We start from the raw sequence: 115,343 nt of genomic DNA, 5'->3' as shown, positions 1-115,343 counted from the left end.
TGACCTTTTTTTAATCCAGAGCGATATTCGCCAACAATTTGTGTGCCTTTGTCGAGGAGAACAACACGACCATTGTCTGACAAGATATCTCGCGAGATGATACAACTAGCAAATCCCTGTTGATCACTGCTGATTGCTGTTTCTAAGATACACGGAATGGAAGCCCCCATCGCGATGATGTAGTTTCGATTGCCAAGTATTGAAGCACGAACACCCTCAAGAGTTGTCGGTTTGAGCAGATGATTAAAGCGTTGCGCTGTTTCATCAGGCTTATTTTCGGGTTGGTTAGATAAAGCGCCATTATTTTTTGTTGTGTTCGTTTGGCCCTGTTGTGTGTTGGCATAGGCTAATACAGGAGCACGTTGTGCTGCTTCTAAGAGCGAATCATCGGAATTTGATTGATTTATTTTCGGCGTCGGCAGCGCGACTTTCGGCAACAGGACGTTATTTTGTTCGGTTGGTTCGAGGGGTACAGGTTTATGTTGTGCAGGTTGGAAAAGCTCTGTTTGCTGAATGATCCCTTCTTTTGGAAGTTCAACGGGTTGTTTTTTATCCGTCACAAGCGTTGAATATGCTAAATAACTACAAACACCGAAAAGAATTAGAAGAACAACTGCTTTGCTTGTATTGGAATGCTGTTTTTTTCCTTGAGCGTCTTTTATTATATCGCGATCATTAATGTTATTTTCATCCATTTCGTCATTCATGACCATTTCCTATGTTCACTTTACGTTGTACCGATGGTGATGTTGTACCAGTTTGGGGATTAATCCCTTCAGGCATAAATCTTTTATTGAAGATACACAGCACGTCATTTCCACGGCGCAAAGTAAATTGCGCAGCTGTGGCATGAACAATGACCTGATTTCCTTTTATCGATTTTGGAACGAGAGATTCTTGTCCATCAAGTGATACAAGGTAAATGGCAGGAATTTCGGTATTGCCCAAAAATGTAAAGGTTGTTGTTTTACCGTTATCATAGACAGAGCTTGGTTCAATTAGGGTTGAGCCTTGCGCTTCATAAGCCCAATTGCGTGGTCCAAAATCTTCATGGGTATTTAAAATGTCATTGACGAAGTTTTCTTCGCGCTGTGCAGCTTTTGCTGCTTCGGCTAATTTTTTACGCAAGGCTTCATCTTCTGGATAACGAAACTTTACCAGGAAATATGTATCATTGCCGGCTGAGACATCGCCTTCACGCACTTGGAGTTCAAATTGATAAGACCGCTTTGTTCCATCTTGACGGCTTGTTACAATTTGTAAATTGGTAACAGGTTGAACTTCGCGTGGTTTTAGAAATACAAAGTGGCCAGCTGGTGCAACTTGCCAAGCAACAGAATTGCCAATTCCGACATAGGTAACTTCTTCATCATCAGCAAATTCGATCTGTACAGAAGAACGAATAGATCCAATGATTTGCGTAACATTGTATGGATCATAATTGACAAATCTGATGCGATTATCTTTGCGTGCACTTACAGGCGCTGTTTCAGCAAATAAAGGGACTGTATGGCTGCTTATCGCAAAAATGAAAGCTAAAAAGATTGTTTTTGAAATTCTGATCATTTTATCACCTCTGGATCAGATCTATATTCCGACACTTGAAAGCCAAGCGGGTTGATTAATCGGTCCTCTGTTGAAATGCGTGCATTAATGTAGGAAAAATTTAAGATCGAAACCCAATGGGAAATGTTTTCTTTTCCATTCAATTCTCTCACTGTTTTATAGTAACGCACTTGAATAAGAGCTTTGCTTAAAAAGGAGATTGATTTTATTGTGACTTTAGCGGTCATGTTTTGGTAGATATTTTGCGGACTTTCTGGATTGTTGCCCGAATACCATTTTGCAAAACGGTTTTGTTCTGCTGGTGAAGATAAAAGAGAGATTAAGCGGAAATTGTGCTCCGCCTCTGATAGCTGAAAACTTTCGCGTGCACGAACATATTTTGCGGCAAAATAGCGTGTTATTGCTTCATCATAGTCGTTTGGCGATTCTTTTAATGCGCGCACAGTATCAACAATGCCTGTTGAATTATCAACGCGGATAACAAAGGGCTCTACTGTTTTTAAGGGTGTTAATGCTGCTACAGCTAAAGCTAAAGCAATTGTCATCAAACCAAAAAGCACTGTCAAAGCCATGGCAATTCTCATTCGCTGTCGCATGCCATGCATGCGATCAATATCAAATGATCGTGCTTCTTTTACATATTCATCAAATGCATCACTTTTCATGCGTCAGCTCCACAGTTTTATCAGAACGCGTTTCAGGGCTTATCGAACGCAATGAAGCTGTATGAGGTTTGACGTCAGCTGTTGCTTTTTCGCTTTCCAATGTGTTGAGGATGATGGGGGCCGTAACAGGCTTTACGATTTTTTCTTGTAGGGTGATGTTTTTATTGTCCCAATTCCACTTCTCTCTGTTTAAAGGGCGGGTGTGCTGGCCGTTACATCGTGGAGGTTTTTTGGGGCCGCTCAAAGAGACGCAACCCGTAAGGGGGACCATCAGGATCATAACAAAAGTTATTTTTCGTTTCATGTTTTGAACTCACAAATACTTTGAAATACAACGCATGGGGAATCTTGCTTTAAACAATCTCATAAAGACATGCGCTGAAACATTTTGATTGATCTTGTGAAATCAAGGATATCAAGTGTTTCATGCGATAACCTCGTGGTGCGTGCGCTTAACAGCGCACGCAACGCAAAAACAAGAACAATGTTTCTTTTAAAGAGGTGTCTGACATTAAAATCGACCACGACTCCGATCTCCAATTTTTGCAGCTTTGGCTGCGACACTTGCTGCACCAGAGAGCTTTGATGCTGCACTTTTGGCTGTGTTGCTACCAGCTTTAGCTCCACTGGAAAGCATCGAGATAATCTGTCCTCCCGAAGACATACCAGCGTTAAAATATGGTCCACCACTGGCAAGTGCAGAGGAAATGCCAGGAAGAGTGCGGAAAAGAATTGCCCCTACTACCGAGATAACGACGACAGGTGGGAAAAGAAAATAGATTGAATCATAGGTGCCATTAAGAACATACAGGATAATTTTGCACATAATCGTTCCGAGCATTATTACCAGAACTTGTAAAATCGTAAAATTAACCAGTGTCGAAATCCATGCATCAGTGAATTTTCGCGTTGCATTGAACAAATAGAGGCTGATAAAGAGCGGCCCAAGACCTATAATCATCACAAGCGCAACTTTTGCAAACATTTGGACAATAAAACCACCTATACAAAAGACAATCACGGCCATAATCATTAAAGAACCAAGAAGTCCAACCATGATTTTCTCAAGAAACCAAGCATTTGCTAGGACTTCTTGATAACGAAGACTTGTCTTTAACAAAATATAGTCAAAGACATTAGAGCCAGCAGGATTGCTGTTAAGTGCATTCCCAATGGCGTTTGCTAAATCACCAAAGAAAATATTTTTGACATAAATATTAAATGTGTTCGCATTCGTTGCCATTGTTGAGACAACAACGATTTTAACGACATTGTTAAGAAGGCTATGCATCGAAAAGGTGACGCGACCCGTCATAACATTATAGCCATACAAAAAAATAAAGATGATCGCAGCAAGATTAAGCGGCGCCGAAATAGCAGAAGATAAACCACTCACCGTTGTATTCATCACATTATCGAGTGGTTGTAAAATATATCCAGAAATGCTTTCAAACGGGGAAAAACTAAAGTCACTCATTAGTTCTCTAGTCCTGTACTTGTTTTTTCAAGCTTTTCTTTTAATTTTTTTTCAAATTCTTTATGCTGTTGTTGCACTTGTTCTTCACGTAGTTCTTCTTTTGTTTTCGTATCTCTTGCTTGTATCATAGCAAGAGACTCAAGTTTTAAGGTATCTGATAGAAGTCTTGCTTGAAGAATGCTAAGTTCTACTTGAAGAGCCTCAAAATCTTCAGGTTTAGAGTTTTGATTTGCTTTAACAGTTGCCAGTTTGCTGTTTATGTCGTCAATTTTTTTTGTCATTTCAGCAGCAGATTTATAAATCGTTTCAGCGGTTTCTGATTTTGCTGCGTCTAATTTTTGCGTGTTTTCTAATGCTTTTTGATAATATTCCTCAACATCTAATGAATTTTGTGCCGTCGCATGAGAGATGCAAGATAAAGATAACAGTGTGATTAAGCCATATTTTTTCATTGATTTTCTCTCCTTTGATGAAAGATGGGCAGCCATTTTTCGGGGTCTGCTCCATATTCGCTGATAATTTGGTTCACAAGTTCGATATTCTTAGTTGTACCGCTTAAGACAGCAATCTCATCGTTCATTCCACGCAAGTTGAGTTCTGCAACGACGGAATTTTGTCCTTGCTTGATGAGAAAACGGCGCGATTCTCTGCTTAATTCTGACTGTATCAGTTCAAATTCACGCTCAGTCAGTTTGAAATCTTCAACATAATCGTTGTAATTTGCTTTTTGGTTTGGAAAGAATATTTGGGTAGGGCACTGCTCTATAATGGTGTGTGCAATTGTTGAGTTCAAAGCGTCTTTGGGGCTTTGCGTGGCAAAGAGCATCATACCATTTTGTTTACGGATCGTCTTGAGGCGGTCTTGTGCAAAAGCTTTAAATGAATCATCTTCAAGTGCTTTCCAGAATTCATCAATAACAATAATAATGCGCCGTCCATCAATAAGATCCAGAATACGGTTAAACAGATACATCATCAAGGGGCGTCGAATTTCTTCATTGTCTAAGAAATCGGTCATATCATAGCCAATAAATTGGGCATCTAAATTGAGATCATCTTGATCGTTATCAAAAACCCACCCTAAGTCATTGCCTTTGATCCAGCGTTGTAACCGTATGGCAATTCCTTCTTTTGATGTGTTATCAAAAAACAATTGAAGGGCACCAAGAGAGCGTTGTGCATGGGGTAGACTTTCCAAAGAATCGATGGCTTTGGCGATGTCTTGTCTCTCTTGGTCTGTCACTGTTTGTCCTTCAGCTGTGACAAGCTTTAAGACCCAATGACGAAGAAAGATTTTGTTTTTTTCGGTGTATTCCATGCCTTTTAATGGCGCAATACCGGTGGGCTGTCCGTTTTTTAAAGGTTTATATTTTCCACCTCCAGCACGCACAAAAATCTCTGCACCCTGATCTTTATCGAAAAAAACCATTGTCGGGTTATGTTTTTGTAATTGTGCAAGAAGGAAATTAACAATTACGGTTTTACCAGATCCCGATGGGCCGCAAACAAAGGTGTTGCCAAGGTCACCATAATGAAAATTAAAATAATAAGGTGAACCAGCCTGTGTTTTTAGTAATGCTACAGCAGTTCCCCAAACATTGCCTTCAAGTTTGCCAATGGGAAAGGAATGGAAGGGCGATAAAGCTGCAAAATTTCTGCTGGTAATGGCTCCAGAGCGTGCACGATAGCTGAAATTTCCAGGCAGTTGTGCCCACCATGCAGCTTCTAATCCTAAATCTTCTCTGGCGATAACAGCTCCGCCATTGGTTAAGTGGGAGCGTGCTTTTGATAAGTGTTCAGCTAATGCCTTTGGGCGATCAGCAAAAACGGCTAGAGAAAGATGATGTTCACCCAAAACAAAACGATTTGATTCCAAATCATCAAGTGCTTCATCAAGTGCCTCAATTTGTGAGCTGGCACGATCTGCTACATTAATCATTTGATTTTGCTTGCGCCCCATAATGACGCTTGCAGCGGCTTTACTCTTAAAGACAAAAGATTGTGTTAAGATGAATTCAAACGGTGCTGTGAGTAAACCATCAGTCATACCCGGGCGTGTTTTAGAAGGATATTCTTTCCATCCAAACATACCAACAAAGCGTTCATTACTTTCATGGCGAATTTCGATTATTTCTTTGCCAAAAATAACACGATCTGAGTAAATCGTTGATGCAATAGTCCCAAAGGTGAGAGGAATACGTTCACGTCTTCCTCCCACCAATTGATGGAGAAATTCACTTTGCTCGGAAAATAAAATGCCTTCATGCGGATAGATTGACAAGAGGCGCGCTTCATAGCTCTCTAACCCTTGTATAAGATCTTGGCTTAACTCTTCGATTTTACGAATGGCTTCAATATCTGGTTCAGATTGTGTTTTTTTCGCTTTTGTTAAGCGCTGAAAAAATGAAGCGAGTTGTTCAGTCTTATCTGATGCCGGATTCCATAGAAGAGAAAGAAAAAGATCATTTCTATACAGCTCTTGCGAAACCATTTTCTTTTTGTATTTTTCATCTAATGTTGTTGCAAAAGATGAAAGAAAACGACTTTCTGGATAGATTGTTTCGCGACGGCGAATGATGTGGGAGTATAAAGCAACACGTTCATCCGCGATATTTTTTAAGAGAGTATTTAATTGGTTATGTAAGGAATTTAATTGATCGATATCTACAGTGTCAAAATTTATGCCCTCAACAGCCAACACAGTCATTAAGCAGCGTGAATTTAATGCAACAACGTGTTGGTTGACGTGGCGTATGTAAGGGATATATTCTTCAGGCAAAGTTTCCCGTTTCATCATTGACATCTGTTTCACCAGCGTAGTTCCTTATAAGTACGGATAAGGCGCAGGGGGGATGTTGATCCTCCTCCCCATCTGTTGAGGTTTCTTTGTTTTCCTCGGGTGTTGAGCCAAGCGAATAATACGCGAAATTGGTTATGGTCGTGTTTTGTTACTTCGCGCAAAACAAAGTGCAATCCAATGCCAAGACCAATCATTGTAAAATCGCTGGTTAAAATAAACAGAATAGATGTCGCCATGATATTAAGCCCCATCGCTTCCATTGTGACACCGGCAAACATAGCCGGCCGTGTACAGGCAAGGAAAAGTGGATCTTCGTTCATTTATGTTGTGCTCGTGCCCATTAATTTACCAACAAGAGTAGGCGCCCCAAAAACAATACCAATGCCGATAATACAGTAAGCTGCTTTGCGTAAATCAATAAAGCCGTACATCCAGCCAATGCCTACGGCAGCAACACATATAATCGCAATCAGCCTTGCCGTTCCCCCTGTCATCATATTAACAATACTCTGTAAGACAGTATCAATATTACCCAGACCACTCCCAGTAGCAGTAGCGGCATAAGAGGGATTTGTTACAACGAGCGCTGTTAACAGCAACATGATAACGATAAAAATAATGTTCTTGGATGTGTTGTCTGTCATTTTACCTCTCTTCAAAAAGAATATTTATTAGTAACTATCCTTTTGCCGCTAAAGGGCAAAAAGACCCTTTTCGTCTTAGACTTACAGCCTAAGCTCCCCTCAGATTTTCTTAAAAGTCTTGATAGCGAACTCCACCACCCCTCAACATCCTCTCTTGTAAGAGACAAAAGATTTAAGAGTTGCGGCAACTTCATTAAGCAACTATAAGTTGTACTATTTTTATCAAAATGACAATATACAAAATGTAAAAATAATATTTTCCTCACATAATGTGGTTAATTTGCAACACATACCGCTTAGAGTTTTTTCTTCAAGAGGAAGAGGATGTTGATAAAAATGCGAAAGGATAGAAAAATAATGAATTTTTTAAGGGAATATGCCAAGCATATACGATTTAAACTGATCATCGTTATCTACATTATGGGTTCTATATTGTGGGGGATAAGCCAGTATAAAGATAAAATAGATTTAAGTGTTTTCAAGACATTTAAAATGCAAGATATCGAAGATATTATGAATACGCATTTGGAAGAAAAAAAGTCCACTGATCCCATCACCAAACAGCAATTAGCAAAACATGAATTGGCTCTCAATTTGCAGAAGAGTGTTTCTCTAAACAATACAACTGTTTTTTATGGTACGGCATCTGTTACCAGTGGTGTCACATTTAAATTGGTAACCCCTGTTGCGCAATCTTGGCGTACGCATATCACACGCAATGTTCATCTCTATGGTGTGGATACTTGTGCACCACGTCAAAAAGCGAAATTAAACAATCAAGAATGGCCATGTGGCGCAGTTACAACAGCTTGGCTGGTTACCAAAACACTTGGGCAGCATTTATCGTGTAAACAGGCTCTTATGCACAATGGTATTTATTATGCGCAGTGTTTTGTTCAAGGAGTTGATTTAGCTGAAACAGGTCTTGCAGAGGGTATGTTAGTGCTCTCAAAAGACAGTAAGAATCCTGCTCCAGCACAGTATCGGAGTGCTGAAGAAGCAGCACGTAATAATAAGATTGGTCTTTGGTCAAGTGATTTCACCGAACCTTTACAGTGGCGGCGGGATAATGGATCTTACAATCCATTTGCTAGTTTGTGATTAGTTTCATTGATATATTCACTGAAATGGTTCATATTGAGAACTTTACAAATAAGATTGTAGACAGAGGGATTTTACGTATACTTTTTCATAGAGGTAGGCTGATTGTGAACCCCTTGCCAAAATATGCCCGCTTTCAAACAGCCTTTATAGTTTTCGCTTGTTTATTTTATTCAAAATTCAAAGTTTAAAGAAGAGGAAACAGTTGTTGCGGAAATGGCTTTTTCATCGTTTATGATACAAAGAGATGTATTCTGTTACTTTATCACATGATAATTTGAAGATATTCTTTTTTATAAAATTGAGTATTATCAATGCTATAGAATTTATCATGGTTGGTTATAAGGAGAAAAATAAGCTAAAAAGACGCTACAGAAATGAAATTTTATAGCAAAATTGATAAATATAAGGTCAAGATGAACAAACTAAAAATGTCGTTTTTGTAGGTGTTTTGACTTTAATTTTGGAGATCAAAAACATAGCTTTAAGGCTTTATGGCACATGCCAAGCATTGAGAGCAGGGGTATTAAGTGCACATTGTTTAAAATGGGGGGTAAAATAGGAAATGATGACTACAATTCTTGAAAGAGGTAAGGTTGGTCAAGATAAATTGGATGCATTGACTTATCGTTTGTCGAGCATCAGTTTTTTATTCAAGAATTTTTTCATTCTATGGAGTAGAGACCCATCTTTTTTGCCATATTATTAGAATACAATAAAGCTATCTTTATCTTACAGAGTGTTCGTATGAGAGTAAAAAATACGCAGCAATTTGCTTTTGAAATTGGGTGGTGAGCTGAGGGGATGGTTCTTCTGTTTTCATAATTTTAAGTGTGTGGTTATATGCAATTCTGTTAATTTCAACAGTTTTTGAGCGCTTAGCAATGATGAAGATATCATGAGAGCTTTTATTCATGATGGTTGTATTTTTTTGGCTTAGCATCAAGTTTAAGTAAAAAGTTTAAGAAATATTGATAGTTTAAAAAAGATATAAAAAGTGCAGTATCGTTTTCGCGGCGTATCAAATTAAAGCATTTTTTGAATCCGCTGAATCCACATGATACTATGCCTCTGTTGTTCTAGAACTTTGATCTTTTTATAAAAACGCCTATGCACAGCATATGGACAGGTTGACAGGTGAGCGTGAGCCATTGAAATTTGGAGTACTTTTTTTCTAAAAAAAAGCAGTCATTTATATGAAAAATGTAGAGGCTGGTCGTGATACTTTATTCCAATATGCCAGAGAATATTAACAGAACGCGTTAAATAAGCGTTTTTGGATAGGATGCAATTCATAAACAAGATTTTGATTTGTCAAAAGCTCTTCTCCCAAAACAGCCTCGGGATAAAAAGCTTATGGACGAGTTTCAAACCGCTGTTAAATTTTTACAACAGAGACGTGCACAAGAGCTAAACGATGCGATAGGGTATAGAAGGTCAAAAAGTATCATGCGGTAAAGAAAGTTAAGCTATTAAGATTTTTCTATAGCTCAATAATGATATATAATAAGAAGGCAATCAAAGAAAGTTTTATATGTTGCGTGAAGACGAAATTAAGCGTTGCCGCCGCTATGCTGCAAATGTATTGGCAAGCAACATTTAGAGGGGTTGGAACCAGATTCAAAAATTGTTGCTCAGATCGAGCGCGTTATTATTGGAGAGCTTGAAACAAATGCTGTAGTAAAAGATTTCATGGAACGGATAAAACGTAAGTATGAAGCTAATAAGGGATTCAAAGGATATTGTGCGGGCACGCAGAGATAAGAGTTTGGAAAAAAGTCCATGAAATATTAGGAACTCTAGGGCTTACAGTGTCTGATTTTATACAAATTTCTTTAACTAAAGTTGTTCATGAAAGAGGATTGTCGTTTGATATTTCTGTTCCTCATGCGGAAACACTTGAGACTTTTGAAAAAACTGATAGGGGCGAAGATGTTTTTATGCAAAAGATATTATGTTTCTGTTTAAACAGCTGGATATTGAATTATGCGTTCGGTAAGCTATTTTAGTAAGTTTAAAAAGGATAGAAAAAAAGCGGAAAAGCGTGGAAAAGATATGTAGAAATTGACAGTGATTATGCATATTAATCAATAAGAAGCAATTGCCGACTGCATTAAATGATTATGCCTGTATAAGGAAGGTGGAAGTCACGCTGTGATCTTTAAGCCATGCTGTGATCTTCATAGAGAACAAGACTGGTGGTTCATTTACATTGTTCGTGATGATCATTCCATTTTGAGAGAACAGGGTACATTCAGATTTGTTTAATTGATTTTGCATTTTTTAGAAAGTGTCTCGACGTTTAAAAGGGTCGTAATAGATTTCTGTGACACGGAATTTTCCTTCAAGACGTTTGTATTGAATGATGACATTAATCAAGAAATTAATAAACCGCGGATATCATCGCGTGCTAAATTAGCGCCTCCATCACTTTCTTTTACAAGAAGGGTCATCTGTTCAAAGGCAGCAAGTGCTGTTGAGGCATGAACAGTGGTGATGGAGCCTGGGTGACCGGAATTGACATTGCGGATATAGTAAAAAGCTGTACCGTTTCTAAGTTCCTGTAAAAGTATTCTATCGGGGCGCATCCGTAATCCAGATTCCAGCAGTTCTTTCGCTCCGGCTTTTGCCAGCCCTTGATTGTCTTTTGAATAAAAGAGCTGCCCTTTGTTTGCATGCGGAACGACAAGTTCTGGATATCCTCAATGGTGAGAATGCGTTCGTAGTCAGGAATTTTTGCAATCAAAGCTTTAGAGAGTGTTGTTTTCCCCGAACCGGTTTTGCCAGATATCAAAATATTTTGTTGTGTGATAACTGCTTGCTCTAAAAAATTGCAAAAATCTTTGGCAATAAACAAGTTGGTTAATTCTTGATCTGTGGGTGAGAGTTCGCCTATGCGTTTAGTCATTTGTTTTATAGCGGTAAAACTGACATTCTCCGCGACCGAAAACAAATGATTTTCATGTAAACTTTCAAGAGAAAAAGTGCGTGATGAAGGTTTGCGAATTGTTATACTGATCGTATTGGCTGCAACGAAGGCATAACAATCTGTATGCGTTCATTGTTGGGCAGTGTTGCGGAGAGAACGGGGTTTTCTACGCTGATCTTTTGTGTTGTATAAGCCGCAACGACTTTTACAATTCCTTCTAATTCACCATATGTCAATTCCTTAAGGATGTGGGTTTGCCAGCCGTTGGGATCTCCAACGATTACTTCACCGGGACGATTGATAACAATTTCAAATAAGTTTTCATCATTTTTATTTGTTAAGCTTGTGGTGGCGCCGTCAATGACGGTAAGTAAAAGGGAAGATCCAAAGCGTTCCCACCAATGGGTGTTAATGTTGCCATCAAAACCGGCTCTCCCTAAACTGTCGGTTGCTGGTGAGGCGAGGGGAATGATGACACCGTTTGGTGTTTTTGCTCTTGTCCAAAGGACAAAGAGGCGGGATTGTCTTTGTTTTATACCCCCTCGGTATTCGCCTACCACTTGCGTTCCTTTATCAAGCAGAACAACGCGACCATTATCAGAGAGGATATCACGGTTAATAACACAACTTGCAAATCCCGGTTGATCACTGTTTAATGCGGTTTCGAAGATACAAGGGATCGATGTGCCCATTGCGATGATAAAGTTTCTATTGCCGATAAAACTTGCCTTTGTTTCTTCTGTTTTTGTCGGTTTTAGAAGAGCAGTAAAATTTTGAGAGTTTTGCAGACTTTCAAGTGCATTAATGTTTTCAAGCGAGTTAAATTTGCCGAGTACGTTAGTGAAATTGTTTTTTACGATATCTTTTAATTGAGAGCGAGAGTCGTTCCCAAAAGCGAGAACTGGAGCGCGTCTTGTTGTATCAAGGAGTGGATCGTCTTTTTTCGGTTCTTGTATGAGCGGTTGTGGTGGTGGTAAAACATTTTACCTATTTTGGCTTGGGGATTAGATGGTGCCAATTCTAAAGGGGTGAGTGAATTATGAAAGTTTTGCGACTGTTTTTATGGGGTTTTGCTGTATTTTTTGTTGGTGTTGGGGTTGAGAGGATATTCCAAAAGACATAAGCGCAAAATCCTAAAAAGACTATAATAACAACGATTTTTGTTCCAAGTGATTTTGAGATATTGTTTCTCTCATCGCCAATTGCGCCACGATCTTCATTGATTGGTGTATCGCTCTTATCACTCATTTATGAGTTCTCCCTTCATTTCCGCTTCATTTAAAGATCTGATGCGATTTTGCGTTCAACAGATGGTGAAGTTATTCCTGTTCCTGGATTTGTACCTTGTTTTTGATAGGCTTCATTGAAAACGCATAAAATATTTCTCCCATGTCTTAGCGTGAAGTGCGCGCTAATAGCGTGGACAATAACCATATTGTCTTTTGTGGTTCTAGGAATCAGGGATTCTATGCCGTCACTGCTTACAATATAAATAGCAGGAATTTCTTGATTATCGGGAAAGGTAAATGTTGTTGTTTTTCCATTGTCATAAACGGAGGATGGTTCAAGAGTGATAGCCCCTTGAGCGGTATAAGTCCAGTTGCGTGGTCCATATTGTTCATAAGCATAAAAGACACCATCAATTCGTTGTGCTTGTTTTTTTGCTTGTCTTAATTGTGCTTCGAGCCTTCTTTGTTCTGCTTCGTCTTGTGGATAGCAGAATTTCACAAGGAAATAGGTTTCTTGTCCCGTTGCAATGTCGCCATTTTTCACCATCAATTCGAATTGGTAGGAGCGCTTTGAGCCATCAAGCCATCACGGCGTGTGGTGACAACTTGCGATTGGTGATCGGTTGAACTTTACGGGCTTTGAGGAAAAGAATATTGTCCGCTGGAGCAACTTCCCACGCGACGCTGTTGCCAATAGCGACATAGGCGATTTCTTCATTGGCAGAAAATTATATTTGGACTGATGAGCGTATTGAGCCAATAATTTTTGTGACATTATAAGCATCATAATTGACAAAGCGAATGCGACTATCGCTCGGAGCGTAGGTGGGAAAAACACTTGCATAGCTTCCTTGCCTAGAAGAAAAGGCGATAGTGTTGAGAAGAAGCAAAAGGATTTTTTTCATGGATTAGTCGACCACTTTTGGATCTGTTCTATATTCACTAACAATAAAGCCAAGAGGATTGACCAAGTGGTTTTGTACCAAGATGGGGGCGTTGATGTATTCAAAGGTGCGTGTTGCACCCCAGTTTTTGATAGGCTCTTTGTTGTTATCATTGTCGCGAACGATTTTGTAATAACGCACCTGTGCGACATCTTGACTGATAAAGGAGATTGATTTTATCGTTACCGTGACGGAAGCGTTTTTGTAGAGAATTTATGGGCTTTGTGGATTTTGTGCATCATACCAGCCAGCAAATCTTTTTTGCTTTTCGTGGGAGGAGAGGAGAGAAACGGTTTCGAGTTATGTTGTACCTCTGCTGCTTCAAAGCCTTCGTGGGCACGGACTTATTGTGCAGCGAAGTAGCACATGATTGCTTCGTCGACATTTGTCGGGTCCTCTTTTAAGGCTTCGACAACTTCGACAATCCCTGTTGAATTGTCAACGCGGATGACAAAGGGTTCAACGGTTTTGAGGGGGGTGAGTGTTATAACCGCTAAGGAGGAGAGGAAAGCCGCTGTGACGGCTATGCCAGCAATGGCTAGTGATGCGCGGGTAATGCGGCGTGAGGTGAGCATGCGGTCTTGATCAAACAAGCGCGCGTGTGCAGTGTATTGTTCTATGTCTTTTTCTTTCATGCCTTTTGCCCGCAATTTTTGTAGAATGCTTCCATTCCTTCAGCAGTTAATTTTTGCGCTAGAAGCGCTTTAAATCCGCCGTCTTGAGCTGGTGGTTTTATGTCTGCTCTATTGCTGATGATTACAGGAGTGGGAGAGGGAGTTTTCCCTTCCCAATTCCACATTGATTTGTTTAACGGTCGCCTAGAATATTCATCGCATTTTGGTAATGACTTCAGGGTATTTGGTAAAGATATACAACCACTTAGAAAGAGAAACGGAAAAATAATCCCAATTTTTTTAAATTCCTGCATTTGAACTTAGATACCCCGTATATTTGATGCTAAATTTCCTATACCATGACCCGCAGCTTTGGCAGCACGACCACTTAGTTCAGCAATTTTTTTAGCCGCAGGTCTTGAGCCTGTGAGAGATGCTCCACCAGCAGCTAAACCCGATGCTATGTCAGGTAATTTGAGGAAAAGGAAAATACCACCAATGCCAATAACCATGAATTTAAGTAAGAAAAACATGACATCTTTAACGCTTTTTGAGAAGATGCCCGTTGCAAGATCGACATATAGACCACCAAGCACTACGACTAATATCTGCAAAATAATGAAGTTTGCTGTTTGATTTAAGCACGCTTCTGTAAAACGCCTTGTGGATGAAAACAGATAAAGGCTTATAAAAAGTGGTTTCACTGATATGACAAGAAATAAACCAAGTTTAGCAAATAGTGAGACGAAAAAACCAGTTGTAGAAGCTATAATGGCAACTACTAAGCAGAAAAAATCAGCAATCCAGTTGACAATATACGTAGCCACTGCATACCATGAAGCAGCTCTTGCTGCATCAAAAACGTGTGCAGCAGCATTTTGCAACATATTATCCCATACGTTTTTATCCGAATGTGCCCCTTGTGTGACATTTGAAATGGCATTCGGCAGATCATTGAAAAATATATCCCTAATCCATATGTTATAGTTAGCGGCTTTTGTTGTGAGTGCAACAATGATGCCAAGTTTGAAAACTGTCGCTATAAAGTCTCATAAAGGTATGGAAGAACGCCCATAGATGACGTTGTAACCCATAAATGCAATGTGTAATGTACAAGACGCTTTAATCGGAGCTTTTAAAGCTGATGAAAGATTGGAAATAGTGTTGTCCATTATACTTACAAGATATTTCATCATATAATTATCTATTTCTGTAAACACAGTTACATTTTCAAATGCTATTACATGCCCATTCTATCTAATTAAATATGATCACTTCTGATTTAATGGTTTTCCTGTAGTTCTTTCATTTTAGCGCGTTCTCTGGCTTCTTTTTCAGCTCTCCGTTTTTCAGATTCGGCTCTCCATTTTTCCTGTTCAGCTAGTTTTTTGGCTGTAAGTTTCTCCATCATTTTATGAAAGTCATCTGCTGCTTCACGAGCTCTCTCTGGGGCTTTTTCCTGATATTCCCTGTCCAGTTCAGCTGCTGCTAATCGTGCATTTTCACAATTTTTTGAAGTGCCTGCAAAGCCACATTTAGCATCTCATTCTGCCATCAATTTTGGATCTTTCTTAAATTCTGCTACGCTATAGGTTTTTCACACTCAGCAGCGATAATTCCAGTGCAAAGCAGCGATGTGGTGATGATGACTTTGTTCATGGTTTAATTACTGTCCTGTTTTTTTCAGATTCTTGTTTATCGTCATTTGTAGAGCCAAAGTTCCCCATTTTTTACGGGTTTCAAATTCAGCTTGTTCTACGTTTTTACCATTTTTCGAATTGAAATCTCCTGACGTCAAACATTTCTCTAATTCTTCTACGCTGTAGGTTTTTTCACAACCAGCAGTGATAAGCCCTGTGTACAGCAGCAGTGCGGTGATAATGATTTTGTTCATGATTCATTACTGTCCTGTTGCTTTTTAGATTTGTGCTCATTGTCATTTTTAGAACCAGTTCCTCCCCACACCTATGTTGGAAGACTTTCACGATAAGCTTGCTCTGCATTTTTACAATTTTGTGAATCGGGATCCCTTTTTGTCATACATTTCATTGCCCACTTTTCGTATAACTTTTTATCTTTCTTAAATTTCCTCTACGCTATGGGTTTTTTCGCAACCAGTAGCGATAAGCCCTGTGCAAAGCAGCAGTGTGGCAATGATGGCTTTGTTCATGATTTTTCCCTCTTTTTTCAGTTTAGTGACTACGGAGCTGTTTTGCATAATTTTTGTATTGTGCTCTAAATTCTGCATCTACACGTTCTTCTCTGGCTTTGTCTTCTGCTTTCTGGATCAGCGCGTTGGTTTGCATTTGCAGGACTTGTGTTTGCAGCTTTGCTTGTATTGCTGCTAATTGTGCTTGAATTTCTTGCACTTCACTGGCAGTTTGAGCATTTCCAAGTTTATCAGTGAGCTGTTTAATGTTTTTTTGTGTTTCACTTTCCTCTATAAACGGCTTGCCCTATCGTGCTCTGTTGTGCTTTTTTGACTTCTTCTTCATAAAACGCATCCACTACAGCTTTTGAGCCTGCGCTCCCTGAGAGCTCTTTGTATAAAAGTTTTTCTTTCTATTTTTCAGTGTTTTTGCCTCCACCGCCACTGCTGGTGCCATCTATTGATTGTTGTAATTGATTAAAATCAGAAGGGAGTGTGCCATTGCTCTCTTGCTTGTTGAACATTTCTTGCAATGCCGATATATCAGGTTTGACATTTAAAGAGCTGTATAATTGTTTCATTTGATCAAGTTGGCTCTTTAATTGATTAATCTGGTCGTATCCCTGTTGAACTCGTTTCTGTAATTGTTGTAGCTGTTGTGTGCTTTGTCTAATTTGTTCTGCCATGTTGCTCGCAGCTTTGGTATCAAATACCATCATGGACAATGCATTTGTTTTTAAGCCAAAAGAAATTGTGCAAAGGGCTGTTGCCAATAAAATTTTTTCATTATTTTGACCTTTCTTGAAAAAGAGGAAGCCATTTTTCTGGAGATTCCCAACTTCTTCCATGATGGTTTCTAGGAGTTCAATGTTTTTGGTGGTGCCGCTTAATATCGCTATTTCATCATCAAAACCCCGTAAATTGAGTTCTGCGACAACAGAACTTTGACCTTGCTTGATGAGAAAACGCCATAACTCGCGGCTTAATTCTGTTTGAATTAGGTTAAATTCTCTGTCTGATAATTTAAAACCTTCTACATAATCGCTATGATTGCCCTTTTGGTTGGGAAAATAAATCTGTGTTGGACATTGTTCTATAATGCTGTGGGCAATTGTCGAATTGATCGCATCTTTGGGAGATTGCGTGGCAAAAAGCATCAAACCATTTTGTTTACGGATTGTTTTCAGCCTATCTTGTGCAAAGGCTTTAAAGGAATCGTCTTCTAAAGCTTTCCAGAATTCATCAATGACAATGATAATTCGGCGTCCATCAATCAGAGAAAGAATTCTATGAAAAAGATACATCATTAAGGGGGGGACGAATTTCGTCATTGTCTAAAAAATCCGTCATATCATAGCCAATAAATTTGGCATCAATGCCAATATCATCATCAGGATTGTCAAAAACTCACCCCAATGCATTGCCACGACACCCTCTCTCTAATCGTCCAGATATGCCTTCTCTATGGGTGGTGTCAAAAAACATCTGTAAGGCAGAAATTGTACGTTGTTCCTTGGGTAACAAAGCAAGCTGGTCAACCGCTGCAGAGATATCTTGTCTTTCTGATTCACTGATTTTTTGACCTTCGGCCGAAACAAGTTTGGTAATCCATTGCCGTAAAAACACTCTATCTGCTGGATTGTTATAATCTAAGCCTTTCAGTGGTGTTATCCCTGTTGGTTGACCATTTTTCAATGGCATATAGGTGCTGCCACCCGCTCTTACAAAAAGCTCTGCTCTACGGTCTTTATCAAAAAAGATCATATTCGGATTATGCTTTTGAAGTTGTGCTAAAAGAAAATTGACAATAACAGTTTTTCCAGAATCAGAGGGACCACAAACAAAAGTGTTGCCTAAATCGCCAAAGTGAAAATTAAAATAAAATGGTGAGCCGGCAGAAGTTTTCATCAACGCGACTGCTGGTCCCCATGCGTTGCCATCTATTTTTCTAACCGGAAACGAATGAAAAGGCGAAAGGGCTGCCATAGTTGCGGCTTGTTATCGCACCAGAGCGTGTGCGATAGGCATAATTCCCTGGAAGTTGTGCCCACCAAGCAGCAGCAAGCCCAAGATCTTCCCGTATGATAACAGCACTACCGTCTGTGAGACGAGAACGGGATTTGGCAAGATTATCGGCAAGCTTTTGCGGCGTATCAGAAAAAACTGCCAATGATAAGTGATGTTCCCCTAATACAAAATGGTTGGATTCGAGATCATCTAGCGCATCATCCAATTCTAAAATTTGTGAACCGGCGCGGTCTCCAGCATTGACCATTTGATTTTGTTTGCGCCCCATAATCTGCTTGGCAATGTTTTGCTTTTGAAGACAAAAGATTGGGTGAAAATAAATTCAAAGGGAAGGGTGAGCAAACCATCTGTCATGCCCGCTTTGGTTTTGGCTGGATATTCTTTCCAACCAAACATTCCGGCAAAACGCCACCCTGCTTCATGGCGTATCTCTATGATTTTTTTCCCAAAGATAAGGCGGTCTGAATAAACAGAGGATGCTATCGTCCCCCATGTGGGGGGAATACGTTCACGACGCTCACCAACCAGTTGGTGAATAAATTCACTTTGCTGCGAAAAAACGTTTCCTTCATGTTCATAAAGGCTTAGCTTTTTTGCACCATAACGCTGTAAATTTTGAATAACATCTGTGGTAACGTCTTCAAGTTTGTGAATGGACTCTTTGTCAACTTCTGTCTTTTCTTGCTTGGCTTTTCCCAAACGCTTAAAAAAATCAGCCAATTTATCCGCTTTATCTACGTGTGGATTCCACAAAATAGAAAGATAGAGATCATTGCGATAAAGCTCCTGTGAAACCATCCGTTCACGGTATTTGTCATCCAATTGCTTGGCAAATGCAGATCTAAAAGTGCCATCCGGATAGATCGTCTCACGCTTTCTAATAATATGGCTGTAAATGGCTATCCGTTCATCAGCAATGTTTTTAAACAAGTTGTTTAATTGTTCGTGAAGCACGTTTAAATCAATAATATCAGCTGTTTCAAAGTTGATGCCTTCAAGCTTAACAACAGTCATGAGCGCGCGTGATTCTAGTGCGATGACATGTTTGTTGACATGGCGCACATAAGGAATGATTGCTTCTGGCTGCTTTTCACGCTTGCGCTCTATTGTTTTCATTTCAATTCCGCATAATTACGAATTAATCGTAATGGAGAAAGACTTGCACCACCCCATAGCTGAGCGTTTCTGGCAAAAAGACGTGTTTTTTGCCATGTAAGAAGGATACGAAATTTATTATGGTCGTGTTTGAGAATTTCCTTAAAGATAAAATGTACAGCAACACCAATGGTTATGAGGAAAAATTGCCTGTAATAATAAACAATATAAGCGTCCCCATAGCATTTAACCCCATAGCTTCTACCGTCACGCCTGCAATCATTGCAGGGCGTGTACAGGCAAGAAATAGCGTATCTTCTGTTAGCTTATCACGCTCTTGCATGTTTTTTTTGAAATGCTTGAGTCAAATCAATTAGAAAGCATTGCAACAATTTGCGGTGCACCAAAAACAATGCCAATGCCAACACAAACAAAAAATGCTTTACGCATCTCAATATAACCAGCAATCCACGCAAGCCCAACACCCGCAACAGCAATCGTGGCAATCGATTTTGCAATGGTTCCTGTTAAAGCTTTTACTAATTTATCAAGAGCACCTTCAATTTTTCCGAAGTCGCCTGCTGCAAATGCTGGTTCATTCAGTGCTATGAATGCAATAAACAGAATAAGTAATGTGGTTAACCATTTCTTTTGTGTGTTTGAGAAGGTTAATTTTTGTAAAGTAAGCCCATCAGTAAACTGATTATTTATTTTTAACATGGAAATTTCCCCGCGTATTTATTAAATAAATTACTAAATATCTCACTTATTTATAGAGATAAATAATCTCATAAATGAAAAAAATAACGAGCGCTACTATTAAATTTGTAGTAATTTAATTTTTTATTAGTGAAATAAAAAGAAATATTTATAATATTCAAAATGATGCTTTTTAAAAAATCTCCCAGATCAGTATTTAAATATCTGATTTTCATTTATATTATTCTTGTTTGTGTTTTTTATTTTAGTCAAAATTCTGAAAATTTTATCGAAAATTCTTTTGTGCAAAAAGTAAAAAAGACAGTGGAAAAACCGTTTCAAGAGTCGGATTTAAAATTGACAGATCAGGCTTATAGACAAGAAACGCCTGTCTCTTCAGAATCGTTATCAACACAATTCTATGAAGAAAATGTTCCAGTTTATTCAGGGGTTATACAAGTGACAAGCGGGGTTACTTTTAAAATGATTACTCCTATAGATGAGGGCTGGAGAAAAAGAATTGTTCGTAATATCCGATTATATGGTGTTGAATCCTGTGAAACACGGCAATTTGCCTCATGCAATGGAATTAAATGGCCGTGTGGTGCTTTTGTCACGGCGTGGCTTGTTTCAAAAACAATCAATAAAAATGTTACTTGTCGGCAGTCGCGTGTTATAAAACAAATTCATTATGCGCAGTGTTTTGTTGATGGGGTTGATCTTGCACGCCTAGGCCTTGCAGAAGGGATGATGGTTTTGACAAAAGATCAGGACCATTTTCCCTCACCTGCAGATTATAAAAACTTACAATTTGCAGCGCAAAAAGCACAACAAGGATTGTGGTCTAGCCAATTTGAACAACCAGAAGATTGGAGAAGAGATCATGGTAGCTATAATCCCATTGATCCTTAACGCCTATTGACCTTTAAAGCAAGAAAGTCAGTGAAACACCAACATGGTTAAGTCGTTTCCAATGAAGCGCGCTCGGTATCCGTTCTGTTGTAGATGAGGTGCTTTCTTGCATAATATCACTCAAAGAGTGTAATCTCAATATCGGGTGGCGCTACGCAATAAGAGTATGTCATAAAATCAAACGCGGAACATAGCACCAAAATCTAGGACAGTCGACATAATTGATGTGATTATGAAAGCTATTCTAATCTTTCATATTCTAAACTCTGGGTTAGGTTCTAAGAATAGGAAGTAAACGAAAATACCCCAAAATAGCATGAAAAAACTTATTTTTTTATGATTCTTAATATGCCTTTCATCAGCCCACGAATATCCAAGAGGAAAATGAAGAGTGCGTAGGTTAATTTTCTGTATTTTTTCGTGTGTGTAGTGTGTGGGATGGGTTGTGCTTTATGTGAAGTTTCTTTTTTGTTGTAGCTTTGATAAGAAATCAATTCACTAACTCCTCCCCATATTTCTTAATTCAGTGCGCACAACTTTATTTTTATTCTACTATATTCATTTACACAGTAGGAATAAAATATGCAACTTTTACTTCGTTATTGAAAGAGTGTAATCCTATAGTCAGAGGGATAGAATAAAATACATCATATCACTAATCGGCATCTGTGTTGAAAAACATAAGGATGATTGAGTTGATTATCATTTGTATTTTGTAGGTTATATTTACTGCAAGAAATATCCCATACAAAAAACTGCAAACAGAAATGTTGATCCTTCTATAAAGAATTTTGTTAAGAACAAAGAGCCAGTGGAAAGAAGGCTTAGTTATCAACAAAAGAGAAACCTGATGTTTGAACACATAACGGGATGGCTCTTTAAATCGCCCTCTTGGCAATTAAAGTTTTACATACCGATTTTGTTCTCTCTGTTTTTAAAGAGAAAAAGGATAAAATATTCTTATAATTCACTGTAACTTTGGGAGCAATCTGTGTCTGCTCTTATCATGCCAAAATTTCTGTACAAAATTGGTTTCCCTGTTTGTGCATTATAGCCTTTGACATGAGTGTTTTTCCCTTTTACCTCTTAGCAGGTCGTAGTCTCTTTTGAAGAGTGCTTCCACTGTGTATAGAGGGATATTGCCGAAGACTTTATAATCTTGTGCGCGACAATGGGGCTGATAATGCGTATGTCCTACAAAAATTGCTTTTACGTTATGGCTTGTAATGATTGATTTAACTATTTGTAAATATTAATTTTTTTTAAGATCAAGAAAATGTGAGTCAAAAGGAAAAGCCTTTTTTGCGTCGTAGAAATTTATGATTGTAATTTTACCTCTTGCGTCAGAAGGGGTTAAATCTTCTTTTAGTCAATCTAGAGATTTGCTTATTTTCACTATAGTGCTACTTTTATTTAAATTAACAGTATACATTGGATAATTGTGAAGCTGTACTTAGTGAACATCTCCAAAATCCCATGAACAACCTAGACTTCCCCCCTAGACTATTGGGTGTTGTACCATGCTCAGAGAGCCATATTTTAGTTATGTCTTTATTAAAATTATTGAGATCATTGTTGTATTTTTTATCTCACTCCATATTCTTTTAATGGCACTTATGGCACATGCATCTTTAGAAAAATCTCATAATTTAGAAATTGTACAATCATCAACATTATTTGCATAATTCATGATTGCTCAACCCTTCATAGACATCGGAATCAAGGTTTTGTAAATATCTGCGTAATCATGATAGGTTGTTAGTCGATCAAATTCTGTCAAATCTTCATTCATTCTATGAAATGCAGTTTTGTGCAATTTTACTGCGTTCGCAACTTTTTTATTTGTTTTTAGCCATGGTTCTCTGTTCCCTGATGCGTTAGGGATGGCTGTGTTTAAACGCTATGCTTGCGGATTAGCCATTAAAAAGCGGTATAATTTTTATGGGAGCCTTTCTGTATATAGTTTCAATTGTTAATCTGTTATTATGCCACCTGATTTTGAAAAATAATAATCTTTGTTGGATGCAGTTGCAGAGTAATCATTTGCTCGCTAAAATCGATTGTACCATTGAAATTTTATAGAGAGTGTTATCATCTTTTACGCGATATCTTGCTCAGCTACCAGCTCCATAAAGCCAAGCATGAGATGCTGTAATCAAGGCTTCTGACATTTCTGAAGGAATGTAAGATTTAGGATAATAAGCCCATTTTCCACCATCAAGACCTTGATCAATTGACTGTATGGGAACATCAAGTTTATTGATTCCTGTTACATTTGTTGAACGGTATGCTCCTTCTTATAGTTGTATCTCATATTGCTGAGTATGAGCAGAAACGTTCTCTTTAGTGTAAGAATTGAAATTTAAACAACAAAAAAATGCAAAAGCAATTGCTCTTATATTTCATAAATGAATTTGCTCTCCCAATAATCCCCATAATGATGATATTAAAAAAAATATAAAAATCAATAAATTATAAAATAATATACTTCATAATTCATGCTTTTCTAATGTATAATTGAGATTGTGTTTGATGATCAAAAATGTTCATACAGAAAAGATGATCTTCTGTATTAAAGTTTGAAAAGTTGCAGAGAAAAAAGAGAACATTGAGAAAGAAGATGACAGAAGATTACTCTTCCGATAAGTAGTGTCACAATAAAAGACAGTTTGATACATGGCAAACATATAAGCAGGTGCAACATGAATGAGCTTACCCATATTGATAATATTATAGCACATTACGATGCTGTTTTTTGCGATGTTTGGGGTGTAGTACATAACGGTGTGCATGCATTTGAACCAGCATTGAAAGTATTGCACAAAATTCAACAGATGGGAAAAAATGTCATTTTCTTAACCAATTCACCTCGTCCGCATGAAGATGTTGTTGCGCAATTACAGAGTATGAATGTTGATAGCAATTATTATGATGCCATTATCACTTCAGGGGATGTAACGCGCGATCTCATTCGTGCTGCACCGCGTAAAGTTTTTTTCATTGGTCAGCAACGTGATTTGATATTGTTTGAAGGGTTAGATTGTGAACTGGTTGAGGAATGGGAAGCCTCTGTTGTGGTTTGTAGTGGTTTTCTCGAAGATCTTGATGAAGAACCGTCTGCTTATGAAGAGATGTTTCATCGTATGCGAGCGCGTAATTTGCCGTTTATTTGTGCCAATCCTGATGTGATTGTGCATTGTGGAAATCAGGAGTTTTGGTGTGCTGGTGCACTGGCGCGCCTTTATCAACAATTAGGGGGGGAGGTGCGCATTGCCGGCAAACCCTATGCACCTATTTATGAGTGTGCCTTTGAAAAACTTCAAAAAATTCGTGGGGCAATGGAAAAAAGTCAGGTTTTAGCTATCGGCGATGGTCTGTTAACTGATGTTAAAGGTGCAATTCATTTTGGTCTCGATGTCCTTTATATTATGGGGGGCATTCATCGTTATGATTATATGCAAAATGGTGTGATAGATAAACAAGCTTTGCACTCTTTTATTGAGCGCCATGGCTATAAGCCACAAGCAATAATGTGGGCACTTCAGTGATGTCTGATTTTTTGCGTCTTCAGGGGGCTCATATGCTTCCTTTGGCTTGGCGGGGTGCGGTATTGGCACTTGGAAATTTTGACGGTGTTCATTGTGGCCATCAGGTGGTGCTTCAAAAAGCGCTTGATTTAGCACGCATAAGAAATAAGCCTGCTGTTGTTTTAACTTTTGAACCGCATCCAAGAAGTTTTTTTTCCCCTTCAACTCCTGTTGATCGTTTGACAGAGGCATTAGAAAAAGCTGAAATTTTTAAAATCCTCGGATTTAATGGTGTGATTGAACAGCCTTTTAATGCGCATTTTGCAGCTCTTTCAGCAGATGAATTTATCACTGTAATTTTAAAAAAAGCCTTTGATGTTTCGGTTGTGGTAACGGGTGAAAATTTTCAATTTGGTCATCACAAAAGTGGAAGTTCATACCTTCTTTGTGAAAGGGGGAAAAAAAGTGGATTTGAGGTTGTGCAAATTCCTTGCATATCTAGCATGCAAGGTTCACAACAGTTGATCATTTCGTCTAGTTCTATTCGTAAACTTCTTTCACAAGGTCAGGTAGAAAAAGCAGCTCATTTGTTGGGGTATCATTATCGGGTACGCTCAAATATTATCCAAGGTGAGAAACTTGGTCGCCTTTTGGGGTTTCCTACTGCTAATCAGATTTTGTCTCCTCAAACCAGTTTGGCGCATGGTGTTTATGCGGTACGGTTGCGTCGTGCTAACGGTGTTTTGTATGATGGGGTTGCAAGTTTTGGTTGTCGTCCAACGGTTGTCAAAGATGGGGCGCCGCTACTGGAAACCTATTTGTTTGATTTTAACGGTGACCTTTATGGAGAAAGTTGCACTGTTTCTTTTTTACAGTTTTTGCGAGGGCAAGAAAAATTTGATGGACTTGAGCCTCTTATTGCACAAATGCAACATGATGAAAAAGCAGCAAGAGAAATTTTGATGGCAGCACAACCATTGTCGGGGTTGGATAGGATGCTTACTTTTAAAAATATGCCTTAAGTTGATCTGAAAAGGATATGAGAGCAGCAAAAATAGCGCTTAAACTGACCATAATTATAAAAATATATTCCAAAACATCCTGCAATATATGATTTTTTCGTTGTTGCGAGGAAGAAACAAATGTCTGGAGATCTGATTTAATCATTGTCTTACCTCTTGCTTTTTCATAATCTTCTGAAATCTTACGGCTTTTATTATAGTTCAGAAGTTTACTGCTTGTTCCTTTCTGGTTGGTTAAGACACTGATTAAAGACGCGCTAAACGATAAAGATGCAGCGAGCGCGTTCCTTGATGACAATAGGCGAGAAGAGGTTTTTGTGCCGTTTTTAAAATGGTTTGCATGGTTTCAATATCTGATTTTTTTATTGTAGGGGGTACAATCGGAATGTAGTAGGCTTTTATTCCATATTTTTGTGCTGCTGCTTTAATGAGGGAAAAATCAGGTTGATATGGGCCTTCTTGATCGGGGCGGTTACAAATAATCGTTTTGAAGCCAGCTGTTGCCAATATTTTGATATTTTCCACGCTAATTTGGGCGCTGATAAAAATATCAGGTTCAATTTGTTGCAAGTTCATCCTTGTTCATTCCCGATAAGGTTTATCTTTATAATGTGCTCTTATTTGCTATCCAAAAAGATACTCAATTATGAAGGTGAGTTTTTAAGGTGAGGTTTTTAGAGAAAACATCTTAACAGAAATGCTCTCTCTGTCGAGCAGAATAGGTTTGGGTGAGAAAACATGACATGTGCTATGCAAGACATCTTATCCTATAAGACTTGTTTATTGTTTTTATTATTCTCTCTTATGATATTCTTTTTTCTGCTTCTGGTGGAAACGTTTCATATGTTGCATGAGCATGTTTATACGAGGATGGTTTTTATAGAGGAGGGGGGTATGATGCTGCAGTTGAAACAAAAGAGGTTGCCTGTTTCTAAAAGTTTTTTCTAAATTTTTTGGTTGTGGTGTATCAGCGAGTTTTTTGGTCAAAGGCGCTGTTTGAGGGATGTGGAAACATGGTCTTAAATTCACAGATCTTGGAAAGAGCGAGAGCTCTCTGTCTCATGGAAATTGTGCAGTGCCTTCTTTTTTACTTTTCGTATTCAAAATGGAAGAAATGGCTTTCATAAAAAATAACACATCATCATGCTTATGCATTGATGTATTTGTTTTTAAAGAGAGATATAAGAAGCTTGCTTCCAATCGCATCTTCTTTGGGATTACTCATGAAGAGTATAACACATGGTCATTGGGTATCATCCTCTTTACATTTATAAAGGTATAAACTAGCGTTTTCATTTTCTTTTCCAGCTTCTCATGTTACACTTTTTTTCCGTTAAGACGGTTCATAAAAAAGTATGTTGAGCTCTTTCTCAAATGGTTTTTTATGTTTCTGAATCAAAAGGGTGAAGTGAGAAGAAACTTCCTGTATTTAGTATTCTCATCCAATATGTAAACAACGAACTGTCTTTATAAATAAAAGTAGTCTCTCAATGAGATGTAAAAACTTTTTTCCTTATGTTTGATTGTATCGACTATCCAGAAGGTGGAGTGTACTTCAAGCGTTCAGTGGTGTTGGTAAATATTATCACTTTTTTTTGTGAAATGGGAGAGGTTATTACTTTGAGCCTGTGAGATGCTGCTTGTATGCTTTGTTATTTTCTGTATAATCGTAAAAACGATAAAGCTGAAAGGCGTGATTCATGATCATTGGACTGTTGAATCAAAAAGGGGGGGTGGGAAAAACTACGTTGAGTGTCAACCTTGCTGCTAGCTTTGCACGTACTGGAGCACGTGTGTTGCTTATTGATGGTGATCCACAAGGGAGTGCATTAGATTGGGCAGCAGCTCGTGAAGGTGATCCCTTATTCCCGGTTGTCGGTTTGCCGCGCGCAACGATTCACAAAGAAATTACACAAATTGGTCATAATTATGATCATATCATTATTGATGGTCCTCCACGCGTGACTGATCTTGCACGTAGTGCTCTTATGGCTTCGGATTTTGTGCTTATTCCAGTGCAGCCTAGTCCGTATGATATTTGGGCGGCTGATGGAATCGTAAAACTTATTGACGAAGCGCGCGTCTATAAGGAAAATCTGAAATCTGCTTTTGTCATTAACCGTAAAATAGTCAATACAGCGATAGGGCGTGATGTGGGCGAAGCTCTTGCCGTGTATCCGGTGCATGTTCTTTCGGCTAGTGTTGCGCAGCGTGTGATTTTTGCGGAAGCGACAGCGCAGGGAAAAGCAGTCTATGAAATCAATGAGCAAGGATCAGCGGCAGCCGAGATTGAAGCTGTTGCAGTGGAGCTCAAGGAGTTAGCACAATGAGTAAAAAGATTAAAATTGGTACAAAGCCAACCAATAAATCAACTGCCGTAACGGTTGATGCATGGGTAGAAAGTCGCAAAGGCAGTATGGATAAATGTATGAAGCGTCTCACGATTGATGTGCCGGAAAGTTTACATCGCTTGATTAAGATGAGTTGCGCAAGTCGTGGAACAAAAATAGCAGACGAGGTCCGTGAGCTACTTTCGCAGAAATACGGGAAAATGTAAATAATAATATACGATGAGAAGCTTTTATCGGTTTAGTTTATCTTTTTCAACGAGCAGATGTAATAAATGTAAAGGTTATGCTAAGTATGCCATCTATTGTCCATTGCAATAAATTGACTTTGTCCTTTGTTACTTTTCCAACATTTCGATTCTGTAAATTGGGTTTTCGTTTGTCATCATAAAATGAGCATATCAATCATATTCTGGTTATAGGATGAATGTTGGATGATGTTTATGAAAGTTAATGTTATTATACCAGCCTATTTCTTTGTGAAAAATAAAAAAGAAGGCGATTATGTTGCGTAAACAGTTGAGTTGGTTCATCCGATTTGATCCGTCAGATTTTTATTCGCACAATTTTTTGCGTTTTCATGGTGTTGTTTTCTTTTTAATCTATGTATCTATCACTAAAATATGCCAATTAATGGTGTAGGCTGTTATGTTTATTATTTTATGACATTTTTTAGGCTATCATTGTTACGTACTTGATAAAGTTTAAATTTTTTTCAAATATGCCTCATAACAAGGCTGCTTTCAAAGAGGTGAGAAAGCAGCGACACGTGCATTCTGGACGGCAACCAATTTCAAAATCAATTTGTTCAGCACAGGATAAAATTCCGATACAGCCTATTTTCTTTCGAAAAAATAAACTTTTAGTTGTTTTATAAGACTTACATTTTTTAGTTCTGCTGTAATAATGATAGATATGCTAAAGTGTGAAGATATGCGAATTGAATTGAAGAATATGAGATTAGCCAATGGATGATTTGGTTTCTCGTAGAAGCAACAAAAACGACGAAAAAAATCTAGACAAAGCGCAGTATGTCCCTTTCAATATGCATCTAAAAAATATCGAAAATTGGTCTCTATACTCTTCATTTTCCTTTTGGACATGTGCGGACTGATTAAAAGCATCCCAAGATGTTATAAGAGCACGAGCTTGTATAGATTTCCTCTTTTGGTTACGGGGTTACGTGATAGGTGAAAGAGAGGTTGTACTACTATCTCTTAGAATACTACTCATAATTTGGCTTCTATCATGTGATTGAACGGAATGTGTCTCTTTTGGTTCTATGATGTACTCTTATTGCATTTAGCACCACCCGATATTGATGTTATAAGCTTAGCATCACTCAAAGAATTTATGCACAATACAGTCAAAAAGCTGGAAAATTATTGGCTTTGTCGATCTCTCACTCGTTTCTTGATTTTTTGAAAATCTTTAACGATCAATGGGATTATAGCTGCCATGCTCTTTTCTTCATTTTTCTGATTGTGCAAATTTGCCAGATCACAATCCTTGTTGTGCTTTTTGTGCTGTAAATTGTAAGTGTTTGTAAGCTTTGGGGTGAGGGAAAGAGAGCCTGATCTTTTATAAAAACCATTCCCCCTTTTGTAAGCCTGAAGTGCACAAAATCAATCCCATTAACACAATATTGCGCATAATCAATCTCTTGAATCTTACGCGTTTGCTGACAAGTAATATTTTGATCGATTGTTTTTAATATAAGCAACACCGCTTCAAAAGTACCATATGGCTACTTAACCCATTGGGTGAGGCAAAATGCCGTATTTTACAGGTTTCAATGCCATATAATCGGATCTTTTAAACAATTCTTTTTCTCTATCCCTCATCTATGGGTCTTCATTTGCTGATGTGATCATTTTAAAAGTCATACTGCTTATTTTCTTTAGAGCACTTGGATAGGCAGGCACGGTTTCTTCAGTAATTGTGCTCATAATGGTTGTGAATCAGATATTATTTCTCGTTTATTTTATGCTAAAGAGAGAAAATATTACAATTAAACAGTAGTGCTTACTCTTTTTCTCAGCTACACAGTCATTTTATTAATGTAATTAATGTTTAGTGGGGGATGCTATAAGTAAGCAATCAGTTTACTGAGATTAATGCTTTAAAAAACTTATTCTTCAACAAAGTTATATAATAACACTTCTGCTTTGTAATGGGTTGTGAAGTGCGGAGAGACAAGAGGGGCTATGAAGTCATCTCAAAATTGTAAAAGCCTCCGAAAAGTATATATGAAACTTTTTATGGGACGTTAAAATTGCGTCCCAGATTTTGTAAATCTGAAAGACAGAAGGGGAATTTATTCATGAACACAGTCATTATAACAACGTTGCTTCTTTGCTCGAGGCTTCTCGTTGCTGGTTGTGAAAAAACTATAGCGTAGAAGATTTTAAGAAAGATGAGAAATTACGCCTTGAATGGGAAAAGAAGTGTTACTTGGGTGGGCCATCTATGCATACATCTCAAAATTGTGAGAATGCAGTAAAAGCGGGTAGGCAACTTCTTTTGGGAGGTTAAAAATTGTGCTCACTCTTCTTAAATCTCAAGAATAGCAGGACAGTCGTGAAATTATAAACAAAAGTAATTGTAACAATATTATTTTTTACTCTCTTTCAAGAGAGGGTGAGTTTTATTTAAAAAATCAAATAGTTCTATTTTAGTAAATGGGAAATCTTCCCTTCTTTGTGGAGGTTTTCTCTCTGTTAGACGCAAGGATTGAACAGCGTTTACGAGTAAAAATAGATTTGTGTTTAAAATATAAGTACAAGGTGCACAATATTCATATACCTCGTTAAAAACAAACGAAGTTTGTTGTTTTTCTCTTCTCACGGTGAAGCTGTAAAAAGAGGCGCAAAATGTAAAGGCTTATTTTATTCATGTATGGTTCTATTGGTTGCGTTAACGAAGGTTGTTTGTGGTAAAGGCGAAGAAGAAAAACGTAGAGCACAATAAGAAGAAAAAATGAAAAAAGTTTTTTGAAACAAAATTGACCCCTAAAGATCGTGGATATCGATTTTAATGCTTCTCATTGCTGAATGATCAGTTGAATATGTGTGCCACAGAGGAAAGAGGTCTCCGCTTTTTTTTGAAATGAGGCAAATGAGTTTATTGCCATCAGCATCAATACGCGAAAAAATTCCAGATACGTTTATTTTGTGCAATGAAAGTATAAGATAATATCACCATCTTACAAGAGAGAATTATGATTCAAGGCTGGATGAAACATGGAGTCTTCTTATTAGAAATGTACACAAAAAGCAAAGATTAACACAACAACAATTGGTAAGAACAGCTGGGGTGGTGTGCAGGTTTAGCTTTTCTAAGCTAGAATATGCCGATTACCGAAAACCAAAAGAGTATGTTTAGTGCATCTCTACTACGAGAGCTAAAACAACGAAAGCATTGATGCTGATAATCAACGTTGAATAAAGCATAGCGGTTTTTATGAGATCAGCCATAAGAACCTCTTTCTGTTTTTTGTGGTATCAATTTTATCAATAACATAATGTTACAGTTTGTAATATATGCTGATACAACACATTCGACAAGTTAAAAATCCTTCTTTTAACCTTATGAGGAATGAAATTGCTTTGCACTGTGGGATAAAAAAAGTGAAGGTTTTTTGTGTGTGCAGGTTATCCGTGTCGCGAAAAACTCTTTTTATATAAGCCTTTTGATTGATTTTATGTAATAACAAAGATCCACTAAAGCTGCTTTTTATGAAGAGTATTGAATAAAATAATTTATGATTATTGCAAGAGAAGAGCAGCAATATAACGCGATACTGAATGTGAGCGGTTAAGATATATTTCTTGGCACAATTTTGTTTTGCAGAGGAAATTATCGTTCCTATGATTTCTTTTTTCGGTACGGAGTAGGAATAAAGAGGCAACGGTGATGGCAAATTGTGCGTTATTTGATGATATATGCTAAGGATGATAATTAGATTGCAACAAAATGATAAAGCATCAGTGCAGATGGATTTAAGAGGTTACAGGTTGAAAAATTATGGGTTTCAGGTTTTTTCATAATCTCTTGAAAGGGTTTTAAAAATCCTATACTATAAGTAGCGAATTGCAAAGAAAAGCGAATGATAATTGAAAAACAGCAATCTGTAGCTGTTTTAAGTTATCATTTTAATATTGTCGCGTGGTTATGTTCAGAAAGTGTTCTTCTTGTGTTGTGTGTAAAATGCTGCACATGTGGGGAATAGAGCACGAAGAAACAGTGAATCTTTCTGAAGAGGTGCAATCTGATCCTGTTTAATGCCAAATGGCATGCAGCGTCAGATGCATGTGAAGCCAAAAAACTATGGAGGGTAAAATGCTGAAATCTTTAAGAATTTAGATCTTTATATGCTACAAATTTTTGTTGAGCATATGTGGTAGTCAACGCATTATCGTTTTTTGTCGAAGATTGAAAATGCGCGATAGTTGCTGCGTATTGGTTTGAGGATTTGTAGCGTTTTATAGAAGTTTTGTAGAATTTGTATCACGCCAGTGACGGTTTTGGAGCAAATAAGAAAAAATATGCTTTCATACAATCTATTGAAAGTTAAGTGGGTATAAGCTTTTAACGATCGTCGTACTTTTGTTGGTACAATATTCGCACAATGAACTCAATCGAGTGTATCAGCATTAAGAAAGGCTGTTTAATCTTTCTCATTTGAGATCAAGATTAGGTAGTGCTATTGAAGAGGGGAAATAAAAATGTCTGTATTGCAATACGGTGATGATAGTTTTGCATCAAAAGCAAAAGTTCTTGATAACAATCTTATTGATCGAGATTGGGCGATGACAAAATTTGTAGCTGCCGTTAAAGGATTAGTGCAAGTGATTGATTATGAAAGCAATATGCTAGAGAGCAATGGTGTTCCAGATTATGAAGAAATAAATTCATGTAAAACACGGGGCTTACGTGATCTTAATAAATCTATGAGTGATATAAAACGCTATATGAATGAAGATATTGAGAATGAGATCGAAAGCTTGTTATCAGATTTACAGGAAAAATTACATCGTAATAGTGAATTGCTTCAAATTCATTTGGGTGCAGTGAATGATCTTTCACAGGCTATGCAAATAGCTGCGTGCACAAAAGAAACAGATCTAAACCTGTAATCCAATTTCAGTCAATATCGGGCATCCTAAATGATTTTAAATTACCTAAAGTTGTGAATTTGTTTAGCAGCTTTAGGTGCTTTGCTCTTAGGTGTCACAATTTATGCAGTTTTGATTTTATGCAATTTTAATTTTTGCATTACAAAAAAATCTGCTCCTATTACAACAGTGATTGATTTTGGATGAAGGAAAGCGATTTTTTTCTTCTTTTGGTTGAGAGAGAGCTTTTTCTTGGAGAGAAAGGACGTCCTGCTTTTTTTCGAGTTAGAGAGGTAGCTTCTTACTTCCTATGCGGAGCGCATCTTTTTTATGGGATATTCTTATACAAAATGTCTTGCCCTTTTATGGGGTGATATCTTTTGTATTGTGCATTATAAGAAACTTTACAAGTAAACTACCGGTAGAGTGGGGCGGTGCTATCAATGTTGTAACATTGATGATAGGCATTTCCCCGTTTTGTAAGCAAAACATTGATTTATAAGGATAAATTATCGTTTTGCATTTTGAATGAGAGCTCTGAATATCGTAAGATTCTCTCATTTTGAATCTGTTTATGTTGAATCAATAAAAACCGTTTGCTTGTACATCACAAGTAGGTTGGCGTGTGGATAAAAAATGCTTCTTATGAATCTCTCTATGCAAGAGTTATTGGTGACATCGCGAACTGGTAAATGTAATGGAGGGGTGCTGGTTTGTACGTTCTATAAGTGCGAAGATGGCGATGCCCAATAGCGTTTTGCGTTGTACCATTCACGGGCAGTGTTGTGAGGTGGATTTGGGAGCAATGAGAGATGCTTCTTATACAAATCATACTTAAAAGTTTTGACGATATTCAGTCATCCTTTTATATGTTTTTGTCATCCATAGAAGGAAATAACATGAGAAGGAGATAATTGCTTTCTTCAGTGCCGTTATTGTTTGTGTCAGTGCTTGAAAATCCATAAAAACCAGATGAGATTGCCATAAGGATACAATACTATTTAAAAAAAGCTTGTACTCTTTTTTCTTCATTCCCTCCCTAAATGGTTTTTGCCCTTTCATAAGGGGGGCGTTTGTTTCTGCTAGCCAATTACGTAAATTAGAGAAATCCATGGAACATATCTGAAGTCTCCTCTGTCATATATTGTGATATGCCGTTCTTGAAAGGAGATACAGACAAAATGGAGATACGGACAAAATAAAGAAGAAAACCAATTTGGGAGAACAAATGTTTTTTTTAATTATTTTCAGTGTTTTAGATGATAAAGGTACACGGAAATCTATTTGTGCCATCGCGCCTTTCTTTTATCTTCTCAGCAGCGATTGTCTCTCTATTTGGTTTTTATGAATATGAAAAGGATTTATGTGAACATCTGTTAGGATATGCAATCGTAAAGTCAGCTGTGTTATTGTTTCGCTCAGAGTGTGATAAAAAGCTCGTATATTACTCCAATTCGTAGCTGGTAAGTTTTGTGTTTTATGAAATTGTTTACCTAATAACGCCTATGCTTTTTCTGTTATCTGTAGATCAACATTTAAGCCTATCGCAGCAGAATATTTGAGACAGAGATTAAAACGTTTCAATGTGTTACGAGTAGTTCTAGCTTTTGTGTGTCAGATGGGGGCAAGCGTATTGCGTATATCTTTTTTCGTAATCTCTGAAACAGGGAAATAGCCTAATTTAAGGAGCATAAGAAGCTATTAAGGTAAAACCCAATGTTCCAGCCTTACCATCTCCTTTTAATTCGGCTTTACGGCTTTCAAAAGCATCTATGGCAATATCTTTTAAATCATAGAGATTGTGCATTGCTTCACGCTTTTGTTTCTCATGTTCTTTAAATGGGATCATGCTTATCATGCAAAACAGAACGCCATTGTGTTGCCAATTCACGCGCTTTTTTAAAGAGATATGCTTCAGTGCCCTCAAGCCCATTTTACGACAACATCTGTGAAGGGTATATCGGTAAATCCATTGAGTACCACCATCTTTATGTTTATGAAGCTATAAGTTGGCACCATCATACTATTTTCCAGCTCCTAATGTTGCGACAGCTTTTGCATTGCGACGGTTTATCAAAGGTCTCTTTATCCCTTGCTTCAAGTGTTTTTATCCATACAACAGCCCTGCTTATGATGTGCAAGCGAATGGTTTTCATTGATCCAACATAAACAGATCTGAGATGAGAAAATACTGTATTCGGGGTGGTCATTCAAGTTATAAGATAATGAATTATATTTATAAATCAATATATTGCTTCGTATTAACTTTAAAGCCATTGGCACTTCGAGAGTGCGTCAAGCATGAGATGTTGATAAGAAAGTTGTGTTTGTAGTTCAACAGCCAATTCTTCAACATCAAAGGAGTTTTATTAAAGCACGCGATGCAAAATCATCGTTTCAAATACATTATACAATCTTTTCATTTTACACTGTTTTTTCCAATGCGATAGAGTCTTTTGGGTTACTAGATTTTATGGGGGGCTAAACCTTATGGGAATATGCGCTGGCTTGTGAGGGTTGAGAGCGGCTATAGTCGTTGAGTTATCGGATAATTTTTTAACATTTTGTTAAGAAATAGAGTTTTAAGAAATAAAAGACAGTACATTGTACTGCCTTTGAGGGAAATTATACACTCGTTTTGTTTTAAAAACGATAGCTTATGCCACCGGAAAAACTGGTTCCAGATACACCGGCTTTTTGGAGTTTCTTCCGGTAGCTAATATCACCATAGAGTGCGATATTCTGAAAGAGGTACGCATTCACACCAAAGCCACTCTCAATTGAAGATCCGGTAGGATCAAGAGGAAAAGTATCGCCTATTTGTATTGTTTTACCGTCACCAAAGGTTCTGATAACATTCAGTTTTCCATAGAAGGAAACAGCATTGCCTTCTTCGGTGGTGGGGAGATTTTTCGTCAAACGTCCGCCGATACGTACCAACCATTGATGCGGATTGCTCATATCCACTTCAAAACCATCGGCATCTGAGAGAATATCAAACATGAGACTTTGATAAACAAATTGTGCTTGAGGTTCAAACATTAATCCGTCAATACCAGTGGCTAATTTTTGACCAATGGTAGCAGATGCATTCAATATTTTCGTGCCATCTAATTTGGCAGCATTTCCAATGAGAGCTGTTGTAACATTTCCTTTCACAGTTGCATAGGAAAGGAGCGTGTTCACGTATATACCACTGCTATGCTGGATGCCGCTATAAGCAGTGAGCGACCATTTATCAAGCGTAGTCTTTTCACAATCTTTCATCTCCCTTGGAGTAAAAGCAAGTTTTCCATATGTTCCTAAAAGACCAAAATGTGTGCTGATATCTTTACCTTCTAGCATAGCTAATACAACGCCGAGCTGTAAAGCATTATAGTTGACATCAGCACCGTAGCCATAGTGTAGTGGATCACGGTTGGAAAATAAGGTGACTTTTTCACTATAGGTGGATAAGAAGATGCCTTTCTTTTTATTATCCTCTGGTTCAAACACTGTTGTGCGCATATTGTCTAACAGCATGTTTTGATTATTTACATCAGCCAATCCAGAAGAAAACAAAGCATTAGGCATGACTAAATAATTTGCGACCTGTGGCAAAAGGGCGGCTCTCTGCAAACGAAAATCCCAAAAATGATTATCGTTCTTACCAAAGAGGTTCTGGCTTGCATGAGAAGTACCGGGTGCATAGGCCGTGAGTACGTACTTATAAGGAGAAGCACCGATCGTCATATAATCTCCTGCTAATTTGAAGGAATTTTCATTCGCTTTTCCGGAAACTTGAATAAGCGAAATTCCATGTGTTGATGCAGGAAGTGAAGCCATATGCTCTCCCAAAACAGAAGCATTTTTCGTTCTTTCTTTATCCTTTTCTTGTTCTAGAAGATTGATGTAGACGACGGTGGTCCCTGATACATCACCACCAATTACAAGTCGGTCGGTTTCCTGTTCAGCCACTGGAGCATGACCGTTCCATTTAGAGTTCAAATGAATCTCTGCAGCACCTGTTGCACTATAAACTACTGGTGTATTGGGAGTGTCGTCTTTTTGCTGCGGATGAGATCCTACAAATAAGGTTTGATAATGCCCATTGGTTGGCTTGCCAAACATAATGGTGCTTTCTTGGAGGTTAAGCATAGAAAGGTTAGAGTATAATTTGTTATCATTGCCGAATTGCGCATAATTAGATGAGTCGTCATCATTCTTTATTGCTTTTTTATTCGCCTTTAAAAGCCACTTTGTACCGTTTTTTAGAGTAAAGGCTGTCGTACTGTCTTCAGATGTTCTTACGCGACCTTTTAAAAGAGAATGATCTGCATTTAAGGTAAGGATATGTGGGAAATTTCCAACATTTTTTTGAGTCATTAATAATGTATCGGCTTCGATTTCTGAATCTTTAAGATTAACTTCACTATTTATGGCTCCCCCGTAAATGCCGATACCAACACCCTCTTTAGCGGAAAGTTTTGTATTTTTGAGCATCACCTTACTGACAACGCCTTTTCCTTGAATTTGATCACTTTCATCTTCAGCATTATGGGCATCCTGTCCTTCAGCAGCAGAGTATATACCGTGAAAAACAATGCCAAAAGCTCCATGATCACCTGTAACATTTACAGTCGAATCCTTTAAGTTTATTGTCCCGTTCATGTTTAGTAAACCAACCAACGGCGTTGTCACAGTGATAGCTGTTGCATCAATATTACCACCTTCTGATGCACTCAATGCAATGAACCCTGATGAAACTGCTCCTCCCATTATCTTTACCGTTGAATTTTCCCCTTGTGCGTCTATAGCAACGAATCTGTCGTGAATTTTAACATTATGTTTCGTTACAATTTCACCATTGTGCGCTTCAATTGCAGAGTTTCCATTCTCGTTCTGTACCGGTTTTTCATGCTGTGCGAGCTCTGGCTCTCCTGTTTCTGGTTTTTCTAGCGCTGGCAGCACCGGTGGCATGGGTTGTGTGGATGGTGGTTGTGCGGAGGCACGAAGGTTAGATGAAAATTCTTCGGTTGTGGGATTCGTCGGAGAGGAGCCTAAAATTGGGCGTCTTCTCGATTTAACTTCTGTTGATGCAGAATCTTCATCATTTTGTGCGGATGAGAGCTCTGTAATTTGAGGTTGTCCATTTTCTGTAGATATAGAGCTCATACGCTTTAAACGTTTTCCCGCTTTTGCGTTATCGAACATGTGTTTTTCAAGCGTGGAATGTCCCGAGGTCGGTTGTAATGTAGTTGCGTTAAGGGCATAAGATACACTGGAGTAAGAACAAAAGAAAACTCCAGAAACTGTGTATAGTAAGAGGCTTTTTTTCATATAGACACATTCCTAACTCTTTTTTCCCCCTCTTTGATAAAAAATGAAACATTTAATTTGTTTTGTTGTTTTTCTAAGTGACAAAACAAAACATATAAGGCACCGCTTACATTTCAAGATATAGATCGAGGTATTTTTAAAAGTGGTAACGCATTTCACCTCAAATGTGTGTTTCAGATACACTGACTTTTTTGAGTTTATGGTGATAATTGACATCAGCATGAAGCACGATATTTTGCGATATTTGCGATAAATGCGTGTTAATACCAAAAGCACCTTCAATAGAAGTTTTCATAGAAGCAGACTGAAAAACTTTCACCAATCTGTATCGTTCTCTTTTTATCAAAAGCTTTGATAATGTTCAGTTTTGCGTGGAAGAAAACGGCATAGCCTTTATGTAGCGTTAAACCGTCTGCCAATATGGTGCAACTTTTGATAAGGATTGCTCATGTTCATTTTAAAGCTTTCATCATCTAGCAAGAGTGCCAAGCATGAGACGCCGATAAACAAGTTGCGTTTGTGCTTCAAGCGTTATTCTTTCAACATTGATTGGTAATTTTGATCAACGGTAGCAAAGATCCCCGATGTTTTTATAATGCTGTTGAGAGCGGTGGTGATATTTCTCCTTGAAAATTGCGTAAGAGAGAAATGTACTCGCATAGATGCGATTTGCATGCTGAATATTCTCCTATGCGGTGCGTGACCATTTATCAAGCATATTTTTTTGAAAGAAAGTCTTCCATGTCCTTTGGGGTGAAGATTAATTTGCATATACTCCCAGAAGATCAAAATTTGTGCTGATATTTTGATCTTCTAGCGCTTTTAATGTAAGACCTTTTGGTAATGCAGCAGAGCGAATATCTGCACCAATGCCATCTTGTGGTAGATGAGTGCTGGAAGATAACATACTTCTATTGCCATAAGGAGAGAAGAAAAATCTTTTCTCTTCATTACCTTTTGGTTCAAACATCGTTATTTGCATATTGTCTAACCATACATTTTGATTGCTTCCATTAGCAAATTCAACTGCGAACATGTGTGAGGGATCAGCAAAGAATTCGCTACTTGTGGCGTGAGCGTTTAGCTTTTGCTTTAAAGTGAAAGGCATGCGATAAAGTTGTGGTTTCTTTATCATCTGTAAGCTTAGTCAGTTTCTTGGTATTAGTGCTAGTTTGGTTAGCAGTATCAATTGGTGATGTATTAACAATCGTTTTCGGTGTTGAGAAAGCGATGTTAACATTTGGATCAACATCAACATTAGGTTGCCAATCTTTATTGATTTTACGCTGTTGAAAAATTTCATCACCTGTTATCAGGAATGAATTCTCTTTATCCTTACGTTGTGGCACAATATGAGCAGGGTAGAATTTATGAACAGCATGTTCTTTCTCTGTGTTGAGGTGAATGAAAAATGGTTTATACTCTTTAGATGCAAGAGAAGGGGCTTCAGCTTCATCTTTTCTCTGGACTTTATTTTACTTTATCGGTGTTCCAAGCATTTTTAAATTCTGTCTGTAAGGCATCGGAAAGCGCCTTATTTTTTATTTTTGTAAGGGATTATCTGTTTTTATCACTTTGTGCAGCAGATTTGCTTTATTTGGCAGCCCATTCCAATTGCGATTGTCTTGCATCATCCATTTTTTGCGCTTGGCATTAACACGCTATTGGTTCCCTGCATCAAGTCCAATGCGCTTTGTAAAAAGTTATTAGTTGCATTGCTTTATTGTTGTAAGATGTTTTCTTGCTGTTTTTAATGGGTTGTGATTGCGTTGGTTGATTATCCGCGTTGGCTTGCAGCATGTGTTGTACATCATGGTTATATACATTAGCCATGGCACGGGCATGTACATCATTGAGTTTTTTTATCTGTCGCGTAACGCTCATTAGATCTCTAGCGATTGATAGCTTGAAATTGTTTGTTAGTGTTATTTGTTATTTTCTCTAATCCCTCTTGAAGTTCCTTACTGAAATGTGAAATTTTTTTCCTCATAGCACCAGAAGCTATCTTCTCACGTTTGTTTGCTTTTGTTGTTGGATTATTGATCAAACTTTTTTGAGGATGTTGTTCAGGCACTTCAAGTGCATAGCGTGTTTTAACACTTAAACCGGAGATGCTACTAGTATAAGTCAGATTAAAATAAGAAAAAAACAAAGCAAAAGCAGTTATACGTCATAAGTGCTTCTTATGCATAAAGAACAAAGAGGCTTTTTAATATATTTTTCTTTTTTTGATAAAAATGAATAATTTTTTGACCCACAAAATATAAGCAGCACTGCTTACATTGCCGTGCTGCTTATGTTCAAAAATAGAGATCAAAGATTTTTAAAAGCGATAGCGTATTCCACCGAAGAAGTTAATTCCAGATGCGCCAGCTTTTTGGAGCTTGTGTTGGTAATTAACATCAGCATGGAGCACAGCATTTTGAGAAAGGTGCATATTAATACCTAAACCGCCTTCAACTGATGATCTCATAGAATCAAGGTGAAAAGTATCACCAATTTGTATTGTGCCATTATTACCAAAAGCTCTAAGAACATTCAGTTTACCATAGAAAGAAATGGGGCAGCCGTCTTTAACAGGAATCATGGTTTGCGTTAAACGCCCACCAACACGTACCAACCATTGATAAGGATTGCCCATATTTACTTTAAAACCATCAACATCTGAGAAAGTACCAAGTGTGAGGCGTTGATAAACAAGTTGTGCTTGTGGTTCAAAGAACAATCCTTCAATATCGGTTGCTAGTTTTTGTCCAACGCTTGCTGAGGCACTCAATGTATTTGTATCATCCAATTTTGCGGTGTTTCCAATGAGAGCTGTAGTGATATTTCCCTTAACAGTTCCATAAGAGAAGAACGTATCTAGATATATACCATTGTCATGCTGGATGCTGCCATATGCGGTGAATGACCATTTATCAAGTACACTTTTTCCAGCACCTTCCATGTCTTTTGGGGTGAAAGCTAGTTTTCCGTATGTGCCCAAAAGACCAAAAGCTGTGGTGATTTCTTCTTCCTCTATGGCTGCTAATGTAATACCTGCTTGCACTGCAGTATACTGAACATCAGCACCATAACCATATTGTAATGGATTACGGTTGGAAGATAATGTGACTTTATTGCCGTGAGTTGATAAGAAGATTCCTCTCTTCTTATTATCCTTTGCTCCAAAGTCCATTGCTCGCATATTGTCTAACAGTATATTTTGATTGTTTACATCAGAAAATCCACTGGAGAACAAAGCGTTAGGCAGTACCAAATAGCTTGCTACTTGTGGAACAACAGCTCTGATTTCTCCTTTATCATCAAGAGTGGCATTTTGTAAGCGGAAATCCCAAAAATTTTGCTCTTCTCCCACGAGATTTTGCTCAACACTGGCTTTACCGCGGCTTGATGTTGGTCCGTAAGCGTTCAATGTGTATTTATAAGGTAAACCGTGCATTGTGGTATAACCATTTGCCAGTTTAAAGGCGGTTTCATTTGCTTTTCCAGAAACTTGAACGAGCGAGAGACCACGCATATTTGAGGGAACAGAATCCTCTACTCTGTTTTCATCTTTCGAAAGGATGTTGACATAAATTGTTGTCATCCCTGTCACATCGCCATGAATGAGAAGACGGTCATTTTTTTGTTGTTCTATGGCTAGCCCATCACTCCATTGAAGATTGAAATAAACCTTCGCATCGCCTGTAGCATTATAAACTGCTGCTACATTGGAGTCTCTATTTTCTTGCGGTTCAGATACATCGACTGTTCGCCCTACGTAGAGGGTTTGATATTGTCCCTGCACCAGAGCATGTGGTGCATTAAACACTATAGAGCTATCATTAAGGTTTAGTACCGAAATAACAGAAAGCGCTTTTTGATTAGTGCCGGGGAGTTTGTCCACATGTTGATATAGTTTATATTCGTCTCCCGTATCTACTTCAAACTTACTAATCTTTAAGTACCATTGGCTGTTATTTTTCAGAGTAAAAGCCGTTGTATTTTGCGGGAAAGCTTTTACCCTTCCTTCTATAATTGAATTATCAGCATTTAATCTAAGAGTACCAGGCTGAGAATCCTCTGTTTCAGTTTTATTTTTTAATAACATATCGGCACGAAACTCTGAATTCTTAAGGTAAACCTCAGCAATAGCACCTGAGTAATATGGGCCTACAATACCGATACCATCTCTCACAAGAAGTTTTGTATTGGTAAGAGTTGCTTTATTGATAACTTTTTCACCCTCTTTGAGATTGGAACTTATGATGTGATCAAAAAGGATACCATAGCTTTTATGTTGCTCAGAGACGGTTATGATGGAATCTTCAACATGGATCGCACCATTTGCAACTCGTAAACCGCGAGTTCCAGCTTTTCCAGTAATTTCTTTAGCATAAATTCGCCCGCCTGTTGATGCAGAAAGTAAAGTCGAATCTGAACGCATCGTTGAGTTTTTAATAATAATAAAGGCTTCATCATCAGCAACTCCTGTAGTAAACCTACCACGGACAATAACATTACTAAAAGTCTTTTCTTCTCCTCTTTTATCCGCACGAAGCATAATCATTTCAGCGGGTGATGTATCTGCACAGGTTGGACGGAGATGAGAAAAAATCAAAGTTCCAGCAATTGTACATAACAAAAAACTTCTCTTATAAATAGATTTCTTAAACATACTGTGCTTGTGGTTCCAATACCACTCCCTTAACATGGGTTGCTAATTTTTGGCCAACAGTGGCAGATGCACTCAATGTATTTTTGTCATCTAAACTTGCAGTATTTCCTCTGGGGGTTGTTGTGATGTTTCCCTGGAGAGCTGCGTAGGAGAAGAGGGCATTGACATAGATGCCACTGTTATGGCGGACACTTCCATATGCAGAAAGCAACCACTTATCTAAAGTGCTTTTGTCAGCACCTTCCATGTCCTCTAATGTAATACCTGCTTGCACTGCAGTATACTGAACATCAGCACCATAACCATATTGTAATGGATTACGGTTGGAAGATAATGTGACTTTATTGCCGTGAGTTGATAAGAAGATACCTCTCTTCTTATTATCCTTTGCTCCAAAGTCCATTGCTCGCATATTGTCTAACAGTGCATTTTGATTGCTTACATCTGAAAGTCCAGCAGAGAATAGAGCTTGAGGCATTACCAAATAACTTGCTACTTGTGGCACGAGAGCTTTGATTTCTGCTGCACTCTCGAGAGTAGCACTTTGCAAACGGAAATCCCAGAAATTATTACCTTTCTTTAAACGGTTTTGAACGCTATCCACTTCCCTGTGATTTGGCGCTGATGCAGCTTTGTTATTTTCTGGAACTCCCTCAAGAACCTTTCCTTTTATAACATAGCTCGTGTAGTCTTTAAGAGTGTTTTCCTCTGATTCTTGAGATACTTCTCCTAAAACACTTTGCTGCTCATTAGCTTCTCCACGGCTTGATGTTGGTCCATAAGCATTCAGTGTATACTTATAGGGCAATCCATCCATTGTGATGTAGCCATTTTCGAGCTTGAAGGAATTTTCATCTGCTTTTCCAGATACTTGAATGAGTGAAATACCTCGCATATTTGAAGCAACAGAATTCTTTACTTCATTCTCTACTTTTTGCTTTTCATTGTTTGAAAGATTATTGAAATTGATTGTTGTGGTGCCTGATACATTTCCATGAATAAGAAGTCGGTCGGTTTTTTGTTGCTCTTTCGGTAGACCATCACTCCATTGAGTATTAAAATAAATCCTTGCATTACCTGTTGCATGGTAGGCTGTTTCTACAGTAGGGACCATATTGTCTTTTGATTTATAAACCTCAGCGGTTCGTCCTACACTCAAGGTCTGATATTGGCTCTTTGCTAGAGCATACGGCGCATTAAATATGATAGAGCTATCATTAAGATTCAGTACCGAAACGGTAGAAAGTGCTCGTTGTTTAATATCACTGAGATCGAAATTAAAGGTACTAAAATCAGTATCTACATCCTCTTGGCTGACCTTTAAGTACCACTTACTGTTATTACTTAGAGTGAGAACTGTTGTGTTTATTTTTAATGTCCTTGCTCTTCCTTCTATAACCGAATTGTCAGCGGTTAATGTAAGAGAGACAGGAAGAGTATCTTCATCGTAGTACATACGTCTTGTCTTATTTCTCAATAACACATCGGCATGAATTTCCGAATCTTTAAGATGAACCTCAGCAACAGCTTTTGAACCGTAAGGTCCGCGAATACCGACGCCATCTTCCACAAGAAGCTTCGTACTTTTGAGATTCACTTTGTTGATAACTTGTTCTCCCTCTTCTACTTTATTTTGGGGGGTTTCATAGAACACAATACCACCGCCACCTCCTTTTTTGACGGCTATAATTGAATCTTCGACATTAATTATACCATTTCTAGTCTCTAAACCTGAGTATCGGGTACTTGCTTCAACTTCTTTAGCATAAATTCGCCCACCCGTTGATACAGAAAATGCAGCCAATTCTGTTTGTATCGTTGCGTTCGTAATTGTGAGAGTTGATTTGTCATCAGCAGATGCTCCTGGCCCTCTAGAGCGGACAATAACATTACTAAAAGTCTTTTCTTCTCCTCTTTTATCCGCACGAAGTACAGTCATTTCAGCGGGTGATGTATCTGCATAGGTTGGACGGAAATGAGAAAAAATCAAAGTTCCAGCAATTGTACATAACAAAAAACTTCTCTTATAAATAGATTTCTTACACATAGATATGCCTTTATTATTGGTATGCCTTTGATGCTTACTTCATTCCCCTGATGGCGCAAGTACCGTGGCGTTTTCTATATCATTATATTTTTCTTGTAAAGAACAAAACGAACTTTAATAATACTCTCTAACAATGGGTAAGTTTGCTTCAGGAAACCTTTTCAAATAGTCATCAAAATCAGTGGAAAATGAGTTCCAAAAATTTTATTTTGGTAAGTTTCTACTTTAAAAAAATCCTATGATACAGGGTATTTGAAAGAGGGCTCATTAACAAAATTTCGTTGTCATGAAAGTTTTACGCAGTTAAGGCAGAAGATACTCATATACTCACCAAAATTTTTTATTTGGCTCTCTTGCGTAAAAAAAGAAAAGATAAATCACAACATTATGTATTTTATCTTTTAGAAATAATAAAAAAACCTTATCCCTTTTATTTATCAAAGGGAAAGAGGGACAGTAATAAAACAATTCCGATTTTATAAATCGAAAAAAAGCGCAACATACTGTTCTTTATTAAAGTGTATGTTGCGCTTTATATTTGCTTTACTTTAGAAGTGGTAGCGTATCGCACCGGAAAGATATATTCCAGATACACCGGATTTCTGGAGTTTTTGTTGATAGTTGACATCAGCATGAAGCACGATATTTTGAGAGAATTGTGCATTTACACCAAGGCCACCTTCAACCAAATCTCCCATGGAATCGAGTTGGAAAGCATCACCAATCTTTATGGTACCATTATCACCAAAAGCTTTGATGACATTGACTTTACCATAGAAGGAAACAGCACGGTTTTTCCTCATATTAAATACATTTTGCGTTAAACGTCCGCCAACACGGACTAACCATTGATGAGGTTTGCCCATATTCACGTCAAAGCCATCGACATCTGAGAGAATGCCAAACATGAGACGCTGATAAATAAGCTGTGCTTGTGGTTCAAATACCACTCCCTTAACATGGGTTGCTAATTTTTGGCCAACAGTGGCAGATGCACTCAATGTTTTTGTATTATTCAGTTTTGTAGTATTTCCAATAAGGGCGGAGGTGATATTTCCCTTAACAGTTCCATAAGAGAAGAACGTATCTAGATATATACCATTGTCATGCTGGATGCTGCCATATGCGGTGAGTGACCATTTATCAAGTACACTTTTCCCAGCACCTTCCATGCCCTTTGGGGTAAAAGCTAGTTTCCCGTATGTCCCCAAAAGACCAAAATCTGTCGCGATATTTTGACCTTCTAGCGCGGACAATGTAACGCCTGCTTGTAAAGCCGCATAGCGAACATCAGCACCATAGCCATATTGCAATGGGCTACGGCTAGAAGATAATATGACCTTGTTACCATAGGAGGACAAGAAGAGCCCTTTCTTTTTATGATTTTCTGGTCCAAACAGTATTGTTTGCATATTGTTTAACAGTGCATTTTGATTGCTTACATCTGAAAGTCCAGCAGAGAATAGAGCTTGAGGCATCACCAAATAACTTGCTACTTGTGGCACAAGAGCTCTGATTTTTTCTTCAGGATCAAGAGAGGTCGTTTCCTCAGAATCAAGAATGGCATTTTGTAAGCGGAAATCCCAAAAATTTTCCTCTTCTCCCACGAGATTTTGCTCAACACTGGCTTTACCGCGGCTTGATGTTGGTCCATAGGCATTTAGCGTATATTTATAAGGTAAACCAGCTATTATGGTATAGCCATTTGCTAATTTGAATGCGTTTTCATTTGCTTTTCCAGATACTTGAATAAGTGAGATACCACGCTGATTCAAAGGGACAGAATTATCGGCTTTTGTGTTGTCATCTTTCAAAATCTTTTGAAAGTGAACCATTGTGGTCCCTGATACATTTCCATGAATGAGAAGTCGGTCCGTTTTTTGTTGTTCTTTTGGTGTACCATCGCTCCATTTAAGATTGAAATAAATCTTTGCGTTGCCGTTAGCACTGTAGGCTTTTTCATTCATTGTGCTCTTACTGATGGCGTGAGGGGTTTTAGTCCCTATATGTAATGTTTGATACTGATCTTCTGTTGGGTCTTTAAAGACAATGGTACTGTTGTTGAGATTCAGCATAAAAACTGCAGAATGTAATTTTTCAATTAGATCAGTTTTTTCGTTATTATTGTTTTTTGTAGGCGCCTTTAAGTACCATGTTGTACCATTGATGAGACTAAAGAGTGTTTGGGTTGGGTTCTTTTCCGAATCTCTTGCACCGCCTTCTAAGATAGAGTGGTCTGCTATAATGCTGGATTCGCCGGAATCCTCTTCATTCGGTGGACCTATTAATAAAATATTGGCATGGACTTCTGAGTCTTTGAGCGTGATCTTTGATTGTTTTCCTCGTACTGTTAGCCCATTGCTATCAGTATATATGTGAGCGTCTGTGATATTAATCTGTCCGCTACATGTTGCGAAGACGGCGGATCGTGGTCCAGTTTTGAGAAGTCTTCCTCCTTTCATGGTAATTTGTGACTGCTTATTTTGTGCTTGTAGCCCAATATCATTGGTTTTTATAGAAACATTGGTGAGATTAATCTGTCCGCTAGATCCAGCTAAAACTGCCGGATTTATACCGGTTGTGGTAATTGATCCTCTTTTCATGATGATTTTCGATTGTTCACCTTGCGCTTGTAATCCAACATTGCGCGCGTTCATAGAGACATCAGTAAGATTAAGTTGTCCGCCAGATCCAGCTAAGACTGCAGGATTTATACCCGTTGTGGTAATCGACCCTCTTATCATGATGATTTTTGATTGTAGATATTGTGCCTCTAATCCTTGCGTTGTTAATGGCGCATCTTTTTCTAGTAGTGTTTCTGTTTCTGTTTCTGTTTCATTACCAGTTGTGTGCACAACAACATCGGTAAGAATGATCTTCCCGCCGGATCCAGCTAAGGCTGTAGGATTTGAGCCAATTGTGGTAAGCGTTCCTCCTGTCATGATAATTTTTGATTGCAGACCATTTGCAGAAAGTCCACAGTCATTTGACAAAACTTCAACATCATTTTTTAAAGTGACGACACTCTCTTTTTCAACATATATCCCTGTGTGACTTCCTTGAATTGAACCGCCAGATATTGTTACTTGAGAATTATCACTTGCATGTATGCTGGTTCTTGCGTTTGTAATTTTTACTTTTTTCAAGGTGACTTTGCTTTTTTGGATGGCGCTTATTCCTATGCTTTCTTCTGGAGCAGTTACGGGGCCAGTAATATCAATTTTTACATTTTCTAGCTCGTTTTTATCACTATTACTATCTTCAAAAATGATACCCTGGTAGTTGGTTTTTATCGATCCGCCGGTCATACTCAATGTTCCTCCATTCTTTATGCCAGCTCCAGTTCCATCTACTACCGTTGTATTTTGATCTTTATCGCTTATCTCAATCTCTACATTTTTTAATTCAATAGCACCGTTTAGCACAGATTCTATACCAATTGGTGTTCGTAGATTCATTTTTCTCGTGTAAATAGAGCCACCGCTCATCTTAATTGTACCGTTTTCTTGTGCCCACAAACCGGTTGCAACATTCTTTATGATTGTATCTCCTTCCAATTCAATTATGCTGCCGGTTTCTCTTGCTTCTGCACCACTTATATCTTTTTTTATTGATTCTTCTTGTATGGAGAGACCGGTTATTTTTAAATTCTTGCCATGAATTTTGCCACCTTCTAGTGCAAAAACATTTTCGTAGTTTTCTCCCGTTTGGGCAGTTTTGTTTTCTCCTTTGCCAGCGGAAAAGGATTTGGCGGGTGCAGGGGAGTGGGTATTGAACAATATGATAACTACTGCTGCAGTATATGATAAAAGAGATTTTTTATCCATCTAATATCATCCTAATTTATAAATTTCGTATAAGTTTATATGTCATCCTTCTCGGTTAATAAGAAGGATGATATAAACATTTCTCTTGTTTAAATTTCTATAAATATGGTTAATATATGGTTAATATTGTTATATTTTAAATATTCATATAAAATATGTTTTATTTTATTGAAAAAATTTATTAAAATTAATTATAATACATTATAATATAAATTATATATTATAAATTAATTTTAGAATAATATTTATTATTTTATTATTATGAAGCGTTAATGTATATATTTATATAAAAATGATTTAATATTTAAAATAAAATATTTTTTACTTATATATATGTAATTCTTTATTGATGATCGAGAATATTTTCGTTTTTTCTATTTTGTGGAAATTTTGTCTATATCCTACTGTTCGCAAAGCAGAAAATCTTTGCTTTATCGTATAAAGGTGTGCCATTTTTTCATTCTAAAAAACATTAATATTCTTGTAAAACGGTGTTTTACTCATTTTATTATTTGGAAAATGTTTCTTATTCGGATAAAAATCATGAAAAAATAAATTTTAATATATATATAATCTATAACGTTTTTATGTTATGAATTTAAATATAATCACTAAAATCATTATTTTCTGCTTTTTTATTCTACAAATATGTATGTCATAAATAAGAGATTTAATCATAAGTTAAGGATGAATTCTGAGAGTGTTAAAAAAATATGGCTCAATTCATTGAAACTTATAATGGAGAAGCAGGAAGAATAGCTCTTTAATTAATAAACAATCTAGATTTGAGAGAAACAGATAATATTTCTATTCGCTAAAGTAATTTATAACAGTGCTTTTTCCTTTCTGTGTTGAAAAGAAAAGAGAGAGCAGTGAAAAAGGAATTCAGATTTATAAATTGAAAAGGCAGCACATTGTGCTGTCTTTTTTATTAATGCAAACAGAATAAACAGGCTTGCTTTTACAGCCTTATTTTAAAACTGATAGCGTATGCCACCAGAAAAACTAGCTCCAGAGATACCAGTTTTCTGAAGCTTTTGTTGATAACTGACATCACCATGAAGCGAGAGATTGCCAGACAGTTGTGCATTGATGCCAATGCCGCCTTCAATTGCAGCTCCCATAGGATCAAGGTCAAATTTTCTGCCAATCTCAATGGTACCATCATCAGCAAAAGTTTTGATTAAGTTTGCTTTTCCATAGAAAGACATCGGATGGTTGTTTTCAGCAGCAACGGTTTTTGTCAAACGTCCGCCAACACGGATCAACCATTGCGAAGGATTATTCATATCAACGGTAAAGTTATCGGCATCTTCAATGGTGTTAAACATCAAATGTTGATAGGCAAGTTGTGCTTGCGGCTCGAAGGTTAAACTTTCCACACTGGTTGCAAATTCTTTGCCAATAGTCGTAGAGACACTCAACATCTTAGCATCGTTCAACTTTGCGGTTTTGCCAATGAGAGCATTGGTGATATTTCCTTTTAGCATTCCATAGGACAACAGTGTATCCACATACAGACCATTGTTATGTTGTATCGTTGCGTAAGCTGTCAGAGACCACTTATCCAGTGTATTCTTGCTAGCATCTACTATGTCCTTTGGTGTGAATGATAGCTGTCCATAGGTGCCTACAAGACCAAAATGTGTGGTTGCGCTTTGTCCTTCCATAGCTGCCAATGTCACACCGCCTTGGAGAGCAGCATAACCAATATCCGCACCATAACCGTATTTGAGAGGTCCGCGTTCAGAAGATAAGGTTCCTGTGCTTCCGTAAGTGTAGAGGAAGAAACCTGTTTGTTTCTCTTTTTCTTTTCCTAAGACCGATGTTCTGATATTGGCTAAAAGCGTGTTTTGTTTAGCCATATCGGTTAATCCCGTATAGAAGAGGGCATTTGGCATAACTAAGTAACTTGCTGTTTGTGCTACAGGGGCGATGACACTTGGACCCGAGCTAGAACCAGTTTCAAGAATTTCTTTATGTAAGCGGAAATCCCAGAAGTTTTCATTCTTTTCATCAAACAGGTTTTGCGCAACATCAGCTTTTCCATGGCTTGACTCTGGTCCATAGGCAGTGAGCGTATATTTATAAGGCAAATGATTTTTCGTGGTATAGCCATTTGCCAGTTTGAAAGAGTCTTCATTTGCTTTTCCGGAAACTTGAATGAGTGAAAGTCCTCCTATATTGGAAGGACCAGCAGCATTTACTACACTCTTTCTGTCCCCTGAATCGCTTTTGATATAAACTGTTGTGTTGCCTGAGACATCACCATGAATGAGAAGCCTATCGGTTTTTTGATCGGCACTTGCTATGCCATCACTCCAAGCAGTGTTGAAGTAAATCTTTGCATCACCAGAAGCCTTATAGACCTCTGAAGTGTCTGGTTTACCAGACCCTATATGCAATGTGTGATAATGGTCTTCTGTTGGTCCATGAAAGATGATGGAGCTGTTGTTGAGACTAAGCACAGAAACATCAGAACGTGCTCTTTGATCAATATCAAGTAAATTGCCATCAGCATCTTTTTCTTTTGTACTGTTTTTCAATGTCCATATGGTGTTGTTTTTCAGATCAAAGTGGACATTTCTGTCTTCAGCAATATTCGCTTTGCCCTCTAGAGTGGAATGATTTGCGTTTAATGTGAAGGTGCCGTTGGAGATTGCTTTAACCTCTTTCTTGTTCCAATATTTCTTGTTCCAATAATTGTCGGATCCCCAAGATTTTGGATTTTCGAAAACACCATCTCCTAATAAAACATCGGCATGGATTTCTGAATTTGTAAGATTGACTGTACCAATTGACAAATCTTGAATATCTTCAATGTTATCGTTAGTAAAAGCTCCAACGAAAATTCCTGTTCCATTTTCAACGTGAATATCTGCATTGGTTAAATTGATCTCATTGTTTTGATGTTTTTGAGGATCATTTGATTCATCGAGTTTGCTATCAAAGAGACCTAACAACTGCAAACCGTTGATTCCTGCTGTTACAGAAACATTTCTCAGATCAATATGTCCTCCGTTTTCAACAGCTAATGCTGCCTCTTTCCCCGTTATGTTTCCTGTTGTCATTGTGATGGCGGAATCTAAACCGTTTGCATGGAGGGCATAACCACTCGATGATATAATTTGAGCATTGTCGGTTAAAGTAATAAAGCTGCCTTCTTGTGCATGTACTCCTATATCGTTTCCAGAAAATGATCCTCCTGATATCGTTATTTTAGAATTATCATATGCAGCTATGGCGTTGGTTGCTTCAGAGACGGTTACATCTTTTAAAGTGACGCTACTATTGTCTGCTTCTACTCCCAAATTTAGTAGCGTATCATTTTTATCACTTGATATAGTTACATTTTCCAGCTTGTTTTTGTCGCTCTTACTGTTTTCAAAGACAGCACCAGCTGCAGAAGCTTTAATGCTTCCCCCAGTTATATTGATTGCGCCACTATCTTTTGCATCAAGACCGATTTTAGTATCACTAATCGTGGTATTTCCCAACTCAATCATACTGTTAGAGCTCTTAGAAAATGCTCCAAAACCATCGATATAGCGAGAGCCTTCAGCTGGTGCATCTGTTTTAGTCCTCTTTGTTTTTAGAGTACCACCTGTGACCTTAATATGTCCGCCTCTTGTTGTAATCAGTGCTGTGTCTTTCCCTGTTATAGTTCCTCCGGTTATTGTGATGTTGGATTGTGTTTTTGCTGTGAGCCCAGCATCATCAGATGATGTAATTTGTGCATTGTCGGTTAAAGTAATGCTGCTACCGTTTAGAGCAGTTATTGTTGTATTTTTTGCCTCAAATGATCCTCCAGAAATTGTTATTTTGGAATTATGATTTGCAATTACGGCATTGTCTGCTTGTGTCACTTTTATGTTTTCTAAAGTGACTGTACCGTTTTGGTGTGCTATTACTCCAAAATTCAGTGGTGCCTCGTCTTTACCGCTTGATATCGTCACATCTTTTAGTTTGCTTTCGTTGTTATTATTGTTCCAGAAGAGAGCACCAGTGTCGGAAACGGTAATGGTTCCTCCAGTCATTTGAAATGTAGCACCATCTTTTGCTTGAACACCTAAGGAAATGACAGAATCAGTTCCTTTAATGGTTGTGCTACCCTGTAATGTAATTGCACTGTCAGTGCCTTCAGTTTTTATAGCATAAGCGGTTTTATTTTCATTTGAGTTTATATCTTTATTTCCGATTACTGTTAAATCTTTGCCAGTGATTTTACCGCCGGTTTTTGCGTGAATCATTTCATAGGTTTTATCTGATACTGGTACTGTTTTCTCCTCAGAAACTTTGAGAGTTTCAGCATGTGCAGCCAATTGAATGTTGAGTAGGATGATAGCGGATGCAGCCGTGCATGACAAAAGGGATGTTTTATACATCAGTAGTATTCTCCTTATGAGAGCCCCCCCCAATATTCATTTCCCCGCGAACTTCATAAGAAGAAGTGAAAATGGATAATTGTTATTAATTTCGATGATTGTCTTTATTGGTATGTTATTTTCGTCTATTTGTCAAAAATAAATCTTCATTTGTATTAATTTTGCAAGTATTTATATTTAATAAATAATGTATATATAATTAAAAGTATTTAATTTATATTATTTTTCATACAAATTAATAATAATTTTTTGTGATGTTTATTTTATTTATCTCTGGTTGAATTTAAGTGTAATGGCAATACTTACCAATGTTGCGAGCATTTTTGATTATTTCTAAATTATTAATCATAAGATTCTTGAGTGTGTTTGACTTTAATCCCTACAGGTGCTGGATGATCAAATATAACGCAATAGTTTTTTTCTTCTGTTTGGAATATTTTATAACAACTAACCCTGTTAGGTTTCTGATAAGGGGCTGCTTTCTGGTAAACGATTGATGTATCGATGGTATTTGAGAGAGGCGTAGCTCAAGCTCATAAATTTCAACCAATAAGATGCTTGAAGTTGAAGGTTTGAAATAAATGTTGCTTTGATAGCATCAAATCACATTTTCATTGGAATAATAATTGCTTTCATTATTTTGATTTGACACATTATTGACAAGAAAATTTAAAAAATTGTTTTTCAGAAATTTTTTATAATCAATAAAATACGCAATGTTTTTTTGGTGATAAGTTTATGAAATATTATGAAATATAAAGTTGAATTGATAGTCACTGTAATTGCTTTTATTCTCTCTGGTTGTTTTAATCTTGATTCTGAAAAGATAAAAAACGACGAGAGGCTTTACCATGATGCATTCATGGATTGGTCTATGAAAGAGAAGTCTCGTGCAAAAGATTATACTGCTATCATCATGGCTGATCCGCAACCGTGGCGTTTAAACTCTGGTGATGCCAATGGAATGTCAAACAGGGAGCCGTGGTTAAAGATAAATGAACAGGTTGCCAGTGTGATAAAAGCCCACAAAGCTGCGTTCCATATTGTCAATGGCGATCTGACAGAATTTGGCCAACAAAAAAACTATGACGATTATAAAAATGTTTATAAAACCCTTGGAGCGCCTGTCTATGAGGGGCTAGGGAATCATGATTATGCCAATAATGTTGGTAATTGTACAAATCCTCAAGAATTCAATTTTTATAAAGATGCTTGTGCTATAAGTGCAGTTTCAAGAATGGTGTCGGAAATTAAAAAATACCGTAGTCAATTATTGCATTTCAATGCAGATGTTACTGAAAGTTTAGTTCCCATTTCGCGTGGAAATATTCGCTCAATAAGGGGGAGTTTGAGTTATTCTTGGGATTATGGAGATGTGCACTATGTGCAGCTTCATAATTACCCAAGCTATACGGTTCGTTTGATAGGACAGTCCATGGAGGTGCAAATCAATAAGTCTTTGGATTGGCTTAAGAACGATTTAGCTGCTGCTGACGCAAGAGGTAAAGTTACAATCATTAATTTTCATGATGCTCGTGCAGCTTCCATTGATGGCGAGTCCTTTTTTATTCGTAAAAAGAACGCTAAAGATTTGTCAGTGTTTAAGTCAATCATCACTTCTCATAATGTTAAAGCAATATTTGTAGGGCACACACATTATCAATCCTATTGCCGAGCAAAAAATGATAAGGTTTTTGGAAATATTCCTGTCTATACAGCTGGTGCACTTTTCAATGGAGATTATTATCTCATAGATGTGAAGGGGAAAACTATTCACGTTAAAGCCTATAATGGAGAGATCGGAAAACCGCTTTTAATCAAAGATCTCGGTATTATAGGGAGAGATACACAATTTTCTGTCAGTTGTAGCCAGTTATAATGGAATTTTCCCCCTTTTTATTTTAAAGGATGTAATTTGACACTAGGTTTTATACTAAGTGGGAAGAGGTGGGATTAGGTAGGAATACGTGGTAATTTGTTGTTTTTATGGATATTTTTTACCATTCAATGTGCGTTTTGTAAAATTGTATTTTGACACCTAAAATTGCGAAAAAGAGTGAAAATCAGAAAAAGTGCGTTTCAAAGGTAAAAATGAGAGAAGGCTTTGAAAGGTCTTTGAAAACCCTGTGAAAAATTTTAAAAGGTCTGTGAAAGCCCAGAAAACCGCCTTTGAAGACCCTGTGAAAAAAATTCGGTGAATTGTGAAGCTCACTCCAAAATCAGCCAAAAATAACCAAAAAAACAAAAAAGATTTTCACCTATTGGTGATTATCTATTTTTAGAGGCAATATATAACTATAAATCAATTAGTTATATTAATTTCCTAATGTAAAAAGATTTTCATATTGATTTTTCATATTAAAGGGGCATTAAGCCGTATCTTGTGTAGCTTCTAGATGTACTCTTTCAGCTTCTATTTGACGCTTTAAATGCAATTTTAGAAGAGGCAAGGTAAGCTCTATTTCTTCCGTATCGTTGATGTCTTGAACATGCTCTTGCAGTTTTCCATAAAGTTCCGCCGCGAGTTCCGCTATATCTTCAGGGGGGAGTTTTATATTTGCATCGCGATAGGTTGTATAAGCTATGCGACCGAGTTTTTTCATGAGACCAGCAGGAATGGTGGGTGCTTTAAAACCCGCTGCTTTCGCTTTTGCCATGTCACTAAACATCTCACCTTCACCCGTAACGAGCCAATCTAAGGATATTCCACAACGATTCTTGTATATTCGCATTATAGATGCAGGGGGGTCTTGTAACCCCGTTTCATAATTGCGCATAGTCGTTTCGGGTATATCAAAATGTTTAGCAAATTGTTTGCGCTCTGTGAAACCAAGCGCGTGCCGTATTTCACGTAACCGTTTTGCCAGTTCTGTTTGTGGTTCTTTTTCAGGGCGTGCCAAAAAAAATCACTCCAAATGCTTTTTCGGTATTTACAAAAGCCGAATTTGGCATTATATCTCTAATTACAGCCCTAAATGAAGGGCAGATATTTTACAATTAACCCCACAAAAAACGGATGTGGGAGCATCCGTTTAAAGCAGGAGCGAAGTTTATGACTCTCACACAAAAATGGGATCGCCATAGTATTTTAGCCGAGCTACGCCGCCGTAATATGACCTTGGCGGAGCTCGCGAAAGCTTATCAACTACCGTCATCCAGTGTTCAACATATCTGGACTCGGTCTAACGAGAAAGCCGAACGCGCTATTGCCGATTTTATCGGTTTGCCCGTCGAGCAGGTTTTCTACGACCGCTACCCCAAAAGTCGCCGTCGCATTTTCAAAGCAGCAAAACATGCCAATACGGATTCGATAAAGCATTCCGCTTTGCGTGGTAACGCTGCTTAAACTTCGTTACACGGCTTTGCGTTTTTGCGCATTTGCCATGAATTTAAATACCATAAGATAAAAAGGTTTATCAATGTCTAAAGATCAATACGAAATGGGCAAGATAAATTGCATAGAGTTGTGTCGTCAGGCAGCCGTTTGGATGGATTGGTTTTGGCGATTAGGGGGTGGTCATATTGTTTTTATAGGGGGGCGTTATGGTTGCTGCTTGTAATTTATGGACCCCAGATGTCAGAAGCGATATCGTTAATCCTTATTCAGAAGTTGAACGTTTACAGGTGATGCTTTCCTGTTCTTTAAAAGCCGTGAGTGGTGGATTTAAGCATCTGCCAATCCGGTATATTATTGACCCTCCGCGTGGCTTATTTGATGCGGCGTTAGCACGGCAGATTGTTATTCATATTTTGCATTATCAGTTTGAGGTGCCACGGCGGCGTATTGTTGCCATACAAGCACGGCAGCGGACTTCTATTTCTCTGTCTCTGCAGGTGATTAACCGGCGGTTAATGGAACCTGTTTTTGCCAAAGCTTACCAAAAATGGGCAGGGCGTGCGATGGATTTGTTTTTTAAAGAGATCAGAAAGGCGGCGGCGTGATGGCACAGTTTCAAAAGCTTGCTCTTGATGTGATTGTTGTGCCGGAGCGCATTCGTCCTGTGGATGATGAACATGCCAAGGCACTTGCGCAATCGATGGCGCGGGAGGGATTGATGAATCCGATTACCGTGCGCCATACTCCCAATGCTAAAGAGGGCAATTACACACTTATAGCTGGTGCTCACCGGCTGCGTGCTGCTGAGCTTTTGGGCTATAGCTATATTGATGCCGTTGTTGTGCAAGCTGATAAGGATAATGCCGCGCTTTTAGAAGTGGCGGAAAATCTGTTTCGCAATGAATTGTCAGTGATTGACCGTGCCTTGTTTGTCCAGACTTATCGCGAATTGTGGGAAAAGAAGTATGGGGAAATTAAGGTTGGTGGCGACAGAAAATCAAAGGGTAAACTTTACCCTTTGATCGGTGGTGATGCACATTGTGAGCAATTGGGTCAAGTTGACCCTATTGCTCAAAGGGACAGCAATGCAACTTCAGATCACAATGAAATCGCGTGTGAAGGGGACAAAGTGGCAAAGGGTAAAGTTTACCCTTTGCCACACATGTTGCCGATAGGATTGGTTTGTCTAAGGAGTCAGTGAAACTCCTCAACCGCATTGCCCAGCATTTACAGCCGGAGTTGCGGGCGGTTTTGCGTGGGACGGCATTGGCGGACAATCAAGCGCAATTGTTAAAGTTGGCGAAGATGGAGCCGGTTGCGCAACGGCGGGTGGCGGTTGCTTTGCAACAGGTTGAGGGGGATTTACGGCGGGCTGTTGATTTGGTCAATGGGATTAATACGCCACCGCAAATCAATGAACAGGAACGGATTTTTGCGCAGTTATTAGGGGTGTGGCAGAGGGCAGATGTGCAAACGCGGGAGCGGTTTTGTGCGTATTTGGAAAAGCAACCGGTGGAGGTGGTGTCATGAAGAGGCATGGTTGCGGGCAGCTTGATTTTTTCCAAAAGCCGGTTTTTCCCTGCCGTGAACCGGTTGCGCAGATTGATTTGGTTCGGTTTCGCTCACGCATGAAGCGTGCCATGGCTAAGGCTTTGCGTGAATGCCGGGTTGAGCGCAGTGTGATTGCGGAGCGTATGGCGCATTATTTAGGGATTGGGTGTTTAAGCAAGGCAAGTTTGGATGCTTATGTTGCGGAAAGTAAGCAGGTGGATATTTCCCTGCCGCGGTTTAAGGCATTTGTGCGGGCGACAGAGGCATTTTGGCTCTGGGATGAGGTGGTGAGTGAAGATGGATTGTTGTTGTTGCAAGGGGATGAGGCGCGGTTAGCAGAGATTGCCAGGCTTCAGCAGGAACAGCGGGAGATTGCGGCGCGATTGAAAGCCATGCGCGCAACGCCGGTTCGCATTAAAAGGGGGCAGCCATGAAGGAATGGTTTAGTATTGCTGAATTGGCTGAGGCAGCTTTGCCAGGGTTGCCGAAAACAAAGATCGGTCTCAACAATCTTGCGCTTAAGAAATGGCGTTTGAATACACAATTGTTTCGCCAAACATTAGGCAAAACCAAGCCGGTTTGGGAGTATCACATCTCGTTATTGCCGGAGGGGGCAAAGGCGGCATTGTTGGTGCGATATGGAGTGGGTGTTGATGCAAAACAAACGCAAGGGGAGCAAAAGACAAGCATTTGGGTGCGTTATGAGGGGCTTTCAAAGGCGCATAAAAGGCGTTGTGAAGAGCGTTTGAAGGCACTTTGTTTTATGAATGATTTGATCCATGGCGGTCTAGGCGTGCATGATGCGGCAACAAGCACTGCGGTGCAATTTGGTGTGAGCCGGATGTCGCTGTTTAATTGGCGGCAGATGGTTGAAGGATATGAGCGCCCTGATTGGTTGGCAGCCTTAGCGCCTTCCTATGGTGAGGAGAATGTTTCGCAATTTGCGCCGTGTCATGAGGGGGCATGGGAGGTTTTTTGTTCGGATTATTTGCGCCCCTCTCACCCTGCTTTTTCGGCGTGTTATCGGCGGATGCTAGCGGTTGCACAAGAACGGGGTTGGGAGCCAATTCCTTCAGAGCGGGCTTTGCGGCGTCGTTTTAATGCGCAAGTTTCCAAAGCGGTTGTGGTTTTGGCGCGTGAGGGAGAAGAAAAGGCAAAAAAGCTTTATCCGGCACAACGGCGTGATTGCTCAAACCTGCATGCTTTGCAAGCGGTGAATATGGATGGGCATAAGCTTGATGTTTTTGTGAGCGTTCCTTGGGCGGAGAAGCCTGTGCGGCTTTATTTGATAGCTATTCAAGATCTTTATTCGGGCAAGATTTTATCATGGCGCTTGTCTGATGCCGAGACTTGGGAAATCGTGCGTTTGGTGATTGGGGATATGGTGGAGGCTTATGGAATACCGGAGCGAATGACTTTGGATAATGGGCGTGCCTTTACCAGCAAGTGGATTTCTGGGGGAGTGCAAAACCGCTTTCGTTTTAAAATTAAGCCGGATGATCCGCAGGGGCTTTTGACGAGCTTGGGAGTGCAATTGCAATGGACCACACCTTATAGCGGACAGTCTAAACCGATTGAGCGGGCATGGCGTGATTTAGCAGAAGCGATTTCGAAACATCCTTTTTGTGCGGGGGCATATACGGGCAATAAGCCGGATGCCAAGCCTGAAGATTATGGCAAGCGCCATAGGATTTGAAGAGTTTAAAGCCCATGTTGGTGCGCAAATTTGTGCGCACAATGCGCAAACAGGGCGCAAGGCGCTGAATTGTGCGGGGCGTAGTTTGATGAGATCTTTGCAGAAAGCTTGCAAGCCGAGGGGACGATTATTCGGCAAGCAACGGCGGCACAACGGGCTTTATGGCTTTTAACATCTGAAGCGTTGCGTGCGCAAAAGGGGACGGGCGAGATTCATTTTTATGGCAATCGTTATTGGGCGCGGGCATTGAATGAGTATGCGGGGCAAAAGGTGATTGTACGCTTTGATCCGGATCATTTGCATCAGGATTTGCGGGTTTATGATTTGCATAATCGGTTGATTTGTTTGGCACCATGCCTTTCTGATGTGGGTTTTTAGACCAGCAGGCGGCACGTCTCAATGGGCGTTTGCGTAAAGAGTATGTGAAGGCTGTTAAAGCAGAAAAACAGCTAGCAGCAAAGCTTGCGCCTGATCAATTGGCAGATGTTTATACCCGAGTTGAACGAAAGGATGAAAAGTTAACATCCAAGGCTGCGATAAAGCCAAAGGTTACGAGATTGGTTCCAAACAATGTGGGCAATTTAGCTTTGCAAGCTGATGATGAGGCTTTGGGGGAGGAAGAATTTAGCCATCATTTGCACAAAGCTTTGAGAAAACTTTCAGCGTCTGATGAGGGGCGTGAAGTGATAAAGTTTCCTAAGCAATAGGAAAAGGAGAGGGGGGATTTAAGGGAACTGGTTGAGGTCCATGTGCGGGGTTGAAGAATGAACAAAGAAAGGGGGGAGAAGTCTTATCCATTTCAATTTTCAAATCAATACAATCCAGTTTTATGCGTCTCTGCCTCATTGGGTGAGGAGTATCAAGTGATTTAAGTTTCCCCTTTGAGTGAAAAGGAGCAGGGGGGAGATTTGTAAGGAAGCCGGTTGAGTATCGCGTACGGCTTTAGAGTGACAAAAAATGGGTAGGTGGGAGCCTACCCATTCAATAGTCTAAAATCCATAAGAATCTAGATCAATACGAGAGGGAGATTATAGATGAAAAACGCGATAAATGCAACGGTCGATAAAAATACTTGGGCGCGACCTAAAATCCAGCCCAGTGGAACAGCACAAAACCGCAACAGTGATGACATTGCTTTATGGAATGAGCTTGTGGATGCGGTCAGAGCTTTGGGGCAAATGAATGATTGGTCGAAAGCAGAGGTGGCGCGGCGCATAGGGATGCCGGATGGGACGTTTTCGCAATGGTATGCGGGCAGTTATGCGGGGCAATTGGGTAAGCAGAATGCGAAGGTTCAACAATGGGTTGAGGTTTTAAAAGAAACGGCGGGGTTTTTGGAGAAGATCCCTGAAAAGCCAGCCTTTCAGAGGAATCGTATTGCCAGTGAGATCATTGACACTTTAACACTGGCGCAAAGTACTGGTGATATGGTGATGATTACGCTTGATGCAGGTAGTGGCAAGACGGAAACCTGCCGCCATTATCGTGCAACGCGCCCGCATGTTTATTTGGTGACAGCAAGCCCGCATACGCGCAGTGTTCATGGTATTTTGAATGATATGGCGGCAGAATTGGAAGTGGTGGAATATAATCCCACCCGCTTAACGCGTGCGATTGGTAAAAAATTAGAGCGGGTGGGTTCAGGCACGCTGTTGATTGTTGATGAGGCGCAAAATTTAACGGATGAAGCAATTAATCAGTTGCGCCATTTTGTTGATATTAATGGCACAGGGTTAGCTTTGGTTGGAAATGATGAGATCTCTGGGCGTTTGGTTCATCGTCAAAATGGTCCCTCTTATGCGCAAATTAAAAGCCGTTTGGCGATGCACCTGAAACGCCGCAAACCCTATAGTGAAGATATTGCCGCCCGTATCCATGATTGGGGGATTGAAGATGTTGGTGCGATAAAGTTTCTGACAGGGATTGGCTTAAAGGCTGGTGCTTTGCGGCAAATTGACAAAACCATGATGTTGGCACGCATGGCAGCGCTTGGGGATGGATGTGAGGTAACACTGAAACATGTCAAAGCGGCATGGAAAAACCGTGACGTGGAGGAATTGGCATGATCCCTTTATGCGACAAAGAATTATCCAATACGCTTGTTGGTCTTTATGACGATTATCAACGCGGTTTTGAGATTGGAGAACAGCTTAAACTCTGTGTGGATTTAGCGTTATCGCTTGAATTGGAATTGAGTATTCACCGCTTAAGCGAAGCAGAGGCGATTTTGGAGGGCCAAGCTGTGGAAGCTTTGCCACGTTGCAAAGTTTCTCATTCGAAGAGGGATGAGACAGGAACAGTTATTCATATGGATTTTGGAGGCGGAAAATGATGGAACGGAACCCTTATATGGTGAGAGATTGCTTGGTTGCTTTGCGCTCTGCCTTGTTAAAACATGAAGTAGAAGGTGTTTTTCTGAGTGCGAAAGATGTTCGAGAATTGAATGATTATTTGCGCCGCTTGGCGGGCTATAACCACATTTTAGGGCATGAACTTTTGCGCCTTTGTGGCAAAAGCGCCTCGATGCGTAAAGAACTCAAAGAACAAACAAGTGAACATTTTGATGGTAAAACTGTTGGCGAGATTGTGGAAACCTTAGCCAAACGCCATGGCTATCAAGCAAAGATAAGCCCCCAGTTCACTCAACAAACTCTCCCTTATGTGATTCGTACGGATCAATCGGCTGTTGATTTTTTAACGCGCCTTGCTGAGCGCATGCAGGCACGTTTTTTCATCAAAGACAATAAGTTTTTATTTTTAAGTGGAGAGAACTTATCGGCATTAGCAATCCATAAGCATGACTGTTCGAGCTGGGAATTTACTTTTGAGCCGCGTACGCAATATGGCACCATTGAAGCCTGTTATTTTGATCGTTCACAAGGGCAACAATGGCAAGTCAAACATCAGACAGGTTTTACCGGTCCCGTACGCCGTCTGCGTTGTTGCTACACTTGTAAGGAAGAGGCACTGGCTGCTGCCGCCTCAGAATCAGACCGGCTGTGTCGTGCTGTGGGCAGTGGCTCTTTGTCCCTTGAAGGGCGCCCCGAAATCATGGCGGATCAACCGCTGCTTCTTCAAGGGTTCCGCAGTGAAATCGATGGACCATGGAAAGCCCAAAGCGTCACCCATCGCTATGAGAAACAAAGCGGATACACCACAGAAATCACTCTAGAAGCACCAGACAAGGGAAAAGAGCCATGGAAAAAGTCAACTTCGTAGAATGCTGGGAAACAGAAAATCAAAGGGGTGATTTGCCTGCTTCTTTTCGTCAACTTTCCCATAATATTGAAGCTGAACAGGCATTACTTGGAGCAATCCTGATTAATAATGATGATTCGATCGTGTTTCAGACTTTCTCAAAGCAGAGCATTTTTTTGAAACTCTACATCAAAAGATCTTTGAGATTGTCTTACAAATTATTCAAAAGGGTCATCTTGCAAACCCAATTACACTTAAGCCCTATATCCAAATGGAAGAAAAAATTGGAGATATTACTGTATACCAGTATGTTGTTCGCTTAGCCACAGAGGCAGTCACTATTATTAACGCTGAAGATTATGGACGTGTTATTTATGATCTTTTTATCCGCCGGTCTTTGATTAATCTTGGCAATGAAGTTGCCAATACAGCTTTTGATGCGCCTCTAGAACTTACACCTTCCCAACAAATTGAAACGATTGAAAATCAGTTATTTGAGCTCGCCGAAAAAGGGAAATATGGAGGTGGATTTGAAAACTTTGATACAGCCATTGCAAAAGCACTTAACATGGCAAGCGCTGCAAAAAAGCGTACCTCACAGCTTTCTGGGATCGCTACCCATATCAAAACCCTTGATGAAAAAATGGGGGGCTACAGCTATCCGATTTGATTATCATAGCTGGTCGCCCTGGGATGGGGAAAACCTCTCTGGCGACCAATATTGCTTTTAATATTGCTAATGCTTGCAAGCGTCATGATAACAGCCAAGCCAATGAAGGGGGCATTGTAGGTTTCTTCTCACTTGAAATGTCATCTGAACAGCTTGCAACTCGTATTATCTCAGAACAAATAAAGGTTTCTTCTTCTGATATGCGTCGTGGTAATATCTCAGAAAAGCAATTTACCAACATCATTTACGCAATGCGTTCCTTACAAAAAATCCCTCTTTATATTGATCAAACGGGTGGTGTATCCCTTGCACAATTGGCTGCCCGTGCAAGGCGTCTTAAACGACAACATGGTCTAGATGTCTTGATTATCGATTATATCCAACTCATGACAAGCGGTTCAAAGCGTTCATTAGAAAATCGCGTTCAAGAAATTACAGCTATTACCACCGGATTAAAAGCACTGGCAAAAGAACTCAATATTCCCATCATTGCTCTGTCACAACTTTCGCGTCAAGTTGAAAACCGAACCGATAAACGTCCACAACTCTCCGATTTACGTGAGTCTGGTTCAATCGAGCAAGATGCCGACATTGTTCTGTTCGTTTATCGTGAAGAATATTATCTCAAAAATGAAGAACCCAAAGAAGGCACTCCTGAGTATAGCAAATGGCAAGAGGCGATGGAGCAAGCCAAGGGTAAAGCTGAGGTTATTATAGCAAAACAACGCCATGGTCCCACAGGAATCGTCTCCCTTGCATTTCAATCCGACTTTACACGCTTTAGTGATCTGGAAAAATAGGAGAAGAAAAAAGACTCATGAAAGGGGCTTTAAATGATCTTTGAAAGGTCTTTGAAGACCCTTTGAGAACACCTTTAAAACTCTTTGAGAAAAAATAAATTGGTACAAAACCTGCTGTCAAAATATACAAAACCTAGTGGCAAGCTACAAAGCTACAGCTACACTGAGATTGGCTGGGGAACCTGGATTCGAACCAAGATTGACGGAGTCAGAGTCCGCTGTTCTACCATTAAACTATTCCCCAGTGAGCAGATTTCGTCACTTTTAGCAGATTTTGCACAGCACGCAAGTTTAAAAAAGAATTTTAGTTGTTCTTCATAATAAGAGGAACTCATTGATAATAAAGGGCGATTGGTACACCATGGATTGTTTGGATCTGAATGTCTATGTCATAAATGTCTTTAAGAATTTCTGGTTGCATAATTTCTTGTGGTGTTCCACAATAAGCTGCTTTACCATTTTTCAATGCAACGATCATATCCGAATAGGATGATGCAAAATTGATATCATGCATGACAATGAGAATGGTTTTTTTGAGCTCATCTGCTGTGCGACGTAATTGCTTCATCATGGAAACGGAATGTTTCATGTCAAGATTGTTCAATGGTTCGTCTAACAGAAGGTAATCGGTATCTTGACAGATGACCATCGCGATAAAAGCTCTTTGACGCTGTCCACCAGACAGTTCATCTAAAAAGCGATTTTTTAAATCTTGTAAACCGAGATATCGGAGTGCGCTGTCAATATATTGTTTATCTTCGTTGTTATACCAACCTTTAGAGTAAGGATAGCGTCCAAAACTGACTAAATCGTATACGGTTAGGCGAAAGGATAAAGGATTATCTTGACGCAGGATTGAAAGTTTTTGTGCCAAAATATCGTGGGGCATTGTATCAATATCAAAACCGTCGATGTTAATTGTGCCTTTATTACTTGGTAAAAGACGTCTTATCATCATTAAAAGAGTTGATTTTCCAGAACCATTGGGGCCAATGAGAGAAATAATTCCTCCTTTTGGAAGATGAAGAGATAAATTATCAATAATCAATCTAGCTCCATAAGATTTGGAGAGATGATTGATTTCAATCATTTTAGTTTTCCCTTCATCAGTAAAATTAAAAAAGTGGTTCCACCACAAAATTCAATAATAAAACTCAAGCGTCCGGCCATATTGAAAATTTGCTCTAGAATAAATTGTCCACCAACCAAACAGATAATAGATAATAATATCGCAATTGGAACAACAACACTATGTTTTGCTTGTGGAGAAAGTTCATAAGAAAGGTTAGCAACTAATAGCCCAAAGAAGGTAACAGGTCCTACAAGTGATGTGGAAATGGATACGAGAATGGAAACAAAAATAAGAATAGCTGTAACGCTTTTATGGTAATCAACTCCAAGATTGAGAGCGTTCTCGCGTCCGAGTGCAAGAATATCAAGCAGATAACGTGAACGCCAGGCAATCAGACTTACAATGAAGACAATAATTGTGGCAAAGCTTATTAATGACGTATTGAATTTATTAAAGTTTGCAAACATAATGTCCGTTAAATTCATCATTTGGTCTGGATTCAATTGTAACTGCATGAACATGCGTAAACTGAAAAAAAAGCCACCTAAAACAACTCCAATCAAGAGGGTTAAATGAAGCCCTTTGAGGCTCCCTGAAAATAGCCAGCGAAAAAGGCTTATTGAAAAGATAATGAGAATAAAAGCCTCAAGAACGAATTGTCCTTCTGCATTTAAAAAAGGCAAGGAAAGAGAGCCAAGAAAATAAATCGTGATGGTTTTTATTAAAATATAAAGTTGATCAAACCCCATAATAGAAGGCGTAAGAAGACGATTATTGACGATTGTTTGAAATAAAACGGTAGAAACGCTCATTGTATAGGCAATGAGAAGAAGAGAAACAAGTTTGGTTAGACGGAATGTCCACGTATAAATGTTGATATTCCACGTCATATAAAGACTGATTACGATGCATGCACTTACGATAAGCGTTGTCAGTACAAGCGTTGTTGCTTTCTTTTTATCCAAAACGCTTTCTCCAGCGTAAAAGCAGAATAATAAAGATAAAGCTCCCAATAACTCCCATCATAGTACTGATGGGGATTTCAAGAGAAGGATGAATTATTCGTCCTAAGATGTCACAGATTAATACCAGTCCTGCACCATTGATTGCTACCCAAGGAGCGGTATGGCGCATATTATCGCCCATGAAATTGGAAACAATGTTTGGAATAATAAGTCCAACGAAAGGAACGCGCCCGATTGTACAGACTACAACGGCGGTGATTAATGAGACAATAAAAAGACCCAAAAACATAACGTTACGATAATTAAGTCCAAGATTATTGGTTAAGTTTTCTCCCAGACCGGCTACTGTAAAGCGATCAGCGGTGAAATAGGCAAGGGTACACAGGGGAAGAGATAACCACAAGAGCTCGTATTTTCCATCAAGAATCATTGCAAAACTACCAAATAAATAGGCTTGAAGAGAGGGAAGAAGCATTTCATGATCAGCAATAGCATTGGTTAAGGAGCCAATGACATACCCCAACATAATTCCTGTGAGTGGCACAATAAGAGCAGATTTTAGAGGAATCTGGCGTAATAAAAGCATAAAAAGGAGTGCGCCAGCCATAGCAAAAATTGTAGTGATGAGCATTTTTCCTAAAACAGGTATATTGGGTAGGAAAATCATGACAAAAAGAATTCCAAGAGAGGCGGATTCAACGGTTCCTGCTGTTGATGGTTCCACAAAACGATTGCGTGCAAGCAATTGCATAATCATGCCCGAGAGTGCAAGTGCTGGTCCTACTAAAAGCACTGCAACTGTACGAGGAAGACGTGTTTGCCAGAAGATAAGCCAAGCATGTGGATCACCTGATAATAGATCAGAGGGTGTGACATCAGAATAACCAACAAAAATGCTGAAGATAGATAGCAAGGAGAGAATTATTATGGCTATCCAATAATTTTTCACGTTAAATTATTTCCTAACGAAAAAAGAGCAGAGGTTTTTTATAAACAACTTCTGCTCTTAAAACTTTATTTTATGATTGATTTTATGACAAGTAAATTATTTTTTTGCTTATTTGCTCTTTGTAAAGGCATTGTTGAGTTGTTGAGCTGTTTCATTAAGCCCAGTCAGACCACCACTTGCTCTATACCAGCTCCAAGAATCCAGATAAATAATTTGGTTTTGTTTTCCAGCTTTTGTGCGTTGAACAAGTTCATTGTCGAGCAATTGTGCTGCGGATTGTCCTTCTCGGCCAATTGCTGCATCGCGGTCAATGACCAATAACCAGTCAGGATTGGTTTCTAGAATAAATTCAGGGGAAATAAGTTGTCCATGCTTTTGCACGGTTAGTTTATCGGTTGCGGGAGCAATTCCAAATGTTGAATGGAAAATATCAAAACGTGAATGAGGACCCAAGGCGCTTATCTTTCCGCCAGAAGTCATAAGTATAAGCCCTGTACCTTTCCCTTGAGTGTTTTTACGAACTTCTGCTAAATTTTCTTTGAGTTTTGCAATTTGCTCTTCAGCTTCCTTTTCTTTACCAAAGATTTTTCCAAGAGTAGACACATTACGTTCAATATCTTTAAGAGAGTTTTCATTCCCTACTGTTAGGTCAATAGTTGGAGCTATTTTAGACAAATCTTCATATTTTGCTTGAGTACGCGAGGAAATGATAATGAGATCGGGTTGAATGGCGGCAATTTTTTCATAATTAGGTTCAAAAAGTGTACCAATTTTTTCGTATTTTGCATCATCAAATTGTTGCAAATACATCGGTTTTTTTCCTTCAGGAACACCGACAACTGCTTCGATTCCAAGGCGGTTCATATTATCAAGCGATGCAAGGTCAAACACGATAACTTTTCGCGGAGAGGTGGAAACAGTCGTGGTACCTGAAACGTGATTAATGGTCACATTTGCTGCATTTGCATTTGTCAATAAAAAGGTTGCAAAGCTCATTGCAACAACAAATACATAAGTTACCCATTTCAAATATTTGATCATCATTTTATCCTTTACTTTAATTACAAAGGTTTACTCAGTTAAAAACCTAATTTAGGCATTTTTATGCACAATATGATAAATTCATAAAAAACATTATGTTGTAAAGCTGTCTAACATATGTTAAAAATCGATCGATTACCTCATTTTTACTCAATTCTAGTGCTTTTGCAATCTAGTCCTTTTATCAAGTATATTTAGAAAGTTGGATATATGATTAACGTATTTAAAAATCGTACACATTTATGTGCTGTTACAACAAGCCTTTTCTTCTTTTTACAAGGTATGGATGTTTGTATGGGGGAAGGGGCTAATGCTGTGGCTGTTGTTTCCTCATGTGATAATCTCACTGGAACAGAAACCACTTCCCCTTATTCCTGTAATGATGGTACAAGGCACACCATCCCAGAAGGGTATACTTTTAAAATTAAAGAGAGTGGTGAGAGTGCTTTGAGTGTAGGAGTTGTGCAGGTTGATGGTGTTAGCGTTAGTGGGAGAAGTAATGTTTCGGCACAAACGGCAGAGACAATAGTTGAAGGAAAAGGTGTGACCGTCATTCTGGGATCTCCTAATAAGTCTGTTTCTGTTAATGAAAGGCTGAGCGATGATGAAGAGCTGAGCGATGATGAAGAGCTGAGCGATGATGAAGAGCTGAGCGATGATGAAGAGCTAGGCGGTGATTCAGTGAGTATCAACAATGTGCCTGCTGTAATTGTAGGAAAGGGCGGAACGATTGTTTTAGGAAATTCAGTTTCAGGCAAAACGTCAACCATTCAGTCTTTTTCTAATGGGCTTGAGTCATATCTAGGTGGGGTGATCGAAATGTATGGTGGGACAGTTGATGCTGCTGGCATAGGTGCTTTTGCTGATACAGGGTCAATTATTTATTTAAAGGGTACAAGTATTAAAACAGGAAATGAGGGGAAGATTGGGTTGTTGAGTGAGGGGGGTCAAATAGTTATGCATTCTGGTTCGATACAGTTTAAAAGTGGTGTGGGGATTGTTTCAGAAGATGGGGGGCGTGTTAAGTTAAGCAATGTTGCCGTTACTGGGACAAGGGGAGAGGTTGTTACTGCGGAAAGCAGCGAGAAAGAGAGTATATCTTCGTCTCCCGCTCATAATGCAGCTTTTTCGGTAGTCAGAGGGGGGGCTGTTGAATTATCTAATGGGGTTGTTCATGTTACTGGTTTCGATGGTCTGTTGCTTTACAGTTCTGATGAGAGGAATTTTCTTGTGGAAAAGCCACTTCCTCCTCGTCGGGTAGCTAGGTCAACTGGTTTGTTTGGTGGTTGGCTAGGTTCCTTATCACCATTTCAATGGGGTTCTAGTGGGGGTGAAGTTGCCGGAGGTGCTCAAGAAAAGGAGCAGCTTTCTAGTGCTGATCAGAGTCGTTCTGAGCAACTTGTAAGTGACCCTTCTACCGGTCATGGAGTTGGAAGCTCTTCAGATGGTGCAGATGCTCTCCGAACTGATTCACAAGCTGGTTCAGTTGAGGGTTCTTCTCAAGGTGATAGAAATACTCCTTCTAGTGGGGGCGGTGAAACTGTTACTTTACGTTCAGGCGGTGATGCAATTAATCTTCAAGCAACAGAGGATGATGATTCTCAGGTGGATGCAGAGAACGATTGTCTAGATAGTCCTCTAGATAGTCTTCTAGATAGTTCTCTAGATAGTTCTCTAGATGGTCCTATTATCCATTCCTGGAGTTCTGCATATGTTAGTGATGTATACCCCAGTAATTTCAATGATCTTCGCTTTCCTTTTTTTGACAATTACGTCACTTTAAATCAATTTAGCATTAATCGAGCCAGAATCGAGAATTCAATTTTTACAGTAAATGGTGAAGGATCTAAGGGTATATATTTTTCCAAGCTTGAAATTGAAAATGGAGAGCAAGCGGCAGGTTCGATAAGACCAGTAAATATTGTGCAGAAAGAAAATATTACACAACAGCCAGCGTTTACTACGCGACAGCCAGCGTTTGTCTTTTTGGAAAGCGTTAGTTTTACAGTTCCTAAAGGTGTAGGTATTTATAGTAGTAATTCTAGTGGTTATGTTTTTTTGAAAGATGGCACAACTCTTTTTGGTGATTTACTATTAAAATCTGAAAATAAATCTGATATAATGGTAATTGCTGACCGTTCTGTCCTGGTAGGTGGTGCTCGTGTTGCAGAAAATTCTCGTGCTGAGGTTATGTTATCGGATAGGTCAGAGTGGCTTTTAACAAAAAGTCTTCATGGAGATGGGGAGGCTTCTGGTTCAGGTTCTTTAAATTCTTCTATTTCCTCTATTTCTTCTCTAAATCTTAAGGATAGTACAGTTAGATTTTTGTTTCCAGAATCTCAAAGATCTGACGATTACCAATATCAAACACTCCGTATTGGAGCTGGATCTGGAGATGAAAAGGTCTACAGTGCAAGTGGTGATTCTTGGATTCATTTCAATGTGAAGCTTAGTTCTAAAGGTACGGAAGGTGTTGCTAATGTGAGTCAAATGACTGATCGGCTTTTGATTCGCGGTAATGTTTCTGGGATAACAAAGGTGCATGTGCATGATCTTTCAGAAAATAAAGATGTAGAAGGAAACGGTAGTTCAAGAAATGCTCCTCAGAGTATTTCCATGATTCAGGTTTACGGAAAAGCAAGAGAGGATTCTTTCAAGTTAAATGGTGAGTATATTACATTGGGAGGTTCCCCTTATAAGTATGTTCTTCGTGCTTATCCATATACTCCTCCACAGGCAGTGTTTTTTGATGCAACATTGCTTAAAGATAGTAAAGAGTTTTGGGATTTTCGTTTAGAAGATAGCGAATTTGTTTATGGTCCTTTTATATCTTGGTATAATGCTGTTGATAGCGCATATAAGGAACCTCCTAAGAATTATTTGTTGTCTGCTTCAGAGAATTATTTGTTGTCTGCTTCAAAGAGTTATTTTTTGTCTGCTTCAGAATATCAGGAGTCTTTTCAATTTGCGGAAGCTGAAGATACAGGATCTGATCTAGTTTTTTCACCTGACAATTCTGGACCGAGAGGGCGTGTTCTCATTACGTCACCTGCGAGATCTGAATCATCTGAATCTATAGTTTTTGCTTCTTCCTCTAGTGCACCTTTTTCTGTATCTAACAGCTCACCTGTTCTAACTGATGTACCTTTAGAACGTATATTCTCAGCTGCATCCCCACAACTTGCTGTTTCGGATGGTGAACAAGCTGTTAGTTTTGCGTGTAATGATACGGGAAAAGTGGCAAGAGATAGTGCGAGTGAATTGGTTGCTTCTTATTCGTGTAATGATGGTAAATCACATACGATAAAAGATCATACACTAAGGGTAAGTGATAACACTAAGCATTCTGTGCATGCAAATAGCAAGGGTACAATTCTTAATGTGGAGGGAGTGATTATCATTGGTGCTGTTGCTGAGCACGCGAATAACGTTGGTCTTACTCAGTTATTGCCTGTGAGTGCTGTGCTTGCAGAAGACAATGCAGAGATTGTTTTGAGCAAGCAGTCAACTATTCAGTCTTCTCGGATTGGGCTTGAAGCTAAAAGAGGTGGAAAGGTTAAAATGACAGATGGGACGATCAATGCTCATTATGCCGGTGTTCTGGTAGGTCCTGATTCTTCTGTTGATTTAGCTAGTACCACAATTAGTTTGAGTGGAGATTCGGCTATTGCTGGCCTGGCTAGTAACGGTGGTAAGATAAAAATGGATTCTGGATCTATTAGCCTCACAGATGGAGTGGCCGTTAGATCGGAATTGGAAGGGCATGTTGCATTAGACAAAGTTAATATTACTGCAAAAAAAGAACAGACTGGGTCAAATCCTGCACAAGTCGCTGGGCGTGCCGCTTTCTTATTGAGGGACCGTGGTTCTGTTGATTTCGCCAATGGGAATGTTGTTACTGATGGCAATGGTTTATGGATGAGAGATGTTGGTGAGAACGTTGAGGTAGGGTCGTCCAGGAGAAAGAGATCTTCAGACGTTCGTCTTCGTCCTTCTCTGAATCGCGCTAATATCGAATCTTCTACTGTTAAAGTGGATGGTGACAGATCCTACGGTATATATTTTGATGGTATGGCCCAACAACCAGTAGATGGACAGAATCAGGATAGGAATGGGAAACCTGTTAGGCAAACAAGGAATGTTAAGCCAAGTGCTTTAGCGCAATTGGAGAAAACATCTATGACAGGGATGGTTTCATTGAAAAAAACTAATTTCGAAGTCTCAAAGAATGTAGCTATTTACGGTAATAATTCTAGAGGTCTTGTTTCTGTAGAAAAGAAAACACATCTCTCTGGTGATTTATTATTGAGATCTGAAAATAATTCTGATTTATCAGTTTTTGTTGATGACTCTTTAATTGCAGGTGGTGCTTTCATTGATAGCAGTTCTCATGCAAAAATTGATTTGTCCAATGGAGCACAATGGCTTTTAACAAAACGCGGACATGAGCATCAATCAGTCTCAACTTCTGATTGGAGTATTTCATCTATGCGTTTAGCAAATAGTAGCCTTCAATTTGTAAAGGCGCCGAACGAGGACCAATACCAGACTCTTCGCATTGGGAAAGGAAATGGCGTTGTCTACAGTGCTTCTGGTAATGCTTCGATTTACTTAAATGCGCGTTTAAATCCTAGAGATTTGAGTGGCAATCAAGTAACCGATAGGCTCTTAATTCATGGCGATGTTTTTGGAAAAACTGTAGTGCATGTGCAAGGTGTTTCTGGAGGTGTAGGAGAAAAAAATGGAAGTGATAAAACAGCACATAGTGTTTCCATTATTCAGGTCTACGGAAAAGCAGAAAAAGATTCTTTCCAACTGAGTGGTGATTATGTTGCGTTAGAAAATTCTCCTTACAAATATACTCTTCGTTCTTACGCTCCAAAAGCCACTTTGACTGGAGACCATTCTAATCAGAAGTTTATGAAGGATGGTGGAGAATTCTGGAATTTCCGCTTAGAAAATCAATATGTTGAAGTGACTGATTCTGCGTATACTTCTACTGTCTCTAAAAGTAGATCGCCTGTGCGCACAGCTGTCAGATCAGTTGTACCGCAAGTTCCGACTTATCTGCTCTTGCCAAATAGCTTTTTCCAAGCTGGTTTGATGGATGTCAGCAATCAAAATAAGCAATTGGAGACACTGCGGGCCACTTCCAGTGGAATGTTGGAAGTTCATGAAAACCCTGCTTTATTCTTGCACGGCTATGGTAGCAATTACCGTTATGCCTCAGATCTGTCTGCACTTGAATATGGTTACGGAGGTGATCTTGGTTATAACGCTGTAGAAGCAGGTGTTTTGTTGCAAACAATTGAAAGTATGTACGGTACTATGTCCTTTGGGGTTATGGGAACTTATGGTAAACTTTCTTTGCAACCCGTGGATGTTGAACTTAGTCAAGAAAGTACATTTGATAAATGGGCAGCCACGGCATATGGTAGTATGCAGCATGACACAGGCTTTTATGTAGATGGTCTTTTCTCCTATGGTCTGTTGAAAGGTGATGTTCTTACCCTTGCGCGTGACAAGACAGCAACATTAAAGAGCAAACCTTTGAGCGTTTCCTTGACTGGTGGTCAGTCATTTGCAATGGGCTATGAAGGTTTAATTTTTGATCCACAAGTTCAGGTCGTTTATCAGCAACTCCAGTTTGATCAGGCTCGTGATATTGATAACTTTGATATTGAGATGGGAGGGCTTGATCAGTGGGTGGCGCGTGTTGGTGGACGTTTGACCAAAGCTCGGACTGGATCAGAGGGAGTCAATGCTATTTCCTTCTATGGTAAGCTTTATGTTTCTCATGGTTTTGGAAAAAAACAAACAGTGCATTTCAAAGATGCTTTCCAGTTAGGTACTTTTGGTTCTTCGCTAGAAGGTGGAATAGGCTTTAATGCTCAGTTGTCTCCAAAGTTTGTCCTTCATGGCGATCTTTCTTATCAGCATAAGCTTACCAAAGCAGGTTTCTCTGGAACCAGTTTTTCTGGCGGATTGCGCTATCAGTTCTAGTATAAGGTACAATATGTACTTTGATGTAAAAGGCAGCACATTGTGCTGCCTTTTTGATTTATAGCTATGTTGATTTATCAAAAGATTCTCGCATTGTTCTTATTTGATATGAACACAAAAGTTATCGTATTCTTTCTTTTTATTTTGTGTGTGAAAGCAGCTGATAAGCGGATCATTTCCTTTTATGCTAAAGGAAATTTTTAAAAATTTTGGTGATCATAATACGGATACAGTAATCGATTTTGTTCTTGGAAATTTTAATGGTGGGGGAGGCCAGTGTTCGTGTATAATATCTTAAAATGTTCTACTTTATGGTGATCTGATTTATCTGCCATATGTTTAATGCTTACTAAAGCTCAGTTTTCTAGAATTGTTTTTTTACTAATTTAGGCATTTTTTTTCTTATATTTTTGTCAATTTTTTAATGATTGAAATAATGGGTTGTGTATTTAATTAATACACGCATTGGTTTTATTTTTGCTTTACACGAAATGCAGAATGTATTATACACGTAAAAGTTGCGTTAAATAATTGTTTCGCTTTTAGGTGGTCGTCGTGTTGCGCATAGATCTCCAGACAAGCTTATTTGGATAATTCATCACGCTAGCTAAATGAGCGGTAGACGTGTTCTTTTGGTTACACCTTTTCGTGTTTTTAGGTCCTCATCAGGATATTTTTACCGGTGCTTTTATTTTCAATGTGAGGGGAAGAAGAGTTTCGAGGGAACTATGATTAAAGTGTTTAGAAATCACGTATATTTATGTACTTTCACAACGGCTGCTCTTTCTTTACTCCAAAATGGAGTAGGGGAGGGGGCAAATGCAGAGGAGGCTAGGCTAATACCTTATAAGATCACGGTTGCTCCTGTGTTATCTAATGTCTCTGCCTCTAGTTCACTTAATAGACTCAGTCCTCTTTCTGGCGAAATTCTTAGCAGTGGCGGATCTGATAATTTTGATCTTAATAACTCTATTGGTAGGCGTAAACCTAATAGCCCCTCTCTTAGTGGGTTTAACCATAATGTTCTTAGCGGAGATAGGGGGTCTAATCGACGTAGAGAATATAATGGTTTTGATGTCGAATATAATGGTGGGAAACTTACGTTATATGATGGATTGTATTATATGTGTGACGGTTGCGGGAGCCGCACAATTGATAATAAATCTTATAGGATTAAGAGTAAAAACTTTTCTCCCTCTAATACTGCAATAACAGTAAAGGGGATAGGTACGACAGTTACGGGGGAAAATGTAACTATTAAAAGTAGAGTTTCTGGTAAATCTTTTACACACGGTGTAGATGTATCAAAGGATGGAAAAATTGTTTTGAAACAACCAATTATCAGGAATACAAATATAGCTCTTTATGCCAGTGATGGGATAATTGAGGTGAATAAGGGGATTATTAAGAAGACTAATAAGGCTGTTGAGGCAATAGGGAATTCATTTTTTCTTTTAGAGGATACAAACATCAAGACACGTGATGCGAAGGCAAGTATTTTGAGTTATGACCGTTCAAAAATTTGGATAGCGGGTGGGTCAATTGATTTTATGGACAGTCATGGGGTTTCTTCGACATTGGGTGGAAAGGTGAATCTTGAAGATGTTAAGATTACTGGAAATGGTAGCGAAGGCAAGAATCATGCAGTTTTGCATACGGATCTAGGTGGTCCTATTAATTTTAAGGGGGTTATCAATGTTACTAATGCGCATGGCATTTTGTCAGAAAATACTGTAGCTACTCCTAATTCGATTTTGCTACCTAGAAACTTATCGGATAAGGTTGATGTAATTGAGGTTAATGTTACATCTTCTTCTGTTACGGTGCAGGGTAACGGGGCTCATGGTATATATTTTAAGGGAGAAAAGCCGTCGAGTGAATATTTGAATAACGAAGATTCAAATGAGGGGGAAAAAACATCTAAATTGGAGGCTGTTAATATAAGAAGAACGATGTTTTCGGTTCAGGATGGTGTAGCTATTTATAGTTCCAACTCTAAATTTGGTGTTGTTAATTTAATGCAAAGTACCCTTTCAGGGCATTCATTATTGAGAGCTGAGAAGGGAGCCTTGGTGAAAGTTTTAGCGAGTGCTTCTACCCTTATAGGTGGTTCTTATGTCGATGATGATTCCAATGCCAAACTTTACATGGGAGCGGGGTCGACATGGATTTTGCAACAGAGAGCGGGAGACTTAACGAGTGATTCATCACTTTCACTCGTAAGCCTTATGGGTGGCAGTTCTATTAATTTTAAAAAACTAAAATCTGCTCAGACTTACGAGTATCAAACACTCCGCATTGGAAAAGGATCGGGTCAAGCTTATATAGCACAAGATGATGGTGCGTATATTTATCTTAATACATATCTGAATTCTGGTGGTTCTCTTAATAATCAACAGACTGATCGTGTTTTGATTGATGGTGATGTTTCTGGAAGAACAACAGTACATGTGCGTGGTGTTTCAGGAAGTCCAGGTGGATATACGGGGAGTGGTGGAAATAATCAAGGTATTTCAATTATTCAGGTTTCTGGAAAAGCAGAGCATGATTCTTTTCAACTAGACGGTGGTTATGTTGCGTTGGGCCATTCGCCTTATAAGTATAAGCTTTATGCTTATGGTCCAACGTCTGATTTAGGAAAAGCGCATCCCGATCAAAGATTAGTCAAGGGCAATGGAGAATTTTGGGATTTTCGTCTTGAAAATCAATATATTAGTCCTAAACCTGGTCCCGCTCCTGAACCTGGTCCCGCTCCTGAACCTGGTCCCGCTCCTGAACCTGGTCCCGCTCCTGAACCTGGTCCCGCTCCTGAACCTGGTCCTACACCTTCTCCTGGTCCTGCACCTAGTCCAGAACCTCGTCCTAAACCAGGTGTTAAGGCTGTTGTTCCGCAAGTTTCGACTTATCTGCTTTTACCAAATGCTTTATTTCATACAGGTTTGATGAATATTGGTAATCAAAGTAAGCGGTTAGCAGCTTTGAGAATTGCTTCTGGAGGACTGTTGAAAAGTGATGAAAACCCTGCCTTTTTTGTACGCGGTTATAGTGGTAGTCATCGTTATGTTTCAAACCTTTCTGCACTTGAATATGGTTATGGAGGCGATCTTGGTTATGACGCTTTAGAAGCAGGTGTTTTGCTGCAAACAATTGAGAATGCATATGGGACCGCTTCTTTTGGGGTGATAGGATCTTATGAGGGCTTTTCTCTGCAGCCTTTAGATGTTGAACAAAGCCAAAAGAGTAAATTTGATAAATGGTCAGTTACGGCATATGGTGGTATGCAGCATGATGCAGGTTTTTATGTGGATGGTCTTCTCTCCTATGGTTTTTTTAAGGGTGATGTTCTCACTCTTGCACGTGGTAAGACGGCAACATTAAAAGGGGCCCCTCTAAGCGCTTCTTTGACTGCTGGTAAAGCGTTGATGATAGGGGATGAAGGTTTTGTTTTTGATCCGCAGGTTCAGGTTGTTTATCAGCGTCTCCAGTTTAATAAGGTTCGTGATATTGATGAATTTGACATTGAGATGGGAAAACTTGATCAGTGGGTGGCGCGTATTGGTGGGTATTTAGCAAAAACGCTTACTGCAATCGATGATGCGCGTGTTATTTCTTTCTATGGCAAGTTTCATCTTGCTCATAGTTTTGGAGAAAAACAATTTGTACATTTCAAAGATGCTTTTCAGTTGGGTGCTTTTGGTTCTTCCCTAGAAACTGGATTAGGCTTTAATGCTCAATTGTCTCCAAAGTTTGTCCTTCACGGTAATCTTTCTTATCAGCACAAGCTTACCAAGGCGGGTTTTTCTGGAACCAGTTTTTCTGGGGGACTGCGTTATCATTTCTAGTTTTATTATATTTTTGATCAATTCCTTTAAAAGCCATGAGCTTAGCTTGTGGCTTTTTGTCTTCCTTCAAAAGTTTTGTTTGCTAGCTCTTTTGAAGAGAGAACCTTATGCACTTTATTAAATGCGTTTTCCGGTTCGATTTTTTTGTTTTTCTTAAGACGTTGTATCAGATTTGTACTCTTCATGCAGCTTACTAAAGCTTTTTTTGGATAACTACTTTTTTGGAAAATTTTATATCACAGTGTTTCTTCATTGTATTTTCACAAGTTCTTTATTCTTTGTGAAAATTACAAATTTAAGTTGAATTTTTTGATTTTACATTTAATAAAATACAAATCAGATTAATTATATGTAGCATGCTTAACATAGTGTGTTAAATTATGGTTCTTGGTTAAGATAGTTTAGCAATATGTGAGTTATGTGAGTTCTTTTAATCGGATGGTGAAAAGGGATTATGGTAAAATTATGGTAAAGATATCTAAAAATCATCTTTCTTTATGTGCTGTTACAACATCTGTTCTGTTTTTTGTGCACAATGCAGGTGCTAAAGTGGAAAATAATAATGCCACTCATACTACGGTACAAGCTCGTTCTGTTATTGGTGATAAGACACAAAATGATGAAAATCAGTTTTCATGTGATGAAAGTGGCTCATCTTATCGGTGCAATGATGGTAAAGTGCACTACATTGCACAAAAAACTTATAAGGTAACTGATAAAAGTTCTGATAAAACAGTTGCCATACAAGCATCTAAAAAAGATACGTTTATTGAAGGGTGGGATATAACTATTCAGGATGCTTTAAACAGGGGTGGTTTGGATAGTAACTTTTCGAAGTATGGTATAGTGGCTGATAATTTTGGATCCGTTGATATAGAAAAAGGGGAGATTGATTTTACAAATGGTATCGGAGTTCAAACAAGAAATGGCGGGCAGGTCTATTTAAGCGACTTTTCGATTACCGAAAAGGGTAGACAGGTAACGAATATAAACAGCCATAATAAAAACACAGCTTTTCAGATGTCTGAACATGCTGGCTTTATCAAGTTTAAAAAAGGTGAAGTTAAGGTTTCTAATGCGCATGGTATTTCATTTCAGGGAATTGTTAGCAATATTGATATTCTTGATTCCACTGTTTTAGTAGAGGGGAATGCTTCTTATGGGTTCCTTTTTTTTAATGAGCAAGAGCGCAAAGATGAGTACAATGGACATCCTTATCAGAAAGAAGAGGTGTATATTTTCTTTGGCGAGGATAAGTTATTCGGAAGTTTGCCGAAAGAAAACTTGTCTAAACGAGGGAATGTTCATTTATACAATACCGTATTTACGGTTCCAAATAGTATAGCTATTTATAGCATAAAATCTGGTGGTCTTGTTCAAGTTCTAGAGCATTCTGAACTTTCTGGAGATTTATTGTTGAAGGTTGAGAATGGTTCTTTTGTGAAGGTTGCAGCTGATGAATCTATACTTATAGGGGGAACTCGGATTGATGAAAGTTCTGATGCTGAATTTCGGCTGAGTCATGGGTCAAAATGGACTTTAACGCGACCAAAAAATGGAAGTTTTCTTAATTCTGTTTCTTCTGGTTCTATAGGTGTTTCATCAATTTCATTGGTACATCTTATTGATGATAGTTCTATTGTTTTTGAACAACCAAACTCCGGCGAAGCCGGTAATTATCAAACACTCCACATTGGAAAAGGAGAAGGTGAGGTTTATAAGGCACAAGATGGTGCGCATATTTATCTTAACACATATCTGAATTCTGGTGGTTCTATAGAAAATCAACAGACCGATCGTGTTTTGATTGATGGTGATGTTGAAGGAGAAACGATAGTACACGTGCAAAGCGTTCCAGGAAGTCCAGGAGGATATACGGGGAGTGGTGGAAGCAATCAAGGTATTTCAATTATTCAGGTTTCTGGAGAGGCGAAAGAACATTCTTTTCAGTTGGCTGGTGGTTATGTTGCTTTAAAGGATTCACCTTATCAGTATGGGCTTTATGCTTATGGTCCAACGTCTGTTTTGGGAAAAGCGGATCCTGCTCAAAGATTAGTGAACGGTAGCGGAGATTTTTGGGATTTTCGTCTCGAAAATCAATATGTTCAATCACCTATTGATTATAGAGATACTTTTATTGTTCCTGAAAAAGCTGTTAGGGCTGTTGTTCCGCAAGTTCCAACTTATTTGCTGTTGCCAAATAGCATATTCCACGCTGGTTTCATGGATATTAGCAATCAAAACAAACAATTGGAGATATTGCGAGCTACCTCCAGTGGAATGATGAAAATCCATGAAAAACCTGCTTCATTTTTGCGTGGTTATGGTGGAAGTTATCATTATGCTTCAGACTTATCCGCGTTCGAATATGGTTATGGTGGTGATTTTGCCTATAACGCTTTAGAGGCAGGTGTTTTGTTGCAAACAATTGAAAATGCTGACAGTGCAATATCCATTGGAGTTATGGGGACTTATGGAAAACTTTCTCTACAGCCTCAAGATGTTGAACAAAGCCAAAAAAGTGCATTTGATAAATGGGCTGCTACAGCATATGGCAGCATGCAACATGATGCAGGCTTTTATGTAGATGGTCTTTTCTCTTATGGTTTATTAAAAGGTGATGTTCTTACCCGCGCAAGGGGCAAGACAGCAACATTGAAGGGCAATCCTTTAAGTGTTTCCTTGACTGCTGGTCAGACATTAGCAATGAGATATGAAGGTTTTGTTGTTGATCCGCAGGTTCAGGTTGTTTATCAACATCTCCAGTTTAGTAAGGCCCATGATGTTGATAACTTTGACATTGAGATGGGGAAACTTGACAAATGGATGGTACGTGTTGGTGGACGTTTGACCAAGACATTTTCTGCAACTGAAAAGGATCGTGAGGCTTCTTTTTATGGAAAGCTTCATTTCACTCATGGTTTTGAAGGAAAACAAACGGTGTATTTTAAAGATGCTTTTCAGTTGGGTGCTTTTGGTTCTTCCCTAGAAGCTGGGTTGGGTTTAAATGCCCGATTGTCCTCAAAGTTTGCGCTTCATGCTGATTTGGTTTATCAGCATAAACTTACTAAGGCAGGTTTTTCTGGAATCAGTTTTTCTGGCGGAGTGCGTTATCAATTTTAATTATAGATGAAGTATAAGGTAAATTGTACATAAGTATATAGTATAATTTTAAGTATTAAAATGACGCTTTTGTTTTGTATTTTTTATTAATGAAATATTTAATTGATATTTCTATAATTTTTATTCATTTTTGAAAATTGAAAATATTTTATACGATAGAGCTATGATGAAAATATTTAAAAATCATTTATTTTTATATTCCTGTGCATCAGTTATTCTTCCTTTGTTGCAAATTGTAGATGTTAATGCAAAAGGAGCTCCTGTCGAGATGTGTAACTCAGAAGCTCAGTTTTATCAATGCAGTGATGGTCAAAAGCATACAATTAAAGATAAAACTTATCATTTAATGACTCCTGAGGGGGTATCTCCTTCTTTGACTTCTCCTCGTCCCATTGCCATACAGGTGCGAGGCCAAGATACGGTTGTTGATGCAATAAGGATTATTTTTTACAATAGTGACAAGCAGGGTTTTGGACATGGTGTAGATGTGCAAGGGAAAGCAAAAGCTGTTTTAAAGAGTTTATATTTTGAAGATATACCTGTTGCTCTTTATGTTGATGATGGGGTCATTGAGATGACCCATGGGGTGATTGATGGCAGGGGGGCGGCTGTTATAGCTTCAGGAGAGAGATCACGTGTTGCCTTAGTTTCTGTACATGTTGAGACGAATTCTAATCATTCAGCAAGTTTTTTAATGACGGATGGTGCAGAACTTGGGTTTTCGGATGGAGCAGTTTATTTTAAAAACAACAGTGCTTTTTCTTCAGAACGGGGAGGGCGATTTATTTTAGATTCTCTTCAGGTTATTGGAGAGGCTGAAAGAATGGTGGGTGTTGATGGTGATGACACTATATCCGAGGATTATATATTCCCCAAAGCAGTTTTTGATATGGGGCAAGGTGGGAGTACTCTTTTTAGGACAGGTTCTGTTGAAGTAACTGATATTCATGGTTTAGTGATTAAGAGCTTGCCAGGCGTTTTAACTTCTGGTGAAAAGAGGGGTAGAAATTCATTCAGTCGCCTTCAGATGACCAAAGTTGATATCCAAGATTCAACGATTACAATCAAAGGTGATAAAGCCTATGGTATGTATTTTACTAAAGACTTAATTCAATTAATTCAAAATGAGAGAGAAAATTTACAGTTTTCAGCAATTGAATCTGGGTTAGGGGTTGTTCATTTGTCAAAGACAGCCTTTACAGTTCCAGAAAGCACAGTCATCTATAGTAATAATGCTAATGCATATATTCGTTTTTCAGAGGGTACAAGTGTATCTGGTAATTTATTATTAAAAGCTGTCAATAATTCTTCTGTGCGAGTGGATGCTGATGCTTCTAAACTTAGAGGAGGTAGTCAAGTTTATGGAGGAGCGACTGCTGATCTCTATTTAATTCATGGTTCTGAATGGGTATTAACGAAAAACAAACGCAGGGAGTCAAGAGAATTTGATTTTATAGATTCATCTATTTCGTCTGTAGCCCTTTCTGATAGCACGATTGTTTTTGATGAACATGTATCCAATGGTTATCAAACGCTGCGCATTGGAAGAAAAATAGATGAAGCGGGCGCGGGTAAATTAACGAGGGAAGTTTACAGTGCAGAGGGTAATGTTCAGATTAAGCTCAATGTATTTTTAAATAATGATGGCTCGTTTGACCCCCAAAAAACTGATCGTATTTTGATTAATGGTGATGTTTCTGGAACGACTCTTGTTCATATGCAAAATTTTCCAAAAATTCCAGATAAAAAAGTCCATGAGGGAAGAGATCAAAGCATTTCAATTATTCAAGTTTCTGGGATAGCACAGGAAAATTCTTTTAAATTCGCTAATGATTATACTACAGTAAATGGTTTTCCTTATCAATATCGTATTCGTGGCTACGGTCCAGGTTCTTCTTTTGGGGAAGCAGATGCTACGCAGAGATTAGTTGCAGGTGATGGAAAATTTTGGGATTTTCGCCTTGAAGGTATCTATATCAAACCAGAAGCAGACTCTTCTGAGACTACAGCTTTTACACCACTGCCTTCTTCCTCTACATCATCTAATCCAGTAGATTCTACATCTACTCCGTTGACACCTGTTACACCTGCGCCTTCTCCCTCTGCGCCATCTGATCCAGTAGATCCGTCATCTACTCCTTCTGTTCCTGTTAAGCCTGGTTTTTCTTCCGAGCTAGGAATTAGAGCGGTTGTTCCGCAATTATCAACCTATCTCCTTCTGCCAAATGCCTTATTCTACACGGGTTTGATGGATTTTACCTCTCAAAATAAAAAATTGGAGACAATGCGAAGCATTTCTTATGGTTCTTTGAAAGGTGATGAAATTTCAGTTTTTTTTGCGCGCGGTTATGGTGGAAGTTATCATTATGCTTCAAATCTTTCTGCTTTTGAATATGGGTATGGAGCCGAACTCGATTATACAGCACTGGAAGCAGGTGTTTTGCTGAAGGAAATTGAGAGTTCATGCAGTCGCACATTCTTTGGGCTTATGGGAACTTATGGAAGTCTCACTCTACATCCTCAAAATGTTGAACAAAGCAAAAAGAGCACATTTGATAAATGGTCTGTTGCTGCTTATGGAAGTTTGCAGCATGACAGGGGTTTTTATATGAATGGGGTGTTCTCTTATGGTCTTTTTAGGGGTGATGTTTTCACTTTTGCACGGGGCAAGGTGGCAACGTTAAAGGGGCAGCAGTCAAGTGCTTCCTTAACCAGCGGAAAGACGTTTGCAATAGGGTGTAATGGTTTTATTTTTGATCCACAGGTTCAGTTTGTTTATCAGCATCTTCAGTTTGATCATGTGCGTGATGTTGATAATCTTGATGTTGATCTGGGAAAATTTGATCAATGGATGGTACGTTTTGGTGGGCGTTTAAGCAAACTGCTTTCTTCTTCTGAAGAGAGGCGTGTGATTTCCTTCTATGGTAAGCTTTATTTTTCGCATAGTTTTGGAGATAGACAGTTTGTTTCTTTTAAACGAGATTTCCAGTTAGGTGCTTTTGGCTCTTCGTTAGAAGTAGGGGGTGGTTTTAATGCGCGAGTATCTCCGAAATTTACACTTCATGGAGATATAGTCTATCAGCATCGGCTGACCAAAGCTGGATTTTCAGGAGTAGGTTTTTCTGCTGGTTTGCGCTATCTTTTTTAACAAGATGTGATATGCATTTTCATCCAAAAGGCAGCAGAAGATGTTGCCTTTTCATTTATTAAAATTCTATTATTGCTATTGCATCTAAATGGTTTTTTATTTGTGATCGAAAACCCCTTGTAAGTGTGTTTATTTTTTAGAGAAGAAGAGGGGAGGTATGCCCAATTTTTTCTGGAGGATTGTGCGGCTTTTTATCTGTGGTGATTATTGTTGTTTTCTTAAACAGAGATGTTTATAACTCCACATTCACCACTTTCACTCCCGAAGGCTAAGTTGTGTCCCGTCTGATCCCAGTTTAGCGCGGAAATGGCGCTTTTCCCATAATCTTTTAGAAGGATTTCTTTTTCATCGCGAAAATGCGTGCATAAAATGACTCCATCATTAAAGCCTATTGCTACAATGTCTTCGCTTGGATGGCATGCAACGTTGCTAACAAGTGCATTTGTACGTGTACCAAGTTCTAATGGTGTTTTCCCCATGGGGCCATCTTTTGTATGAAACGGCCAAACAATTGCTGCTGATGCGCCTGATGTTGCTAACCATTTTCCTTTTGCGCTCCAAGACCAGCTTTTGACTTTGCTTGGGTAGCCACTCATGCGTAAATGTTGATTATCAGTGAGACGCCAACCATGGAGAGCATTCTCTTGCATAGTAGAAATTACATAGCGATTATCTGGTGAGAAGGTAACGCCAAAATGTGCTCCTTTCCATACCAATGTGGTTGGAGATGTTTGTGTTGATAACCAATGAAGGGTAACACCATTGTAATGGGCAACGGCAAGTCGTAAGCCCTTTGGGGCGAAAGCAAGACCTTCTACACTGCGTTCATGCATAAGCTCTTGGTGTCCTTTACCGACATTTGCCAATGTTAAACGTGAAGAAGAAAAGGCAAAAACTTTTTGTGGTCCAAAAGCAACATTGCTTATCCATTTGCCTTTTTGGTGTCCGAGTATTTCTGTATGACCATCTGCTGTTGTTTGACAAGCTTTTCCATCTTCTCCACCAGTGATAATCGCTGTATTATCATGGGCAAAATGGCTTGAAATTATTCCTTGATGAACTTCAATGGTTTTTGGGATTGGGTTTAAAAAAACAATTAAACCTTCGACCGAAACGAAAGCTGGTTTATGGCCAATAAAACCACAGGAAAGGCAATAATTTTGCAGATTGTAATGGGTAGTGCTCGGCATTGTTACTCGCTTATGCACAATTTTCAAAACCAATTTTAAGTTTTTCTGCATCAAGGGTGCGGCCGATAAAAACAAGTCGGCTTTCACGTTTTTCATCTTCATGCCATGGACGTTGATGCTGCCCCTCAAGGATCATATGTATGCCTTGAATGACATAACGGTCATTGTCTCCTTGAAATGCGATAATCCCTTTTAAACGCAAAATATCAGGACCTTGTTGTTGAGTCACCTGTTGGATCCATGAAAAAAATTTTTCTGGTTTCAGAGCACCTGTTTTTAAACTTACAGAGGTTATTGTTGTGTCATGAATGGTGGATGTGTGGTGATGATCATGATCGCAAGCGGGGCCGCACACATGGTCTGAATGTTGGTGGTCGAGAAAATGAGGATCATTATCTAAAGCGTGTTTTAGGTCAAATGAACCACGATTGAGGAGTTTATCAAGAGAGATGTCAGCGCGCTCTGTTGCATAAATTATGGCTCTGGGATTAATGGCAAGAATGAGCGATTGTGCGTGTGCGCGTTCTTCTGCACTAATAAGATCCATCTTATTTAAAAGAATGATATCAGAGAAGGCAATTTGCTCTTCCACTTCTTGGCTTTTTTTAAGTTGGGACGGTAGGTGTTTTGCATCAACAACTGCTATGACACTATCAAGAGTGGTCTTTTCATGTACAGTATCATCCATGAAAAAAGTTTGTGCAACGGGAATAGGATCAGCAAGCCCTGTTGTTTCTATAATGATGGCGTCAAATCGGTGGGAGCGTTGCATTAGGCTTTCTAGAATACGAATAAGATCGCCGCGCACGGTGCAACAAACACAGCCATTATTCATTTCATAAATTTCTTCGTCGGATTCAACGATAAGATCATTATCGATGCCAATTTCACCAAATTCATTGACGATGACTGCATAACGTTTGCCGTGATTTTCGCTGAGAATGCGATTGAGAAGAGTGGTTTTTCCTGATCCAAGATAGCCTGTCAGAACTGTAACAGGAATTTTTTTAGGGGTATTTTGCGTCTTTTCCATGGTTCACGCCTTTTTATTGAAATGTGTTTATTTTAAATCGATTGATATCATCAAGTAAACCACGAAGCCCACAAAGAACATGAGAGAAAATTGCTTCACCAGCTTGCGGTGTTGCTTCACTTGCATTGCCTGCTGCTCCTTGCACGTTAAGATCACGCATTATCCATCCAAAGGCGTGAGGACCATAGGCACGTAAATATTGATATTTTGCAATCATATCAGCTTGCTTATTATGAAAATTTTCTGCTTTCTCCATATGCACTTTTTCAGGTGCTAAATAGAGCATTAAGGAGGTTTCGATAAATCCTCCATGGATGTCAAGATGATATTGAGACGGCTTCATTAAACCTTGCGGTATGCCAAAACGACTCCAGCTTGTCGCTACCGCAAGCATTGAAAAACGTCTGCGTAGTTCGGTGATAACAATGCTCATTAAAGGTGAATTGCCGCCGTGGGCATTGAGAAGAAGAAAACGCTTAATGCCTTTACGATAGCAGTTTTCACCAATGTTTATCCATCGCTCGATAGCGTCAGAAAATGTGCGTGTTTGTGTGCCAGGAATATCCATATGTTCACCTGAATAACCAATTTTTTCAACTGGTAAAAGTGTGATAGGGAATTGCTTGTTTGTTTGTAAAGTAAGTGCTTTTGCAAAAGCTTCAGCGATAATCCAGTCTGTTTCAAAGGGAAGATGATTTCCATGATATTCATGTGCGCCTAAGGGCAAAAGAGCAAGGAAAGGCGTATCCGATATCATAATTTATTGCCTAAAAAAGTCGTTAGATGTAGAGAGGTCAAAATGCGGTTAGATCATTTTCACCAATTTTAATCTATATATCAAAAAAACGCAAATAAGAGCGTTTGCGCATCATATGTATACGACAGAAAAGAGATTTTGTTAAAAATGGTTTGACTAATTGAGAAATTATCTGAATTTTGCATACAATACTACATTCTCAAGACTTTAAGAATTAAGCATATTTTGTGAGTTTTTCTGGCAAGTGCTCTTGTTTTGGAAAATCAAAATCTCGGAATGATTAGCCTTAATATTACGTAAGTTTAAAATGAATTTTACCATTTGTTGATTCAGAACTCAAGTTGAGGCTTTTTGTAAAGAGCCTTCTTTTACTATAGAAGGGTAAGCTTTACTGTGAAATGTATGGAGCAATGTATCGCAGTTGATGCTAAAAATAGAGTGATGATGAGATTTAGATTTCAAATCAAGATTTTTGGAATGTCTTTATTGCATTTTATGCGCAATGTATCAAAATGATGAGGTATTTTTTGATCAATACGACATTTAAAAATACATCTATAATTTCAGTAATGATAGCTTAGTAATGGTAGAAAAATTGTTATGATAGAGAGGGTAATTAAGGAAGTTTGGTTAAGATGATGCGGTGGAGAGGTACTGGCGTGTTCGCTAAAATATACAATGATTTGGATGGTTAAGACGAGTACAAAGTGGGTTTTTGTGAGGCACCCATTAAGATAACAAGCCAATTGGTCCTTTTACAAAGAATGATACGTCTTTATTTAAGAGCGGAGGAGATCTACCATTTTGGTAGTCTTACATTTACTGGAATTAGAGTAAAGAGAGCAGGTAAAAAGTAAAGATAAAAGCTAACATGGCTTTCTACTATTTGCATTTATAATAGTCTTCGTTTTTTTCTCATCAGAGATATTTTTTATTTATAACTCAAATTACTTAATGCCTGTTTTAATTTTTATTTTACTAAAATAATTATTATCAAATTTTTTATAATGCGATAAAGATTAATGATGTTTTTTATTTTTATGTAATATAAGATATTAAATTTATAAGACTGATATGTCTTATTTAAATTATATAATTTGTAATCATTTATTTCACTAATTATTTTTTATTTTGAAAATTTTAATAATGCATTATGTATTTACATGAAATACATAATGCATTATACATAATGCATTATGTATTTACATGAAATACATAATGCATTATGTAAATGCATAAAATATACCATATTGTATATATAATTAAATTATTAAAATAAATTTTGTTTTTATAGATGTAAATATTTTTTAATTTTTCAGTGGAAAAAAGAGGATTAAAGAAATCTATGTTTAAAATATTTAAAAATCATGTGTGTTTATATGTTTTAACTGCGTTTATTATTTGTTTCGTACAAACTGTAGAAAGCCATGCGGAAAGCACAGAAGATCGCTTTCAAGAAGTGGCACCTTTTGCTGTTGTAGTGGCAAAAGGAAAAAATATAGTGCCGGTAGATATGGCTATTATTCGTGGTGCTGGAGGGCAAGATGAATTCGCTTTTGGAAAAACTGAAAAAGTGTCTTACTTTAAAGCATTTTGGGGTTGTGTAGGTTTTATATCCGTTTTGTCTTCTTTACTATCATCGGATCTCATTGGTGTTGTGGCATCTCTTATAGGATTAATTCTTTAAACCCAATGGAAATTCCTCTCTTTTATCGGAGTGTTTTGTTTATCATTTTTGAAGAAAAGGTATATCTGAGATGCGCTTATACTGCGTCGGATAAGGGGGAGCTTGAAGACGGTATGTGGAGTTTTTATATGCACATGGGTAGAGGAGCAAAACCATTCAGGGGATCTTTTTTAAAAGGGTAGATCTGCTATTTTTCTATAATTTATAGCTATTTACAAGTAAAAAGGCAGATAAGAGTTTAATTATGTGTTTGTGGAAGAGAGGCAATTAAATAAAAGATCTTGTTTAGCACGGAGGCGTGCAATCCATGTGTCTTCTCGAATAGCGGTATTGTGTAGTGTGATAAGTTCATTTTTTTTAATTTCAGCTGTAACTGTTGCTTTTTCTAGAAGACCACAAGGGATAGCATAGCGTGCCTTTGCTTCTGAAGTGCTCATTATCCAAGCACGATAGCTGTAAAGACCAATAAAATCTAGTTGATCACCAGGGTGTAAATCTTTTTTAGCAACAGCACAAACTTCTGCTACTGGAGTGCTAAGTGGCACCATATCTTTTTTACCATAAAGCATGATACGTGCACAGGTTAGCGGAACTTCCATTGCAGTTAAATGATAGGGCCGATGAAAGGTAAAATAGGGCCCTTGACCAATTTTTAAGTCCTCCATACGTTCGCGTAAACGCGGATGCGTTATTTCTGCGATCACAAAAACGCCTGGAGAAACTCCTGGACCTATCGAATAATCGACAACACCATAACTTTTTAAAATACCGCCATCCTGTTTTGGAATAAGAACTTTGCTTAAATCTTGGATAGAAGCTTTTGGGCCATGCATTCCTGGGCAGTCGGGAAGGAGGCCTGTTGCGTTGGCAATGGCTGCCATTTCAACCATTGTTTTGGAACCATCAATAAATTCAACAAGCATGCGAACATTCATATTACGTTGCAATGCTTCTTCTTCATAAGCATCCGGTGTGGCATCAAAGATAAGAGGATTGTTTTTTCCTTTCCCAGCTGCAACAATTTTATGCCCAAGTGCTGAAACAAATTCTATGAGTTCCATACAAGAAGTAGGTTCATCTCCTGCACCAAGTGTGTAAATGAGGCCTCGTTTTTCCGCTTCATTTTTTAGATAAGCGCCAATCGTAACATCTGTTTCAACATTCATTGTGACAAGATGTTTGTTGTTTTCAAACGCTTTGAAACCAATTTCTGCACCAGCTTCAGGATAGCCTGTTGCATCAACGATAATATCAATTTGTTCATTGCGCAAAATAAGGTCAAAATCATCTGTGGCTGCAATTAAACCATTTTCAATGGTTTGAGTTAGGGCGTTGATATTTTCAACTTCACGTACATGTCCATCTTCACCATAGGCTAGTGCTGCGGCATGAAAAACACGTGATGGTGTTCGGGTGGCAACAGCTGCGACCCTTATACCATCCATATGTGCAATGCTTGACAGTAAATCCGTTCCCATTTCACCGCAGCCAACTAAGCCAATACGGATAGGTTGGTGGTTTTCTGCGTGCTTCTTCAAATCACGCGCCAAACCTGTTAGGCTCACATTGCTTGCCATTATTTTTTCCTATTTGAACATTACTTTATTAAAGTGTTTTCTTATTCATAAGGTATGTTTTCTTCTAAGATAGTTCATCTTTTATTATTGATGCTGTAATCAATGGGTTTTATAAAAGCAAGAGGGGTGTGGGTTGTTTTTAGCAAATAAAACGGGAATAGCGTTATGCAGCAAAAAATAGCAGTACAAGACGTCGCCAATTTTATTGGGAAGGAAGTAGGATTATCGCAATGGCGTCTTGTTACGCAGGATATGATTAATCAATTTGCATGCGCAACAGATGATCATCAATGGATCCACGTAGATACGGAAAAGGCTAAAAAAACCCCTTTTGGTGGCACTATCGCACACGGTTTTTTAACATTATCACTTTTGTCTACACTAGCTTATGAAGCTCTTCCAGAGTTGGAAGGGGCAACAATGGGGATTAATTACGGTTTTGATAAAGTACGCTTTATGAGCCCGGTTAAAACAGGTGCGCGGGTGCGTGCTCGTTTTGTCTTAAATAATGCTGAGATTCGCCCTTCTGGCAGAGTTGTTTTTCATTATGGAGTTACGGTGGAAATTGAGCAGTTAAAAAAGCCAGCTCTCACGGCTCAGTGGCTTATTGTTGCTATGGTTGGGGAGAAGTACCTGAATTCCTAGATTATTTCAATGTTTTGTTTTATCAATTTTTTGCACAATTTTGTCAGAAGTCCATTGAATAATGACATTAAGCAAGATCAAAAGAATAATGACTATTGTCATAATTGAGGTATTATAACGCTGATAACCATAGCGGATCGCCATATCCCCTAAACCACCTCCGCCGAGATATCCAGCAAGTGAAGTGGCTCCGATAAGAGAAATGATCATGACTGTAAAACCCGTGATCAGACTAGGAAGCGCTTCAGGAATAAGAACATACCTGACAATCTGAAGACGGTTTGCTCCCATGGAACGAATAGCTTCAATGAGATCGTTCTCAACTGTTTTAAAAGAAAGTTCTGCCATTCGTGCATAAAAAGGAATGGCTGAAATGGTGAGAACAAAAATCACTGAAGGTATTCCTACACCGCTTCCCACAACCATACGGGTGATAGGGAGAAGGTAAAATGCAAGAATAATAAAAGGGATGGCGCGAAGACTATCAATAATAATGCTCAGGGGACAATTGAGAAGGCGCGATGCAAAAATTCCTCCATGTGCAGTTGTATAGAGCAGTAGACCGAGTGGCAATCCTATAATAAGTGCCATCAAGGAAGCGCTCATTGCCATCAACAATGTATCAAAAATGGCATTGGGAAGTTCATAAAAAAGGACATTAAACATAGCCTAAGACCTCGCAATATCGACTTTTTTCGGTCAACCATTTGACAGCTTTTTGCAAAGCCACTTCGTTTTTTGCGGGAAGACTGAGAAATAAGCGCCCAATCGTTTCACCTTGGACTGTATCAATGCCACCATGTAAAATACGTGCTCTTAAACCCGTTTCATCTTCAAGAAGATGAAGAAAAGGATGCTGAGCAATTTTACCTGCAATATTAATCTCAATGATCGCTTCTTGACCGGTAGGTTTAAGTTTTTTTGCAAATTTTTCAGGAAGTTGTGGTGTCACAAGTTTGAGCATGGCGATAGTTGTTTCCTCTTGTGGTGAGGTAAAAATATCTTTCACACGTCCTTCTTCCACAATGCGTCCTTGATTGAGAACAACAACGCGATGAGCAATGGCACGCACAACTTCCATTTCATGCGTAATGAGTACAATAGTAAGATTGAGACGCTTATTAATATCGGCCAGAAGCTCTAGAATAGATTGTGTTGTTTCAGGATCAAGAGCAGAGGTTGCTTCATCTGATAATAATATTTTGGGATTAGCTGCTAGAGAACGTGCAATACCAACACGCTGTTTTTGCCCCCCTGAAAGTTCTGCAGGATAACAGTATTCTTTACCACATAATCCCACCAATTCAATGAGTTCAAGGGCACGTTGACAGCGTTGTTTTTTGTTTATACCTGCTAGTTTAAGTGGTAATGCAATGTTATCAATGACTTTCTGCGATGATAAAAGATTGAAATGTTGAAAGATCATACCAATCCGTTGACGATAAGGTGCCCATTCTGTTTCTGATAGATTTGAAATATTTATATCCTCAAAAAAAAGAGCTCCTTCATCAATGCGTTTTAATCCATTTAAGCAGCGCATAAGTGTGGATTTGCCTGCCCCACTGCGTCCGATGACCCCAAGAATTTCACCTGCATAGATATCAAGGGATAAACGGTCTATTGCTGGAAGCCTCGCTGTTTTTCCAAAATGGCAGCTAACGTTTTTTAAAGAAATAAGAGCAGGATTTTCCATTCGCAATTACCAAGATGTTTGGGCAGTTGTGCCAAAAACTTCTTTGATTTTTGCACGGACAGGTTCGCTATTGTAGGCGGCAACCAGTTTTTTAACCCATGATGCGTCTTTATCAGAGGTGCGCACCACAATAATGTTATTATAAGGATTATTGTCTGCTTTTTCCCATGCGATGGCATCTTTATTTAAGTTTAATCCGGAGACCAAAGCCCAGTTTGTATTTATAATTGCAATATCAAAATCATCGATTGCACGTCCTAAAATACCAGCATCCAATTCACGAATTTTCAAATTTTTAGGATTTTCAATGATATCAAGTGGAGATGCGAGAATATCATGAGGATCTTTTAGTTTAATCAGGTCTAGGGAATTGAGAAGAAGCAAAGCTCTTCCACCATTTGATGGGTCATTAGGAATGCCAATACTTGCTCCATCCTTTAGTTCTTCTATGTTCTTGATTTTGTGTGAATAGACACCAATCGGGGCAATAAATGTATATCCAGCAATTGAAAGTTTGTAGCCACGTTGCTCAATTTGACTGTTAAGATAAGGTGTATGCTGAAAAGCATTTGCGTCAATATCTCCTGAATTAACAGCATCATTAGGGAGAGCATAATCAGAAAAATAAACGAGTTCAATATCTAAACCAGTTTTTTTAGCTTGCTCAACGGCAACTTTCCAAACAGTCGCTTCGTGTCCTTCCATAACGCCAAGTTTGATTTTTGATTTATCTGCTGCCATGGAAAAGGTAGCAGATAAGAAAAACGCAAAGAGAAAAAGGAGTAATCCAATAGAGGCGCTCCAAGATAATTTATGTAATGTCATGTGCGTTTGTCTTTCTTGTTCTTTTAAATAGAGACTTTTTGAGGAAGGATTCAATATACTCTGCATTATCTCTAAGAAGCTTGACAGTATAAAAGCTTCATAGAATATTCAATCATTTTTATTCAAAAAATAATATTATTTTTTCTATACTGTAAGCATTTGGAGGCAAACAATATGCATGAGTCCGCACGCTTCTTGCAGATTTAAGCATAGTTTCTGATGTTACAATGAACTTTTTGGGGAACTAATAGCTCTTTCAAAACTTCTTTAAGTAAGACGATTGGCTTTGTAAGCAAGTGATCAAATTTGCGTCCTTGAAAGCAGCGAACCTATGGGCTCTGAATACTGCAATCAGGTCAATGGGGCCGTATGGGTAGAGTGGTAGAAACAAAGTAACAGAGCTGTTCTCTCAATATGGTAGGCCTTTGAAGACGACAAAAAATTAATCACCACTTAATTGAAATGCGGCAAATTTTGCAAAGGTGAATATTTTGCCTTTCATATTCTAGAGAGGAAGAAGAAATAATGTTAAAGAAAAATTTTTTATCGACCACATTGTCTTTGGGTGCGATTTTATTGTCTTTTGGTGGATTAGGGTTTGGGATGTTTGCTCCTAATGCGACTGCTGGAACAGTTGCTCGTGTAGCAACAGGTCATGTGGTTTTGCGCACAGGTCCAGCTACAGCTTACAAAGCTATCACAAAAATTCCAACTGGTGCAAAGGTGCAAATTAATGGCTGTCTCTCCAATAGAGCTTGGTGCTCACTTGACTATAATGGAAAGGCTGGTTGGGCATCTGCGAATTATTTAAATGTTAAAAACGTTCCTACGATTTCTTTCGCGCATATGCATGTGAAGCCACATTCTGTGATAAAAGCACAAAAAGGAAAAATGAAGCGGACCGTCTCTGATTTTAAAACTATTATTGTGCCTCAGAAAATGCAGAAGAAAGTGCAAAAACTTTACAGAAAAGATGTCATTATTGATGCGACAGGCGTAAAAAAAAGGGACGAAAGAACAATTTTGAATCCATCACCGAAGGCGCATAGTGTATCTGTAAAACATGTGACCGCTTATAATCCCTTTTTTCCAGATGACGTCAATTTCAGAAACTTTGAACGCAATGAAACGCGCTACCGTATTGTGACATATCCTGCTCCATAAATATGATAAAACACTTGTTATTGGGATGACAGGAAAAACTACAACACAGCATCAGGCATTTTTGCTTCATGCTGTCTTTTTTATTTAGGCAGCTGACTTAGATCTTATTAAATTACGAGAAATAAGTAATTCAGCAATTTGAATTGCATTCAACGCTGCTCCTTTTCTTAAATTGTCAGCCGCAATCCAGAAAGCTAGACCATTTTCGACAGTGATATCTTCGCGAACACGGCTAATAAAGGTGTCATCTTCTCCGGTGCATTCATAGGGTGTTATGTAACCGCCATCTTCGTGTTTATCAATAAGCTGGCATCCTGGTGCATCACGCAGAATGGTTTGTGCTTCATTGGCACTTAGTGGTTTTTCAAATTCAACATGAACAGCTTCTGCATGACCTATAAAGACAGGAACCCGAACAGCAGTAGCTGTTAATTTGATCTTAGGGTCAAGAATTTTCTTGGTTTCAACCACCATTTTCCATTCTTCTTTCGTATAGCCATCTTCCATGAAAACATCGATATGAGGAATGACATTAAAGGCAATACGTTTAGTGAACTTTTTTGATGTAATTGGATCTGCAACAAAAACTGCTCGTGATTGCTCAAAGAGCTCATCCATTCCTTCTTTACCAGCTCCGGAAACCGATTGATAGGTGGATACAACGACGCGTTTAATAATTGCAGCATCGTGGAGAGGTTTTAAAGCTAAGACAAGTTGAATTGTTGAACAATTGGGGTTGGCTATAATATTATGCTTGGAAAACCCACCAATAGCTTCTGAATTAACTTCTGGGACAATTAATGGAATACTGGTGTCGTAACGCCAAGTGGATGAGTTGTCGATCACCACACAGCCGGTAGCTCCGATTTTAGGGGCATATTCTTTAGAAATGCTTCCCCCAGCAGACATAAGGCATAGATCTGTGTCGGAAAAATCGTACGTATCAAGTGCTTTTACTTTTAAAGTTTTTTCACCATAAGAAACGGTCTGCCCTAATGAGCGGCGTGATGCCAAAGGTACCACTTCATGAGCCGGAAAACCACGTTCTTCTAGAATTGCTAGCATCTCACGACCCACATTTCCGGTTGCGCCGACAACTGCAACTTTAAAATTCATTTTTTTATACTCCTGTCCTTCTCCATTTTTCTTCCCTAGGCGAACCCTATGAAAGGGCGAATTGTCCAGGAATATTAAATCATATTGTTGGTTTCAGAGGTTTAATTTTCATGTACACCAATTCTGACCTATAACAGCACAAGTTTGGTCATTTTTGAATATACCACCCTCTTGGTGTTTAAGAGCTGAGAAAGCTTGAACATTTTATGCCAAGCCGTATGAAAATTTCCTTGACAGCGCCACAATCTAGTGAAGTGCTGATCTTCTGTCAATTGTTTCCCTTGAGAAGTTTGAGTTTTGCAATGATTGTATTACGCATTGTGCTGATAAATTTTTTTATTATATTTCATCATGATAAATTATTCTTGTATGCAGGTTCATAGGAAAGCTACTGATGGGATTTCTTTCCAGTATCGTTTCTGTTTTTCACTTTGTTTTTTTCATTTTTACTTAATAAATTCTTTTCATGTGATAAAGCTTACAAAGCTGTTCATAAAAAAACGCTCACCAAAATTATGAAAACAATGTAGTGCTTTTATGCTAATCAGAAATCAACCGCAAGATTGCTTTCTGTTTTTCGGGCTTAAGCATTCTGAAATTCTTTAAAAGCAGATATTCAGCTTTGCTCGCTATTCTTTCATCATGATGGTATGTGGCATCCTCTTTTGTTGAGATATCAGCGTAAAAGAAGCGACAGTGGAACATCCAATATATTGGCGATTTCCTTTAAGCGTTCTGCTGTCACGCGATTCAATCCTTTTTCATATTTTTGGATTTATTGGAAAGTTATGCCTAAGTGGTTGCCTAATTGTTTTTGAGAAAACCCCATGACGTTTCTTCTAAAGCGAATTTTTTGCTTACAGAAATGTTATTAAAATGTGGCTTTTTGGTTTTCATTCTCAGCTCCCCCGCTGGGTAGGAGCACCCTCGCATTGCTCTTCCGGGGTTTGGAAGTACTGAACTCAAAAAGTTTCTTGCTTTTAGTGCCTATAGTGCCCATGGCAATTGGACATAAAAAGAACCCCCGTAACTCCACTATACCCGCCAACCGGGTTATTTTTCGCGTTTGAGTTTCGGGTTTCCAGGCCCTATTGATCGCTGCATATACGACCAAAACCACAAGCTTATTCATAGGTTAATTTCCTTAAAGCGTTAATTAGAATTAAGACAAGTTTGCTTGTTGTTTTTTCTCAAATTAAAGTGCGACTGTTGCAATATGTTTCCCTATTTTGATGGGATTTTAATCAATCTTTCCATCCTTTTTGATCAAAAAAACGGTTTGCGAAAGCAAACGTATAATTGCCCTTCAAAAATCTTGTATAGCGAGACCTTTTCAGGAGCGCATAGAATGCGTTTTAACAAATTCGAAAAATCGAATGGCAAAAAAGAAAACAAGTCCAAGTCAGTATAAAGCCACTTTTATTTATGAAAGTCATGAATAATTTAACGATTCTGGTTTTAAAAGGAGCGCAGTTTAGATTTTTAACACGTGATTTTTACTTGTCTTAGAAGTCTTCTATGAGGCTTTAAGCTTTTTCCATTTTCATCGCTATCTCTTGTACCATTTGGGTACCAATAGAAGCGTTATCTTTCAAGATTATGATTTTTTTAGTGGGAGTTCAGGAAACTTCGAGAGGCTGAAAGTCTTTAATTCTGTTTTAAAATAGGCAATTTGATTGTAAAATGGGCAAATGGAGTGTGCTTTCATGGTCTTTGAGATATTTTTCTAGATCTATTTTAGTGGTTTGCTTTTTTCAAAAACATCATGCATACTAGTGGTTTCGATATGGTGTTTGAGATTATCTTTAGTTACTGATTTGGTTTTTTGGCACTGCTTCTCTAACCCAAATTTGGGTTAAGGCGATAGAGTGTATTGATCCCAATGTGTGGTAACTTTGCGAAAGCACAATCATGGTAATTAAATGCTTTACGCTGTGCTTAAAATTTTGCTTGGGTTTATTCATTTTTTTGCCAATTCTGTTTGATTGACAATGCATAAATTTTCAAAATTAAGATGAAAAGCTAAAATAAGAAATGCTTTGTGGTTATATCCATTATAAATGATTTGCTGCTAATCTTGCAATCGCATTTTGAGTTATTGTTCTCCGTTCCTTTCCCAAACCATTATGCCTTTTTAGGCACGATAGAGGCAACGCAGCCATCTATGATCTCTCCTGTTTTGCTATCAATTTGAATATAATTTCTTATTCTATAAATGAGCGCCATAAGTCTATTTATGTAACCATTCTTGGTTATGTTGTGAGTTGCAACTCCTATGATTTTATTATTTTTTACTGTCTCTTCCGTATAAAGAATGGGGGTTGTATCTTCGCATTCAGAATCAAAAAATCTTTGAAAAAGCAATAAGTGTGTTTCTTACTGAACTGTCTTAATGCAAAAGTAGCGCAAAATTGGAGCAAAGAGAATGATGGTGCTGGTTTTTCCAGAATCACTGTTTTGAGACAGACTCATATTGAAACAATTGCGTAAAAAAGGATATTTCTTAAGGGCGAATTGATTTATAACAGTTTCTGCCAAAAGAAAAATTGAATGAAGATTGCTTAATTTTTTTTATTGTGTACTGCTTTTTTCATTGTCATGCAAAGAACGGGCTTCAGAGGTAAGCATAATAGGAATGCCATCGCGAATAGGATAGGCGAGTTTTGCTCTGAGTGAAACTAATTCTTGAGTTTTTTGGTCTAAAGAGAGTGTTCCCTTTGTGATTGGGCAGACGAGCAATTCGAGCATTTTAGGATCAGTCATCATTTTTTTCATGTTTTAATGCTCATTAATTTAACTGGTGATGCATCCCTGTTTGCTTCATGAGTGAGCGTTCAGTTAAAGCAAGAAGAGTTTGGGCGCGACTTCCAATATCTGGAGCTTCAAGAAGAGCTTGTTTTTCTCTTGGTGTAAAGGGGATAAGAGCTGAAAAAGCATTCACTAATATAGATGTGGGCGTTTGTATGATATTGCTCCAATTGTATTCTATTTCATGTATGTTCAGATATTGCTCAACAATGTTTAAGAGGCTTGTTCGATTAATGCTCTCTGAGACGTCTGCTTCTTGTAGGTCTCTTGTATTTGATTGGATAACAGCAATCCGATAAGGTTTTGTATTCACGAGTTCTTGCTCTACGGTGAAGCGGCAAATTCCCTGCAATATAATGAAAAGCTGTCCATTTCCTGTTTCGTTGTAGTTTGTGATGCGACCTATACAACCTGTTTTGTAAAGCTGTTTAGAGAAGCCCTCTGTCTCCGAGGAAAGGGGTTGAATGATACCTAACAAACGATTGGATAGCATAACGTCTTCAACCATTTCGAGAGCTTCTGGTTCAAAAATATTGAGCGATAAAAAGCCACCCGGCAGTAAAAGCGCACCTTCTAAGGGAAAGAGAGCAATTTTTTTTGGTAGATCATTTTCGCAATTATAATGGATATTGCCAGCTTTCATGACTATTTTAAAACCTTTATCCGATGAGGTTTGGTGTATAAACAACCACAGTCTATGATACTATTTAGCTGTAAAAAAGACAACCTCATTGTGTGTTAAGATCATCTCTCTCGATTTAATATTTATTCTTAGAAGATATCAAATTTGGTAGTTCTAATTTAGATCGTACAAGAGAGGATACTGTTTTTTTTATCTTTTCGCAGTTTCCTTTCCTCTTTAGTTTTCTGGACTGCAATTACTTCTATCTTATGTGCTCAAAGCCTTACATTATAAGCTCTTTAAAATAGCCTATGCAAGTCTAAAATTAGGGTACTATGGTTATTTTGCTGATGACTGTGTGAAAAAGATAGGCTATAGGTAAAAATATGTCGGAAAGAGCGTTATTGTTTCTTTCATTCTTTTGCGGGAGAGTGCAGACTGCAAACTTTCGCACCTGCCGCCGAAGGGGAAAACAGCCCATAATCTCTCAGGCTCTAAGGACCGTAAAAGGAGGAAGGCAGATCTGGAAAGTCGGGAGTGCCCGCGCCGAAGGTGTAAGCGAAAGCTCTTTTCGCGAGTCTCTCAGGTTTGTGACAGAGGGGTGCAGAGATGACCACATCGTGTGGTCGTTAGCGCAACTTTGGAGATATTATGGGCACGCGACAAGAATTAGAAACATCTTCTTTAAAAATACTTCCCTTACATGAATTACATGAAAAAGCAGGAGCAAAATTTGGTGCTTTTGCGGGTTGGCAAATGCCTTTGACTTATCCGCTTGGGGTCATGAAAGAGCATCTTCATACCCGTGCTCATGCAGGACTTTTTGATATTTCTCATATGAAATTAATTGCGGTTGAAGGGCCACAAGCAGTGGAATTTTTATCTTATGCTTTTCCTGTTGATGCTGCTTTGTTAAGGATTGGTCAATCACGCTATAATTATTTACTTAATGAGCAGGCTGGTATTCTTGATGACCTTATCATTACCCGTTTAGCAGAATGCCGCTTTATGCTGGTTGCGAATGCTGGTAACGCACAGGCTGATCTTGCTGAACTTAAGAAACGTGCTGTTGGTTTTGAGTGTCAAATCATTGCTCTTGAAAGGGTTTTGCTTGCTCTTCAAGGTCCAGAAGCAGCAGCTGTTATGGCTGATGCTGGGTTACCTGGTAATGAACTGTTGTTTATGCAAGGATTCGAGCCACAACAAGATTGGTTTATAACGCGTTCTGGTTATACGGGAGAGGATGGCTTTGAGATTGCTCTTCCCATAGAGCAAGCGCATGCGTTGGCTGTAAAATTTCTGAATGATTCTCGTGTGGAATGGGTTGGTCTTGCTGCGCGCGACAGTCTGCGCTTGGAAGCAGGGTTGTGTTTGCATGGGAATGATATTACGCCTGATACAACGCCCATTGATGCAGCGCTGACATGGGCTGTTCCTAAAAATGTTCGAGAAAAAGCACGGTTTTATGGGGCAAAGGCTTTTCTTGAAGCGTTTCAGAAAGGACCTTCTCGTTGTCGCGTTGGATTAAAACCACAAACGCGCCAACCTATTCGTGCAGGGGCGATGCTTCTTGATAATGAGAACAATCAGATTGGAGTGGTAACATCCGGTGGTTTTGGTCCTTCTTTTGATGGTCCTGTAGCGATGGGTTACGTTCCTGTTGGTTGGAAAATGGAAGGAACGGAAGTCTTTACGGAGTTGCGTGGTAAAAAGATTGTACTGTCTGTGCATTCACTTCCTTTTGTTGAACAACGTTATTTTAAAGGATAATTTTTATGTCTAAAACTTATTTTACACAAGATCATGAATGGCTCAGTATTGAAGGAGATGTGGTTACTGTTGGGATTACAAATTATGCTCAAGAGCAGTTAGGTGATTTGGTTTTTATTGATTTGCCGCAAAGTGGAACAGAGCTTTCTAAGGGAGATTCTGCTGCTGTTGTTGAATCGGTTAAAGCGGCTTCAGATGTCTATGCACCTCTTGATGGTGAAGTGGTTGAAATTAACGAAGCTTTGGTAAATAGTCCTGAACTGGTAAACCAGAAAGCTGAAAAAGAAGGTTGGCTCTGGAAAATGACGTTGCAGGATGAATCGCAACTTGAAGGGTTGCTGGATGAGACTGCTTATAAAGCACTGATTGGATGAGTGCTATGTTAGAGCGTCATTTTTTTTCTCGTCATATTGGGCTTCGCCCCGATGAAACACAAAAAATGCTTGATGTTTTAGGGGTTGATTGTATTGATGCACTCGTTTCTCAAGCTGTTCCACATTCTATCCATTTGGGACGTTCGCTTAATCTTCCAAAGGCAGTAAGTGAAGGGAAAGCCTTGGAAGAACTTTCCAAAATAATGGGGCGTAACCGTGTGCACAAAAGTTTTATTGGGCAGGGATATCATGGAACTTCTGTGCCTCCCGTTATTTTGCGGAATCTTTTTGAAAATCCAGCTTGGTATACTGCTTATACACCTTATCAGGCAGAGATTAGCCAAGGCCGTTTAGAACTTTTATTTTATTTTCAGACATTGGTTAGTGAACTTACTGGTTTGCCTGTTGCAGCTGCTTCACTTCTTGATGAAGCCACTGCTTTAGCTGAAGCAAATGCAGTGGCTGTGCGCTTTGCACGCGAGAAAAAGACAAAAATTTCTCTTCAGAGTCTTTTGCATCCCCAAACTTTGAGTGTTGCGCAAACGCGTGCTGAAACCCAAGGTATTCATATCAGCCAAGATGGCAAAATTTGTTCTGATACAGCTGCAATTGTCTTATCCTGGCCAGATACAAAAGGTTATTTTAAAGATTATAGTGAAGTTATTAAAGAGGCAAAGGCAAAAGGAGCATTGGTCATCGTTGTTGCTGATCCTTTGGCGCTTACTCTTATGGAACCACCAGCCCAATGGGGTGCTGATATCGTTGTTGGTTCTATGCAGCGTTATGGGGTTCCAATGGGGTTTGGTGGTCCTCATGCTGGTTATCTTGCGGTAAGCGAGGCTTTAACACGCCTTATTCCAGGGCGTATTGTTGGTCAATCTGTTGATACGAAAGGGCGCGTTGGGTTTCGCTTAGCATTGCAAACACGTGAACAACATATTCGACGCGATAAAGCGACGTCTAATATTTGCACAGCACAAGCTCTATTGGCAAATATGGCAACAGCTTATGCTGTTTGGCATGGGCCACAAGGCTTACAGCAAATTGCTCAGCGGATTCATCATTTAACATGCCGCTTTGTTGCTGGTTTAGAAGCAGCAGGGGTTCCTTGTGAAGGAGAATATTTTTTTGATTGTGTAAGCATTGTTGTGAAAGGGAAAGCTCAGGAGATTGCGCGTCAAGCAAAAGCTGGTGGACGCCTTATTCGTATTTTGGATGATGACACAATTGCGATCAATTTTGATGAATTGTCAACACAAGAAGATGCTGCCGCTTTGGCACAGCTTTTTGGTGCGCAATTGGTTGATCAAGTTTCTTCACGACTTTTAGGGAAAGAGCGTGACGGCACTTTTCTTTCACAGCCATTTTTTCATGCGGTTCACTCAGAGACAGACATGATGCGCTTTTTGCGTCGTTTGTCGGATAAGGATTTGGCATTAGACCGGGCAATGATTCCGCTTGGTTCTTGTACAATGAAGCTTAATGCAGCAGCGGAATTGATGCCTGTGAGTTGGCCTACGGTAGCCAATATCCATCCCTTTGTTCCGAAAGAGGATGCAATGGGTTATCAAGAAATGATTCATCAACTGAATGCGTGGTTGTGTGAAATTACAGGGTTTGCGCAAGTGTCTTTCCAGCCAAATTCTGGTGCTCAAGGGGAATATGCGGGGCTTTTGGCAATCCGCCGATATCACCAATCGCGAGGAGAACATCAACGTACGCTTTGCCTTATCCCAGCTTCCGCCCATGGTACCAATCCAGCTTCTGCTCATATGGCGGGTATGGAAGTTGTTGTGGTCAAATGTTTGGGTGATGGCGATGTTGATGTTGATGATCTCAAAATGAAAGCGCAGTTACATAAGGAGCGTTTAGCAGCTCTTATGATCACCTATCCTTCAACCCATGGTGTTTATGAGGAGAGTATTAAGGATATTTGTTCTCTTATCCATGAAAATGGGGGACAAGTTTATTTTGATGGTGCTAATTTGAATGCGCTTGTTGGGCTTGCTCGTCCGGCAGATATTGGGGCAGATGTTTGTCATATGAATCTCCATAAAACCTTTGCCATTCCCCATGGTGGTGGTGGTCCTGGTGTGGGGCCGATTGGAGTGGCAGAACATCTCAAACCATTTTTACCAGGGCATGAACAAGAGGGAGCAACACATGCAGTTTCGGCTGCTCCTTATGGAAGTGCCTCTATTCTTGTTATTACGTGGATGTATATTCGGATGATGGGTGCTGATGGCTTGAAATATGCGACACAAACAGCAATTTTAAATGCTAATTATATTGCGGCGCGCCTTTCACAGGCTTATTCCATTCTATATCGAGGTAAATATGGACGTGTTGCTCATGAGTGTATTGTGGATACCCGTGTGTTGAAAGAGCAGTATGGGGTGAGTGTTGATGATATTGCAAAACGTTTGATTGATTATGGTTTTCATGCGCCGACGATGTCTTTTCCTGTTCCTGGCACTTTGATGATTGAACCGACAGAATCAGAGCCAAAAGCAGAGATTGATCGTTTCTGTGATGCTTTGCTCTCTATTGCTGAAGAAGCTAAGAAGGTTGGTGCGGGTTTTTGGCCAAAAGACGATAATCCATTAGTTAATGCACCACATACATTGATCGATACGGTAGATGATGCTTGGGCACGGCCTTATTCACGACAAGAAGCTGCTTTTCCCAATTGCTCTCTTGATCCAGTAAATAAATATTGGCCTCCTGTTTCTCGCATTGATAATGTTGCGGGAGACAGAACGCTTATTTGTTCATGTCCACCATTAGGAAATACGTATTAATTTTATTTCTTCGTATTGACGAAAAAAGCTCGAACATTCTGTGCGAGCTTTTTTTAATGTTAATTTGCGTGTTATTGCTTTCTTTTTGTTTTACTGATGATGATTTTAAAACCAACAATTGATGATTTCTATTGTTCTTTTAAGAATTTTTATGAAAAATATTGATCAACGGAATGTGTGGGAGAGAGCGTTAGTGAGCAATAGTATATGATTAGTTGTCATAAGATATTTTATAAAAAGGCTGATAAAGCTACTTTATAAGGTGATATTTTCACTATTCCATTTCTTTAATGATTCTAAATGTAAATGCGTTGATAACGGTTTCCTAGAGAAGTTAGAATTTCATTAGGAATGGTGTTAGCATCAGTCGATACTTTTTCAAGTGTTTGGTGTGTTCCAATGAGTTCTATCCAATCACCTTTTTGCGGTTTTTTATCAAGATCGGTAGCATCTACCACTGTGGAATCCATAGAAACGCGTCCAACAATGGGTAGTTTGTTTCCTTTGAAATAAACGCTTCCTTTATTAGAAAGAGCGCGTACCCAACCATCTGCATAGCCGATAGAAATAGTTATGAGCGTGCTTGGTCTGTGGGTAATGAAACTCTCTCCATAACCAACGGGCACTCCTGCCTCAATAAAGCGGCTTTGAATGACTTGGGCTTCAAGTTTTAAAACAGGTTTTAGAGGTGTTGGATGTTTTCCATGGGGATTAATACCGTAAAGTGCAATGCCTGGGCGAACAAGGTCAAAATAAAAATCGTTCCCAAGAAAAATACCTCCGGAATTAGCAAAGGAAACTTTGCAAGCAGGCAATTGCGCAAGTATGGTTTTTAAAGTAGCCAATTGTGTAAAATTGGATGAATGGGTAGCATCATCTCCGTTTGCAAGGTGACTGAGAATATATTTTATTTCTGCTTTTTCAAAAATTGTAGGTTGTTTGATGAGTTTTTGTAATTCTTTTTTATCAAGTCCTAATCGATTCATATTAGTATCGATTTGAATGATTGCGGGAAATTTTTTATCCTTTTTTTGGCAAAGAGTTTGCCAGTCCTCGATTGCATTCCAAGAGTTTAGAACAGGAACAATACTCGATTGTGCCACAAATTCTTCCGCTGTGTGTGGAAGTCCATTCAGAAGAGAAATCATGACATCTGGGGGTAAAATAGCTTTTAACTGGAGTGCTTCTTCGATTTGGACAACAAAAAAAGTTCGGCAACCAGCTTGATAAAGCGCAGGAGCAATTTTATCAGCGCCTAATCCATAAGCATTTGCTTTCAAAACAGCAGAACATTCTGTTGGGGCAACGCGTTTAGCTAAAGTTGTATAATTAGCGACAATGGCACCAACATCAATGGTTGCTACAGCGGTATAAGGAAATAATGTATTTTTTTTCATCATTAATAGATTTATGCATTTTAAAATTCTATTTATGTCAGTGAGATAAGAAGTTTCCTTCGATTATTTCATATAGCTTTCTATGATATATGAAAAGGGTATGCATCTTGTTTGTTATTGTTAAAATTATGAGTAGCTTATACTGCATTATATGCCACAAAAGCAATTTTTAACATAAAATGCTTTCTCCTTGAGGACAATAGGTAGATTTGTTTTCTGTGTATGTTACTGTGATATAATAATGATAAGCAGGATTAAGTTTTTTGCTTTTTGGTGGCTTGTGGTTAGGTGTATATTAATGAAGGCACATCACTATTTCACTATGAGAGAATTGGTTAAGAGAGCATGATTGAGAGCTCATCATGAAGGTTCTTCATTATTTTGAGGTTAATTCGTAGGTTTTTTGAAGTTAAGAGTTTTATGTGATGGGAATCATGCGCATTATTGATGATGTGTTGCAACTGAAGAGCTTATTGCATTTTGCTTAAGTTTGTATGATATGCCTTCTATTTCCTTAGTTTTAAGACAAAAGATGTTGATTGCGTGGTTTATGTTTGAAGAGAAATATTGGCAGATAATTATATGGGCATTATATCATTTTTTAAAATGTGAGATTTGATGTTCAATCAAAGAGATAAGGAAGAGTTTTATGAATACGTCTGCTACTCATGTTCAGTCAAATATCAGCAGCGTTGCATCAGACTTCCCGATTCCTGAAAATGTTTTTGCGCTTACAGTTCAGGAAGTTTATCACTATACAGACCGCTTGTTTAAATTTCGTCTGAATCGTCCGGAAAGTTTTCGTTTTCGTTCAGGTGAATTTGTGATGATTGGTTTGCCAAATGCAGAAAAGCCAATTTATCGTGCTTATTCGATTGCAAGCCCATTTTGGGATGAGCAGCTTGAGTTTTTTTCAATCAAAGTTCCAGGTGGTCCACTGACAGAACATCTCCAAAAAATTAAAATTGGTGATACGGTTCTCATGCGTAAAAAATCTACTGGAACATTGGTTCTTGATGCTCTTGTTCCTGGAAAGCGTCTTTATCTTCTTTCGACAGGGACTGGGGTTGCTCCCTTTGCAAGTCTTATTCGTGATCCTGAAACTTATGAAAAATTTTCCCAAGTGATTCTTATTCAAACAACGCGTGAGCGGAATGAGCTTGCTTATGCAAAAGATCTTGTTGCATCTTTAAAAGATGATCCACTCATTGGTGAGTATGCACAGCAGTTGCAATTTTACCCTATGACCACTCGCGAATCTTCAGAGCATATGGGCCGCATTACGACTGTCATGGAGAGTGGTGCTTTTTTTGAAACAACTGGTTTATCGAAAATCAATCCTGATGAAGATCGGGTGATGATTTGCGGTTCTATGGCAATGTTGAAGGATTGCGCAAGGATGTGCGAAGCTTTTGGGTTTGTTGAAGGTGCCAATAATGCACCTGCTACTTATGTTGTAGAGCGTGCTTTTGTTGGTTGAGAGAGCAGTTGTGAGGTAGCGTGTGCTAATGCACTTATTGCATCCCAATTATGCGTCGCGATGAGTTGATTAGGTGCTATCCAAGAACCACCCACGCAGAATACGTTGGGAAGTTCAAGCCATTGTGCAGCATTGTTTTCCCAAATACCGCCTGTGGGGTGAAATTGGATTTCAGGAAAAGGGGATGCTAAAGCTTGCACAAAGGCGATGCTACCAGCTGGTGTAGCTGGGAAAAATTTAAGATATGAATAGCCGTTTTCCAGTGCTTTTATACATTCACTTGGTGTCATAGCACTGGGGAGAAGAGGAACTTCGCTGTTTTTTGCACAATCGACTAATTCGTTTGATAGTCCTGGGCTAACAATAAATTTTGCTCCTGCTCGTTCAGCTTGTTCATAGTGTGCACTGTTGAGAATTGTTCCTGCTCCGACAATTAATTCAGGCATTTCTTGTGTGATTATTTTAATTGCAGCAAGCGCATTTTGTGTTTGCAATGTGACCTCAATTGTTTTTCATCCCCCTTTGGCAAGGGGGTGCGCTAAGGGCACGATGTTTTGCAGATTGTCAATGAGCAAAACAGGTATGACAGTTTGTCTTTGGAGAAGTGATAAAAGACGCTCTATTTTTGGGCACATGATATACTTTCTTTATGCAGATAGCATGGTCAATATAGTTTGATTAAGGACAATATACAAAGAGTAGAGGAATAGGTCTTGAAATTGAATAAAACGCGCGTTATGGCAATATTATGGAAAAGAATTTTAAAGTTGTTGCTCTTTATTGCTTTGCAGATTTGAAGCATTATCATCAATTACAGAAACCTTTGCGTGATTTATGTCAGGCACAGGGTATCAAAGGGACTCTTCTTTTAGCAAAAGAGGGAATTAATGGAACTGTTGCTGGTTCTTGTGCAGCGATTGAGACATTGGTCAATTTTATTACAGCTGAACCAGTATTTCAAACGCCCGAGATTAAATATTCATGGGCATCAAAGATGCCTTTTCATCGTTTGAAAGTACGATTGAAAAAAGAAATTGTAACAATGGGGGTTGACGGCGTTGATCCGCTAAAGGCTGTTGGTACTTATGTCAATCCTGAAGATTGGAATGCTCTTATTCAAGATGAAGAAACGATTTTAATTGATACGCGTAACGATTATGAATATGCGATTGGAAGTTTTCAAGGAGCGATTGATCCGCGTATTAAAACATTTCGCGAATTTCCTGAATGGGTGCTTAAGCACGAAGCTGATTTAAAAAAGAAAAAGAAAATTGCTATGTTTTGTACAGGCGGTATTCGGTGTGAAAAATCAACAGCTTATGTTCGTGAACTTGGTTATGACCAGGTTTACCATTTAAAAGGTGGTATTCTCAAATATTTGGAAACAATTCCAAAAGAAGAAAGTTTGTGGTGGGGCGAGTGCTTTGTTTTTGATGAACGTGTTTCTGTGAAACATGGTCTTGAAGAATGTGGGCGCGAATTATGTCGTGCATGTCGCTCCCCTCTTAATGCTGAAAGCAAATTATCGCCTCATTATGAGGAAGGCGTCTCGTGTGATGCTTGTTATGATACTCGGAGTGAAAATGATAGGCAGCGCTTTCGCGAACGTCATAGGCAATTCCAATTAGCAAAACAGCGTGCAATTCATTCTCATCAAGGGTCATAAAGGTATCATACTTCTTTAGGGCTTAAAGCTTTTGCTTTTTTTCTTGTTAAGAGAAAAGGGTTTTCAATGTGAGTGCAAAAGCATTTGATAAGGCTGGGCGATTGCCCAGTTTTTTATTTGGTGTAAAGGTAAGATATTGATTTATAGATATAAACAAGCGCTTATATATTTTATCTTGTAAATTTGGTTTGCTGCAAAAATTCTTACATTCTGATCAGTACAATTTATTCAATGATAGTTCAATGAAAGGGACAAGTTTAATCGTGGGGTGTGTGTTTTGAAAAGCAGTTTTAAATGCTATGACATACGATTAATGAGCTGTTGAATGCGAGAATAGCTAGCAACAATGGGATGGATCAATAGAATGGTGGTGCTGTCCTTATGATTTCATAAACATAAAGATGATGATGTCCAATGAATCTTGCGTTATTCTTTCAAGGATGATGTTGGGAGATGGGATGAAGGAGCCAAACAAAAAGGCTCTATTAAAGGCAAGATCATGAATTGGGAGCAAAGAGGTGTATCTTTTTCGTGAAGGTTGCAATTTTTTTAAAAGAAATAAGATGGTTTATCTGCTTGAGGAAGCTGTTGCTTTTTTGCAATCAATTTGCCTTTAAAAATTAAAAAATGTTTAAAATAAAAAAAATGATTGAAATGAATAAAAATTAGTTCTATATCACCCCTTGCCCAAAGTCGCACGTGCCTGTGGGTGTCCGCTGGTTCTCAAATGGTGAGATTAACCGGTACGGTACCTGGAACTAACCGCTCCAGTCATTCTTACGGCCAACCGAAAGAGTGAGGACATCTTGAAGCAACGACGGTGCGGGCCTTTCTGGTGTCTTCCAGCTAAAATGCTGGGATAACTATAGAGGCACACCTCATTGCCTTCAGTGCGGAAGTGGTTTTATCAACTCCAATCAAAAAGGCAGAAAAATTAGAACAACGCGTTTTCGCGCTGTTTTTTCGCTGCATACAATGCTGCTTTCTTCTTGGTTATTAAAAAATCAGGGTGCAAAGGGTGGTTGTGTGTATTTTGTCTTTTGGCTATTGGCGGCTCTGTGCTGTCCAAGCATAGGGTAGGAGGGTTTGCTCTCCTGGGAGATGATAGATGGCAACGCAACGTATTCGTGATTTCCTTGCAACACATCGCTCTGAAGGTCCATGCTTAATTGTTGATCTTGATGTTGTGCGTGAAAATTATTTAAATTTTGAGAAAGCTCTTCCACAATCGCGTATTTTTTATGCAATAAAGGCAAATCCAGCACCCGAAATTCTAAATTTGCTTGCTTCTTTAGGATCTTCTTTTGATGCGGCTTCTGTCGCAGAAATTGAAATGGCTTTAAAAGCAGGGGCAACGTGTGATCGTATTTCTTTTGGAAATACGATTAAAAAAGAGCGTGATATTGCACGTGCATATGCATTGGGTGTTTCGCTTTATGCGGTTGATTGTGTTGAAGAAGTGGAAAAAATTGCTCGTGCTGCTCCAGGATCTCGCGTGTTTTGTCGGGTTCTTACTGATGGAGAAGGTGCAGAGTGGCCATTATCACGGAAATTTGGTTGTGTTCCTGCTATGGCGGTTGATGTTTTGCGTCATGCACATCAATTAGGTTTGCAAGCGCATGGTGTCTCCTTTCATGTAGGATCTCAGCAGACAGATCTGAGTGCATGGGAGCGAGCTTTGTCGGATGCGGCTACAGTTTTTCGGCATTTAGAACAAGAAGGAATTTCTTTGAAATTGGTTAATATGGGTGGTGGTTTTCCAACGCGTTATTTGAAAGATGTTCCTACAACGCAAAATTATGGTACGGCAGTTTTTGATGCACTGAAAAAATATTTTGGTAATCGCATTCCTGAAACAATCATTGAACCAGGTCGTGGCATGGTTGGCAATGCTGGTGTTATTCGCACAGAAGTTGTTCTTATATCCAAAAAAGCAGATAATGATCATGTTCGATGGGTTTATCTTGATGTTGGAAAATTTAACGGCCTTGCTGAAACTATGGATGAAGCTATCCGCTATCCCATTGAAACACCTCATGACGATAAGGCAATGGAACCTTGTATTTTGGCCGGTCCGACATGTGATTCAGCAGATGTCCTCTATGAAAAAACACCTTATCTGTTACCTTTATCTCTCACAGTTGGGGATGAGATATTAATTCATGGAACCGGTGCTTACACGGCAACTTACGCATCTGTTGCATTTAATGGTTTTGAGCCTTTGCGATCTTATGTGATCTGAATTATTTTTTTATGGTAGTATAAGGTGTAGTGAGGCGTGTGACAAAGATGAATATGATACATTTTCAGACAAAAGATGGTTCGCTTTTTACGCTCGCGTCTGAGCAGGAGTCCGATACAATTTATCGCGAGCGTTTGCTTGATTTGGCTATGGGAAAAGGACGCACGCGTAAATCATCGGAGGCCTTACGTCGCGGTCGGTTGGCTGCATGTGGGCTTTCCTTTGTCGTCAAAAATGCGTTTGGAGAGCTTGTGGGTAGTGTTCGTCTTTGGCATGTTCAGTTTCATAAAGGACAAAATGAGAAACAACATGCTTTACTTTTGGGGCCTCTGGCTGTTTCCTCTAAGTATTCTGGTATGGGGATAGGATCAGTTTTGGTGAGACACGCAATTGAAACGGCAAAGAAATTAGGTCATGGAGCTATTTTGCTTGTTGGTGATTCTGAATTTTACCAGCGTTTTGGTTTTTCAAATAGCTTAACAAAAGATTTAGCAATGCCTGGCCCTTATGAAAAACATCGTTTTCAAGCGCTGGAATTGATTCCAAGATATCTTGCCTCATGCCATGGCATTTTAGCACCGAGTGGCGAAGTACAAGATTGGAATCGTGTTCAGCACCATAAAGTGGCCTAAGAATTTTGTTGATTTTTCTTTTGATAAAAGCCTTTAAAATTTCAAGTATTATTTTTTTAATGGTATTTTATTCTCAGAACATGCAAGGTTTTTAACAAGCTTTATATAAAAACATAATGTTTTCTTTGTTGTCAGCTCGTTCTTTTTCATAACTTCGGTTAATCCTCTAAGAATATAATAGTGTTGCATCGTTTTAAATGGTTTTTTTTAAACCATTGGAGCGAGTTTCCCGCCATTTTTTGCAGAGTTTATTGTTTGGCTTTTGAATAAACTTTTGATTAGAGGTGAGGGGATAAGAATATGAGTAGCTGTATCAAGATCTGTTTTAAAATGGTGGATATATTGCATCAGTCAGTGCTCTGAAAGTTGCAGGCTTTTTTATGATGGTCAAGGCATTATTACCAAAATGCTTAAAACATAAGTTTGAACTTCTCAATATTTTAAAAAAAGAAATCGCTATGGGCGCATAAGTAAAGGTAAGTTTTAATTGTTTCTATTGCTAAGGTGTTTTGGGATAAATGAAATAATGTTACCTATCTTAAGTCTATGGATACTCTACATATGCCACATATGCCGATTAGCAATTTCATCATTCAAATTTAGCAGCGGATAATTTCAGTTGATTAGTCATTACAACTTCAATACAGTAAGAGTATAGGGGTAAGCGGGAATGGGTGATGAGCTGACCGGTTTCATCATTGTGTTTTGTAAGATAAGCATTTTGAGAAATTTCTGTTCCAATTTCGGATATATTGGAATAGCAGGAATAGAATGTAGCGGTATCTTTGGAGGAGAGCAAAATTTTACGTGCATCAATTTCTTTGGTGCTAAATGAATTAGGTGATTAAGTTAGCTAGTTCAAAAGCAGTTTTCTCTTCTAAGGTAATAATGTCATAAAAATATTCGCTGTGATAGAATTACAAATCTTATTCTAATTTTTTCAGTTGATTATACATTTGGAAATAGAACGCACTCAAAAGGAAATAACTGTTTTACTTAAATTTGAATTGAGGGAATGGGATAAGGTCATTTTTTGTTTATTATAATTAAGGTCGTACGAATATTCATTTATGATAAATAATCATAACAAGTAGGCCAACGTTTTCCACCTAGATATGTAGTCTGCCGTTAGAGAGAAAGGATTAAGCGTAGATTTTTGGATCTTTAAACATGCTCATGGGGTGAGAGTAAGTTTAACAGAAAAAAATACTTACTTGCAATTCATAACTTCATTTAGTGGTGTGAAGGGGTATCACTGAGGGGTGGTATTTTTTTGAGAAAAACAGTCATGAATGTCAAGATGCTAAAGATGATGGTTATTATAAAGAAAATATCGCTAAAAGCCATAACCATTGCTTGTATACGTGCCATATTAAAAAGTTGGAAGAGAGAAAGAGTATGTGGATCCGAAGTTGCAGTTTTGAAATAAATAGTAAGACTTGAAAGCATTTCGGTTGCTTGTCTGTTTCCTTGTTGGAGAGTCTCAGCTATTCGTCCATAATGCAGGTCTGTCCGTTTCGTTATAAGAGTACTGATAATAGCAAGCCCTACAGCACCACCAAGATTGCGTGTGAGATTAAAAAGTCCAGAGGCATTTTGCATTTGTTTTGGTGGGAGTAGTCCGAGGGCAATATTATTAACAGGGACCATACATAACATAACAGAAGCACCACGGAAAACTTGAGGCCAAAAGAGTTGACCAAAATCCCAGTTGTCTGTGATAGAGCTAGCCATCCAAGTTCCTAACGCAAAGCCCAAAAGTCCTATTGCTATCATCAAACGTGCATCAATTCTGGCTGAAAGAAATCCAGCAAGGGGTGCGGTTAATAACATGACGAATCCTGAAAGGAACAACGTTTCTCCAATCATGAGGGCATCATAATGGCGGATTTGACTTAAATAGACAGGATAAAGATATGTGAGTCCATAAAGACCTATTCCAAGCATAAAAGAAAAAACTGATGCAGTTGAAAAATTGAAATTGGAAAAAGCTGAGAGATCAACAATTGGTTCTTTTGCAGTAAAAGCGCGCCAGAAAAATAAGGCTGCAGACAAAATCATGAGAATGAATAAATTGAGAATCAGGTCATCCTTTAACCAATCATGACGCGCACCTTCTTCTAGAATATACTCCAAAGTTCCTAGAAAAATAGCCATAGAAATGAGGCCTAACCAGTCAAATTTAGTCATTAAAGAGGGATCAGCTTTATCGAAATTAATCAATTTCCAAGCAAGAATTGAGATAATAGCCCCGCAGGGTACATTGATAAGAAAGAGCCAGTGCCATGATAAAATATGACAGATATAGCCTCCCACTGTTGGACCAATGGTGGGTGCTAACGTTGCTACCAATCCAACGATAGGGGTAACAATTGGACGTTTAGAAGGAGGAAAAAGTACATAAGAAGCGACAAAAACGCTAGGGATAATTCCTCCACCAATAAAACCTTGAAGTGCACGGTACACAATCATCTCTTCAATAGATGTTGCTGTTGCACAAAGAACAGAGGTAATCGTAAAACCAATAGCTGATATGCTAAAGAAAATACGCGTTGAAAGCAATCTTGCTAAGAATCCAGAAAGGGGTAACATAATAACTTCAGCGATGAGATAGGAGGTTTGAACCCATGAGATCTCTTCAGAGCTTGCTGAAAGTCCAGCCTGAATTTCAGCTAAAGATGAGGAAACGATTTGGATATCTAAAATAGCCATAAACATGCCAAAGGACATAGCAATGAAAACTACGATTTTATGGATTCCTATGCGTTCTTGAGAATGGACCGATTCTGCAATGGGAGATGTCATAGTAAGATCATTTGCTTTTCGTTATGAGGGATTTTTATCGTGCGGTTTTGTACGTGTATCAATTTCTACTGAAACACTCATTCCCGCTCGAATACGTCCGGTTTTTAATACTTCTTCTGGAATAGAAATACGTACTGGAATGCGTTGGACAATTTTGGTAAAGTTGCCTGTGGCATTTTGTGGGGGTAAGAGAGAAAAAACAGCTCCTGTTGCAGGTGCAATAGAAAGCACTGTACCTGTGAATGCATCTTTTTTGAAAGCATCAATAGCAATATAAGCAGTTTGTCCAGCACGAATATTTTGTAACTGTGTTTCTTTATAGTTGGCTTCAATATAAAGTGCATTTATAGGGACTAATGCTGCGAGGCGTTGGCCATTCATAACAAAATCGCCCGTTTTCGCTGTTAAATTTCCAATAACTCCATCAAATGGAGCCCGTATAATGGTTGAAGCAAGATCACGTTGTGCTTTTTCACGCGTAAGTTCTAAGCTCTTTGTTTGGCTTTCTGTTTCACTTCGTTGTGCTTCTAACACTTGGATATTGGCACGTGCTGCCGCTA

The 115,343-nt window shown here is 38.7% G+C and carries 78 protein-coding genes, 1 tRNA gene, 12 pseudogenes and 2 riboswitches (2 of these 93 only partly in view); of the genes and pseudogenes, 34 read left to right on the top strand and 57 right to left on the bottom strand.

Features of this window, described 5'->3' with window-relative positions; all coding sequences use genetic code 11:
- From virB10 to MCQ_RS06275, 9 genes are all read right to left on the bottom strand, one after another.
- Window positions 1-707, bottom strand: partial view of a type IV secretion system protein VirB10 gene (gene virB10, locus MCQ_RS06315; RefSeq protein ID WP_006924255.1) — the 5' portion only. The gene continues 451 nt to the left of window position 1, outside the view; only the first 707 of its 1,158 coding nucleotides appear in the window; it begins with the start codon at window positions 705-707; its stop codon lies off the left edge, out of view.
- Window positions 700-1,566 carry a P-type conjugative transfer protein VirB9 gene (virB9, locus tag MCQ_RS06310; RefSeq protein WP_006924254.1) on the bottom strand — a complete coding sequence of 289 codons (867 nt, stop codon included), beginning with the start codon at window positions 1,564-1,566 and terminating at the stop codon, window positions 700-702. Before virB9 (MCQ_RS06310) ends, virB10 begins: the two co-directional genes overlap by 8 nt.
- Entirely contained in the window at window positions 1,563-2,231 is a 669-nt protein-coding gene (locus MCQ_RS06305) for a VirB8 family type IV secretion system protein (protein ID WP_006924253.1), read from the bottom strand. The genes virB9 (MCQ_RS06310) and MCQ_RS06305 overlap by 4 nt, the downstream gene beginning before the upstream one ends.
- Window positions 2,221-2,535 (bottom strand): hypothetical protein, encoded by a 315-nt coding sequence (locus MCQ_RS06300; protein ID WP_006924252.1) that lies wholly within the window; start codon window positions 2,533-2,535, stop codon window positions 2,221-2,223. The genes MCQ_RS06305 and MCQ_RS06300 overlap by 11 nt, the downstream gene beginning before the upstream one ends.
- A gap of 207 nt (window positions 2,536-2,742) precedes the next feature.
- Window positions 2,743-3,708 carry a TrbL/VirB6 family protein gene (locus tag MCQ_RS06295; RefSeq protein WP_006924251.1) on the bottom strand — a complete coding sequence of 322 codons (966 nt, stop codon included), beginning with the start codon at window positions 3,706-3,708 and terminating at the stop codon, window positions 2,743-2,745.
- Window positions 3,708-4,160, bottom strand: a complete 453-nt coding sequence (locus MCQ_RS06290; RefSeq protein WP_006924250.1) for a hypothetical protein — start codon at window positions 4,158-4,160, stop codon at window positions 3,708-3,710. Before MCQ_RS06290 ends, MCQ_RS06295 begins: the two co-directional genes overlap by 1 nt.
- The gene (locus tag MCQ_RS06285; protein WP_035008115.1) at window positions 4,157-6,511 is read right to left on the bottom strand and encodes a VirB4 family type IV secretion/conjugal transfer ATPase; all 2,355 of its coding nucleotides are present in this window, start codon (window positions 6,509-6,511) and stop codon (window positions 4,157-4,159) included. Before MCQ_RS06285 ends, MCQ_RS06290 begins: the two co-directional genes overlap by 4 nt.
- Before the next feature lie 5 nt (window positions 6,512-6,516).
- Window positions 6,517-6,828 (bottom strand): VirB3 family type IV secretion system protein, encoded by a 312-nt coding sequence (locus MCQ_RS06280; RefSeq protein ID WP_006924248.1) that lies wholly within the window; start codon window positions 6,826-6,828, stop codon window positions 6,517-6,519.
- Window positions 6,829-7,152, bottom strand: coding sequence for a TrbC/VirB2 family protein (locus tag MCQ_RS06275; protein WP_006924247.1), 324 nt, complete (start codon window positions 7,150-7,152; stop codon window positions 6,829-6,831).
- A gap of 357 nt (window positions 7,153-7,509) precedes the next feature.
- Between MCQ_RS06275 and MCQ_RS06270 the strand changes: the two genes are divergently transcribed.
- Window positions 7,510-8,253, top strand: coding sequence for a thermonuclease family protein (locus MCQ_RS06270; protein ID WP_006924246.1), 744 nt, complete (start codon window positions 7,510-7,512; stop codon window positions 8,251-8,253).
- A 1,811-nt stretch (window positions 8,254-10,064) separates the two neighbouring features.
- Window positions 10,065-10,262, top strand: a complete 198-nt coding sequence (locus MCQ_RS06255; protein WP_244595371.1) for a type II toxin-antitoxin system RelB/DinJ family antitoxin — start codon at window positions 10,065-10,067, stop codon at window positions 10,260-10,262.
- A 274-nt stretch (window positions 10,263-10,536) separates the two neighbouring features.
- Here the strand turns inward: MCQ_RS06255 and virB11 are convergent.
- The 15 genes and pseudogenes from virB11 to MCQ_RS06190 all read right to left on the bottom strand — a co-directional run bounded on the left by virB11 (window position 10,537) and on the right by MCQ_RS06190 (window position 19,961).
- Window positions 10,537-11,874: pseudogene (gene virB11 / locus MCQ_RS06250) on the bottom strand (P-type DNA transfer ATPase VirB11).
- A gap of 328 nt (window positions 11,875-12,202) precedes the next feature.
- Window positions 12,203-12,430: a hypothetical protein gene (locus MCQ_RS06245; RefSeq protein ID WP_006924241.1), complete on the bottom strand. Its 228-nt coding sequence runs from the start codon at window positions 12,428-12,430 to the stop codon at window positions 12,203-12,205.
- Window positions 12,431-12,460: 30 nt separating this feature from the next.
- Window positions 12,461-13,316, bottom strand: a pseudogene (virB9, locus tag MCQ_RS06240) (P-type conjugative transfer protein VirB9).
- Between the two features lie 3 nt (window positions 13,317-13,319).
- A pseudogene (locus MCQ_RS09395) lies at window positions 13,320-13,990 on the bottom strand (VirB8 family type IV secretion system protein).
- Window positions 13,987-14,283 carry a hypothetical protein gene (locus MCQ_RS06230; RefSeq protein WP_035008082.1) on the bottom strand — a complete coding sequence of 99 codons (297 nt, stop codon included), beginning with the start codon at window positions 14,281-14,283 and terminating at the stop codon, window positions 13,987-13,989. Before MCQ_RS06230 ends, MCQ_RS09395 begins: the two are co-directional and overlap by 4 nt.
- Before the next feature lie 6 nt (window positions 14,284-14,289).
- Window positions 14,290-15,012, bottom strand: a complete 723-nt coding sequence (locus MCQ_RS06225) for a type IV secretion system protein (protein ID WP_081489774.1) — start codon at window positions 15,010-15,012, stop codon at window positions 14,290-14,292.
- Window positions 15,013-15,251: 239 nt separating this feature from the next.
- Window positions 15,252-15,628 (bottom strand): annotated as a pseudogene (locus tag MCQ_RS08910) (EexN family lipoprotein).
- Between the two features lie 7 nt (window positions 15,629-15,635).
- Window positions 15,636-15,863 (bottom strand): EexN family lipoprotein, encoded by a 228-nt coding sequence (locus MCQ_RS06220; protein WP_006924236.1) that lies wholly within the window; start codon window positions 15,861-15,863, stop codon window positions 15,636-15,638.
- 71 nt (window positions 15,864-15,934) lie between these two features.
- Entirely contained in the window at window positions 15,935-16,009 is a 75-nt protein-coding gene (locus MCQ_RS09945; RefSeq protein WP_420021779.1) for a hypothetical protein, read from the bottom strand.
- Between the two features lie 40 nt (window positions 16,010-16,049).
- Window positions 16,050-16,139: an EexN family lipoprotein gene (locus MCQ_RS09965; protein ID WP_474113621.1), complete on the bottom strand. Its 90-nt coding sequence runs from the start codon at window positions 16,137-16,139 to the stop codon at window positions 16,050-16,052.
- Window positions 16,140-16,161: 22 nt separating this feature from the next.
- Entirely contained in the window at window positions 16,162-16,386 is a 225-nt protein-coding gene (locus MCQ_RS09885) for a type IV secretion system protein (protein WP_337250190.1), read from the bottom strand.
- Between the two features lie 145 nt (window positions 16,387-16,531).
- Entirely contained in the window at window positions 16,532-16,804 is a 273-nt protein-coding gene (locus tag MCQ_RS09880) for a type IV secretion system protein (protein ID WP_244595358.1), read from the bottom strand.
- 100 nt (window positions 16,805-16,904) lie between these two features.
- Window positions 16,905-19,262, bottom strand: a pseudogene (locus MCQ_RS09670) (VirB4 family type IV secretion/conjugal transfer ATPase).
- Window positions 19,259-19,584: pseudogene (locus tag MCQ_RS06195) on the bottom strand (VirB3 family type IV secretion system protein). The pseudogenes MCQ_RS09670 and MCQ_RS06195 overlap by 4 nt, the downstream one beginning before the upstream one ends.
- Before the next feature lie 26 nt (window positions 19,585-19,610).
- The gene (locus tag MCQ_RS06190) at window positions 19,611-19,961 is read right to left on the bottom strand and encodes a TrbC/VirB2 family type IV secretion system protein (RefSeq protein WP_006924223.1); all 351 of its coding nucleotides are present in this window, start codon (window positions 19,959-19,961) and stop codon (window positions 19,611-19,613) included.
- A gap of 162 nt (window positions 19,962-20,123) precedes the next feature.
- On the opposite strand from MCQ_RS06190, the gene MCQ_RS06185 reads away from it, so the two are divergent.
- The 3 genes from MCQ_RS06185 (at window position 20,124) to MCQ_RS06175 (ending at window position 25,401) form a co-directional block, all read left to right on the top strand.
- Window positions 20,124-20,852 (top strand): nuclease, encoded by a 729-nt coding sequence (locus MCQ_RS06185; protein WP_006924221.1) that lies wholly within the window; start codon window positions 20,124-20,126, stop codon window positions 20,850-20,852.
- A gap of 2,702 nt (window positions 20,853-23,554) precedes the next feature.
- Window positions 23,555-24,400 (top strand): TIGR01459 family HAD-type hydrolase, encoded by an 846-nt coding sequence (locus tag MCQ_RS06180; RefSeq protein ID WP_006924219.1) that lies wholly within the window; start codon window positions 23,555-23,557, stop codon window positions 24,398-24,400.
- Entirely contained in the window at window positions 24,400-25,401 is a 1,002-nt protein-coding gene (locus tag MCQ_RS06175) for a bifunctional riboflavin kinase/FAD synthetase (RefSeq protein WP_006924217.1), read from the top strand. Before MCQ_RS06180 ends, MCQ_RS06175 begins: the two co-directional genes overlap by 1 nt.
- A 246-nt stretch (window positions 25,402-25,647) precedes the next feature.
- On the opposite strand, the gene MCQ_RS06170 is transcribed toward MCQ_RS06175, so the two are convergent.
- Window positions 25,648-25,977: a protein tyrosine phosphatase family protein gene (locus MCQ_RS06170; protein WP_006924214.1), complete on the bottom strand. Its 330-nt coding sequence runs from the start codon at window positions 25,975-25,977 to the stop codon at window positions 25,648-25,650.
- Window positions 25,978-27,101: 1,124 nt separating this feature from the next.
- On the opposite strand from MCQ_RS06170, the gene parA reads away from it, so the two are divergent.
- The 4 genes and pseudogenes from parA to MCQ_RS06150 all read left to right on the top strand — a co-directional run bounded on the left by parA (window position 27,102) and on the right by MCQ_RS06150 (window position 32,887).
- Window positions 27,102-27,731 carry a ParA family partition ATPase gene (gene parA / locus MCQ_RS06165; RefSeq protein WP_006924212.1) on the top strand — a complete coding sequence of 210 codons (630 nt, stop codon included), beginning with the start codon at window positions 27,102-27,104 and terminating at the stop codon, window positions 27,729-27,731.
- On the top strand, window positions 27,728-27,958 hold the full coding sequence (locus MCQ_RS06160) for a hypothetical protein (RefSeq protein ID WP_006924210.1): 231 nt from the start codon (window positions 27,728-27,730) through the stop codon (window positions 27,956-27,958). The genes parA and MCQ_RS06160 overlap by 4 nt, the downstream gene beginning before the upstream one ends.
- A 2,236-nt stretch (window positions 27,959-30,194) precedes the next feature.
- A pseudogene (locus MCQ_RS09940) lies at window positions 30,195-30,284 on the top strand (hypothetical protein); the annotation flags it as partial.
- Window positions 30,285-32,476: 2,192 nt separating this feature from the next.
- Window positions 32,477-32,887, top strand: a complete 411-nt coding sequence (locus MCQ_RS06150) for a hypothetical protein (RefSeq protein WP_006924204.1) — start codon at window positions 32,477-32,479, stop codon at window positions 32,885-32,887.
- 1,660 nt (window positions 32,888-34,547) lie between these two features.
- On the opposite strand, the gene MCQ_RS09390 is transcribed toward MCQ_RS06150, so the two are convergent.
- From MCQ_RS09390 to MCQ_RS06085, 11 genes are all read right to left on the bottom strand, one after another.
- A complete protein-coding gene (locus MCQ_RS09390) occupies window positions 34,548-34,724 on the bottom strand; it encodes a hypothetical protein (protein ID WP_006924202.1) in 177 nt (58 codons plus the stop codon).
- Window positions 34,725-35,509: 785 nt separating this feature from the next.
- Complete coding sequence (locus MCQ_RS06135) at window positions 35,510-38,185, bottom strand: autotransporter outer membrane beta-barrel domain-containing protein (protein WP_006924200.1); 2,676 nt, start codon at window positions 38,183-38,185, stop codon at window positions 35,510-35,512.
- A gap of 160 nt (window positions 38,186-38,345) precedes the next feature.
- Complete coding sequence (locus MCQ_RS09215) at window positions 38,346-38,507, bottom strand: hypothetical protein (RefSeq protein ID WP_159052272.1); 162 nt, start codon at window positions 38,505-38,507, stop codon at window positions 38,346-38,348.
- A 438-nt stretch (window positions 38,508-38,945) separates the two neighbouring features.
- Window positions 38,946-39,155: a hypothetical protein gene (locus MCQ_RS09665; protein ID WP_245256381.1), complete on the bottom strand. Its 210-nt coding sequence runs from the start codon at window positions 39,153-39,155 to the stop codon at window positions 38,946-38,948.
- A gap of 91 nt (window positions 39,156-39,246) precedes the next feature.
- The gene (locus tag MCQ_RS06120) at window positions 39,247-39,534 is read right to left on the bottom strand and encodes a hypothetical protein (RefSeq protein ID WP_006924198.1); all 288 of its coding nucleotides are present in this window, start codon (window positions 39,532-39,534) and stop codon (window positions 39,247-39,249) included.
- 328 nt (window positions 39,535-39,862) lie between these two features.
- Window positions 39,863-40,069 carry a hypothetical protein gene (locus tag MCQ_RS06110; RefSeq protein ID WP_006924197.1) on the bottom strand — a complete coding sequence of 69 codons (207 nt, stop codon included), beginning with the start codon at window positions 40,067-40,069 and terminating at the stop codon, window positions 39,863-39,865.
- Between the two features lie 7 nt (window positions 40,070-40,076).
- On the bottom strand, window positions 40,077-40,259 hold the full coding sequence (locus MCQ_RS06105; RefSeq protein ID WP_159052271.1) for a hypothetical protein: 183 nt from the start codon (window positions 40,257-40,259) through the stop codon (window positions 40,077-40,079).
- 249 nt (window positions 40,260-40,508) lie between these two features.
- Window positions 40,509-42,845: an autotransporter outer membrane beta-barrel domain-containing protein gene (locus MCQ_RS06100; protein ID WP_006924194.1), complete on the bottom strand. Its 2,337-nt coding sequence runs from the start codon at window positions 42,843-42,845 to the stop codon at window positions 40,509-40,511.
- The gene (locus MCQ_RS06095) at window positions 42,838-44,892 is read right to left on the bottom strand and encodes an autotransporter domain-containing protein (RefSeq protein WP_006924193.1); all 2,055 of its coding nucleotides are present in this window, start codon (window positions 44,890-44,892) and stop codon (window positions 42,838-42,840) included. Before MCQ_RS06095 ends, MCQ_RS06100 begins: the two co-directional genes overlap by 8 nt.
- A gap of 548 nt (window positions 44,893-45,440) precedes the next feature.
- The gene (locus MCQ_RS06090; protein WP_006924192.1) at window positions 45,441-48,719 is read right to left on the bottom strand and encodes an autotransporter outer membrane beta-barrel domain-containing protein; all 3,279 of its coding nucleotides are present in this window, start codon (window positions 48,717-48,719) and stop codon (window positions 45,441-45,443) included.
- A 974-nt stretch (window positions 48,720-49,693) separates the two neighbouring features.
- Complete coding sequence (locus MCQ_RS06085) at window positions 49,694-53,104, bottom strand: autotransporter family protein (protein WP_006924191.1); 3,411 nt, start codon at window positions 53,102-53,104, stop codon at window positions 49,694-49,696.
- 748 nt (window positions 53,105-53,852) lie between these two features.
- On the opposite strand from MCQ_RS06085, the gene MCQ_RS06080 reads away from it, so the two are divergent.
- Window positions 53,853-54,983, top strand: a complete 1,131-nt coding sequence (locus tag MCQ_RS06080) for a metallophosphoesterase (RefSeq protein ID WP_006924190.1) — start codon at window positions 53,853-53,855, stop codon at window positions 54,981-54,983.
- A 490-nt stretch (window positions 54,984-55,473) separates the two neighbouring features.
- Here the strand turns inward: MCQ_RS06080 and MCQ_RS06070 are convergent, their stop codons facing one another.
- A complete protein-coding gene (locus MCQ_RS06070) occupies window positions 55,474-56,004 on the bottom strand; it encodes a helix-turn-helix domain-containing protein (protein ID WP_006924189.1) in 531 nt (176 codons plus the stop codon).
- 152 nt (window positions 56,005-56,156) lie between these two features.
- Between MCQ_RS06070 and MCQ_RS06065 the strand changes: the two genes are divergently transcribed.
- From MCQ_RS06065 to MCQ_RS06020, 10 genes and pseudogenes are all read left to right on the top strand, one after another.
- Complete coding sequence (locus tag MCQ_RS06065) at window positions 56,157-56,450, top strand: helix-turn-helix domain-containing protein (protein WP_006924187.1); 294 nt, start codon at window positions 56,157-56,159, stop codon at window positions 56,448-56,450.
- 73 nt (window positions 56,451-56,523) lie between these two features.
- Entirely contained in the window at window positions 56,524-56,664 is a 141-nt protein-coding gene (locus tag MCQ_RS09385; protein ID WP_006924186.1) for a hypothetical protein, read from the top strand.
- A complete protein-coding gene (locus tag MCQ_RS06060) occupies window positions 56,648-57,046 on the top strand; it encodes a hypothetical protein (RefSeq protein ID WP_006924185.1) in 399 nt (132 codons plus the stop codon). The genes MCQ_RS09385 and MCQ_RS06060 overlap by 17 nt, the downstream gene beginning before the upstream one ends.
- Window positions 57,046-57,971: pseudogene (locus tag MCQ_RS09875) on the top strand (ParB/RepB/Spo0J family partition protein). Before MCQ_RS06060 ends, MCQ_RS09875 begins: the two are co-directional and overlap by 1 nt.
- The gene (locus MCQ_RS06045; RefSeq protein WP_006924182.1) at window positions 57,968-58,426 is read left to right on the top strand and encodes a hypothetical protein; all 459 of its coding nucleotides are present in this window, start codon (window positions 57,968-57,970) and stop codon (window positions 58,424-58,426) included. Before MCQ_RS09875 ends, MCQ_RS06045 begins: the two are co-directional and overlap by 4 nt.
- Window positions 58,423-60,395 (top strand): annotated as a pseudogene (locus MCQ_RS09110) (transposase domain-containing protein). Before MCQ_RS06045 ends, MCQ_RS09110 begins: the two are co-directional and overlap by 4 nt.
- 327 nt (window positions 60,396-60,722) lie before the next feature.
- Complete coding sequence (locus MCQ_RS06035) at window positions 60,723-61,754, top strand: AAA family ATPase (protein WP_006924178.1); 1,032 nt, start codon at window positions 60,723-60,725, stop codon at window positions 61,752-61,754.
- Window positions 61,751-62,020, top strand: coding sequence for a hypothetical protein (locus MCQ_RS06030; protein ID WP_006924177.1), 270 nt, complete (start codon window positions 61,751-61,753; stop codon window positions 62,018-62,020). Before MCQ_RS06035 ends, MCQ_RS06030 begins: the two co-directional genes overlap by 4 nt.
- Window positions 62,017-62,907, top strand: coding sequence for a phage late control D family protein (locus MCQ_RS06025; RefSeq protein ID WP_006924176.1), 891 nt, complete (start codon window positions 62,017-62,019; stop codon window positions 62,905-62,907). Before MCQ_RS06030 ends, MCQ_RS06025 begins: the two co-directional genes overlap by 4 nt.
- Window positions 62,886-64,356 (top strand): annotated as a pseudogene (locus MCQ_RS06020) (replicative DNA helicase). Before MCQ_RS06025 ends, MCQ_RS06020 begins: the two are co-directional and overlap by 22 nt.
- Window positions 64,357-64,526: 170 nt before the next feature.
- Here MCQ_RS06020 and MCQ_RS06015 read toward each other — a convergent pair.
- The 5 genes from MCQ_RS06015 to MCQ_RS05995 all read right to left on the bottom strand — a co-directional run bounded on the left by MCQ_RS06015 (window position 64,527) and on the right by MCQ_RS05995 (window position 68,383).
- Window positions 64,527-64,600, bottom strand: a tRNA-Gln gene (locus MCQ_RS06015).
- An 87-nt stretch (window positions 64,601-64,687) separates the two neighbouring features.
- Entirely contained in the window at window positions 64,688-65,446 is a 759-nt protein-coding gene (locus MCQ_RS06010) for an iron ABC transporter ATP-binding protein (protein ID WP_006924173.1), read from the bottom strand.
- On the bottom strand, window positions 65,443-66,393 hold the full coding sequence (locus MCQ_RS06005; RefSeq protein ID WP_006924172.1) for an iron chelate uptake ABC transporter family permease subunit: 951 nt from the start codon (window positions 66,391-66,393) through the stop codon (window positions 65,443-65,445). Before MCQ_RS06005 ends, MCQ_RS06010 begins: the two co-directional genes overlap by 4 nt.
- Window positions 66,386-67,342, bottom strand: coding sequence for an ABC transporter permease (locus MCQ_RS06000; protein ID WP_006924171.1), 957 nt, complete (start codon window positions 67,340-67,342; stop codon window positions 66,386-66,388). The genes MCQ_RS06005 and MCQ_RS06000 overlap by 8 nt, the downstream gene beginning before the upstream one ends.
- Window positions 67,343-67,450: 108 nt before the next feature.
- Window positions 67,451-68,383: a siderophore ABC transporter substrate-binding protein gene (locus MCQ_RS05995; RefSeq protein ID WP_006924170.1), complete on the bottom strand. Its 933-nt coding sequence runs from the start codon at window positions 68,381-68,383 to the stop codon at window positions 67,451-67,453.
- 210 nt (window positions 68,384-68,593) lie between these two features.
- Here MCQ_RS05995 and MCQ_RS05990 point away from each other — a divergent pair, with 210 nt between their 5' ends.
- From MCQ_RS05990 to MCQ_RS05975, 4 genes are all read left to right on the top strand, one after another.
- Window positions 68,594-74,386, top strand: coding sequence for an autotransporter outer membrane beta-barrel domain-containing protein (locus MCQ_RS05990; RefSeq protein WP_006924169.1), 5,793 nt, complete (start codon window positions 68,594-68,596; stop codon window positions 74,384-74,386).
- Between the two features lie 728 nt (window positions 74,387-75,114).
- Window positions 75,115-78,228, top strand: coding sequence for an autotransporter outer membrane beta-barrel domain-containing protein (locus MCQ_RS05985; RefSeq protein WP_006924167.1), 3,114 nt, complete (start codon window positions 75,115-75,117; stop codon window positions 78,226-78,228).
- Window positions 78,229-78,693: 465 nt separating this feature from the next.
- Window positions 78,694-81,351, top strand: coding sequence for an autotransporter family protein (locus MCQ_RS05980; RefSeq protein WP_050980869.1), 2,658 nt, complete (start codon window positions 78,694-78,696; stop codon window positions 81,349-81,351).
- A 166-nt stretch (window positions 81,352-81,517) separates the two neighbouring features.
- Window positions 81,518-84,499 (top strand): autotransporter outer membrane beta-barrel domain-containing protein, encoded by a 2,982-nt coding sequence (locus MCQ_RS05975; RefSeq protein ID WP_006924165.1) that lies wholly within the window; start codon window positions 81,518-81,520, stop codon window positions 84,497-84,499.
- Between the two features lie 218 nt (window positions 84,500-84,717).
- Here MCQ_RS05975 and MCQ_RS05970 read toward each other — a convergent pair whose 3' ends face one another.
- Genes MCQ_RS05970 through MCQ_RS05960 form a run of 3 tightly spaced genes read right to left on the bottom strand, consistent with a single transcriptional unit; the run spans window position 84,718 to window position 87,479 of the window.
- Window positions 84,718-85,689 (bottom strand): WD40 repeat domain-containing protein, encoded by a 972-nt coding sequence (locus MCQ_RS05970; protein WP_006924163.1) that lies wholly within the window; start codon window positions 85,687-85,689, stop codon window positions 84,718-84,720.
- Between the two features lie 10 nt (window positions 85,690-85,699).
- Window positions 85,700-86,722 carry a CobW family GTP-binding protein gene (locus MCQ_RS05965; protein ID WP_006924161.1) on the bottom strand — a complete coding sequence of 341 codons (1,023 nt, stop codon included), beginning with the start codon at window positions 86,720-86,722 and terminating at the stop codon, window positions 85,700-85,702.
- Window positions 86,723-86,735: 13 nt separating this feature from the next.
- Window positions 86,736-87,479 (bottom strand): creatininase family protein, encoded by a 744-nt coding sequence (locus tag MCQ_RS05960; protein ID WP_006924160.1) that lies wholly within the window; start codon window positions 87,477-87,479, stop codon window positions 86,736-86,738.
- 1,345 nt (window positions 87,480-88,824) lie between these two features.
- Between MCQ_RS05960 and MCQ_RS05955 the strand changes: the two genes are divergently transcribed.
- Complete coding sequence (locus MCQ_RS05955) at window positions 88,825-89,166, top strand: hypothetical protein (RefSeq protein WP_006924159.1); 342 nt, start codon at window positions 88,825-88,827, stop codon at window positions 89,164-89,166.
- 242 nt (window positions 89,167-89,408) lie between these two features.
- Here MCQ_RS05955 and MCQ_RS05950 read toward each other — a convergent pair whose 3' ends face one another.
- Window positions 89,409-90,743 (bottom strand): NAD(P)H-dependent oxidoreductase, encoded by a 1,335-nt coding sequence (locus tag MCQ_RS05950; protein ID WP_006924157.1) that lies wholly within the window; start codon window positions 90,741-90,743, stop codon window positions 89,409-89,411.
- 165 nt (window positions 90,744-90,908) lie between these two features.
- Between MCQ_RS05950 and MCQ_RS05945 the strand changes: the two genes are divergently transcribed.
- Complete coding sequence (locus tag MCQ_RS05945; RefSeq protein WP_006924151.1) at window positions 90,909-91,388, top strand: MaoC family dehydratase; 480 nt, start codon at window positions 90,909-90,911, stop codon at window positions 91,386-91,388.
- 6 nt (window positions 91,389-91,394) lie between these two features.
- On the opposite strand, the gene MCQ_RS05940 is transcribed toward MCQ_RS05945, so the two are convergent.
- Genes MCQ_RS05940 through MCQ_RS05930 form a run of 3 tightly spaced genes read right to left on the bottom strand, consistent with a single transcriptional unit; the run spans window position 91,395 to window position 93,906 of the window.
- Complete coding sequence (locus MCQ_RS05940; protein ID WP_006924150.1) at window positions 91,395-92,054, bottom strand: methionine ABC transporter permease; 660 nt, start codon at window positions 92,052-92,054, stop codon at window positions 91,395-91,397.
- The gene (locus MCQ_RS05935; protein ID WP_006924149.1) at window positions 92,047-93,081 is read right to left on the bottom strand and encodes a methionine ABC transporter ATP-binding protein; all 1,035 of its coding nucleotides are present in this window, start codon (window positions 93,079-93,081) and stop codon (window positions 92,047-92,049) included. Before MCQ_RS05935 ends, MCQ_RS05940 begins: the two co-directional genes overlap by 8 nt.
- A 6-nt stretch (window positions 93,082-93,087) precedes the next feature.
- A complete protein-coding gene (locus MCQ_RS05930; protein ID WP_035008108.1) occupies window positions 93,088-93,906 on the bottom strand; it encodes a MetQ/NlpA family ABC transporter substrate-binding protein in 819 nt (272 codons plus the stop codon).
- Window positions 93,907-94,431: 525 nt separating this feature from the next.
- On the opposite strand from MCQ_RS05930, the gene MCQ_RS05925 reads away from it, so the two are divergent.
- Window positions 94,432-95,070 carry an SH3 domain-containing protein gene (locus MCQ_RS05925; RefSeq protein ID WP_006924147.1) on the top strand — a complete coding sequence of 213 codons (639 nt, stop codon included), beginning with the start codon at window positions 94,432-94,434 and terminating at the stop codon, window positions 95,068-95,070.
- A gap of 84 nt (window positions 95,071-95,154) precedes the next feature.
- Here MCQ_RS05925 and MCQ_RS05920 read toward each other — a convergent pair whose 3' ends face one another.
- The 4 genes and pseudogenes from MCQ_RS05920 to MCQ_RS05890 form a co-directional block, all read right to left on the bottom strand.
- Window positions 95,155-96,186: an aspartate-semialdehyde dehydrogenase gene (locus MCQ_RS05920; protein WP_006924146.1), complete on the bottom strand. Its 1,032-nt coding sequence runs from the start codon at window positions 96,184-96,186 to the stop codon at window positions 95,155-95,157.
- Window positions 96,187-96,726: 540 nt separating this feature from the next.
- Window positions 96,727-97,083, bottom strand: a pseudogene (locus MCQ_RS05915) (helix-turn-helix domain-containing protein).
- 1,674 nt (window positions 97,084-98,757) lie between these two features.
- On the bottom strand, window positions 98,758-98,961 hold the full coding sequence (locus tag MCQ_RS05895) for a Trm112 family protein (RefSeq protein WP_006924144.1): 204 nt from the start codon (window positions 98,959-98,961) through the stop codon (window positions 98,758-98,760).
- 13 nt (window positions 98,962-98,974) lie between these two features.
- Window positions 98,975-99,637 carry an LON peptidase substrate-binding domain-containing protein gene (locus tag MCQ_RS05890; protein WP_006924143.1) on the bottom strand — a complete coding sequence of 221 codons (663 nt, stop codon included), beginning with the start codon at window positions 99,635-99,637 and terminating at the stop codon, window positions 98,975-98,977.
- A 393-nt stretch (window positions 99,638-100,030) separates the two neighbouring features.
- Window positions 100,031-100,130: riboswitch (glycine riboswitch) on the top strand.
- A 1-nt stretch (window position 100,131) separates the two neighbouring features.
- Window positions 100,132-100,223, top strand: a riboswitch (glycine riboswitch).
- 44 nt (window positions 100,224-100,267) lie between these two features.
- On the opposite strand from MCQ_RS05890, the gene gcvT reads away from it, so the two are divergent.
- Genes gcvT through gcvP form a run of 3 tightly spaced genes read left to right on the top strand, consistent with a single transcriptional unit; the run spans window position 100,268 to window position 104,561 of the window.
- Window positions 100,268-101,386, top strand: a complete 1,119-nt coding sequence (gcvT, locus tag MCQ_RS05885) for a glycine cleavage system aminomethyltransferase GcvT (protein ID WP_006924142.1) — start codon at window positions 100,268-100,270, stop codon at window positions 101,384-101,386.
- A 5-nt stretch (window positions 101,387-101,391) separates the two neighbouring features.
- Window positions 101,392-101,760, top strand: coding sequence for a glycine cleavage system protein GcvH (gene gcvH, locus MCQ_RS05880; RefSeq protein ID WP_006924141.1), 369 nt, complete (start codon window positions 101,392-101,394; stop codon window positions 101,758-101,760).
- Window positions 101,761-101,765: 5 nt separating this feature from the next.
- Window positions 101,766-104,561, top strand: a complete 2,796-nt coding sequence (gcvP, locus tag MCQ_RS05875; protein ID WP_006924140.1) for an aminomethyl-transferring glycine dehydrogenase — start codon at window positions 101,766-101,768, stop codon at window positions 104,559-104,561.
- Between the two features lie 296 nt (window positions 104,562-104,857).
- Here the strand turns inward: gcvP and alr are convergent, their stop codons facing one another.
- The gene (gene alr / locus MCQ_RS05870; RefSeq protein ID WP_006924138.1) at window positions 104,858-105,961 is read right to left on the bottom strand and encodes an alanine racemase; all 1,104 of its coding nucleotides are present in this window, start codon (window positions 105,959-105,961) and stop codon (window positions 104,858-104,860) included.
- A 646-nt stretch (window positions 105,962-106,607) separates the two neighbouring features.
- Here alr and MCQ_RS05865 point away from each other — a divergent pair.
- Window positions 106,608-107,438, top strand: coding sequence for a ferredoxin--NADP reductase (locus MCQ_RS05865; RefSeq protein WP_006924136.1), 831 nt, complete (start codon window positions 106,608-106,610; stop codon window positions 107,436-107,438).
- On the opposite strand, the pseudogene eda reads toward MCQ_RS05865, so the two are convergent.
- A pseudogene (gene eda / locus MCQ_RS05860) lies at window positions 107,408-108,073 on the bottom strand (bifunctional 4-hydroxy-2-oxoglutarate aldolase/2-dehydro-3-deoxy-phosphogluconate aldolase). The gene MCQ_RS05865 and the pseudogene eda sit on opposite strands and share 31 nt — an antisense overlap.
- A 113-nt stretch (window positions 108,074-108,186) precedes the next feature.
- On the opposite strand from eda, the gene trhO reads away from it, so the two are divergent.
- The 3 genes from trhO (at window position 108,187) to MCQ_RS05845 (ending at window position 111,978) form a co-directional block, all read left to right on the top strand.
- Window positions 108,187-109,104 carry an oxygen-dependent tRNA uridine(34) hydroxylase TrhO gene (trhO, locus tag MCQ_RS05855; protein WP_006924132.1) on the top strand — a complete coding sequence of 306 codons (918 nt, stop codon included), beginning with the start codon at window positions 108,187-108,189 and terminating at the stop codon, window positions 109,102-109,104.
- A gap of 1,108 nt (window positions 109,105-110,212) precedes the next feature.
- Window positions 110,213-111,346: a type III PLP-dependent enzyme gene (locus MCQ_RS05850; RefSeq protein WP_006924130.1), complete on the top strand. Its 1,134-nt coding sequence runs from the start codon at window positions 110,213-110,215 to the stop codon at window positions 111,344-111,346.
- Window positions 111,347-111,393: 47 nt separating this feature from the next.
- Window positions 111,394-111,978 (top strand): GNAT family N-acetyltransferase, encoded by a 585-nt coding sequence (locus tag MCQ_RS05845; protein ID WP_006924129.1) that lies wholly within the window; start codon window positions 111,394-111,396, stop codon window positions 111,976-111,978.
- A gap of 1,233 nt (window positions 111,979-113,211) precedes the next feature.
- Here MCQ_RS05845 and MCQ_RS05840 read toward each other — a convergent pair.
- Both MCQ_RS05840 and MCQ_RS05835 read right to left on the bottom strand, forming a co-directional pair.
- The gene (locus MCQ_RS05840) at window positions 113,212-114,783 is read right to left on the bottom strand and encodes a DHA2 family efflux MFS transporter permease subunit (protein ID WP_006924127.1); all 1,572 of its coding nucleotides are present in this window, start codon (window positions 114,781-114,783) and stop codon (window positions 113,212-113,214) included.
- A gap of 21 nt (window positions 114,784-114,804) precedes the next feature.
- Window positions 114,805-115,343 carry the 3' portion of an HlyD family secretion protein gene (locus MCQ_RS05835; protein WP_035008063.1) on the bottom strand. Its footprint extends 559 nt past the window's final position, so only the last 539 of its 1,098 coding nucleotides appear in the window; its start codon lies off the right edge, out of view; the stop codon is at window positions 114,805-114,807.

This window comes from Candidatus Bartonella washoeensis Sb944nv (genome assembly GCF_000278135.1).
In the GTDB taxonomy this organism is placed as follows: Bacteria; Pseudomonadota; Alphaproteobacteria; order Rhizobiales; family Rhizobiaceae; genus Bartonella; species Bartonella washoeensis.
This window is presented reverse-complemented; position numbering and strand designations above follow the sequence as displayed.

Excerpts from the sequence above, each read along its gene's own strand:
- MCQ_RS05955 (WP_006924159.1), top strand. The coding sequence starts at position 88,825 with ATGTTTAAAATATTTAAAAATCATGTGTGTTTATATGTTTTAACTGCG.
- MCQ_RS06230 (WP_035008082.1), bottom strand. The coding sequence starts at position 14,283 with ATGCAGGAATTTAAAAAAATTGGGATTATTTTTCCGTTTCTCTTTCTA.
- trhO (WP_006924132.1), top strand. The coding sequence starts at position 108,187 with ATGGAAAAGAATTTTAAAGTTGTTGCTCTTTATTGCTTTGCAGATTTG.
- MCQ_RS09880 (WP_244595358.1), bottom strand. The coding sequence starts at position 16,804 with ATGGCAGAACAAATTAGACAAAGCACACAACAGCTACAACAATTACAG.
- MCQ_RS05960 (WP_006924160.1), bottom strand. The coding sequence starts at position 87,479 with ATGATATCGGATACGCCTTTCCTTGCTCTTTTGCCCTTAGGCGCACAT.
- MCQ_RS06190 (WP_006924223.1), bottom strand. The coding sequence starts at position 19,961 with ATGTTAAAAATAAATAATCAGTTTACTGATGGGCTTACTTTACAAAAA.
- MCQ_RS05895 (WP_006924144.1), bottom strand. The coding sequence starts at position 98,961 with ATGAAAAAAATGATGACTGATCCTAAAATGCTCGAATTGCTCGTCTGC.
- MCQ_RS05890 (WP_006924143.1), bottom strand. The coding sequence starts at position 99,637 with ATGAAAGCTGGCAATATCCATTATAATTGCGAAAATGATCTACCAAAA.
- MCQ_RS09390 (WP_006924202.1), bottom strand. The coding sequence starts at position 34,724 with ATGATAAGCATGATCCCATTTAAAGAACATGAGAAACAAAAGCGTGAA.
- MCQ_RS05965 (WP_006924161.1), bottom strand. The coding sequence starts at position 86,722 with ATGGAAAAGACGCAAAATACCCCTAAAAAAATTCCTGTTACAGTTCTG.
- MCQ_RS06065 (WP_006924187.1), top strand. The coding sequence starts at position 56,157 with ATGACTCTCACACAAAAATGGGATCGCCATAGTATTTTAGCCGAGCTA.
- MCQ_RS06180 (WP_006924219.1), top strand. The coding sequence starts at position 23,555 with ATGAATGAGCTTACCCATATTGATAATATTATAGCACATTACGATGCT.
- MCQ_RS09385 (WP_006924186.1), top strand. The coding sequence starts at position 56,524 with ATGTCTAAAGATCAATACGAAATGGGCAAGATAAATTGCATAGAGTTG.
- MCQ_RS06150 (WP_006924204.1), top strand. The coding sequence starts at position 32,477 with ATGTCTGTATTGCAATACGGTGATGATAGTTTTGCATCAAAAGCAAAA.
- MCQ_RS06285 (WP_035008115.1), bottom strand. The coding sequence starts at position 6,511 with ATGTCAATGATGAAACGGGAAACTTTGCCTGAAGAATATATCCCTTAC.
- MCQ_RS05925 (WP_006924147.1), top strand. The coding sequence starts at position 94,432 with ATGTTAAAGAAAAATTTTTTATCGACCACATTGTCTTTGGGTGCGATT.
- alr (WP_006924138.1), bottom strand. The coding sequence starts at position 105,961 with ATGATGAAAAAAAATACATTATTTCCTTATACCGCTGTAGCAACCATT.
- MCQ_RS05945 (WP_006924151.1), top strand. The coding sequence starts at position 90,909 with ATGCAGCAAAAAATAGCAGTACAAGACGTCGCCAATTTTATTGGGAAG.
- MCQ_RS06090 (WP_006924192.1), bottom strand. The coding sequence starts at position 48,719 with ATGGATAAAAAATCTCTTTTATCATATACTGCAGCAGTAGTTATCATA.
- MCQ_RS05975 (WP_006924165.1), top strand. The coding sequence starts at position 81,518 with ATGAAAATATTTAAAAATCATTTATTTTTATATTCCTGTGCATCAGTT.
- MCQ_RS06095 (WP_006924193.1), bottom strand. The coding sequence starts at position 44,892 with ATGTGTAAGAAATCTATTTATAAGAGAAGTTTTTTGTTATGTACAATT.
- MCQ_RS06270 (WP_006924246.1), top strand. The coding sequence starts at position 7,510 with ATGAATTTTTTAAGGGAATATGCCAAGCATATACGATTTAAACTGATC.
- MCQ_RS06175 (WP_006924217.1), top strand. The coding sequence starts at position 24,400 with ATGTCTGATTTTTTGCGTCTTCAGGGGGCTCATATGCTTCCTTTGGCT.
- MCQ_RS06025 (WP_006924176.1), top strand. The coding sequence starts at position 62,017 with ATGATGGAACGGAACCCTTATATGGTGAGAGATTGCTTGGTTGCTTTG.
- MCQ_RS09965 (WP_474113621.1), bottom strand. The coding sequence starts at position 16,139 with ATGAACAAAGCCATCATTGCCACACTGCTGCTTTGCACAGGGCTTATC.
- MCQ_RS06280 (WP_006924248.1), bottom strand. The coding sequence starts at position 6,828 with ATGAACGAAGATCCACTTTTCCTTGCCTGTACACGGCCGGCTATGTTT.
- MCQ_RS05950 (WP_006924157.1), bottom strand. The coding sequence starts at position 90,743 with ATGGCAAGCAATGTGAGCCTAACAGGTTTGGCGCGTGATTTGAAGAAG.
- MCQ_RS05935 (WP_006924149.1), bottom strand. The coding sequence starts at position 93,081 with ATGGAAAATCCTGCTCTTATTTCTTTAAAAAACGTTAGCTGCCATTTT.
- MCQ_RS06100 (WP_006924194.1), bottom strand. The coding sequence starts at position 42,845 with ATGTTTAAGAAATCTATTTATAAGAGAAGTTTTTTGTTATGTACAATT.
- MCQ_RS05865 (WP_006924136.1), top strand. The coding sequence starts at position 106,608 with ATGAATACGTCTGCTACTCATGTTCAGTCAAATATCAGCAGCGTTGCA.
- MCQ_RS06060 (WP_006924185.1), top strand. The coding sequence starts at position 56,648 with ATGGTTGCTGCTTGTAATTTATGGACCCCAGATGTCAGAAGCGATATC.
- MCQ_RS06185 (WP_006924221.1), top strand. The coding sequence starts at position 20,124 with ATGATGCTTTTTAAAAAATCTCCCAGATCAGTATTTAAATATCTGATT.
- MCQ_RS06170 (WP_006924214.1), bottom strand. The coding sequence starts at position 25,977 with ATGAACTTGCAACAAATTGAACCTGATATTTTTATCAGCGCCCAAATT.
- MCQ_RS05980 (WP_050980869.1), top strand. The coding sequence starts at position 78,694 with ATGGTAAAGATATCTAAAAATCATCTTTCTTTATGTGCTGTTACAACA.
- MCQ_RS06085 (WP_006924191.1), bottom strand. The coding sequence starts at position 53,104 with ATGTATAAAACATCCCTTTTGTCATGCACGGCTGCATCCGCTATCATC.
- MCQ_RS05970 (WP_006924163.1), bottom strand. The coding sequence starts at position 85,689 with ATGCCGAGCACTACCCATTACAATCTGCAAAATTATTGCCTTTCCTGT.
- MCQ_RS05840 (WP_006924127.1), bottom strand. The coding sequence starts at position 114,783 with ATGACATCTCCCATTGCAGAATCGGTCCATTCTCAAGAACGCATAGGA.
- parA (WP_006924212.1), top strand. The coding sequence starts at position 27,102 with ATGATCATTGGACTGTTGAATCAAAAAGGGGGGGTGGGAAAAACTACG.
- MCQ_RS06110 (WP_006924197.1), bottom strand. The coding sequence starts at position 40,069 with ATGAGCGTTACGCGACAGATAAAAAAACTCAATGATGTACATGCCCGT.
- MCQ_RS06275 (WP_006924247.1), bottom strand. The coding sequence starts at position 7,152 with ATGACAGACAACACATCCAAGAACATTATTTTTATCGTTATCATGTTG.
- MCQ_RS05995 (WP_006924170.1), bottom strand. The coding sequence starts at position 68,383 with ATGATCAAATATTTGAAATGGGTAACTTATGTATTTGTTGTTGCAATG.
- MCQ_RS05920 (WP_006924146.1), bottom strand. The coding sequence starts at position 96,186 with ATGAATTTTAAAGTTGCAGTTGTCGGCGCAACCGGAAATGTGGGTCGT.
- gcvT (WP_006924142.1), top strand. The coding sequence starts at position 100,268 with ATGGGCACGCGACAAGAATTAGAAACATCTTCTTTAAAAATACTTCCC.
- MCQ_RS06080 (WP_006924190.1), top strand. The coding sequence starts at position 53,853 with ATGAAATATAAAGTTGAATTGATAGTCACTGTAATTGCTTTTATTCTC.
- MCQ_RS09665 (WP_245256381.1), bottom strand. The coding sequence starts at position 39,155 with ATGTTTGAACCAAAAGGTAATGAAGAGAAAAGATTTTTCTTCTCTCCT.
- gcvP (WP_006924140.1), top strand. The coding sequence starts at position 101,766 with ATGTTAGAGCGTCATTTTTTTTCTCGTCATATTGGGCTTCGCCCCGAT.
- MCQ_RS05845 (WP_006924129.1), top strand. The coding sequence starts at position 111,394 with ATGAATATGATACATTTTCAGACAAAAGATGGTTCGCTTTTTACGCTC.
- MCQ_RS06030 (WP_006924177.1), top strand. The coding sequence starts at position 61,751 with ATGATCCCTTTATGCGACAAAGAATTATCCAATACGCTTGTTGGTCTT.
- gcvH (WP_006924141.1), top strand. The coding sequence starts at position 101,392 with ATGTCTAAAACTTATTTTACACAAGATCATGAATGGCTCAGTATTGAA.
- MCQ_RS06245 (WP_006924241.1), bottom strand. The coding sequence starts at position 12,430 with ATGAGTGATAAGAGCGATACACCAATCAATGAAGATCGTGGCGCAATT.
- MCQ_RS06220 (WP_006924236.1), bottom strand. The coding sequence starts at position 15,863 with ATGAACAAAATCATTATCACCGCACTGCTGCTGTACACAGGGCTTATC.
- MCQ_RS05930 (WP_035008108.1), bottom strand. The coding sequence starts at position 93,906 with ATGACATTACATAAATTATCTTGGAGCGCCTCTATTGGATTACTCCTT.
- MCQ_RS06290 (WP_006924250.1), bottom strand. The coding sequence starts at position 4,160 with ATGAAAAAATATGGCTTAATCACACTGTTATCTTTATCTTGCATCTCT.
- MCQ_RS06305 (WP_006924253.1), bottom strand. The coding sequence starts at position 2,231 with ATGAAAAGTGATGCATTTGATGAATATGTAAAAGAAGCACGATCATTT.
- virB9 (WP_006924254.1), bottom strand. The coding sequence starts at position 1,566 with ATGATCAGAATTTCAAAAACAATCTTTTTAGCTTTCATTTTTGCGATA.
- MCQ_RS06035 (WP_006924178.1), top strand. The coding sequence starts at position 60,723 with ATGAAAAACGCGATAAATGCAACGGTCGATAAAAATACTTGGGCGCGA.
- MCQ_RS05985 (WP_006924167.1), top strand. The coding sequence starts at position 75,115 with ATGATTAAAGTGTTTAGAAATCACGTATATTTATGTACTTTCACAACG.
- MCQ_RS06300 (WP_006924252.1), bottom strand. The coding sequence starts at position 2,535 with ATGAAACGAAAAATAACTTTTGTTATGATCCTGATGGTCCCCCTTACG.
- MCQ_RS05850 (WP_006924130.1), top strand. The coding sequence starts at position 110,213 with ATGGCAACGCAACGTATTCGTGATTTCCTTGCAACACATCGCTCTGAA.
- MCQ_RS06045 (WP_006924182.1), top strand. The coding sequence starts at position 57,968 with ATGAAGAGGCATGGTTGCGGGCAGCTTGATTTTTTCCAAAAGCCGGTT.
- MCQ_RS05940 (WP_006924150.1), bottom strand. The coding sequence starts at position 92,054 with ATGTTTAATGTCCTTTTTTATGAACTTCCCAATGCCATTTTTGATACA.
- MCQ_RS06160 (WP_006924210.1), top strand. The coding sequence starts at position 27,728 with ATGAGTAAAAAGATTAAAATTGGTACAAAGCCAACCAATAAATCAACT.
- MCQ_RS05990 (WP_006924169.1), top strand. The coding sequence starts at position 68,594 with ATGATTAACGTATTTAAAAATCGTACACATTTATGTGCTGTTACAACA.
- MCQ_RS06295 (WP_006924251.1), bottom strand. The coding sequence starts at position 3,708 with ATGAGTGACTTTAGTTTTTCCCCGTTTGAAAGCATTTCTGGATATATT.
- MCQ_RS06010 (WP_006924173.1), bottom strand. The coding sequence starts at position 65,446 with ATGATTGAAATCAATCATCTCTCCAAATCTTATGGAGCTAGATTGATT.
- MCQ_RS06135 (WP_006924200.1), bottom strand. The coding sequence starts at position 38,185 with ATGAAAAAAAGCCTCTTACTATACACAGTTTCTGGAGTTTTCTTTTGT.